The sequence below is a fragment of the Francisella persica ATCC VR-331 genome (genome assembly GCF_001653955.1).
In the GTDB taxonomy this organism is placed as follows: Bacteria; Pseudomonadota; Gammaproteobacteria; order Francisellales; family Francisellaceae; genus Francisella; species Francisella persica.
Window position 1 is genome coordinate 346,030 of the sequence record NZ_CP013022.1, and the last position, 115,343, is coordinate 461,372.

Genomic DNA, 115,343 nt, shown 5'->3' on the forward strand with positions numbered 1-115,343 from the left:
AAATTATGGCATCTATAGCTAATGGTGGTATATGCCCTTTTACTAGCAAAAAAATATTTTCACCAACAACAATTCGTAACTGCTTATCAATGATGTATTCTTGTGGCATGTATGATTTTTCTGGTGAGTATGCTTTCTCTGTTGGCTTACCAGCAAAATCAGGAGTCTCTGGAGCTATAGCTATAGCTATTCCAAATGTTGGTGGTTTTGCAATTTTTTCTCCTCGCCTTGACCATAATCATAACTCTGTAAGAGGTGTTGAATTTAGTAAAAGACTAGTAGAGAAGTTTAGTTTCCATAACTATGATCATATAACTCATTGTGACAAAATAAATCCAGTTGAAAATAGAATGACTGTTGAGTCAAACTTAACATTTGAACTAATTTTGGCAGCAAGTGCTGGTGATTTATCAGAAATAAAAAGAGCCGTTGCCTTAGGTGTCGATATTAACAAAGGTGATTATGATAAAAGAACAGCACTTCACCTAGCTGCTGCTGAAGGCCATGAAGATATTGTTAAATATCTTATCAGCAAAGGTGCTAATGTTAATGCTACAGACAGATGGGGTAAAAAACCAATAGATGATGCTATAATGAATAATAATACTTATGTAATTGAACTGTTAGACATAGCCTAAAATTATGCTCAATTTAATATTTCATATACTTAGCGTATGTCTTAGATATCACTTCTGTTTTATCACTGTGGACAAGATTTAAGACTTTTGGGTAATATTACAGTTATAGCTTCTCTAATTCTTACATTAGTAGGATGGATAGTAAGTTTAACTGGGTTTTTAGTAATTACTATATATAATTATTTATCTGTTAAGCTTTTTTTTTCAAAAATAAAAAAGACTTTAGTTTATTTTTCTTTAATAATTACCGCAATGATTCTATTTCTTAACTACATGCATTTTTGTTTTTAATATGTATAATTAAAAACATTCAAATTTCAAAAGATGCTATTCCTTTTAGTCTATATTTAAACTATAATTCTATTATGCCAACATATTTTTTATTACTTTTTTCATCAGAAATTAGGCTTTTGAAAAGTTTAAGCAAGTTATTGTCAGTTATAAAACCAGGTTTTTTTTATGGATTAATAGCAGTATTCATCCTAATTCCTATAAACTACTTACTTGACTTCAAAAAATTTGATTTTAAACTAACGCACTATACTCTTTAGTATTTCATTTTTGTAAATCTGATATTTACATGTCTATCTGAGGAAATCTTCTGGAGAAGCTTTTAATCCAATTATAGCAGTAATAATCACATCATTCGTATTTGCATTTATTCATATAACATTTACAGGAATTCGTTTTGCAGTACTAGCATTTATAGCTAGCCTTATATATGGTGCCGCATATTCTAAGACAAAAAAGATTTAAGTAAATATGTATTTGTCATTATCTCGTCAATATAGATCAGTTTATATTCTTTACTTACCCCATAAAGCTTATCCTTTATAATACTTAGAGTTTTTATGAGGAAATATATTATTGCTTTTAATTTTTAATTCATATATCTTTATTCATTAAGTATTTTTTTGCAAACTAAATATAGGATTATCACATGAGTAAATTTATAAACAAAATATTATCAATAATTGAGATTTTTATATTTGGTATCCGTTGGATTCAGGCACCAATTTATCTACTTTTATCACTAGTTTTATTTGGTTTTATATACGAGATATATCATGAACTACATCACTTATTTACCTCTTTTAAAAGCTTTAACGAAGATCAGTTAATAATTCTTACTTTGACTCTCTGTGATGTTGTATTAGTAGCTAATCTTGTAGTAATAGTAGTAATTAGTGGTTATGAAAACTTTGTAAGCAAGATGAATCTAGATAAAAAAAGTGGTGGCCAACCAGTCTGGATTAAAAAGCTCTCACCTAATGCTGTTAAGTTAAAGATCGCCGGTTCAATTATTGGCATATCTTCTATTTCTTTACTAAAAAAATTCCTTGAAGTTTCTCAGACAAATGATAGAGATTTAATGTGGTCAGCTGTTATCCATATTGTCTTTGTGGTTTCTGCACTACTAATTGCTTTTACTTCATATATTGAGGGTAAATCCCATAAAGCTAGTTATGATGATGATCATTAGTAATAATTATTACTTTCTTAATAGCAACAACAGTTGAAATACCTTCATTTCTTTAATATTAAAACCACAATTTGAAAGTATCTGATAAAATTCATCTTGTGAATGTTTTTTTTCCAAGTTACATTTAGTATATCTCTAAAAACTTCTTTACCAAACTTTATATTTTAAGAACTTTAATATTTAACTTCATCTAAATAAGCTATAAAGCTACAAATAAGCGTTACTCCTAGAGTTTTAGAGAGTCACTTTTAAACTGAAAAAATTTTTATACCTTTTCGCTAGTTTAAAGATAAATATTAAGACCATTACTAACTACTGCATTATAACAATTCTCATTTTTGATATATATAACATTCCCAAGTTTTGATAATTCACTTTTTTCTGCACAGCTTGCATCAAGATCATAAGCATCGATCTGAAATTTTTAGATAAGATTAGCTCATCTGAAAATTCTGGTAAAAGACCTGCAGGAACAGATAAATTTTTTGCATTATCAACTAATTCTAGTATTTTTTGTCTAAATATTATTTGGTATATAGGTGCGTAATTATAAAGTTTAGTCTCCAAATCATTACTATAACCACCTTTATTCTGGGTAATTACCTCCAATAAGCACTAAATCTATATTTTCGATCAAAAACCTACCTAATGAGCAACTCTCTAAATCAAATAAAAGAGATTTTAAATTGTCATCGTAAGATATTCTAGATTTTCAGTAATAGCTTCACTATAACTACAAAATATCCCATGACTTACAATATCTTTCGACATAAACTATCCTACTACCTAAATCTTAATCTTCTACAGCACCTTGAACCATTCTCATACGCTCATCACATGAAACTAACATTCCATCCTTAAATTCAAAGAAAGCATAAACCTTTGTTATTATCTCGTGATTATCTGGTTTTACTTACGCTTTTACACGCCACTCTCCAACAAGAAAAATAAATTTAAACTCAACATCTCTAACTATACTTCGCGCTGCTTGTTTATATGCTCGATAAACCCTGCATAGTTAATCTTATGACCATCAACTATTTGTTTATAGCTTGGACTGACAAATTTTTGTATGTACTATAAAGGATCAATTTCAGGAGTATAGACATTTCCAAAAAATGATTGAAGAAAGTTTTTTAGCATTTAATTCACTCTGGCTTCATATGCGGGAATAAAATCACATCTCTAATAGATTGTGAATTCGTTAAATACATCACAAGTCTATCAATACCGACTCCTTGACCTGCTGTAGGAGGCATACCATACTCTAGAGCACGGATATAATCTTTATCATACGGCATTGTCTCATCATCACCAGATGCAGCTGCTTCAACTTGCTTTCTGAAGCGCTCTGCTTGATCCTCGGCATCATTAAGCTCAGAGAAACCATTTGCAATTTCACGCGCTCCGACAAAGAACTCAAATCTATCTGTAAATTCTAGATTACCATCTTGCCTACGCGCTAGTGGTGAAACTACTGCTGGATAATCTGTGATAAACGTTGGCTGAATAAGCTTATGTTCAACAGTTTCTTCAAATATCTCATTTATTAGGTGTCCAAGCTCATGGTAAGCCTCGACTTTTATTTTTAGTTTCTCAGTAATCTTTTTAGCTGATTTAAAAGTTGCTAAATCTTCTTTGGTAATATCATCATTATATTTAACAATTGAATCAACCATTGAGATACGCTCGTACTTACCACTAAAGTTGATTTTATAGTCTCCATACTCAAGTACTTCACTACCAATAACTTCTTGTACAAGCTTAGAAAGCATATCTTCTGTTAGATCCATAAGATCGTTATAATCAGCATACGCCATATAGAACTCTAGCATTGTAAATTCTGGATTATGGCGCGAAGATACCCCTTCGTTTCTAAAATTACGATTTATTTCATAAATACGCTCAAAACCACCAACAACTAGTCTTTTTAGATAAAGTTCTGGAGCAATACGTAAATACAATGGCATATCTAAAGCATTGTGATGTGTCTTAAATGGCTTAGCGGCAGCACCACCTTGTAAAACATGCATCATTGGTGTCTCTACCTCCATGAAATCCAATTTATCAAAGTAGTTACGGATAAAACTTACAACTTTTGAACGCACCTTAAAAACTTCACGCGATTTTTCATTTGTAATTAAATCAACATATCTCTGACGATATCTCATCTCTTGATCTGCTAAACCATGGAATTTATCTGGTAGCGGACGAATCGCCTTCGTTAAGATCTCGAAATGACTTGCTTCTACAGAAAGTTCACCAGTATTTGTCTTAAACATAGTTCCTGAAATACCTACAATATCACCTAAATCACATAGATTTTTGAAAGTTTCATATTGACCTTCTGGTAAGTCACTCTTTTTTAGATAAACTTGGATTCTACTGGTGTAATCTTGTAGTGTTATAAAAGATGCCTTACCCATGACACGGCGTAGAACTACTCTACCTGTTAGACTATACTGTTGTTTGTTATCTAGCTCTTCTAATTCTTGCTTAGTCTTATCAGCATAGCAAGCTTGTAACTCTGTAGCAACAGCATTTCTTCGGAAACTATTTGGATGGCTTATGCCATTATTTTGCTTAGCTAAAGTTTTTAGCTTTTCTTTTCTTAAAGCGATTTGTGAGCTTTCTTGCAACTCTGTTACATGCTTTTTCGCAAGTGCTACAACTTGTTCTTTAACCTGCTCATTTATCTCGCTTACTTCACCTAAAAACTCACTAATTTGATCTCTAATCTTGCCTCTAACAGCATCTTTAACTGTTATATCATTAGCATCTAAATACTCTTTTATCGCTGTTTTTATTAAATCTTTTAATTTACTGCTCATCTTTATACCCTATATTTTTTGCACTTTTGCGGTTAGCTTTTGCTACTGATAATGAAAAATATCTACAACTGTTTGAGCTTACGCGAGTCTTGTAAATACCATTTATGCAAATAAGCGATAGCAAGTGCTAGGCAGTTTTGCATACTATTTTCTGCCAAGAAAAAAGTATGTCGCTAAAACTTACGTAGTAAGTAGCGAAACCTTCTTTTTATAAAACCCATTTATTACAAGTCACTTTTCAAGCTAGCCTCAATAAACTTATCCAAATCACCATCTAATACTGCTTGAGTATTGGTGTTTTCCACTCCTGTTCTTAGATCTTTAATACGCGACTGATCAAGCACATACGAACGAATTTGACTACCCCAACCAATATCAGCCTTTAAGTCTTCAAGAGCATTCTTTTCAGCATTACGCTTTTGTAATTCCATCTCATATAGCTTTGACTTAAGCTGTTTCATCGCGTTATCTCTGTTTTTATGCTGTGACCTATCACTTTGACTTTGTGCCACAATATTTGTTGGAATATGCGTTATTCTCACAGCTGAATCAGTTTTATTGACATGCTGACCACCAGCCCCTGATGCGCGATAAGTATCAACTCGTAAATCAGCAGGATTTATTTCAATATCAATATCATCATCAACCTCAGGTGAGATAAATACCGATGCAAAAGATGTATGACGCTTACTGTTTGAGTCAAAAGGTGATTTGCGCACTAATCTATGAATACCAGTTTCGGTACGCAGCCAACCATAAGCATATTCGCCATCTATTTTTAGCGTACATCCTTTTATACCTGCAACATCTCCATCCGAGACATTATTAATACTTACCTTAAAACCATGACTATCTGCCCAACGCATATACATCCGCATTAGCATCTCTGCCCAATCTTGTGCTTCTGTACCTCCAGAACCCGACTGAATATCCAAGAATGCGTTATTAGCATCCATTTTACCTGAAAACATGCGACGAAACTCAAGCTTCTCAATCTCACTAGCCACATCTTGTGTATCTCGAGCAATTTCTTGCATTAGTAACTCATCCTTCTCTGCCAATTCTAAAAGCTCACTAAGAGTTTCCAACGTCTCTGAAATACACTCACAACTATTTACAACATTTTCTAGCTCAACTTTTTGTTTACCTAAACTTTGTGCATACTCTGGATTGTCCCAAATAGCGCCATCTTCTAGTTCCATTAGGACTTCTGTTAACTTTTCTTTCTTAGCATCATAGTCAAAGGTAGTCCCGTAAAGATTTAATACGTACCATTAGATCTTTTAACACAAGCTTATAATTTATAGATTCCATTTTTTGATTTTAATGTAATATTTTTGTCTGTAAATTCTATATTTTTACGCTAAATTTTGCAAATAAAGACTATTCAAAGTTATATAAATATCCTCTTATTCTTTTAGTCTAACTCTGTTATCATTTACTATATGATTTTCTAATAAACTAATTTATAAATGTCATATCAAGCATTAGCAAGAAAATATCGTCCACAGTCATTTTCAGAAGTTACTGGACAACAGCATGCTCTTAACAGCTTAGTACATGTTCTAGAAACTCAAAAAGTCCACCATGCTTATCTATTTACAGGTACTCGTGGAGTTGGTAAGACAACACTTGGTAGACTCTTGGCAAAATGTCTAAACTGTAAAACTGGTATTACTGCTGAGCCTTGTAACAAATGTGAAAACTGTGTAGCAATCAATAATAATAGCTTTATAGATTTGATTGAGATTGATGCTGCTTCACGCACAGGTGTTGAAGAGACAAAAGAGATATTGGATAATATTCAATATATGCCATCACAAGGGCGATATAAAGTCTACCTAATTGATGAGGTACATATGCTATCTAAGCAAAGCTTCAATGCTTTGCTAAAGACCCTTGAAGAGCCACCAGAGTATGTCAAATTTATCTTAGCAACTACAGATTATCATAAAATCCCTGTTACGATACTATCCAGATGCATACAACTTCATCTTAAGCATATCTCACAGGCTGATATCAAGAATCAACTAAAAACAGTTCTAATTAAAGAGAATATAAATTCAGATGAGCAGTCACTTGAGTATATAGCTTATCATGCCAAAGGAAGCTTAAGAGATGCCTTAAGTTTACTTGATCAGGCTATTAGCTTTTGTAGTGGCGAACTTAAGCATGCTCAAATTAAGCAAATGCTTGGAATTATTGATAGTGAAGAAGTATATAGTATTATAAATGCGATTATTAACAATGATCCAAGTACGATACTTCCAGCAGTCAAAAATTTAGCACTTACAGAAAGTAGTGCCGATGCTGTACTAGATAAAATCGCCGAAATTTGGTTCGCTTGCTGTATCTATAGCTTTACACAGTCATTAGATGCTATTAATGATATTGATGTTGATATAATCAATAATATTTTGGCAAAAATATCAATAGAGCAAGCACACTTTTTGTATCAACTCACAATAACTGCCAAAAAAGATATTCCTTTAGCACCAAATTTCGAAACTGGTGTAACTATGGCTATACTTAGACTTATAGCATTTCAAAAAAAAAACCTAACTGATACAGCCCAAATCTCTAAGACAGATGCTAACGCAACAACTGCTAGAAATGATATAAGCTTGCTTAAAAATACATTTAAGCCAGAACAAACTAAACAAACTGTAAAATCAGTTGTAACACAAAATAATAATTCAACAGTTACTGAGAACACTCAAGAACAGTCATTAGATAAAAAATGGTTTAATCTCCTTAATAGACTAAAACTAAAAGGCTTCACAAAAACACTAGCTTTTAATAGTCATCTTATCAGTGATAATGGTGAAACATTTGAAATTCAACTTAATGAAGATGCTAAAAAAATTCTTGAGCTTAATCCTCAAAGTATAATCAAACTTCAAGCAATTATTAGTGAGTATCTTAATAATGCTAGTTTCAGGTTAGATATAAAAAATCTACTCTCTGCTGGGCAAAAATCACCTACTGAAATTAAGCGTGAAAATGCTATAAATAAAATTCATAACGATAAAAATACAAAAATTATTAAACAAGCTCTAGAAATCGATATAAAAGAACAAAACATAATTTTAACAGATTAAGACAAAACTAAATATATTCCCACGCATCTTTATCAGCAAAGATAGCATGTAGGAGCTTGTTATTAAGAGTATGACCTGACTTAAAACATTTGAAATGACCTAAGATATAACCACCAACATAGAAATCACCAATCGCGTCTAGAAGCTTATGTCTGACAAACTCATCATCATAACGTAAACCACATTCGTTAAGGACACCTTCGTTAGTAATACCAACAGCATTATCTAACGATGCTCCTTTAGCAAGATTGTTTTGATGTAAGTAGGCAAGCTGCTCATAAAAACCAAATGTTCTAGCCTTTGAAACCATCTCAATATACTCATCAAGATCATATTCAAAAACTATGTGATCATTTGTTGCCGCAATTACAGGGTGATCCCAGTGAATCTTAAACTCATATTTTAATGTATCACTAGGTAAAACTTCAGCAAACTTACCCTCATACTCAACTCTTACAGGTTTTAAGATTTTGATACCTTTTCTAGCAGAATTTTGCTCAACAATATCAGCCTCTTTTAGTAACTGTGTAAACTCATAAGAGCTACCATCCATTACTGGTAACTCTGGAGCATTAACCTCAATCAATACATTATCAACTTCAAACATAGCAAATGCGGACATCAAATGCTCAATTGTTGATACTGATAGATTTTGATCACCATCTTTTGTTAAAAGAGTACACATTATAGCTTCTTTAATACTAGATGGAGTAACTTTGATATCAACAACTGGGGCTAAATCAGCACGACGAAATACTATACCACTATCAACATCAGCTGATTTAACAGTCATAGAAACATCTACACCAGAGTGCAAACCAACACCTGTTACAGAAAATTCTTTTGCTATAGTCTTTTGTTTCATTATTCTCTCTTATTTTTTGTTTTTTATTATCTTCTTCTTAAGAAACTAGGAATATCTGATTTATTTACATCATCAGAATCAGTTTTTGGCGTATTACTAGAACCAGTAACAATCTCAGTCTCTTTTCTTAAGAAAGGTACAGATGTTTTATTTGAAAAGCTTGAAGCACCTTGTAGCTGGCTAGATGACTTCTCTAAACCAAAGCCTCTTTTCATTGCAACTTTCTCTATCCCAGTAACAACAACTGTCACTTTCATAGAATCAGTCATATCTGGATCAATAACTGTACCAGCTATCACGATAGCCTCGTCAGAGATGAAAGATCTAATCACTTCACCAACTTCTTCAAACTCACCAATAGACATATCCATACCAGCTGTAATATTTACAATTACACCTTTAGCACCATCAAGATTAATATCTTCTAAAAGTGGGCTTGAGATAGCAGCTTCTGCAGCTTCTCTAGCTCTATTTTCGCCAGTAGCTTCGCCCATACCCATCATTGCTAGACCCATATCAGTCATAACAGCTCTAACATCAGCAAAGTCGACGTTGATAAGACCAGGTTTAGTGATAAGCTCAGATACACCTTTTACAGCGTTACCTAAAACATCATTTGCCGCATTAAACGCATCTATTAGCGATGCACCCTTACCAAGCACACTTAGAAGTTTTTCATTTGGCACAGTAATTATCGAGTCAACATGCTTTGTTAGCTCATCTATACCTTGCTCAGCCGCTTTCATTCTTCTTGGTCCTTCGAAAGGGAAAGGCTTAGTAACTACAGCTACAGTAAGTATGCTCATTTCTTTTGCTATTTCTGCAACTACAGGTGCTCCACCTGTACCTGTACCACCACCCATACCAGCAGTGATGAAAACCATATCAGCACCTTCTAAAAGTTGCTCAATTTTTGCTCTATCTTCAGTTGCTGCTCTCTTACCAATCTCTGGGTTAGCACCAGCACCTAAACCTTTCGTTAGGTTTGTACCAATTTGTAATATATTTTGAACTTTTGATTTTGATAATGCTTGACCATCTGTATTCAGGGCAAAAAACTCAACATCAGAAACCTCTTCACACATATGCTGTACAGCATTACCGCCACCGCCACCAACACCAACAACTTTAATTATGGCATTTGAAACCATTGAATCATTAAAATCAAACATATTCTTACTCCTTTATTTTTAGATTCACCTTTTAAAACTACTTAACTTAAAAATTATTTGAAAACCAGCCTTTTACAGATGAGATTATCTTTTTCTTAGATTTGCCTATGTTCTCATCTATTTCTATCACATCTTCATCAACCTTCTGCTCATTACTTGTATCACTATTTTCAGCTGCATACTTTAGTAGCCCAACAACTGTTGCATAAGATGGGTTATGAACAACCTCATTAGCGCCAGAGATCTCAATAGGCCCACCAACCCTTACTGGTAGCTTGAACATATCTTCAGCAAGTCTAGCGAGACCTTTAAGCTTGGCTCCACCACCGGTAAATACAATCCCAGATGATATGACTTCTAACAGACGATGTTGATCTAACTCTCGATATAATGACTCAAATATCTCTTCTACTCTAGCTTCAATAACCAAAGACAAGTCCTGCAATGATATTCTTTTTTTAGCATTACCTAATGAGTTTGGTATATCTATTTTTTCATCAGGATTTTTAAGATATTTACTTGCAGCATAACCATATTGTAACTTCAAGCTCTCAGCTGCTTCGATAGGAAGCCTAAATACTTTAGAAATATCTGAAGAAATACTTGCACCACCTGTTTTAATACTTGATGTGTAACAAATACCACCATCAGCAAAAACTGAAAAGCTTGTTGAATCAGCGCCAATATTTACAAGGCAAACACCCATTTCTTTTTCATTATCAGTAAGGGTTGCGCTACTAGCAGCTAAATGCTCAACAACAAGATTACTAATATTATAACCACAGTTTGAAACACATTTACGTACATTTTGCAATAAGCGTGATGATGCTACTATTATATGAACATTAGATTCTAGCCTTACTGCAAACATGCCAATAGGCTCAGTAACACCAGGTTGACCATCAACAATATAATCTCTTTGTAAAACATGCAACATCTCTGTATCAGCTGACATCGGCACTGCTTTTGCAGTCTTAACCGCCATAGCTAAATCTTCAATACTGACTTCACTGTTTTCAACTGCTGCTAAACCATATGAGTTAAAACCACTAATACTAGGAGCACTAACTCCTAAGGTAACTTCCTTAACATCTACACCTGCTATACTTTTAGCCTCATCAAGTGCAGCATTAAGCGTTTCCATAGCCATTTCAAGATTAATTACAGAACCTTGTTTGATCCCTTTTGACTGTTTCTGACTAACTCCCAATATTTTTATACTGTTATTCTCAGCAAGTTGACCAATCGCGACCGTTATTTTGTGTGAGCCCAAATCTACAGCACAAAAATTATTATTCCCAAAACCCATTTAATTAGCCCCAATTCAAAGACAAATAATTTTACTTAATATATACTTATATTACATTATAGCTTATTATCATAGAAAACCAATAAAATAAATGCTTTTCTATTTATACTTTACTGCAAAACCGTCACTATAACGCATGTCAAAATATTTAACTAATTTATAATCTTTAACTTTTGTATAAGATTTAAAAAATAATTCTAAGCGCTTTTTCAGCTTAACTGAACCAAGCACAACTTCAATATCATCTGAAAGTAAAATACCAAATTGATTACCAGTATAAGATATTTTAAGTATTTGCATATTATTTTGTTTGGCAATACTATTTAACTCTTTATAGGTTTGATATATATAGTCTTTACTACTATCATCTTTGCTTTGGATATATGGTAAATCACCATTATAGTTTAAAACCGCTGGAGTAATGATTTGCATATTATCAAGAAGAATCTGATTATTATTCCAATAAGCTACAGGCTTATGGTCATATAAATAAATTACTAATGTCGATGGCCAAACTTTTTTTACTAGCGTATAATCAACACCTTCGATTGAATAGATATATTTCTCAATACTAGCAATATTAACATCAAACCATTGATTATTATCAAGCGTAGCAATTTTATTGATCAAATCTTGCTTAGATATATAAATAAGCCCATAATTAGATACAACATCAATCTTTGAAACTGTTTTATCTGTTTTAGCAGCAATAAAAATAGCAGAGCCTAAAATCACTAATAATATCAAGCTTAATATTAAAAACTTCTTGATAATTTTTGTCATTGCACCTGTTCTATTATTCTCTTAACAAAATTATCAAAATCAATTCCTTCTGCAGCTGCTGACTTAGGTGATAGACTATTCTCAGTCATTCCTGGTGAAGAGTTTATCTCCATAATGTAAAAGTTACCTCTATCATCATAGATAAAATCTACTCTTGCATGGCCTCTACAGCCAAGCAAGTCGTAGGCCTTTTTAGCTAATTGGCGGACCTCTAGCTCTTTTTGCTCACATAAGCCACTCGGTGAGTGATAGATTGATTTACCACTATACTTTGACTCATAATCGTAAAACTCATTTTGCGGCTCTATCCAAACAGAAGAATAAACTTCATCATTAACAATAGCTACAGTAATTTCCTTACCTGTCACCCACTGCTCAATCATCACTTCACCATATTTTGATGCTTCTTCATAGGCTTGTTTGAGCTCTTGTATAGATTTCACTTTAAAAGTAGCAATACTTGAGCCACCACTACTTGGTTTAACTGCAACAGGAAAACTAATCTCATCTTCTGCAACTAATTTATCAGTGAGAAATTTTGCCATCGGTGTAGGCATACGATTATGTATCCATATTTCTTTAGAAATCATTTTATCCATAGTGATTACCGATGATTTCATCGATGAACTTGTATGCTTAATTCCAAGCATCTCAAGTAATGCTGATACTCTACCATTCTCACCATCTTCACCATGCAATGCAATAAAACATTTATCTGGTTTTAACTCCAAAATTTTTGCTACTAGTTCTTTACCACTAGAATCTAGGCCTACTGCGTCATAACCCTGGCTTAGTAAAGAATCCAAAACTGCTTTACCAGATTTTAAAGAAACTTCTCTTTCTGGGGAATCACCACCATATAAAACAACAATTTTTTCCTTTTTCATAACCTAATTTCTTCTTTGTTGAAAAAAATCCTTTAGAAGTTTACTACACTTATCAGCCATTACTCCAGCTATTACTCCAAGGTTATGGTTAATATTCTTATTCTGATGAAGCTTTTCACGTGAAAAAGCGCCTACTCGATTATCATCGCAAGCATAAATTAATTCAGACACTCTTGCCTGAATTAAACCACCTAAGCACATTATACATGGCTCTAAAGTAACATACAATTTTGTATTAACTAATCTGTAATTGCCTAGCTTTATTGCTGCTGAGCGTAAAACCAAGATTTCTGCATGTGCTGTTGGATCACTTAAGCTTATAGTTTGGTTAAAATTTTGCGCAATTATTTGACAGTCCTTAACAAGTACTGCTCCTATTGGAACTTCACCAGCATGATGAGCTAATAATGCCTGCTCATAGGCTTTTTGCATAAAAAAAATATCATCATTTGCATCATCAGACATAAGTTTTAATATTTTCTTCTTGAAGAATTGTCATCTCTTAGATAATATTACAAATTGCATAATTGTTTGCTAGTACTTAATTTATTATAACAAATACCAGTGGGTACTTGCAAACTGTGTACAACCAACCACACTGGAAATGGAAATCAAAAAAATGTCAGAAAATTTCAAAGAACTACTTGAGCAATCTCTTAAACAAACAGAGATGAGAATAGGTAAAATTATCGAAGCAACTGTAGTAAGTATAGACAAAGAATTCGCAATGATTGATGCTGGTCTTAAATCAGAGTCATTCATCCCTGTGTCTTCTTTAAAAAATAGTAATGGTGAGCTAGAAGTAGCGGCTGGTGATAAAATCAATGTTGTTCTAGAAGCTCTAGATAATAGCTGCGGCGAAACTAGATTATCAAGAGATAAAGCTAAAAAAATCGAGCTTCGGGACAGAATTGAAAGAGCTTTCGAAAACAACGAAACTGTTCTTGGTAAAATTACTAATCACGTTCGTGGTGGTTACACTATGGATGTTGAAGGTTTAAGAGCATTCTTACCTGGTTCATTAGTTGACACAAGACCTATTAAAGATGTAGCTCATTTAGAAGATAAAGATATCGAATTAAAAGTTGTTAAAATCGATACTAAGAGAAACAATATTGTTGTTTCTAGAAAAGCAGTTATCGAAGAGAACAACTCTGGCGATAGAGATGCTATGTTAGAGAAAATCTCTGAAGGTAGTGTTCTTAAAGGTATAGTTAAAAACATCACAGATTTCGGTGCGTTTATTGATCTTGGCGGTGTTGATGGTCTATTACACATAACTGATATCTCTTGGAGCAGAATCAGCCACCCTACAGATGTACTATCTATAGGTCAAGAAATTGATGTTAAAATAATCAAGTTTGATAAAGAGAAACAAAGAATTTCTCTAGGTATTAAGCAGCTTGGCGAAGATCCATGGTTAAATATCGCTAATGAGCTTCCTGTATGTGCTAAGCTTATGGGTACAGTAACTAACATTACTGACTATGGTTGTTTTGTTAAGTTAAAAGAAGGTATTGAAGGTTTAGTTCATACATCTGAAATGGATTGGACTAACAAAAACGTTAATCCTCATAAAGCTGTATCTATCGGTCAAGAAGTTGAAGTTATCGTACTTGAACTAGATGCTGTTAACCACAGAATCTCTCTTGGTATCAAGCAATGCAGACCTAATCCTTGGAGCGAGTTTGAGAAAAACTACAAACACGGTGATAAAGTTACTGGCAAAATCAGATCAATCACTGAATTCGGTGTGTTTATTGGCCTTGAAGGCGGTATTGATGGTCTTGTACATATTTCAGATGTTGCATGGGATAATCCAGCTAAAGCTATCAAAGAGCTTAAGAAAGGTGATGAAGTAGAAGCTGTATTAGTCTCTGTAAACACTGATCTTGAGAGAATTGCTCTTAGCATGAAGCAACTTTCTGAGGACCCGTTCAAGAACTTTGTAAATATCTATCCTAAAGGTTCTTTAGTAACAGGTAAAGTAACTAAAGTACAAGATAATGGTGCGGTAGTTATGCTTGATGAAGATAACAACATCGATGGTTTCATTAGAATTTCTGAAATTTCTGCTGAGCATACAAAAGATGTTCGTGATGAGTTAAGTGAAGGTCAAGAAGTAGAAACTAGAATTATTAACATTGACACTAAGAAGAGAAGTATTGCTCTTTCTATCAAAGCTGTTAATGAAGATAATACTGCAGCTAGTAAGTCTAACTACAAAGTAGAGCAAATGACTCCTACAACTCTTGGTGACCTTATCAAAGAGCAACTAAACAAGAAGTAAATTTAACTTCTATAAGCTATAGGTTTATTGGCTTGTAGCTTTTTTTATTTCTAAAACGTAATAAAATATCCTCAGCTTAAGAGTCACGAACCATAACTAGAATATGCTTACAAAAGATTTGGATAAAATCATTAGTGAAATAATAAACGATAATGTTATTAGTATCCCTACAGATACAGTATACAGCTTGAGTTGCAGCATCTCTAAAAATGCAGTAGCAAAAGTTATAAACTTAAAAAAAAGAGACTCAAGCAAAGGATTTGTTATAATCTCGCATAATTATAAGCATTTACTCAAATATGCAGATACCACTAAACTATCTAATGAACAAATCCATAAAATATGCTCCAAACAACCTCAACCAACTACTTGGATAGTGCCAGGTAAAAAGGATATTCAGTGGTTAACTGGTGGTAAAACAACTATTGCAATACGCTTAGTAACAGTTGATATAGTAACATATATCTGTCAAAATATTAATGATGCTATTATTTCAACTAGCGCTAATATATCTGGAGATGATTTCATCAATAACACTAAATCGATAAATAAAACATTTGATAATATTTATATACTAGAAACTGAAGTTAAATCTTCACAACCATCTAAGATTATTGATATAATTAGCGGGCAGCGATATAGATAACTAATATACGAAAAGTTTGATAAATAGCTTAAAATGTAATAGCATTATCAGTGTAAATTCTTTTGAATGTATTGATTAAAAAGGAATAAAATGGAAAAGATTAGTCATAAAGAGATACAAGATAAGTTATGGAACAACGAGGATGAAAGTAATTTATCAAATGAGCAATATAACTCGCTGCTAATTGAACAGTATAGAATATATGTTGAATTAACAGATAGAACTAGTTACAGAAGGATTGTTATTAACTTATTCTTTTTAGTTTTCAACCTTGTCCTAGTTGGTATCGTTGCTTTAGCTATTAGTAATAACATCAATGTTGAAAATCCTCCTTCTGGTATACTTGTTAGTATCCCATACTTTGCTGGATTGGTGTTTTGTTATGCATGGTGGAAAATTATTAGGTTCTTCAGACACCACATACAAATAAAAAATAGTATTGTGCCTTCACTTGAAAGACGCCTCCCTTCAAGGGTATGGTTAACAGAAGAACACATTGCTGAAGAGAAAGGTTCATTCAAGCCTATTAGAATATTAGAAATATATATGCCTTTTATATTTATAGGTATTTACACAGCGTTATTCTTATTTGTCGAAATTGCTTGGCTACCACATACATTAAATTAATAATTTTTTCTGATATCAAATAATCTTTTGGATAATAGATCACTCTACTACTACCATAACTTTTATTCAAATAACAAAACTTATAAACATCCTATTAATTCAACAGTTAAGGTTAATTAAGTCAATTAAAGTTTTTTTGAAGTTTTTAGAGCTAATCTAAAAAAGATATCTCATTTATACAACTTGATTGTATGTAGCATTAATTTATTTAAAACATAAGAACTAATTTAATCGATTATATTCTTAAGCCATAAGATGAACAATTATAATTCTTTAATAAAGTAACATAATATAAACCTCACTAACTATTAAATTCCATAACCACTCAAATAATCTTTTTTTTGCTCAGTTAAATCATTAATCTAATTAGTCGCAACTTAACTCTAAAGTTTGTCATGTAAAGAGTGCTGATTTAATACTCAGACAACTTAATTTGACTAAATATTCGTTAAAACTCTAAACTTGCAAGGTATTAGAACTATAAAACTATAGAGAGTATTAATTAAATTGTGATATCTATAATTGACTGCTCTGAGATATATTTATCATTATTGTGCCAAAGTTTATTCAACCAAAGTTGAAAGTTGTGTTTATCTTTATCATTACCAAAATAATCACCTACTGGCACTTCAGCTATAGGGATTAGTTCTACTTTTATTTTTATCTTTTTTGTTTTCCTAACCATAAAATCCCATAAATTTTGTTCTTGATTATCATAAACTATTGTTGTATTTAAAATACCAACCATTCTATCTGATAAGCTTTTTAGAATTACAGCTATTCCCCCAGCCTTGGGATTAAGGAGATTTTTATAATTACTTTTTAGTGCTTTGTATAAAGTAAATCTAGTTCCCTCAACAAAACTTACAATTGTAGTTGGCCTTGGTGATAGTTTTTTACAATATGCTAGAGTTTTTTGTAGGTCTTCACCCTTTTTTTCTGGATGTTTATTTAGATATTCTTTTGAATAACGTTTCATCGCTGGAAATTCTAATGCCCATGCAATCAATCCTAAAACCGGAATAAAAAACACCTGAAATTTCATAAAGAATTTAGGAAATGCTATTTTTTTATGAAATACCAACATCAGTATAAAAGTATCTAGCCAACTTTTATGATTACATATAATTAGATAAGATCTTTGACTATCAAGTTTTACATTCTGCTCAAGCTCAAATTTTGTTGGAGAAAATAATTTAGTTATTAAAATGGCAAAACTTACCCATAAACTTGCAGATAATTCTACCACTGAGGTACATAAATGCCTTACTCGTTTTATTGGTATCATAAGCTTAGCCAACGAAAAAATAAATATTGGTATAAAAGCGATAATTGCACTAGATGCAAAACAGACTACTGAAAATAGTGCATAGTAGATATACTTCACTATATTTATCATTAATGTTGTTATAAATTGTTATTAACTATCTAAATAGTATCATTTATGTAAGACTTTTTAAAAGACTATAGAATTATAAATCTTAACGAATATTAATTTTTGAATCCTAGCTTAATCAGTATTAGAGTTATGATTTTTATATATCTTACTAGAAACTCTTATTGCTTCAACTGTGAACTAATAGTGATGCTATGATGATTATTAATTGTAATATAGCACCATTTGCATAAGTATTAAAAATCTTTAGCTTAGTATTCTTATAATTTTGCTGCTTTAAGAGTCTATCAGAAATATACATTAGATAATCTAGATTTAAGAATCTAAAATTGCTTGTAATATTATGTGTGGATGAATAACTCTGTTATACAAGATGTAGCGCTGCTGCTGAGCCTTTTCATTTGTGTTACCTGCCAATAAAAACTCTTTATCTTGATACTTTAGTGAAATAAAGCAGCTTCGAGCATTTGATAGTAGCTTAACTTATGAATTATTATTTAATTTAAAATTATTAGTATAGCTACATTTTTTACAGTCTCATCAGTAGATATATTTATAATAACTGTTTTAATCGCAGTAATTTGTCTAATAAACTTAAGATTTAAATTGTTATCACTATCAATAATTATAAGATAATCTACTTGTTTAATACCTACAAATTTTAAATAGCTTTCTAGCATATTTACTAAAAGATACTAATTAGCTAAATTTTTTGCTGCTATATATAAAAGATTTTTACCTTCATTTTGGACTAAGACCATTTGATCTTGAGTATTTAAAATATATATTATTGAAAGCGTTGATATTTTTTAGCGTTGTTTTGTGAAGACTCGAAAAATACTAAGCACATAGCTAATCTAAGTATTCTAAGAGATTTACTAAAAGGGAAAATTACTAAAATAATACCTAAAACTATAATTATTAGACTAAAAAATAGAAAATAACTCCCATAGATTATAAAGCCAATGACTAATCATAAAGCTCAAATAAGCGACTAGAAATTTTTAAAGTAACATTGGTAGCAACCATAGCTTAACACCAATAAAAGATAACAACAAACATAAAAGCAATAACGGCACGATCACAAGGCTAACTAAAGGAATTGCAACAACATTTGCTAAGATTGAAATAGTAGAAAAGCCATCAAAGTAATGTTATATAAGAATTAAGAATATTTACAAATAAACTTGCGCTAATCATATTTTTACCAGCCTTGATTTATATTGCTTTAGAACCATAGCTATAATAACCAGCAGTATTAGTAAATCACAAGCTTATGCTATAAATTGACTCAAAATCAAGCAGAAGTATTATGACAAAAGTAATCAATAGCGACTTAACTATCGAAATGCACTTCCTCAAAAGCCATAACAAAGTTACTACTAAAAGTATTATAGCCGGCTAGGCTATAAAGCTATAATTCCATTATATTGCGCTGGCAAGTTACAACATAAGCGTGGCGATAAACACTATAAGCTATACATGTAGCCCAGAAATTACCATTAGGTGCTATGTTTCAGAACTAAAAAGATTATCTTGTGACTGATTAAAATTCTTATCACCGATAAGTAGCGCTATGGCAAAATCTTTTATTTTATAATCACTTAGCTGCTTTTTAGATTTATTATTTTGCGTTACATAATATACATTATTTGGTATATTGACATTAGTATTTACTTTAGCATTCTTCATCTTTAAAAGAAATTTTTCCATTTTTCTTTTTTGGTAACGGAAATTCTTTTTCCATCCACTGCTTAATGGCTTTAATTAGCTATTTGTAGTTATATTTTGGTTAACTAATTTAGTTAAAATACTATATTCTTGAGGAAGTTTATTAATACTTTGATTTAGCCAGCCTTGGACGATTAGTAGTCCTTGTCATCACCCCTAAGTAAAAATGCTTGCACCATTCGTTAAATAGAAATTATAATTAAGTTTGCCATTGATTAGAAAACCTTTATATAAAGCTGAACCAAGTATTTTAGCTATGTTTCCAGTAATATTTGAGAGTTAAATAAAATAACTCACCACCATCATTCCATATTGCTGCTAAAGCTATTTTGTATTAGAACTAGAGTTAAATTGTTCTATAAATAATAAAATTCTTACCCCTATCATTATCTTTAGTTGGATAATAAGTACCGTTTGCTACCCAAATCTGATCACCTAATTTTGCTACTTCTAAGGCTGATTATATGGTTGTATAAGCATCTGTACAACTTTGGCCATTATTTTTAACCGAGGCTAATGAGTTGACAAAAATTACATAAGCCTGTAAATGTATAAGTATAAATTATCTTTTAAAGATCTTACCTTTTTTCATAAGAAACTTTCACATAGATTAATTATTTTATTAATAAACTATAAAACTAACTAAGTTACAAATTTTATCCAACCTAACTATTGTTTTAGTACCAAAGCTAAATTATCTGAAACTTGGAGAAGGTCTATTTTTAATATTTTTTTTCTAGATGTCTCGCCCTTTAGTATTTTTATAAGTTTCTTTTTAATCTTAAACTCTTTAGCAATAAACTCAATCAAAGCTTTGTTTGCTTTACCACCTAAAGCCGGCGCAACTATCTTAATCTTTAGGCGTCCATCAAAAACTCCACAAACTTCATTTTTAGCAGAGTTAGGCTGGATATACACAGCTAAAATAAAACTCATTAGCTAAAACCTATAATAAATGAAAAAGTTGAACAATAACACTTTGAAGAAATATTTGAATACATAATAACCCAACAAATACTACAAGCGGTGAGAAATCAAAACCTGATTTTGTAGGTTTGACTATCTCTCTTGCTTTTGCTAGTAGTGGCTCTGTAACTTGGTATATAACCATAATAAGCGGATTATAAGCTACTTGGACAAACCAACTGGAAATAACCCTTATTATTATCAAATATACATACATATTTATAATCGCAAAAATTATATCTATAAGAGGCTTAAACAAAATAAAAGTTAACTCAAAACCAAAACCATGAAGCCAACTTAGGATCAAGTCTTCAATAGCAAATACAATATAAACCGCAACTATACACGACCAGTCTAGATTTAAAAACCCTGGAATAAACTTTCTCAGAGGAAGTATAGCAATATTTGTTGCATGCATAACCAACTGACCAATAGGATTGTAAAAATCTGCTTTTACCCACTGGAGAAAAAATCTAAATAGCAATATAAATGCGTATAGTCCAAATATTATATTTACTAAAAAACTCGCAACATTAATTAAGATATTTAACATATTTTATATATTCCTTTTACTTTTTCTGCTTAAGAAAGTTCCTACAACTATCGCCTCTACTTGAGCAAAATAACTCTTGTGGGTTCGTTATTGGGCTATCAGGATAAACTTATGTTATTGTAGTATATACTCTGCAGATGTGAAAGACATACAAAGTTTTTCTTTATCAGAGTCACAAGACATAATCCCATATTTTACAGTGTCATCTCCAAGAATATTTGTATCTGGATAAGTAGAAGTGATATGAGTAACTTTAGCTACAGCATCAATTATATATTTTTGGAAGTCATAATATAGTTTATTGTTATTTGCAACCAAATAGAAACCATCTGGGATAACTCACTTATCTATGACTATACTTTCAAGAGCTGCTAATACTGGTCTAAATTAACTATCATAGGTATCTGTTATCCCATTTAAGTCGATGTGCATCAAAAACTCGACTTCTAATGAGAAAACATATTTCATTACCAAAATAGTTTTCTGACAGCTTCTTTCTAAATAGAATGATCTATTTGAATCTACCGTATTAGGATTCCAACTGTTGGTTGTCTCATAGCCCAAGGGACTCAAACAAGGTAAGATACCTATATTATAATCTTTAGCAAACTCTTGTGCTCTAGTCTCAGCAACTCTAATAGCACCTTAACACTGCTTGTTTCATAGCCATGGACTCCTTCGGTTATTAAAACATAAGGTTTGCTTGGATCACAGTTTTTAGTCTTTATTGCATATAAGATATAACTACTTACTGAATAGTCCAATTTACCATAAGTTTCTATACCAAATCGTGGCAAGGTAATGCTAGTATTTTTTCAATTCCTCTTTTTGACAAGATCTTTTGATATTTTGTTTTGGCAAACCATTGCTTCTTTTCTTGTAGACCACATTTTTCACCTAGTGAACCAATACGATATTGTGCAGACATCTAAATTCCTAAATAACTTGTTTCATCTATACAAATAGTATAATGGATTTATATATTATATACTCACTCTGCAAAAAATTTATCTAATATTTTTTAGATAACCATATTATTTTAGTAGTAGTATGATACAACATATAAATAATATTATGGTAGCGCAAAAATAAATCACTTACTAATGCAGTTTAATAAAACCTATCACTAAAATTAGCAAACAAAACCAATAATGCAGAACCGCCACGACAAAACCTGTTAGTATAAAAACATCACCTAGTAATATATAAATCATTTAAAAGCTATCTGCTTTAAAATTTTACAATAAATTAATACTATAAAGTAAGACTAACTATAATCATAAAATAAACAGCATTGTAGCCATACTAAATGCTACTTTAATGTGATCAATTATTTTGACTAGCTCTTAGCTGTTGCAGTTTTGATGTTAACAAGACCCATATAGCTATTCACAAGATACAATAAATTATTTGTAATAACATCGCTTGATTAAAGTATTAACAACCTCTCTTAGAAACGGATAAATGTATGCTAATGTAACAAATAACCAAGCAACTCTTTTTTTGCTTTATCAGAAACATATACAAAAGTTAAAAGTATATATACAAAAATTATAAAGTAAAAGTGGTTGTTATTTAGAAACACAAGCATTACAATAAGTCTTAATTAGTTGTAAATATTAGCTTACAAAAAAACGACAAGTATTTAAGGTCTTACAGTAATTAAAGCATTGAATTTTTATGGCTGGGCTACCAGGATTCGAACCTGGGAATGACGGGATCAAAACCCGTTGCCTTACCACTTGGCGATAGCCCAACATAAACTAACCTTAAGTTAGTAGACATAGTTTAATGTTTTAACTAGCCATTTGTCAAGAGATTTATCAATTTTTCTTGCTAGTTGCTCAAGTTTATTTTTATCCGTTGAGAATAAATAAAAACAAGAACCTGTACCTGTCATTCTAAAACTACTATCTAACTCTTTTAGGTATTTACTAAACTCTGGATATTTTCCATAAAAGACATTCTCAAAATCGTTATGCATAATACTCTCATCAAAGTCTAAATCTTTAGATATAAGCTCAGTAGTCTTAATTAACTTCTCACTTTCAAAAAAATCTTTTGTATTGATGTGGATATCAGGTTTAATCAATAGTGCATACTGCTGGCTAAAATCCTTATGGTGCAATATCTCACCGATACCTTCTGCCCATGCAGATTTACCATAAAGAAATATTGGCACATCAGCACCAAGTTTTGTAGACAATGGAATCATTTCCTCATTTGACAATTCAGGTAAGTAATAATCACGTAAAGCTATAAGTGTAGTTGCAGCATTTGAACTTCCACCTCCAAGCCCTGCTCCCATTGGAATATTTTTTTTAATCTCAATATTAGCACCTATGTCTTGTACACCATAACTATGCTGGAACCTTTTGATAGCTTTATATACCAAATTATCTTGTTTTGAGGCAATGTTGATATTACTTGAAATATTAATCTTTCGTGAATCATTAAAACTAAAAGTTAGCTGATCTTTAAAATCTAAAAAAGTAAACCATGTTTGAAGGTTATGATAACCATCTGCGCGTTTGTTTAATATATGCAAAAATAGATTTATCTTTGCATAACTACAATATTTTTTAGCTTTTATATTTGCCATGATTTTATAAAGATTTTTAGAGTTATATCATCTCTAGACATCCTAATTTTCATTGGTAATGGATATTTAGAATCAACTAGTTCGTAATTACTATAAGCAATATTCCAACCATTTTGTGATAATTTACTTAACAGATTGTTCTGGTTTAATTTCGAAGTTTGTCGAATATTTGGTATTGCTATGGCTTTTACCCAATATTTTAATCCGTCTACTGGAACATACCAGCCTAATTGCTCAAGCATCAAGGTTTTAGGATCCTTTGCTTCTAGCTTTTGTCCTTTACTATTCTCTAGCAAGACACTGTTAGTATCACCTTTTATCTCAACACTACCTATTCCCAATGGACCATAAAGTTTGATACTAAAATTATTACCGTCTTGTAGGTATATATAATTAGCAGATTCAGCTTGATTATTATAAATAATACCAATAACACCATTAGCTTGCCATTTTTTAAGATTGAGTAAGTTATTATAAATAGTTTCTTGATCAAAAACTATCATAGTAGTAATAGCTGTAATATTAGATCGTGTTGTAGCACAAGATGACAGCAAGATAATCAATACTAAAGCGATAGATAAGCTAAATTTGTGCTTTATATCTATTTTTAAATTTAATATAGTGTTCAGCATTTTCTCTAATAATTTGTCTTTCATGTTCACTTACTGGTCTGATCTTTTTAACTGGTGAACCTAAATACATATAACCTGACTCAAGAACTTTTACTGGTGGGACCAAACTACCAGCGCCTAGAAAAACCCATGGTTCAACTACCGCTCCATCGAGTATTATCGAACCCATGCCTATTAGGCAGTTATTTTTTATCTCACAGCCATGCAAAACTACACCATGTCCTACTGTCACATAATCTCCTATACTTAATGCAAACCCTTGACCAGAATCTTTAGGATATTCAGTAGTATGAAGTGTACTACAATCTTGGATGTTAGTACCTTTACCAATAGTGATTGTTAAGAGATCACCTCTTATACTGACTTGCGGCCATATAGATGAATCTTCTTTTAAGATAACATCACCTATTACTGCCGCTGACTCATCAACATAAGCTGAATCAGCTACCTTAGGACCTTTACCGTTAAAACTTCTTATACATCTAGACATAGCTGATCCTTACTTTTAGAATTATCATCTCTTAATGATATCAAACTATAACTCTCAAGTTTAATCTTTTTATTCTTACTAAAAGGTTGTGTATAGCCATTATCATCGATGATAAATAATCCAATAGCGTTTGGATTATCACTAAAAAACTTCTCTAAAGTGTAGTTAGGGGTAATATTTGTAATTCTTATTTTAGCTCCTTGATTGAGCATCTCTATCAAGACATTAAAGTCAACGCCCTCATCAAATAGTAGATTAGCAAGATTTGTTTCTATAGCACCGATACCTTTGTAACTCTCTTTTTGCGCTGTACGCAGTACATAAACATTATTTGAGCCAAATTCGTATTTATATTTCATAGCTGATACAGCATTTACATACTCACTAGTTGATAATCCAAGCATAACACCGATGCCAACCAAATTAATACTCCAATCAGCATGAATTGAAACAGGACTACCATAATAAGTATTTAAACCCAACTGACGGCATTTTTGCACATTACCCCAAGAGGAATCTGTAATTACGACTTCGATATCATTTTTGACAAAAATTTCTGCTAATTCTCGTGCAAATCTATTGCCACCAATTATCAAGAATCCTTTACCTTCTGGTTCAGTAACTCCAAGTAATTTTGAAATATATGGTGTAAAGATACTTTGAAAAACAACTGTAAAAACAATTATCATAAATACAAAGAATACTAAAGTATTTGCTTCACTGTATAGTTCAGGATGTGATTTAATAATCTTAATTGCTACTAATGCTGCTACTGATGCTGCCACAATCCCACGAGGATAAATAATCCCCAGAACAATTCTTTCTACAAAAGTTGTTTTAGAGCATAGACAGCATAAAAAAACAACTATTGGTCGTAATACAAACTGTAAAAATAAAAAAACCTCAATTAGATCTAACCAATAATCTTTAAATAGACTAAAGTCTATCTCTGCTCCTAGGACAATAAAAAGAACTGATATAATTACAATACTTAGGTTCTCTTTAAATGAGACAATATCAGACATTTTAATATCTTTCATATTTGCCATTACTAGACCAGCTACTGTTACCATTAACAGCCCAGCACCATGCATCATCGCATCAGAAATAATAAAGCCAAGCACAATTACTGCTAGTACGAAGAAGCTTTTTAGATACTCCGGAATATAATGTTTTCTAAAGCTTAACCCAATTAAATAACCAAAAATAAATCCTGATGTTATCCCTAAAATACATACAAACACCATGTATGCTATAAATATGCTTGTTGCATTAGGTTGATTAGCAAAATTACCACCAATAACAAACCATGCCAGCATAAAAACAACTACTAATGCGCCTATAGGGTCTACAAGTATAGCTTCCCATTTTAAGATATTTGCAATATGCTTTTTAGGTCTAACAGTTCTCACCAAAGGTGGTACAACAGTTGGGCCACTTACACAGGTAATACCGCCTATCAACATAGATAGCTCTAGATTCAAACCAACAACGTAATAACAAAATAATGCTGTAAGTACAACAGTAATTGCTAAACCTACCGTAATTAGAAGTACAACAACACTACTTACACTTTTTATCTTACTAAAATTTAGTGATAAACTGCCTTCAAAGAGAATTATCGCGACACAAATTGAGACAAACGGTGATAAAGCTTCACCAAATATAATATTACCATCAACAAGTTTAAAACCACTTTGAAATATTACCTCGGATAAAGGTCCTAAGATAATTCCACTTAAAATCAAAAATAGTATTGATGGAAGCTTTAACCTCCAAGATAAAAACTGCGACACAATAGCAAAAAACAATATCAAGCCAGATGCCAATAAAATATAATTAGACGAATGTACAAATAGCTCCATACTTTTATTCAAAATAAATACCCTGAATATAAAAAACATCATAATAAGAATTCTAAATATTATATGATATTAACTTTTTTATCAATGTCACAACAACAAACATAAACTTATATATACACAGATAGATATAAAGTTAAAGTATTCATACGTTCACCATCCATTGTATATACATGAGTATTCGGGACCAAATAAAACATTATTATCAAAGTAAGCTCACTATACAAAAGCAATTATTCGGTTCTTAATATAGCTTGTTGGTGACGCAGTTGATAGTGGCGTAGGTATATTGGAGGCATTATATTGATTGACTATAACTAAAGTTGAAGTTTGTATCTCTACCAACAAGATTAAGAGCATGCGCGATATCTAGATCCAAGCCCCTGTGTTAACACTGTTTCCATCTTGATTAATCTTCTTTATTGACTGTTGTTACCAGCCTCCCTGAAGCTGCCAGATACCACCAAGCATGGAGTATGCTAAAGTACCATCAAAATTTATAACACTATATATTCTCATTACTTTTGCTTATATTTTGAGAAACTGGATATACTAATATTACCTTGTTCCGGCAATATTAAAATATATCCTGCATTTAAACCTACTGACAATCAGAAGTCCATGAATCAGTATAGAAAATCCAGCAGAGAAATTAGCTCTTTAAAAACACAGATTAGTATTGATAATATCACTTTTATTAATTTAAAGATATATGTAACTTTATCTGACTACCAAACCATGATTGAGCATCTACATCTAATATAACCACCCAAAAATACTGAATAGTCGCTAAAATAATCTCTTTGTCATAATATCGTTGATGCAATGATATTACTTGAAATCATTCCAATTGAGATACTGTTATTACTAGAATATGAACCTAAATAGGTTGTTTGACCTTGAGTTGTAATTGCTGGGGTACCGCCACAAAATCTATTTTCCCGTTTGAGACAAACACCACTTGCGTATTAGGCTTATCTTCTATAGTTTTATCACTATTTATTGGTAGCAATATCTTCAGGAGTTATTCTAATCCAGAATAGTCATCTCCTAAATAGCTATTAGAGGTATTAGTAGTATTTTAAAATTACTGTCTATAAACAGAACAGTAAATTGAGATTTATTGTTAATTTGTTGTCCACCCTGAAGCTTAGCTCCATCAATCTCATTTTTAAGTGTATAATATATTTGTTTTTGCAGGACAACTATTTATTTGCTTTTATTGTTCAGTAGTTTACATTTTTTTGATATATTCTGCGGCATTTTCATCTAAAGATATTACTCCGGTATTTGCATCGTAATAGATAAGTTCAGCATAACGCGCCCAGTCGATAAATGTGTCAAAAACTCGCTCAGCTACATCCATTGGATAATAATCATCTAACTCTGCTAAAAATCTACTTCTAGGGGCTGACTGACTTTCTCTATCGCTAAGAATCTTAACCACATGACGAGCTAACGGTATATATTTCAAGAATAAGCGTCCAAATATAAATTTTCTCTCATCAATATTTGAATCAATAAACTTACGTCCCATTGCTGTCATTTTGATATCACCATCAGAAACTTCGGCAAATCTTAAGATTGATAAAATCTCAATTATCGGGAATAAATCATTAATATCAAGATGTAAATCATCGGCAAGTTGCGGTAAATCAACTGCTTCAACATTCTTAATTTCTGCCATCTCATCTAAAAGACCATTCATTTCAGAAATATCAACATCCGGTAGACAATAGCCAATAGTCATTGCAGTTTTCTTATTCATACGCTCTGTAAGCTCTTTAGTTTGTGCTGTAGTCATCATACGATAAACCTGATCGACAAGATCAGAAACTATAGGATCCTGAGAACTTCTTGGGTGTGGAATATTTATCTTTAGCTCACCACGAATAAATCCTGGATTACTACCAAATATAATTATTCTATCTGCTGTCAAAACTGCCTCTTCGATACTATGCGTCACATACAAAATACCTTTCATAGCATCATTATTTTCCCATAGATCAAGCAAGTCTTCTCTTAAGTTCTCAGCTGTTAGAATATCAAGTGCAGAAAAAGGCTCATCCATCAATAAAACATCAGGCTCAAGTACAAGAGCTCTAGCAAAACCAACTCGCTGTTTCATACCGCCAGATAGCTCTTTTGGGTAAGCATTCTCAAAACCATCTAAACCAACCATATCAATAGCTTTTAAAGCTCTTTGTCGGCGTTCTTCCAAGCTTATCTTACGCGCCTCAAGACCAAGCTTAACATTTTGTAAAACTGTTAACCATGGCATTAACGCAAAACTTTGAAAAACCATGGAAATATCTGGTACAGGTGCCGAAACTTTTTTACCACGATAAAGCACATCACCACTAGTTGGACTTAAAAGACCTGCGATTATTCTTAATAATGTTGACTTACCCGAACCAGACTTACCTAATAAAGCAACAATTTCACCTTCATAAAGAGCAAAATTTATATTATCTAAGACTTTAATAGAATGGCCACCTTTGATATTAAATTCTTTATTAACTTTTTCTACTGTAAATATTTTCTTAGTCATTATAAAATCTCCTATGCCTTACATATTCATACTAAAACGATTTTCCGCATAGTTATATAATCTGCGCCAAAACAGTCTATTTGAAGCTAAAACTAGTATACACATCACTATCACACCTAAAAGAACATTTGAAGTATGGTCTCCAGGCATATTAGTATATTTTGTAATATAGTCACCTATTCCTGAAGCTTGAATCACAGAATCCTTACCCCAGTTTATGTATTCGCTAATAATACTTGCATTCCATGAGCCTCCTGCTGCTGTTATAGCACCGGTGACATAATATGGCATCACCGCAGGTACAAGGAACTTCTTAAGCTTGATAATGCCCTTTAATTGCATATTTTCAGCAGCTAACTTTAACTCTTCAGGTATAGCTGACGCCCCAGCTATAACATTGAATAGAATATACCACTGTGTTCCAAGCGCCATAAGTATAATACACCATATATCAAAATTAAGATTAAACACTACTACTAATGTTCCAAATACACCATATAGCATATTTACAGGGAAAGCTGCTGCCATTTGCGCATAAAGTTGAACTTTTTGGGCTATCTTAGATCTTAAGCCAATCCATATCCCTATCGGAACCCATATTAGTGAAGTTATTAATATCAGTATTGCGACTCTTACTCCTGTAAATAGTCCATATAAAAATACTTTAAGTATTTCTTCAATACCTATACATTTATCTTTGGCGTAAACTGTTTGATAAACAAAATATAGTAATGCTAATATCATTAAAACTATGATAATATTCCAAATTACTCTTTTAGTTATACTTTTATACTTTTCGGCTTTTTTATGAACCTTTTGATTGTAGGCTTTATTAAGATTTTTCTTAAAAATCTTAATATTTACTATCTTGTTAGAACATTTAGCTAAAAATGCCATAAAAACCTTAACAATATATGCTTTATGCAAAATAGTTAAAAACCATGATTTACTATTTGTCTCTGATTGGTTATTACCAATGACAAACTTCTCAGACCAAGCAACTAATGGTCTAAATAAAAGTTGATCGTATAATATAATCGTAACCAACATAGTAACTATTGCTGCACTAACTGCTGTGAAACTCTGTACATTATTAGCAGCATTAATAAACGAACCGATACCAGATAAATTTATCGGAATTGACTGTGACGCACTAAAATTAACCACAATTGTCTCAGACGCTACTATCATAAACCAGCTTCCTGACATTGACATCATCGTATTCCAAACCAGGCCAGGCATCGCAAATGGCACCTCTAGTTTCCAGAATTTCTGCCAAGCTGAAAGTTGATATATATCAGCAACTTCTCTTAACTCTTTTGGTACTGTTTTTAACGATTGATAAAAGCTTAAAATCATATTCCAAGCTTGAGCTGTTATAATACCAAAAATTACCGCAGCTTGAGCTCCCCATAATGAGGTTGGAAATATAACTAAAAAGCCTGTTACAGTAATCGCAAAGAAACCTAGAACTGGTATTGACTGTAGAATATCAACAAGAGGTATGATTATATTTTCTGCTCTTTTATTTTTTGCTGCCCATGTTCCAAATATAAAGGTTATAAGTAGTGAAATAGCTAAACCTATAAACATTCTGATTGTCGTTTCTGCTGTATAGTAAGGCAATAGCCAAATACTTAAAGAAATATCTGAGTACTTTAGGACACTTGCCTGATTTTTATAATCAATAGTACCACCAAGATCAGAGGTTGCCCAAACAAAGACACTTAATAACAAAAGCATAATTGATAAAGCTAAAATATCCCATTTTGTGCGAGAAACCTTAGCTGACATATTAGTGCTATATAATCTTTTCATATGTCAAAACTCTTTGTTTTTTTTAAAACAACGCTGTTAGTATAAGTTATTTATATTTATTTTTGTATTACAAATTTAATAATATTTTTGTTAAAATCTAGGTATTAGGCAATAGTTAAATTTTAAATACAATGAAAAAAGAGCAAAAAGTGATTAAAGTTCGTCCAGGTGAGCGTGTTTCCTGCCCAATGAAATACCATGATAACTGGAATTTACACCCTAGAGTGTATATTGACCTAAAAGATAAAAAAACTAATATTTGCCCATATTGTGGTACAACTTTTAAAGTTGAAAAGTAATCTTAATTAAAGTTATACTATTGTTCTAATGATTTGATAAAATAACTTTTCTCACCTTTATATTTACTTAAATACACATGAACTTTTTCGCCAACAGCATAATTTCTATATAGGAATTGCTCAAAAGTTATTGGTGATATTTTTCCAGCTTGTAGTACCTCATATTTATATTTATCAATAATGTCATCTTTATATGAAACATAAATATATCCACAACACCGATACCAGCTCCATTTTAAAATATCTTTTTTAGTTTCATATTTTTTTTAGTTGTTCTGCGCTAATTAGTTGCTATTCATATAATAACTACGAAACTTATTTTGGTGATTTCAGGATTGCTTGAACATGATATTAGCAATAGTGACAAAAATAATTGGTGAATATTTCTGCATAGATCCTTTTTTATCTTTTTTATATTTTTTTGATAGATCTTTCACGATTAGTTTATAAAAAATGACAACTTAGCTAAATAATTAGCTAATCATAACATTAATTTTTTGGAGTTTTTATATGTGATATAAAAATTTCTGCTTATATAGGCTACTTAGTAGTAAAAAAAAAAGATTATTGTAAATTATCTATAACTAAATCTTACAGATAATAAATAACTTGCTTACCTTATCTTACTTGACCATCCTCACCTATACTTATACCTAAATAAACATGACCAGATCTTTCTACCTCCTAAAAAGTAACTGATTGATTATATTTATTCGAAAATGTCCATAATGTGGTTTTTTGATTACTATAATCTGCTTTTGATCTAACTCACCATAAGCTCCTATTGCAACATGACAACCGCCGACGATACCTACTAATAATAAAATTCCCATCTAACTCTTCAATATTTTATATGCATCTAGCTCTATCATCTCTTGAGCTAATAATTTACCAAGTTTTGTAGGGTTATCTCCTATCATACTACGTTTAAGAATTTTCTTACCATCACTACTTGCAACCATCACCCTTAATTTTATCTGCTTTTGATCTAACTCACCATAAGCTCCTATTGCAACATGACAACCACCTTTTAATTCTTGATTAAATGCCCTTTCAGCAGTTGCGATACTAAAGCTATTAGCACAATTTAGCTGTTGTAATTTGTCTAAAAGCTCACTATCTCTCTCTAAAGCTTCTATAACTACTATACCTTGACCAACAGCTGGGAGAGATATTTCTATCGGAATAAATTGTGTTATCCTATGATTAAGTTCTAATCTGATAAGTCCAGCACTAGCCAAAATAATTGCATCATACTCGCCGTTATCAAGCTTAGCCAGTCTAGTTTGTACATTACCCCTTAAATCTCTAATCTCAAGATCATCTCTATAGTGCAAAAGTTGTGCTTTACGACGCAAGCTAGATGTCCCAACAATAGCTCCTTGAGGTAGATCATCTAGAGATTTATACTTATTTGAGACAAAGGCATCACGAGGATCTTCTCGAGGCATAAAACTCGCTAGACAAAATCCTTGTGATAACTGATAAGGAACGTCTTTTAAAGAATGTACAGCAATATTTGCTTTGCCATTCTGCATAGCTATTTCTAGCTCTTTCATAAATAGCGCTTTACCACCTACTTTGTTTAGTGGTTTATCTAAAAAAATATCTCCCTGTGTTCTCATAGTACTGATTTCACAAGCGATATTTAATTCTTTTTCTAGGCGATTCTTGACAAAATTTGTCTGCCAGAGCGCTAATTTACTTTCTCTACTAGCAATAATTATTTGTTTCATATTTTAAATGTCTTTGCTATAAATTCTGAGATATCTTTTATTTCTTCCATACATACTGAATGCTGCATACCAATATAATGCCTATATTCATTAGCGAAACCATTTGATTTTAGATTATCTGATAGATTATGACCTAAAACTTCAGGCAATACTTGATCATCAGTACCATGACAAACTAATATAGGTAAGCCTTTATTTACAGACGTAATTTTCTCTTTAAAGTCATCCCATGCTGGTAAGTATGTCGATAAAGCCATAACACCACCAAGTTTTCTTTGAGAAGTAATAGCTGTATAAGTAGCAATTACCCCACCTTGTGAAAAGCCTGCTAATATAATGTTTTCAGGTGGAATGCCTTGCTCTATTTGGTTAACTATGAGCTTATTAAGCTTTTGTATAGAAGTATTTATACCATCAACATCAACTATTCTATTTAAGCTATTTGCATCAAGTGACTTAATATCATACCACGCACGCATTTGCATACCCATATTTATAGTAACTGGTATCACATCTGCATGAGGAAAAACGAATCTGATTTCATCTAAAGAAACATCAAAATAATTGACAACATCAATAAAATCATGTCCGTCAGCGCCAAGACCATGCAACCAAATAACACAAAATTTTGCTTGAACAAGTGGCTCAATAAGTTCATAATTCATAAAAAATTTGCATCTTCTAATTTTAACTAGAATGATACATTAATTTGTAGAATTTATTAACAATTTAAAGATAAACAGCTACCAAAGCCTTATACACTAAGTGATAAAAGTTGTGAAAAAATGATAGTCATAACTTCTGTGGATAAGCTTGTTTATATCTACGTAAGGTTTTTGTGAAAAAACATATTTTACTGAAATAGTAAAGCTTAATAATTGACAAAAAACCATTTATTTTCAATAACTTCAGCAATATAGTTAATTAGCCATAAAGATCAAAAAGTATTTTACATAACCTGTGGATAAAACTGTGTATTTATTGTTAAAATTTGGTTAATTTTCTTATATAATCCTAAAGAAAGCCTCTTGTGTGACAAGGTTTACAGAGGTGTTTTGTAATTTTATTTGATCATTTAAATCATATTTACCACTAACAGAAAGTTTCTTTGTCATTGCTAAATCTGAGATAGAAACCATTAATCTACCTTTCTCTAGTTTCTCAATAACTGTAGCTTTAAACTCTAGATTAGGATTTTGCATTAGGTAAACCAGTTTCCAATGCGAGTTTGAGAAACGCTCTGTTTGTCTATTAGATTTTATTGGTATATCAACTTGAGCAATTATATTATCAATCTCTTGAGCATCTATCATATCTTTATGCTGTAGAAAATTGCGTAATTGATAATGCACAACTAAATCTAAATATCTTCTTAAAGGACTAGTTACTTGAACATAATTATCTAATCCCATTCCAGCATGAATGTCTGGCTGAGTAGAATACTTACCTCTTTGGAGCTTTTTACGTATCGCAAACATATCTGCTATCGAATCAAGATTATCTAGATCATCTTGACTAAGATCATGCTCGGGCTGTGTTGAAAAAGGTACGCTAATATTATTTTTAATACAAAACTGTGCTACTGCAACACCTGCCATTAGCATTGTATCTCTGACAAGTGTTTTTGACCTTAGGCGAGGTAAATTTATCAATTTGACATTTTTATCATCATCTAATGATATCTTTATCTCAGGAAAATCAAGCTCAACTGCACATTTAGATAAACGCTTATCGGTGAAATATTTAGCATAATCAACAATATTACCAAATTCTAAAAGTTGGCTATTATTTTCGACAAATTCATAAGAGTACCTAGTAACTTTTATATGACTAAAACATATTTCAATATCCTGGACATCACCTTGCTGATCAACTTTAAAACCTATAGATAACGCCGGAGAGACATCTTGCAACCCCAAACCAAGTTTCTCAGTTGCCTGTGGAGGTAACATAGCTACTATCTTCTCTGGCACATATAAATTTGAACCTCTTGTTCTTGCTTGTAAATCAACCTCGTCACCAAAGTTGATACTAGAAGAAGGGTCAGCAATATGGACCCATATTTTATTTCTATCTGGATCCCAGCTAATCGCATCATCAGGATCATTACTACCTTCATCATCTATAGCATAAGCATGCAAGTGAGTTAGATTTACACGCTGATTATCTGACGCAAAATTATATTTAAATTCTTCAGGGTTATTTTCCAACTCTGCTCCATATCTATATAGATAAGGATTAAAAAACTCATTCCAATAGCCTATATCTAACAGCAACTTATATGCACTATTCTCAGACTCTTCGATATTTAAGTACTTAAAAAAACGACACTTAGTAGTTTTAAGTGTTGCTAAAGCCTCTATTTCCTTAAGGAATTTTCTATCCTCTTCATTGAAACTTTTGTTATTCAAGCGTTCAATAAAATCATTAAGCTCTTGCTCTTTATGCTGTTTCTCTTGCTTATCTCTAAGTATTTTATCCTTTTGTTGGTGCGAATGAATTTTTATACTAAAATCAACATCAAAGCTAAAGTACACTCCTTCAGAAACTAACAGCCAAACTGTATATGCTTGATTAATATCAACTGTTTCAAAAAACAACTCACATAATTCGATGATAGAGGTTTTCTGTTGCCCCTGTAATAGCTCCCAAGTCATATCAAGCTCAGCTATACATAACTCTTTTAAACTCTCAAGTTCAAAATCCTTTTCTGACTTTAAAAGTAATTGAACGTTCTTTGCAGGTAGCTTGATATTTTTACCATCAATAGTCTCAATCTCAATTTTTTTATCTAAGATATTAACAACCTTTGCTGGTTTAGATTTAAAGATTACTAAAGCATTTTTAAAACTTTTACTTTCCAATGACATAAAAAAGTTAGGATGTTATAATTCTCCAATTATAACATTCAATAATTTAGATTTTATGATAAATATAGATATTATTCGTAGTAGGTTTATTAGAATTGTAGGAAATGTAGTTAAATTAACATCAGTACCTTTTCATAAAATCTTTCCCAATAAAAGGTTCACTCTGCCATACTATAAAAAACCTCTTATAAAAACAAATAAACAAACAAAAGTTCCTAGAATAATTTGGCAAACAAATTTCACTAACAAAGTAACTTTACCACTATACGTTAACTACTTGTTTAATAGATTTATGGCTCCTAGCTATGAATACAGATTTATGGATAATATAGCCGCCGAAAGATATATATGTGAAAATCATCCAGAGGCTCTAGAATCGTACCAAAAATTAACAGTGGGTGCTGCTAAAGCTGATCTATGGCGCTTACTTGCGATCTATAAACATGGTGGTATTTATATAGATATGGATGGCTGCCTTGTGACAAGACCAGATAAATTCCTCAAAAATAAAGATGAAATGTTTATTAAAGCAAAGCAAATTTATTTTACAAATTACTTTTTTGCAGCTATGCCAAATAATAAAAAAATCAAAGAGTATATTGATACCATCCTTAAAAATATTGAAGGTGGTAGATCTGATTTAGGTGTATGGTATCTTACTGGTCCTGGAGTTATGGAAAAAATCATGAATAATGAAAATACCGAATGGCGACATAGCAGAGAAATATGTGTACAAGGAGCTTTTACTAATGATTATTTCCAATATATAGATAAGCCCGGCTCACACTGGACAAAAATAGCAAATAAAGACATACTAAATTGATACTAAATAATCATTTATCTTATTTCTTAACAGCTATACCAAGCTCATTAAGCTGCTCTAAAGAAACTGTTGATGGTGCTTCTGTCATTAAACAGCTTGCTGTCTGTGTCTTAGGAAAAGCTATTACATCACGGATGTTTGCAGTTCCTGTAAGTAGCATAATAAGTCTATCGACACCAAAAGCTATACCACCATGGATAGGTGTACCATAAGATAAAGCATCAAGCATAAAACCAAACTCCTCGTGTGCCTCTTCATCAGAAATACCTAACAAGTTAAATACTTTCGCTTGAATATCTTGTTTATGAATACGGATAGATCCACCACCTACTTCATAACCATTAATAACCATATCGTATGCTCTTGAGCTTAGTTTTTCTAGATTAGTGTTCTCTAACTCTTCAACCGAGCTAACTTTAGGAGCTGTAAATGGATGATGCATAGCATATAAACGATTATCATTTCTCTCAAACATTGGGAAATCAACAACCCACAATGGAGCCCAATCTTTATCAAATATATAAAGGTCATTACCAATCTTAGCTCTTAACGCGCCCATTGAGTCATTTACAATCTTAGCCTTGTCAGCACCAAAAAATAATAAATCACCCTCTTTAGCACCAGTTTTCTCAATCACTTTGAATAATTTCTCTTCAGAGATATTTTTTACAATTGGTGACTGTAAACCATCTTTGCCTTGTGATAATGAATTAATCTTGATATATGCAAGACCTTTAGCACCGTAGATACCAACAAAATTAGTATACTCATCAATCATCTTACGCGTAAGCTTATCATTACCTGCTGGGATTCTCAGCGCAATAACACGAGCTTGTGGATCACTTGCTGGCTCTGAAAATACTTTGAACTCTTCGTTTTGCATCTCTTCCTTGATATTTACAAATTCAAGTGGAATTCTTAGATCAGGTTTATCTGAACCATACTTATCAATAGCATCAGCAAAAGTCATTACTTGGAAAGGAGTGCTAAACTCAACACCGATAGTTTCTTTGAAAAGCCCAGCTATCATTCTCTCCATAGTAGACATAATAAAAGCTTCATCAATAAATGAAGCTTCGATATCTATCTGGGTGAATTCAGGCTGTCTATCTGTTCTTAAATCTTCATCACGAAAGCATTTAACAATTTGATAATATCTATCAAAACCTGAAACCATCAAAAGCTGCTTAAAAAGCTGTGGGGATTGCGGTAATGCATAAAACTTACCATTAAAATTACGACTTGGTACAAGATAATCTCTAGCACCTTCCGGAGTAGCTTTTGTTAAAAATGGCGTTTCAATATCAAGAAAACCATTGTTATCTAAAAAGTTACGTACATAACGAATTGCCTTTGAGCGCGTAATCAATTTTTGCTGCATTTCTGGACGACGCAGGTCAATATAACGATACTTTAGCTTGACATCTTCGCCAGTTGCCTGATAATCATCTAACTGAAATGGGATAGTTCTAGATTTATTAATAACTTCTATACTGTCACCGACTATCTCAACCTTACCACTGGCGATATTTTTGTTTTCTTGACCTTCTGGTCTTAAGTTAACAACACCTTCAGCTTTAATCACAAATTCAGACCTTAAACTATCAGCAACTTTGAAATTGTCATTATCTGGATTAAAAACTAATTGTACTAAACCTGTTCTATCTCTAATATCTAAGAAAATAACACCACCATGATCTCTACGACGATGAACCCAGCCGCATACTGTGACTTTTTGACCTTGCAATTTTTCATTAATATCTGAGCTATAATGTGTTCTCATATGCAAACTAACCCTTAAAATTTTTTATAAATAATTTAAATAGATAAGATTAATCGTAATATTATAGCAAGAAATTATAAAGAAGACTAAACACAAATATTAACAATCAAACAAATTAAGTTAAAGCCATATATCTAAGCTAATAGACTGATGATACAAGCAAAAACTACCAAACTTTAGTCAAATAATGACATCAAAGCTACAAGAGTATAAAACAAACAAAATATAAAGCGGCGCTGAAAGTATTTTCAAATCAGCTACCAAAAAGACAAATAGCACTGGTAAAACTCCCATAAATACTGCTATTGAAATATTCTGCGTAATAGCTATAAGCCACACTAAATCTTTATAATTTATAAAATCTTATTTAAGACTACAATCATATAATTTGTATTTACCAAACCATTAACAATTACAAATAACACTATAAATAATAATGCAACAGCAGACTTTGCTAACAATTATATAGCTAGTGTATAAGTGTAATTATCGCCAAAATTATACCTAATACTTGCGTATTTTTATTACCAATAATATCGCCAAGGTATCCCACCAGCTAATACAGCTAATGCATATATTGCATAAGTTACTATAGTTGACATATACAGATATTATAACCTTATCAAAACCAAGGCCCTTTTAGCAAAATGTTAGTAAAAACACTATAAACATTGAGAGAAATATCGCGCAGTAGCTGCAACAGTCAAAACACAACTAAAAGTAGCTTAATATTGTTTTTTAGCAACTACTAAGTCACGTTGATCAGTAAACTCAGTAACTAATATTTCTTGAATTAAAGCACGCCAAAAATAGCAAAAATAAGATAAATGCACTATTGTATAATAGTAACATTGATATCTGTAAGGCGAATAAACCAAAAATATGAAAATCAAAAGTTCTCCAAAATACTACCAATACTTAATATAATTACTGACTTAATACGCAAAATATACTTTTAAATTTAATTAACTAACCAAAAACCTGTAAACTATACTTAGGTTCAAGAAACTCATAAATACCATCATCAGAACCTTCTCTACCAAGTCCTGACTCTTTGATACCACCAAAAGGTGCTTTTTCATTTGATATCGATCCTGTGTTTATACCAACCATACCATATGCTAAAGCATTTCTAACTCTTCTAATTTGATTGATATCACTACTAAAGAAATAGCTTGCTAAGCCATATTTTGTATTATTTGCTCGTTGGATAACCTCACCTTCGGAATCAAAACAAAAAATAGCAATAATAGGGCCAAAAGTTTCTTCACAACTTGCAACCATGGTATCTTGCATATCAGCTAAAATAGTAGCTTCATAGAAATTTCCACCTAATTCTGGGTTTATCCTACCACCACATACTAACTTAGCTCCTTTTGCTAAAGCATCATCTACATGCTGTTGGACTTTCTCAACTGCTGTTTTATTAATTAAAGGACCTATTTTAACATCAGTATCCAAACCATTTCCTTGCTTGAGATTCACAAGTGCGGTTTTTAATCTAGTGATAAACTCTCTATTGATAGAATTATGCACAAAGACTCGATTTGGTGCTATACATACCTGACCGGCATTTCTAATCTTAGCTGCGATAAGACCCTCTACGGCTTTTTCTAGATTAGCATTCTCAAAGACTATAAATGGTGCATTGCCACCTAGCTCTAATGAAACCTTTTTGACAGTTTCTGCTGCTTGTTGGATTAGTAGCTTACCAACTCTTGTAGATCCAGTAAAAGTTATTTTTCTGACCAAACTACTTTTTTGTAGTTCTTTACCAATGATGCTTGAATCACCACAAATTACCTGCAAAAGACTCTCATCAGCTCCAGTAGCGATAAAAAGCTCTCTAGCTGCAAGTGCTGTAAGAGGAGTTAGCTCTGATGGCTTAAGTATAATACTACAACCAGCAGCTAATGCTGGAGCTGCTTTACGCGTAATCATTGCAAACGGGAAGTTCCAAGGAGTAATTGCCGCAACCACACCAACAGGATAATAATCAACTCTACCTTCAGCATTACTAATATTAGGATCAAAAACACGTGAATCTATTCTTTTGGCTTTCTCAGCATACCATTGAATAAAATTTGCACCATATTGAACTTCGACTTTTGCCTCGGCTAGTGGCTTTCCACTTTCTAGTGTGATAATCTCTGCTAAATCGTCAATATTATTTATAACTAAATCATACCACCTTGCTAAAAGCTTTGATTTTTCAGCAGCAAGCTTATTCCTAAAGGCGTTTTGAGCATGTTTTGAAACTAGGATACTATCTTCAACATATTGGGCTGATTTTTCTTCAAGATTACATAGAACTTGATTAGTTGCAGGATTAACTACCATAAAGCTTCTATTACCAGCAAAAGAATATTTACTTATTACTTTGTTTAAAATGTTATTAGACATAAATACTCCTAAATTCATATTGCTTGAATAGCTGTAATTGCAATTGTATATGTTATATCATCAACAGTTGCCCCTCTTGAAAGATCATTTACAGGTTTATTGATGCCTTGCAACACAGGTCCTATACTTAAGACATTAGCGCTCCTTTGGACTGCTTTGTATACTGTATTACCAGTATTTAAATCTGGAAAGATCAATACTGTTGCTCTACCTGCAACTGGACTATCTGGAGCTTTTTTCTTAGCTACACTTTCAATCACCGCAGCATCATATTGAAGTGGGCCATCAACCAATAACTCTGGAGCTTTTTGTCTAAGCAGCTCTGTAGCCGTACGTACCTTTTCAACTGGCACACCTGAGCCTGATGAGCCTGTACTATAACTAATCATTGCAACACGCGGTTCAATACCAAATTTCTTTGCAGATTCAGCACTTTGGATTGCTATATCCACAAGCTGCTCGGCTGTAGGATCCTGGTTTACAGCACAGTCACCAAACACTACTACCTCATCAGGCATGCACATAAAAAATACTGATGACACTAAAGAAGAGTTTGGCTTAGTCTTAATTAGCTGTAATGCTGGCCTAAGTACATCTGCTGTAGTATGTTCAGCACCTGAAACTAGTCCATCAACCTCACCAAGATAAAGCATAAGTGTTGCTACTACTATAGGGTTTTTAAGAGCATCTCGAGCCATACTTTCAGATAAGCCTTTATGCTTTCTAAGACTCATTAACGTATTTAGATATTTTGTCTCAGCTTGATCATCAATACTGACAACTTGTATATCCTTAGGAAGACTAAAACCATTCATCTCTGCTACTTTATGGATTTTCTCTCTATTACCTATAAGCACACATTCAGCAAGACCTTGCTCATAACAGTTTTTTGCAGCTTGCAAGGTTCTTGGCTCATAACTCTCTGGTAAGATAATTCTTTTTTTAGCTTTTGTTGCCATTTTTAATAGATGATATCTGAATGCCGGTGGCGACATCACTTGATGCCCAATAACATCTGCCGTAATGGCAATAATTATTTTATTTCTATCTAGTGAGTTACAAATAACCTCTTTGACCCTCTGAATACGCTCTTTATCATCAAGAGGTAAACTCATCAGATCAATATTAGCAATTCTTAAAATAGTTTTGACACTTTTATTTTTAGTAGTAAGAATTGCTAGGCCAGCTTTTTCAGCAGTTTCAACACAAAGCTCTCTGACTTTATCATTAAGATACTCTTCAGCAGTTAGCAAAATACCAGCGATTTTCATACCATTTTGTGCAGCTAAGCATACTGTAACGAGAATATCAGACCTATCAGCAGATGTTATCACTAAAGAGTTTGGTGTTAAATCATTAATAAAATTATCAACCCCTCTTGAGCACATCATAACTCTATCAACACGCGCTTCTAAGCTTACTCTTGATATAAGATTTAATTTAAGAATATTTTTAATATCTAATATTCGTGGTGAAGTTTTTTCGTGCTGCCACTCTACAACACCTATCAGACTTAGACCTTTTTGTGCAAAAACTGGTAATTCTCTGAGCATGTCTATAGTTACTTGATGCTGTTGCTCTGACGAAATATCCTCATCTGTTAAACTAAAACTTATTCTACCATCATCTTCGTATGGCTTATTTAATTTTGTGATTATCGCCCCAATTATATTAGTTTGTTTTGGCAAACTACACATTGCATAATCTAGCTCATCATTGATATCAATTAATGGCTTGTTACCATGATATGAAGTTATAATTACTTCTGAACTTAAAGCCTTAATGATTTCTGTATTTAGCTCATCAACAATAGCATTTATTGCGTATAGTTTGTGAGCATTATTACCCTGTCTAAATAGACCAGAGATTATTATAAAATCAAAATCTTGTGACTTTTTATAAAACTTATTTAAAACAACCTCAACATAATCTTTAACACGATTATTAAGTAAGTACTCCTGTATATTCTCGATGCTCATTTGCATATCATAAATAGGATGGAATGAGCAAACTTTTAATCCTTTTTGCTGTAATGCGTATACCATACTACTTGCTAATAAGCATAAACCGGTATGTTTTGAAGTTGGAAGAATAAATATAGATTTTTTCATATAAACTCTTATATTAAATTTTGTGTTTCTTGAGCAATCATAAGCTCTTCATTAGTCGCTACCACCATTATATTATGGCTATTTTTGCTATTTATGAATGTCTCAGAATTAGTATTTTTTTGGTGATCTATCTCAAAACCAAGATTTGTTAGCTTAGCAATAATATTCTCACGGATATTAGCGGCATTCTCACCAATACCTCCTGTAAATACTAAAGCATCTAAATTATTAAAATAAATCATATAACTAGCAACAAACTTTGCCACTCTATGGCAGAAGATCTCTATCGCTAATTGTGCTAAATTATTATCTTTAGCAGCAAGTTGTGAAACTTCACGCATATCACTATGACCGCAAATACCTAGTAAACCACTTTGCTCGTTTAGTATATTTGTAATTTCTGTGACACTACAACCAAGGTTATCGGATATATATGCAAAAATACTAGGATCTATACAACCTGAGCGAGTTCCCATTACAAGGCCATCTAGGGGGGTAAGCCCCATACTTGTATCTACACTTTTACCATCAACAACAGCTGTAATACTACAGCCATTACCTAAATGCGCTACTATGACATTGGCTTTTTGTTGAGCTAGGATCTTTGCTGCCTGCTGTGATACATATTTATGCGAAGTACCGTGTGCGCCATATTTACGAATATTATGCTTGTGTGTCAGCTCATAAGGTATTGCATACTCTGCAATATAACTTGGCATGGTTTGATGAAATGCCGTATCAAACACAGCTACCTGAGGTAATTCTGGAAATATTTGCTGGCAAAATGTTATGCCCTCAATATGCGCTGGATTATGTAATGGAGCTAACGGAATACAGGCTTTCATTTTTTCTAATGAATCAGCATTTATCACTACAGATTTAGAAAAATACTGTCCACCATGAACTACCCTATGGCCAATTGCAACTATTTTTTCTAAATGATTTTTTTCTACCAAAAAACCTTTGAGCATTTCAAATACATCTTTGTAGCAACCATTTTCAAGATGTTTTTCAACTTTATGTTCAGATTTTAAAACTACTTTACAATTTTTAGTAGCAATATTTTCCGCAAGACCTATAACTAAGGATTCTGAAGTATGTGAATTTATAAGCGCAAATTTAACTGAGGAACTACCACAGTTTAATACTAATATTTCAGGCATATCTAGACTAAGAAATAAATAAGAAATGATAATATTATATACTAATCTAGAAGATAGTAACACCTTGGTATAGTATTTTTAGTAATGAGTATTTTGTCAAAAACTAGAATGGAATATCATCATCAAAGTCAGATGAATTAATTTCTGCAAAATCAGGCATATTATCTTGCCTTGGTGGTTGCTGCTGATTTTGGTTAAAGTTATTATTTGATTGCTGATTGAAGCTGGATGTATTTTGGTAATTTGCTCCTCCTTGAGAACTACCACCACCAATAAATTGAAAATTGCTCGCAACTACTTCAGTTGTGTATTGCATATTACCGTTTTTATCTTGCCACTTATTCGTGCGTAATCGACCTTCGACAAAAATCTGTGTACCCTTATTTGCATACCTTTGGATAGTCTCAGCAGATTTACCAAATATAACAACTCTATGCCATTCTGTAGTTATATTCTCTCCCATACCATCATTAGTTGCGATACTTAAAGTTGTTACAACAGTACCATTTTGTGTAGTTCTAACTTCTGGATCATTACCTAATCTACCTAGCAAAATAACCTTATTTACAGTTCCTTTAGCCATTTTAACTCCTATATTCTTTATAGCTACTCATTATTACAGCTTACAGTAAAAATGCTGTTGTTATAAGTATTTAAAATAATTTTTTGCTATTTTTTTATAAAAAACAGCTTGAGAAATTATCATCAAAAGCCACAAACCAAACTAATCATACACTTTTGAACTACTCAAATTTGACTAATTTTGCTTAAGGGCAAAGTTTATCTCATCAAAGTCAAAACCATTATATATCAAGTAATTTATAGCTTTTTGCTTAAGCTTAAAATCTACTTGTAATTTATTGATATCTTTATACTTTTTACTCAAGCATCGCTTACAGAGCTCAAACCAATCTACTTCTTGACCCTCAAGACAACTTTCAACCAGCTCTAGTGATAAACCTTTTTGATAAACTGCTGTGTTTATAATACGTTTCTTACCTCTAAACTTGGCAATTTCACTATTTATAAAGATACGAACAAACCTTTCATCAGATAGCCATTTATTTTGCTCAAATTCATCTAAAAGACTATTAACCTCAGTTAGAGAAATATTGTCGCGTGAAGTAAGTTTATCAAAAAGTTGTTTGCGTGAATAATCTTGCTTTGAAAGTAAGTAAAGAAGATAGTCTTTTTCTTTAGATGAGGTCATCTTGAGTAGCTGTTGGATTTACTTTAACTTTGGTTTTAGAATCTTCTTTAGAGTTGTCATTAGCATCTTTGTTAGCGTATTTATTTGGGAGTAAAAGTTCTAAAATAGTTTTTTCAATTTCATCACGTTCAGTAGTATGTTCTTTTAAATACTCTTTTGACTTTTCTTTACCTTGACCAATCTTTTTGCCCTTATAGCTATACCAAGCACCAGATTTCTCAATAATGCCATACTTAGCACCTAAATCAATAAGTTCAGCCTCAAGAGAAATACCCTCGCCATAAATAAGCTCAAAGTCAGCTTGTTTGAAAGGTGGTGCAACTTTGTTTTTGACAATTTTAACTTTTATCTCATTACCACTGACATCTACACCATCTTTAATACTGCCACCTTTCCTAACTTCAAGTCTTACCGAAGAGTAAAATTTAAGCGCATTACCACCAGTTGTAGTTTCAGGGTTACCAAACATCACACCAATTTTCATACGAATTTGGTTGATGAATATTACTAGTGTATTTGAACGTTTAATATTCGCCGTAAGCTTTCTTAGTGCTTGTGACATTAATCTTGCTTGTAAACCCATATGTGAGTCACCCATATCACCTTCAATCTCAGCTTTTGGTGTGAGCGCCGCAACGGAGTCAATTACCACAATATCAACTCCTCCAGAACGCACTAACATATCAGCAATCTCTAAAGCTTGCTCACCTGTATCTGGCTGTGATACAATCAGATTATCAACATCGACACCTAAAAGCTTAGCATATTTTGGATCTAACGCATGCTCAGCATCAACAAAGGCAGCTGTGCCACCTTGCTTTTGGCACTGTGCAATAGCTAAAAGCGTCAGTGTTGTTTTACCTGATGATTCATGTCCATATATCTCAATAATTCTACCCTTTGGATATCCACCTATTCCTAGTGCCACATCAAGAGCAATAATACCTGAAGGTATAACATCAATATCATGAGCAGCTTCTTGATCGCCTAGCCTCATGATAGAGCCTTTACCAAATTGTTTCTCAATTTGTGATAAGGCTGATTCTAGAGCTTTTTCTTTACTCATATTGGTAACTCCTATTAATTTCTTAGTGTTGTTTGTTATCTGCTGACTCTTTCAATGAGTCTTGATACATCACATCAAAATTTACTGCAGATAAACATAGCTGCGGGAATCCACCACTAATCACTAAATCTGAAATTGCTTCACGCGCATAATGGTAAAGAATATTTGGACAAAATGCTTTTTTAGCGTGCTCAATTTGAGCTTCTTGCATATTAGCAACTGTAAAAATACCAGCCTGTTTAACCTCTGCCTCAAAAGCAACCATACCATCATTCTCAACCTTAACTTCAAGAGTTAAAACTGTTTCATAAGTGTTCTCTTCCGGAAGTTTAGTAGCCTCAACTTTTAGATCTGTATGAAGTTCAGGTTTCCAATTTGTAGTCCATATTTTATCAGAATTTGGAATAGAGAAAGAAATGTCCTTGACATATACTTTTTGGATTTGAAATTGAGGTTGTGCTTGCTGATCCATACTTATGATCCTTAATATTTTTTATAATATTTTACTTTGACAATGATTTAACTGGGTAACTAGCTTGTAGCCATGCTGCTAAGCCACCTTTAAGTAAAAAAACCTGCTCAAAACCTTCCTTATGTAACTGTTGCATAGCTTTTTCGGCATTATCTCCATATACAACTATTGGCTTAGTTTTATATTTAGAAAGCTTATTGTGTTTTATTGCAATTTCGTCAAACTGAATGTTTTGTGCACCTATAATATGTGCCTTACTAAAACTCTCCTGATCGCGTACATCTAGATAAATACCTCTGCCTTTATTGACAGTGATGACAGCATCAACAACAGATAAAGTAAATTGCGCTTTTTTAGTTTGAGTCAGCTCAAAAAGTATGTAAATAGCTAGTAACAAAATAAAAGATAAACAAAACAGTAAATTTTGTGATACAAAATAGCCTAAATTTTCCATAATCATAGTCTTTGTTTAATTATTTTTAATATCTGAACTAGATTATACATAGCTTTAGATATAAAAAAAAGCAGCTTTTGACTGGATTAACCTAAAAGGGTTTTAGAAAAAAAATTGATATATTGTTTTGAAAATTATTGCATCTTAGCTATAACATCTTTAGTAACATCGATACTATCAACATTATATAGGCTCATTTCAGCAGGCAAAATAGCATCAAACTGCTTCTCTTTAGCAACTTGTGCAGAAGCTTTAGTTAAAGCATCTTTAAATGCATCAGCATCATCAGAAGCCATTTTTTGAACTTGATTCATTAGATTTTGGTAGTCTTTCATAGCTTTTTCAAGATCTGCTTGAACTTGTTGCTTATCTTGACTTTCTACCTTATCAGCAGCTTGAGCATTTTTTGTTTGAACATCACCTTTTTCTTGTGTGTATGCATTTACTTTTTCTTGTAAAGTAGTAATGTTTTGCTTAAGTTGATCCATTTGTGGCTTAAGTTTTTTCTCATCAGCTGTTACTTTTGCTTTACCAAGAGGAGAAGTCTCAAAAATATCTTGCACATTAGCAAAACCTACGCCACCAGCCATAGCTGTAGTTGTAGATACCATTAAACCACCAACGATTATTGCTCCTAGTATAGTTTTTCTCATAATTTTTCTTCCTTGTTTGTTTAGTTATAACACATAATACAATATACGATTATAATCATGGTTATTGTGTGTTTCAATACTTAAAACAATTATTTTAGGCTAAAGCTAGTTTCTGAGATGGCCTTATAATAAAGACTATTGCCTAGTTTCTGTGATACTTCTGTTAAAAAACCAGGGGGTTGAGTATAGTCGATAATATTAATATTATTGAACTTTTCACGCCTAAGTTGATCAACCGAAGCAAAACCATCTATCAAACCCATTTGCTTTGCTTGAATACCACTAAAAGGTTCGCCTGAGAAAGTTGTATCCATAGCTTTATCTTTTAGCCTATCACCTCTAGAGTTCTTAACTGCTGTTATAAACACCTGATGAGTTTCATCAAGAAGTTTTTTAAATTGTTTTGTCTGTTGTAGCTTTTGTGGAGAAAACGGATCTAAGAAATCCTTGTTTTTACCTGAGATGTATGTTCTACGCTCAATACCTAACTTATCCATAAGCCCTGTAAAACCAAAACTACTACCAATAACTCCTATTGAACCAACTATTGTCATCTTGTTAGCATAGATGTCTTTTACTCCAGCAGCGATATAATAACCACCACTAGCACAAACATCAGTACATACAGCATACATAGGGATACTTGGATATTTATGCTGTAAGTATTGCATATGAGAGTATATCTCATCAGACTGTACAGGCGATCCTCCAGGGCTATTTATCTCAATGATTACACCTTTTACTAATTTATTTGCATAAGCATCATCAAGGCTTTTATTGATCCTCTCTGTATTAGCTTCAGCATCCTCAGCAATTACTCCATTAACTTTTACTAAAGCTATGTGCGGCGCAAATTTTTCTAGAGAACTAAATAAACTAGGAACTATCAGTAACAGGGCTAAGATAATTATTAATCGCGTGACAAAGCGCCAACGTTTCTTACTCTTAATATCCTTTAGATAAGCTTGAGCTAATTTTTCTAGTGTTGTATTGGAAATTTTATTTTCCATTTTATCTCCATATTTGTTAATATTTCACTAATAATTTTAAATCTATTTAGCAAAAAATCATAGGGATAATACTAATAAATGCCAAAGTGACAAAATTACGCTTAAACAATATCCAAAAACTATCTTCTTATGCTGTGCCAGATGTATTTCACTAAAATCATGAGAATACTTTTTTTTAAAAAAAAGAGACTCCAAGAGTTAAATCTATCACAAAATGGCCATATACTTATAGAACAAAACATACTGTCTAAGATCTGTCAAAATGGATCCATAGCGGTAGTTCATCCTGATAATATCTGGTATCACTCCTGCAGTCCTAGAAGAAATTATCCAAAAACATTTAATCGGTGGAGAAATAGTCGAAAAATATGTTTTCAACAAATAATAACTTCTAATTTCACTTCTCAGCACGACTCAGGTAAATATTGGTTGCTATTAATAATTTAATAAAAACAATTCTAAGAGTTGTTTTGTTTAAGGAGAAAGGAGAGTATGGAAAGATATATAACTGGAGATTTTTTTTGATACTAGCAAAAATGCTACTAATGTTGCTGAATATGGTGTTGCAAGACTTGTAGATTTAGGAATCACCCATTCTTTTTGTGTGCCTAGAGATTTATAATTTGCTATAGATAGCACCCTAGTCAATAATCCTAAATTACAGAAACTAAATGCTAATTATGCAGCTTATGGTTTTGCTCGAGTAAAAGGTGCAGCAATTCTTTCAACTACTTATGCTGTTAGTGAACTTAGCTCCATAAATTAAATGGTGTGATGGGTTCAAAAGCTGAAAATATTGTAGTATTTCACCTTATTGGTTAATCAAGTGATATGAATTTCGCTAAAAGTAAAGTAAGTTCATAACACTCTATTGGTAACTTCTTTAACATATCAACTCAAGCTACTTGCGTATCTACAGTTATAACTCCAGATAATGCTAGTAGATAAATTAATCGCGTAATTGCTGAGGGATTTAAACAGCGTAAACCTACATATATTTCTATATCCCTAGATGATAGTAAAAACCAGTCACAGATAAGGCGCCTATAGATCCTAATTGTCATTAGCTCACTAGTGATTAACACAATTACAACAAGCTTGTGATTATTAATTGCTAAGCTTAAACAAGCTAAAAAAAGTAGCACTAACCGCTATTAAACTTAATAGATTTGGCTTGACACATAAAGCAATCAAGCTAATCGAAAAGCTAAATATTCCTTTTGCCATAATGCCTCATGATAAAAGTGTAATATCTGAGCATCAGTAATAATTATGTAGGTTTTTATGCTGGTTAATTGTTAGATCCAAAAACTGCAGTATGTAAGCTACTGATATCATAATAAACCTAGGCGATGCTTTATAGTCAGACTTTAATACTTCTGGCTTTACCAATAATCTAGATTTAGACAAGGTCATAAACCTTGCACTAGTGTTCGTTAAAATAAAAGATAGCTACTTCAAAATGTCTACTTACCTTAAGACAAGCTCATACAAGAAGTACCTGCTATAGATTTATAAAACTGAGTATACTAAAGTCCCAACCACACAATATATACTAACTGATAAATATGTAACTTTATATAACCAAATTAGCCTTTTATAGTAAGTACAGATCATATCGTTAGGCTGGCTACTCCTGCGGCTTTAGGAGAGTTGCCTTATCCCACAACCATGGTTCTAGAACTACCTTAATCACAGGTGAAGGCTCACACCAGCTAATCCTTAATATATATTGGTGTTATGGTTAGATATGATGTAAACCCATATTATCATTACGTGTGAACAATGTGATAGCTTTACTGTTGAAAGATCTCTAGAATTAGATCCCAATCCAAGCTATGATTATATTACTCAACTTAATTATAGCAAATTACCAGAAGCATTTAGTTGTAAGAGCTGGTTAACAATCAAAGTTAAATCACAAACACAATTAGCTCAAGCTTTAGAATAAGCACCATAAACCCAAAGGGGTATAATATTGATGTTATTACTGATAAGTATGATTATGGACAAGCTTTTAACTTCTTTAATAGCCATCTTAAAGAAATGTATTGTGATACAAACTAAGCCTTTCTGATATATATTTTTTCAAGCACTTTTCTAAAAGAGATTCCTTGTATACAATATTGAAAGTAATACAGCTATAAATAAATTAACGAAAAATATGAAATATTCTACGCTCAAGAGGTATTTGATAAGTATAGTGCAATTGAGACTCCTCCTCTTAGCCCTGCCCAGGTTATAATCAAGTTATTCTCTAAAAAGATTTTCTTTATTGATATCTCAGTCAATAGCATTGAAATAGCCACGCCCAAATATCAAGCAAAAGGGATATTTAAAAATCTAGATTTTTTATCTCTAAATTAGATGGATTGCCACTACAAAAAGTAAATAACCAAATAATACCTTTAGTACTATAACATAGTCTTGAAATCAATACTATTTAACAAAATTATATGTCTGGTAAAGTAACTTAGGCTCTAACTCTATCAATACTACTAGCATAAATTATTAAAACACTAACCACCTTTAAATAGCTGCGATATCAAGCAAATAAAGAGTATACTGACCAAATTTCACTGTTAATATAATTTATTTTTAGAATCCATCTTGCTATACTAATAAAATAATCTTCAGGGCAGGGCGGAATTCCCTACCGGCGGTAACTGTTTTTAGCAGAAGCCCGCGAGCACTTTCTAATATGAAATAGAAAGGACAAGCAGATTTGGTGAAAATCCAAAGCCGACAGTTATAGTCTGGATGAAAGAAGATTGAGTAAAATTATAATCAAGATATTACTACTCTAACTGTAGAGATTGGTTTACTCTCAACCTGCCCTAACTGTAGAAAATTAAATGGGTAAATGAAAAATATCGATCAATATTATATGCAACAAGCACTCACTATAGCCAATAGAGGTAGACTCACAGTGTCACCTAATCCAATAGTTGGTTGCATAATAGTAAAAAATGGTGCTATAGTCTCAGAAGGCTGGCATGCTATGGCTGGTAAGGCTCATGCCGAAGTATATGCCATAGCCAAAGCTGGTACACAAGCTAGAAATTCTACTATGTATGTCACCCTTGAACCTTGTTGTCACCAAGGCAGAACAGGTCCTTGCACAGATACTATTATTAATGTTGGTATAAAAAAGGTAATTATTGCTACACTTGATCCAAACCCAAAAGTTGCTGGCAAAGGTGTCGACAAACTTAGAAATGCTGGCATAACAGTTGAAATCGGTTTGCTAGAGAAACAAGCACAAGAATTAAATAAAATATTTTTTCACTACCAAAAAACCAAAAAACCTTTTGTTTATGCAAAATGGGCAATGTCATTAGATGGTAAAATAGCTGTTAATGGTAATGATGAAAAAAAAATAAGTTCACACCAAGCATTTATATACACTCACCAGTTACGCAATATTTGTGATGCTATCTTAATTGGCAAGCAAACCTTAATTGATGATAATCCAACCCTTGATGTAAGAATAAATATTAACAAAATAAAGCATCCAACCAGGTTTATACTATCTAATCATCTCACAACTATAAATCATCATTGGCAAGTTTTAGATCAAAGTCATGCCAAGACGATTTTTGTTTGCTCAAAGATCTCTACGAAAGTAGTAACCAAGCTTAATCAGCTTGGTATTGAGTATTGGTTATTACCACAAAGTCAAAATCAGCTTTGTTTAGATAGTCTGCTTGAGAAGATGGGCAACATGGGTATAACTAGCCTACTTATTGAGGGAGGCAATAAAACCTTGCTTAATTTTACCAGCCAAAAGCTTGTTAATGAGTTTTATACATACTTAGCTCCGGTAATAATAGCTGATTACAACCCTAAACAACAGTTAAGCTTCAATCAAGTCTCTATGGGCGAGGACATAATAATAAACTCTTGTTTTAAGGAAAATGTTAATGTTTAATGGTATAGTTCAACAACTAGGAACAATTAAAAAAATAATAGCTAAAGATAGTCTAAAAACTTTTTGTATCGAATTTGAAAATAGTCTTAAATGCAACATTGGAGATAGTGTCGCAATTAATGGTACTTGTCTTACTGTTACAGCGCTTGATAAGCAAAATTTAACAGCAAATTTTAATGCCGTACTAGAGACACTTAAAAAAACTAACCTTGATAACCTAAAGGAGAAGCAACTAGTAAATACTGAACTTGCAATGCGCTATGGTGATTATGTTGGTGGACATATGGTACAAGGTCATGTTGATGAGCCAGGGCAAATCAAAAATATTAATAATGTTGGTGGCGCATGGTTAATCGAAATTTCTGCTTCTAAAGAATTTCTAAAATACCTAGTAAAAAAAGGTTTTGTAGCTATAGATGGCATGAGTATAACTGTAATAGATGTACTTAAAGATTCATTTACTGTGACTTTGATACCACACACTATTGAGGTCACTATAACAAAAAACTATACTAGTGGTTCTATAGTAAATCTTGAAGCTGATGCAACATGTAAATATATCTACAAATATATACAAGGATTTAAAGAAAATGTTTAAACAAATAAAAAGTAATATTGAAAATGCCATACAAACTCTTAAGCAAGGTAAACCTGTAGTTGTACTTGATGATTACTATAGAGAAAACGAAGGCGATCTAATTCTACCAGGTCAAAAAGCTACAAAAGCAAATATTGCTTTTATGCTTGAGCACACTAGTGGCATCATTTGTTTGGCAATGGATTCAAAAAAAGCTTGCCAGTTAAATCTAACTCCAATGGTAGCTGCTGATCAAAATAATAACACTTTTACTACTCCTTTCACTATAACTATAGAAGCTAAAGAAGGTGTAACTACCGGAGTATCAGCAAAAGATAGAGCACACACTATACAAGTAGCATCAAAAGTTGATGCTAAAGCAGAAGAACTGGCTAGACCTGGCCATATATTTCCTCTTATCGCCAATGATAAAGGCGTACTTGGTAGAAATGGTCACACCGAGGCAACTGTCGATCTTATGAAACTAAGTGGTTTTAACAGTGCTGGTGTACTTTGTGAGCTTATGAATAAAGATGGCACAATGATGAAAGCTCCTCAGTTAGAAGCATTTGCTAAAAAGTATGATTTACCTCTTTTAACGATTGCAGAAATCTATCAATATCGCCTAGCTACAGAAATCTTTATTGAAAAAGCTGCTAGTTCTACTATTCCATTTGATCATGTTGGTGAGCTTGAAATAACAGTTTATAGGGATAAATTCAATGGTGAAGAAGTAGTTGTACTTTCTAAAACTACTAATAGTGAAAAGCCGCTAGTAAGAATGCACTCTTCATGTATAACTGGTGATTTATTTGGCTCTTTGCGCTGTGACTGCCAAGCTCAATTAAGAAAAGCTATGCAAATGGTAAGTCAAGAAGGTGGTTATCTAATATATCTAGACCAGGAAGGTCGCGGTATTGGTCTAACAAATAAACTTAAAGCTTATAACCTGCAAATGCACCAGAATATGGATACAATCGAAGCAAATGTTGCTCTGGGACTGCCTGTTGATGCCCGCAAATATGATCTTGCTATTCAAGTACTAAAATATAACAAAATTGATAATTGCAGACTCATATCTAATAATCCAAAAAAAATCTCTGCTCTTGAAATAGTTGGGATACAAGCTGAAGCTGTAGCTTGTGAAGCTTTTGTCAACTCTCACAACAAAAATTATTTAATGACTAAAAAAGATAAAATGAAACACACAATTAAAGGAATATAGGCATAAATTATGAGAAAACTAGCAATCATTTCAAGTGGATTTAATTCTTTAATAACTGAAAAAATGCTTGAAGGTGCCCTAGAAGAAGCATATGCCCAAGGCTTAAAAGATAGTCAGATTTGCATTAAAAAAGTCCCTGGTGCAGTTGAACTTCCATATGCAGCAAAACTACTAGCAGAAACTAAAGAATTTGATGCAATAGTGCTACTAGGTTGTATAATCCGTGGCGAAACAGACCACTATAATTATGTTTGCGATCAAGTAAGTTATGGCACACAAAAAGTTATGCATCAATATAATTTACCAGTAATTTTTGGTATATTAACCACCCATAACAAAGAGCAAGCCTTAGAAAGAGTTGGTGGCAAAAAAGGTCATAAGGGTAGATACTCCGTCCAAGCTGCTATAACTATGGCACAGATGAAAAAAGATATATTAGAACAAGGAGTATAAATATGTCTTTAGAAATTCTAAAGTACCCTCACCAAGTTTTAAGAGAGGTTGCTAAAGAAGTCACAAAAGATGAAATCAACTATGATTTACGCACAACCATAGCTGAGATGCGTGAACTAATGTTAAAAGCTGGCGGTATCGGGCTTGCAGCGATACAAGTTGGTATAAAAAAAAGATTCTTTATCATGTACGATAACTTAGAAAAACAAAATCCTGAAATAATCACTATCATTAACCCTCAAATAATTGAGCAAAGTGGTAAAATAATTGATGAAGAGGGCTGTCTTTCATTTCCTGGTATTTCCGCAAAGGTAAATAGAGCCACTACAGTCAAGATAAAGGCTCTTAATGAATTTGGTGATGAAATTGAGATTGAGAAAGATGGCTTTCTAGCGCGTTGTATCCAACATGAGATAGATCACCTTAATGGTATAACTTTTTTTGATCATCTTGGTTCACTAAAACGCAAAATGATAGAGAAAAAGTATAAAAAACTAATGCAAGAAAATACTATACGTTGATTTTTGATTATTTTTATATAATCAAGACTTTACTTTTTAGCAGCATTACGCAAGAATTATATCCTGTAACTCTACTATCAAATCATGGATTTAGTATGCGCAATATATTCAAAAAAATATCTTTAATATCATTACTGAGCATAATTATAGCGTCATGTGGTATGCTATCTAACGACGAGTTCGTTTATTTAGGTCATGGTAAAAACTATCCTGATTATCAGCTCTATTATGATAAGACACAAAAACTTTTCGTTCTAATTGATAAGAGAAATGGCTGTTTCCAAAAGAATGATACTGGTACTTGTCTTGCATTTACATTAAAGCAAGCACGCGAATTTAGGGAATATGTTTTAGCTAAGATGATAGAAATAGATCTTAGACTTGCTAAAGATAACTACGGAAGCTACACTATTGCAGAGCTACAAAAAGCTGGTATTACTACGGCCAATAAACCGATTAAAACTAAAAAAGTATATGCAACTCCGATTAGACAGATTGTCCTTGATAGAAAACAACAATATCACCTTGTTAGAAAAGAGTATGAAATAAATTCAAATCTGGTAGCGATGGTTGTTACTGATAAAGAAGGTAAGAAGCGCATAAAAGTTGCGTATACTGTCGATTTCCCTGGTTTAGAGAAAGAGTATAGTACTGAGCTTAGACCATTTATTATTGATCCAGAGTATTTATATACACACATGACTATTGATACTGTTCATGAAGCTCAATTCATGCAAAGTAATATTATGAAGAGTCAGACTAATGTTAAAAAAGAAGTTGATGAATATCTCAAAGATGTTGTCGACAATGGCAAAAAAGATACTGGTTATACTCACCAAGATATTGCAAGTAGTGTCGCAGCATTAGATAAAGATCTAATAACAAAAGTAAATGAACAGCACGAAGATAAAAAAGCTACACTAGCAAGTGGTAGTAGCGTTAGGAATATAATAAAAACTCCTGTCAACCAAAAATATAATGCTAATAGTGGTAGCACAATACAGGCTGCTACAAAAACTGCTCAAACTATACAAGCTAATACTGCAGATATACCTAAAGCAACTTTAGCAAGTGACAATAAAATAAAAAGTAAAAATAGTTCTAAATAATTACTCCACCACCTAGACAAACATCATCAGCATAAAATACTACTGACTGTCCTGGTGTGATTGCTCTTTGTGGCTGATCAAAAGTTACTTTAACCGAGCCATCACGATTTACTTCTACTTCACAATCTTGATCTTTTTGTCTATAGCGAATTTTTGCCGAACATCTAAACTTAGCTGCTGGAGCCATATCCGCTACCCAACTTAGTCCTATAGCTTGTAGTGACTGCTTAAATAGCATTGGGTGATCATGACCTTGCACAGCAATCAAAACATTATTTTCTAAATCTTTTTTTGCCGCAAACCACGGTATTTCTTGACGATCTTTTACACCACCTATACCAAGACCATGCCTTTGACCGATTGTATAATACATCAGTCCATCATGCATACCTATCTTGATACCGTTTTCATCGTGGATTTCACCTTTTTGAGAAGGTAGATACTTAGACAAGAATTCTTTAAACTTACGCTCACCAATAAAACAAATTCCCGTACTATCTTTTTTATCAAATGTCACAAGATTATTTTCTTTTGCAAGTTCTCGCACTTTAGATTTCTCAACACCGCCTATAGGAAAAATTGTTTGTCTTAACTGCTCTTGACCTAGTGTGTATAAAAAATATGTTTGATCCTTATTATCATCCAAACCCTTAACTAACTGTACTGAACCATCATTAGCTACTCTTGTGCGAGCATAATGCCCCGTAGCGATATAATTACCTCCTAGTAAATGCACATAATTTAAAAATGCTTTAAACTTTATTTCTTTATTACAAAGTATATCAGGGTTAGGTGTTCTACCAGCTTTATACTCTGTTAGAAAATGCTCAAAGACATTATCCCAATATTCTGCAGCAAAGTTGATCTTTTTGAAAGGTATGCCGATAGAGTCACATACAGTTTGAGCATCAGCAATATCTTGTTCTGCTAAGCAAAATTCATCCGTGTCATCTTCCTCCCAGTTTTTCATAAACACACCTGTTACATCATAGCCTTGCTGTTTCAAGAGCAAAGCCGAAACTGATGAATCTACACCTCCAGATATACCTACTATTACTTTTTTGTTTTGCATAATAAATCTATAAATTTTATTTTATAAGTATAGATAGGAAAGCTTCTTGAGGAATCTCAACAGAACTAATATTCTTCATTCTCTTTTTACCCTCTTTTTGCTTCTCTAAGAGTTTTTTCTTACGTGAAACATCGCCACCATAGCATTTTGCTAAGACATTCTTACGTAATGCCTTAACAGTACTTCTAGCGATAATAGTACCACCGATTGCTGCTTGAATCGCCACTTCAACCATTTGTCTAGGAATAAGTTCCTTTAGACGCTCAACAAGTTCTCTACCTTTATATTTAGCTTGATCTCTATGTACAATACTTGCTAAAGCATCAACCTTGTCACCATTTATAAGTACATCTAAGCGTACCATATCTGCAGATTCATAACGAATTAACTCATAATCTAGCGAACCATAGCCTTTGGTTATTGACTTAAGCGTATCAAAGAAATCAGACACAACTTCGATCATTGGCAAATCATAAGTTATCGAAACCTGATTCCCAACATAATTCATATTAACCTGAGAACCTCTTTTCTCAACACAGATATTAATTACACTACCAACATAATCTTTTGGAACGAGAATATTCGCTCTTACAATTGGCTCTTGTATCTCAGCTATTACTCCTAGTTCTGGTAGTTTAGATGGATTATCAACCTCTATAATTTCACCATTTTTTTTAAGAGCTTTATAAACAACTGTTGGTGCTGAAGTAATTAAATCAAGGTTGTACTCTCGTTCTAATCTCTCTTGGATAATCTCCATATGTAACATACCCAAGAAACCACATCTAAAGCCAAAACCTAAAGCTTGTGATACCTCTGGTTCAAAAAATAATGAGGCGTCATTTAAACTTAGTTTTTCTAGAGCTTCTCTAAAATCAGGATAATCATCTGAGCTTATGGTAAACATACCAGCATAAACTTGAGGTTGAACCTTTTTAAATCCAGGTACAGGTTTATCTGTTGGGTTATGTGCATGTGTGAGCGTATCACCAACTGAGGCACCGTGAATATCTTTAATCCCAGCAACGATAAAGCCAACCTCTCCTGCTTTGAGATGATCTAGATCTTTCATTTTAGGCGTAAATACCCCAAGTCTATCAACCTGATAAGTGACTCCCGTTGACATAACTTTTACTTTCTCACCTTTTTTGATAATACCATTTCTAATTCTAACTAAAGATACAACACCCAGATAATTATCAAACCATGAGTCAATAATCAACGCCTGTAATTTATCTTCTACACTTCCTTGTGGCGCTGGGACTTTGGCAACTATTGTTTCTAAAACATCCTCTACACCTATACCTGTTTTTGCGCTACATTTTGTTGCATCTGTAGCATCTATACCGATTATTTCTTCGATTTCTTGCGCTACTTTATCTGACTCTGCAGACGGTAGATCAATTTTATTTAATACTGGTATAACTTCTAGATTCTGTTCAATAGCGGTATAACAGTTTGCTACTGTCTGGGCTTCTACACCTTGAGCTGCATCTACCACAAGCAAAGCTCCTTCACAAGCTGCTAATGAGCGTGATACCTCATAAGAGAAATCAACATGACCTGGCGTATCAATGAAATTCAGCTGATATGTCTGGCCATCTCTAGCTGTATAATCAAGCGTTACAGACTGCGCCTTAATCGTAATCCCACGCTCTCTTTCTATATCCATAGAGTCGAGCACTTGCTCCTTCATTTCACGCTCACTTAGACCATTACAGATTTGTATAAATCTATCCGAAAGAGTTGATTTTCCATGGTCAATATGAGCAATTATCGAAAAGTTTCTGATATTTTTCATAATATTTAGCTCTTGTTACTATTAGAAAGTAATTGTTTATTTTAATAAATCCGTATACCTTATGCTACAAATTTAAAATGTAGTGATTGCGATATTTAAATAACTAAATTATTAGTCAATTATACTACAAAATATTGTTGACAAAAATGTACAATATATGCAAAATACTCCAGTTATTAGTTTATATATTTGTGTTTCTCACATATCACCTTAGAGAAACTTATGGCTATAAAAAGTTAAAAAATTAAAACTGGAGAATTAAATTGGCTAACTCAAAACAAGCAAAAAAGAGAATTATTCAAGCTGAAAGAAATCGTCAGCACAATGTTGCGCGTCGTTCAATGATGAGAACTTTGTTAAAGAAAACAGCTTACGCAATTGAAAAAGGCGATGTGGAAGCAGCAAAAGAAAACTTTGCTAAGGTTGTTCCTATACTAGATAAGTATGCTACTAAGGGTTTAATCCATAATAACAAAGCCGCTAGACATAAATCTCGTTTAAGCGCTAAAATAAAAGCTCTTGCAACAGCTGCTTAATCAGTAAATTTCGCCAAGATTTATCATCTTTTTTGAGTGTTATTTATATTACGGTAATTATTTTAAGTTTTAGAATACAGGATCCTTAGTTGGCGGTGCGTAGTTACCAGAAATACCTACTAGCCTGTCTTGGTTATTAAAGGTTAATATTAGTTTTGATTCACTAAACTGAGTATCTTGCATATTTTTCTTATAAGTATTTATATAAATGTATTGTTTAGGATTAAAAGTATCTATGATATCTGGAAAACCAAGAATATAAGTAACTTCACTTTTTGTCATGTTTGGTTTAATTTCAAAAAGCTTTTTGTTTTTTATTTCTTTACCTTGTTGCACAGGAGCTGTATATGGTTCAATAATCCCACATGCTGATAAACTAAACATGACTATTAGTAAACATAGATTTTTAGTTATTAGTTTAAACATCATTATACTAATCTTCTAAGCCTGCAAATAATTTTTGATCAATAATATCACATAAACAGTGAACTATGAGAAAATGATTTTCTTGAATATTTGCTATACTATCTGATGGCACTCTTAGCTCAATATCATCTGCATTATACATATTCTGAAGCCTACCGCCACTACCGCCGGTTAGTGCTATTACTTTCATTTCCAGATCATGAGCCTCCTCAACAGCACTAAGAATATTCTCAGAATCACCACTAGTAGTGATAACTAATAAAATATCATCTTCATTACCTAGAGCAGCTACTTGCTTTGCAAAAATTTGTTCAAACCCATAGTAATTGCCAACAGCTGTAATTGTTGCAACATCTCCTGTCAAAGCTATTGCTGGAAGAGGAGGTCGCTCCATCTCAAAGTGATTTAATAGTTTAGAACTAAAATGCTGAGCGATAACTCCAGAGCTGCCGTTACCACAAACTAGCACCTTACCACCATTTTCTAGACAAGAAACTATCGCTTTTGCAGCTTGTACTATAGCTGGTGGTAATGCATTAGCGGTCTCTATTTTAGCCTGAATACTACTTTCAAAATAACTATTGATTTTGTCTAAAGAAGTCATTGTTTTCTCTAAGCTTATCTCTTAAGAAAATTTTACTATATTAGATTTTTGATAGCTAGATCATAGATGCAATTTTATCTTTGTAGTCAAATTCTAGCTATCAATATTAAGCATATTAAAGGTAAAACTATACATATTACAAATAAAGCTCCAAACATACTGTAATGGTAAATAGCCCATTATAGAGAACCTTACTACTCCAGTTAACATATTTACAAAATTCATCGCACTAGAACACTCAATAGCATTATAAGCCAAATACGAAGCTGTAGGATATATACAAATTGCTTTTAAAGTACATCAATGTCATCAACACAAAAAATCTACATGGCGTAACAGCTCCAACAAGCTATACTACAAATAATAATATAAGCAAACTCATCATTGTAACTAGTGCTATGATCAAAATGCTTTCACTATTATATTTATTTACTATCTTAGCAACTATCAAATATCATATAACAATACCAATGATAGTCATAGTATTCCACAAACCATATTCAGCAAATACCCTCCAAGCAAACAAACTAGTATACCAATTAAATTAATCAACATCCACAATCTTAAAGTTACAACATCACCATAACGTTTAGTGATTGATCCATAAATTACCTGGCCTAGTACAAGCTCAATAAAAATATACTTACTTACCAACCATTCAACCGCTCTTGATGAAAGATCAAATTCTCTAGCAACATCAGGTAAAGCTGGATTTTGATTATAGCATATGTACTAGCTATGCTTATATATGTTAGTAAAATTATAATTTTATAAGTTTTCATATTTAATCTTTTCGAGAAAATTTAAGTATAAAGATATAGCAAATCAAAAAATATATTTTACAATGTATCTATATATTGACACAGGTTTAGACTTATTTAACAATGAATAAACATAAAAATATCATATAAGTTTATTTTAAATATTTTATCAACTATGTAATGACTAATACTGCAGCACTAGGGATTACAAAAGCTGCTGTGAGCCCCAATACTGTTAAGCAATTAGAAATAAGAACTAAAAGTGGACTTACTTAATAGGACAATACGCTCACTATCTTTAACTCATGAGAGTAAACTTTTGTTTAACTATTGCAAAACTATTACAAAATGAAAGTGACAATATTCGCTATTTAGCAGAGTCTTTTAGTAAAGATTCATCTGGTATTTTGAAAATAAGCACATCATCATTCTTTGCTAAAAATATTCTCATTGATCTTATACAAAAGTATTCAAACAAATTCACAAAAGTTCGTATTGAAGTGAATATTGAAGAAAAATGCCAGATTTTAGAACATAAAAAACTGACATAATTCTAGGTTTTAATAATTGGACACCTCCACAGAAGGCATAATTGCGCGTAAGATAGCTACGACAAGATATATCTTATGTGCTGCCCAGCTTATCTAGAAACAAAATGGTACTCCAAACAGCTTAGCAGATCTCGCTAATCATAACTATATCTCACATAAATTTAGAGTTAATTCATTGGTTAATATAAAAGAAAATAAGCTAAATCAGCGTACATTCATTTCTAAGCTCTCGGCAAATAATATTGAGTTCATAAAGTGTGTATTAAATGGTTTTGGAATTGCTCAATTCCACTAAATATTGCAACAAAAGAAATAAGCATGAGGCCTTGTCAGGTTTTAAGAGATGAATTTCTAGAATAACAGGATAACACTATATACTATTATCAAAAAAACAATTTTTTGTAACCGAAAGTCAAAGAATTTGTAAATTTCATGCTAAATAGTCAATAACTATAAATTAGAAGTTTTAGCTTGTCGTGCACCAAACAAACTACTACCAATCCTAACATCCGTACTACCATACCGTATTGCTAATTTATAGTCGGCACTCATTCCCATTGATAATCGTGTTAGCTTTAGCTCTTGAACTAAACTAGCATTAACTTCATCAAAGAATTTTTTCATTTTTGAAAAGCTACTTTGAGCTGTTGCCGATTTAGCTGGAATACACATAAGCCCAACAACTTTGAGATTTACAAAATCTTTGGCTATATTTATACAGGTTACGACATCTTGTAACTGTGTTGACATAAAACCAGATTTATTTGTATCATCATCTATATTTATTTGTAAAAAAACCTCTATTTTCTTGGTTAACTGCTTTGTTGCTTTGTCAATTTTTTTAAGTTGTTCCAGCTTTTCGACACTTTGAATTGAACTAGCATATTTAACAATATGTTTTATCTTTTGCGACTGTAACGAGCCGATAAAATGCCATCTTAGATGAGGTAACTTTTGAGCCTTCTGTTTTAATTCTTGAAAATAATTTTCACCAAAATCAAGCTGTCCAAGACTTACTAAATACTCTATTTTGTCTATAGGTTGATACTTACTAACTGCTAAAAGCCTAGCTCTAGTAGCTATACCTTTGCTAATATTTATATATGAATCTTGTATAAATTCTTTGTCTATCATGACTTCTTCCTCATCACAATAAGGTTTCTCTCTGCGTTTAAAAAAGGAACTTTGATACTATACTTTTCAATATTTAAAGGTAAAGATTCTAAGTTTCGCTCCTCTAAATCTCGACCTTTCATTGCTAACATTTGATTAGCATCAGTCAGAAAGTGTCTACACAACTCATAAAATGTATCTACTGAGCTAAATGCTCGTGAGATAATATTATCAAAGCTACCTTGTAGATTCTCAACTCTTGAGTTTAGCGGTTGGATATTAGCTAGCCCAAGCGTCTTTTTGACATTCTTAAGAAAGATAATTTTCTTACCAACACTGTCGACCAAAGTAAACTTATGTTGTGGATATAGTATAGCTAAGACAATACCAGGTAAGCCCCCGCCTGTGCCAACATCAATTGTTGAGTGACCTTTGATATATTTAGCAACAGCTAAACTATCAAACAAATGCTTAACCAACATATAATCAATGTTTTTAATAGCTGTCATATTATAGACTTTATTCCATTTCTCTAGTAGTTTTAGATAGTCTAACCATTGGGTAATTTGAATATCAGTTGCTTGAATATTTAATTGATAGAGAGCTTGCTTAATTTTATCTTTCATAGTGTCCATTTTATAGAAATAACAACCTTATATAAGTTATAATAACTATATTATAAGCTTTAAAAGATAGAGTTGTGATGTTAACCTCCAACTTTAACACAAATTAATATGATTTTATCAAGAAAATTTGGTGCAGCGATGATTATATCTGGCACTTGTATTGGTGCTGGAATGTTAGCAATCCCTGCAACTGTAGCTAGCTGTGGTTTTTTGATTGGTTCGATACTGATTATTTGCATTTGGGCATTAATGACTTTCACGGCTTTAGTCTTAGCAGAAGTTAATTTAAAGATGGATGATGGTGTCAATTTTGTCGAAATGACAAGTCAGACTCTTGGCCCTATTGGTGTTGTTATAGTTTGGGTTTGCTATGTGCTACTACTTTATTCACTAGTAGCTGCTTATACTGTTGGAGGTAACTCACTAATCTCGACAACTCTTAGTAGTCTTGGGATTAGTTTATCAGAAAAAACTACGGGTATTATTTTTATCCTTATCTTTGGTTTTTTTGTATACATCAGTACTAGAATCGTTGACCATATTAACAAAATTATGTTTTCTGGTAAACTTTTAGCATTTTTACTATTGGTTGCTGTACTTATACCTCATGTTTCGCTAGATCATCTTAGCTATCAAATCAAAAATCCAAATTTTATTTGGGCAGCGTTTCCAATACTACTAACTTCATTTGGCTTTCATCATATAATTCCTACTCTTAGAACTTATGTAGGATCAAATAAAAGATCTTTACGCCAAGCTATTATAATAGGAAGCTCGATACCATTAGTAGTGTATTTATTATGGATTTTTGCAACTCTTGGCTCATTACCAGTTACTACACCAAGCGGTATTCTTGGTAAGCATTCTAGTGAGATAACCTCAGTGATAATCGATCACTTTAGCACTAGCTCTGGCTATATCTCAACAATATCATTTCTATTTGGTTTCTTTGCTTTAGCAACATCTTTTCTAGGAGTAGCTCTAGGACTATTTGACTTTAATCGTAGCACTTATAAAATTTCTAAGAACATCCATAAACATAAAATAATTGCTTTTATAATAACTTTCTTACCAGCATATATTTATGCTATCGCTTATCCTGATGGTTTTAAAACAGCTTTAGGCTATGCCAGTATTTTTGTTGCTGTATTACAGGTAGCTCTACCTGTTATTATGCTATGGGTTATTAACTATCCCAAACAAAAAGCCTTAGTAAGCTCTTCAATTATAGCTTTACTAATAGTAATTATTGCTATTGTTATTATTGCTCTACAAATTCTGAATTCTTTTGACTTATTACCAAATTTAAATTAAATATTGTGATTTTTAACTTTCATATTTTAGGTTAGTAAAATCACAATACCTACAAATATAGGTAATACTACTGAAGGGAATAACATTAACGTAAAATACTCTCCTGAAATCTGAACCCAAATGACACCAGCCGCATTACCTATCACAAACATTATAATACATGTCGCAAAAAAAGGTATCTTCCAAAGATTATCGGTATTACCGCGTAGAACTCTGCCTATCTCAATACCCAAATCAGTAGTAGTTCCAGTCATATGTGTTGTACGAGCAAAGCCTCCAAAAAATAGGGTAGTAAAACTATTTTGCATCCCCATTGCCATTGCCAAAAATAAATCATCAATAACACGATGGTTATTAAAAATATCTATAAGCAAAGTACCTGTAAGCATTACAGCACTTTGTAAAACTAATGTTTTAGTATGATCTTCTGATATCACATAAGCACCAGTTTTTATGATAACACCATTTATAGCAGCTCCAACAACAAACCCAGCAATAAGTATCGCTACTTTATACATAAAAACCCAATCTGAACCGGCTATACTATGGCCCAAAATTCTTAAGTTTCCAGACATTACCGCGACACTGGCACCAAAAGAGTTATACAAAACTACACTATCAATCCAACCAGAGTTAAAAATTAAGATAACCGTAATAAAATAAGTAAAAGCCATTTTTTTCGTAAACACTTCCTACCCACCTCCTTTAGCGTTTAGGAGCTATTAATATAGCTTTTATAATAAAAATTATTTTTTAATTTTGTTTTCTTCAGTATGGTTCTTTATCAAGCATTTAAGTCCTTGTGGCCTCTCAGTAAAAGTCTTAGATAAAGAAATTCTTTTTGTAAATATATGTGATAATTTCATATTTACCTCCTTTTAAACTTCAACATATAACCCTCTTTATCAAATGAAATTTGTGCAGCAGGAAGGGTCAAATATACAAAGAAGTATTTACTTTGTCAACTTATGTAACTAACTTAAGTTACACTTGGGTTGTTGATTAGCTAGTTAAAGATTTGACTTTTTGAAGCTAAACAAAGTAGAGTATATATTTTGAAGATTAAAGCAAATAATAGATAATAAACTATAATTGGTGAAATTATGGAAACTTTACAAGCACTAAAAACTCGCAAATGTGTTAGGCAATTTTTAGATAAACCAATTGCTCAAGAAAATCTACAACAACTCTTTGATGCTGCAAGATGGACACCTTCTAGTAAAAACACTCAACCATGGAAAATAGCTGTAGTTAGTGGACAAAAGAAAATAGACCTTATGGATAAAATTCTAGCAGCATGTAATAATAATGAACAACCTAGAATGGAATATGAATACAGTGGCGATATTCCACTAGAAGGCAAGCTTAAAGAGCGTGCTGTAAAGTGTGGACATGATTTATATAATGCCCTAGATATAGCTAGAGAAGATAAACAACAGCGCATCGAACAATGGAAAAAGAACTACCTTTCGTTTAATTCTCCTACTGCAATGTTTATTTTTAAACACCAAGATACTGGAATTAGCGGCTACATCGACTGTGGAATGCTAATACAATCGATTCTTTTAGCTGCTACTGATTTAGGATTAGCAACATGTCCACAAGCATCTCTAGGTCATTATCCTGATATAGTTAAAAAAGAATTAATAGGATTTGATGATTATACTCTTTTATGCGGTATAGCTATAGGTTATGAAGATATTAGTGCTGCTGTAAATAATTATCGTACTCAAAGAGAAACCATAGATGATATTGTTACTTTCTTTTAATTTTTTAGAAAAATATATTCTGATGTTATTATGAATTAATAAGCTAACTATACTAAAGCGATATATCCAGTGAATGCTATCCATAAAGATATAATTGAAGCAACTCGCTATTTTCTCAAACTAGTAGAATTAGGCTCATATAGCTCAGTGAAAAATTACTATAATAGAGTTAAATATTATCATAATGTTATAAAAGTAGAATGATTTGAAATAGAATTTACTTTAGAGCCATACCTAGTACTTGTTTATAAACATTCCAAAATATAAAGATGAGCTCCTAAAAATCGCTAGATCAAGTATAAAAATATACCTCAATATAAATAAAGCACTTTATTTCTAAACCTGACCCTTAAAATATAATATTTTATAATAGCAACTGTTGCATGTACAAATATAACATCTAGACCAAAATATATGCATAAACCTCATGTATATCTCTGATTTTGACAACATCAGCTCTTGGTAAAGTAATTGACGGTAAACTAAATGGAATCGTATAAATTCCTTTAGCACTTATTATACACCAACCCAATATCGGCATAATTATTAACCAAATATACAGAAAACCATGGACAAGTTTAGCAACTATTCTCCTATACAAATCGCTTACCAATAATTGGGAATTCAACAAACTTCCTTATAACTAAGCGTAAAATAGTCAAAAATAGCACTAAAACCCTATATACAAATGCAACATCTTCATAACATCATGGAAAATGTCTCTTTACCAAAAATACTTCTAAACTCTATGAATATAAAAGCTAAAGTTATAATAATGACCGTAGTCCAATGGATACGTAAGCTTATTTATTTTTGTTTGCATTAATTTTATGGGATAATTTTTGGCTATTTTATGCAAAATTATAATCTTTTTGTATTTTAATAGAAGTTTTTTATGACAGAGGCTTTTTAGAAACTACCAAAGATATAGTAAATTACAGTATATATTATGCTAGTAACAACTATACATGCGGGAATAGTCAAAATCCAAGCTATTGTCATTTTCTTGACAACTTTCCAATTTACGCCTGAGTCAGCATAACCAGCTCCCATAATAGAACCTGATGCAACTTGAGTCGTACTAACTGGCAAACCAATATGTGAAGCTCCTAATACTAAGATTCCCGAACTTAACTCTGCTGAAACAGCATTAATAGGCTCTAGTTTTGACAGCTTGGTACTTAATGTTTTAATTATTTTTTTACCTCCAGATAATGTCCCTAATCCCATAGCAACACCACAGAATATAATAACCCAATCAGGAACTTGAGTAGACTTGACAAGACCAGCACTTAGTAACGCTAGAGTTATTATCGACATCGTCTTTTGAGCATCATTAGAACCATGAGAGAAAGACAATAAACTAGTAGATAACACCTGCATTTCTCTTATATACTTATTTGTGGTTCTTACCATAAAGAACCGCATAAAAATATTTAGCAACGTGATACATATTATCAATGCCAAAAAGAATGCCATAACAGGTGAACTCACCATTGGAATCAAAACTTTATTAACTACAGTCATACTGTTTACATTCTGATAGCTTGAGCTAATAATCACCGCACCAACTAAAGAACCTATCAAAGCATGTGATGAGCTTGAAGGAATTCCAAAGCTCCAAGTAAAGAAGTTCCAACTTATTGCTCCAAGTAATGCAGAAATCAAAACAATATCTGTAATGACATTAGTATCTACTAAACCTTTTGATATCGTTGCAGCAACTGCTGTACCAAAGAAAGCTCCCAAAAAATTAAAAAATGCTGCTAAAGCTATTGCTTGATACGGAGCTAGCGATTTAGTTGCAATAGGTGTTGCAACCACATTTGCTGCATCATGAAAGCCATTTGTAAATTCAAAAAACAATGCTATTATAATAATCGCTATAAGCACTGATGTAATCATCTTATCTACCTTATTGGTTAAACTTCTTTAACGTATAATCTCATAATAGACTCAGCTACTGATGTGCACGTAGATATCGCACTTTCTATAGCCTTATATATATCTTTAACTTTCATGATAAAGATTACATCACCTTCCTCATAGTGAGAGAATTTCTTAAGCGCATGACCTAATTCTTCTAAAACATTTTCATCTAATGCTGTAAGCCTTATATAGAGGTTTTTAAGCTCCTTATGATCACCATTAACAAAAGCTTTCATCATATCATCTAAAACTTTTGTCATTTTACGCAGTGTTTCAACACTATTAGTTAGATATATATTTACATTACCCCTTTCTTCTTCCATCAAGATCTGCATATATCTATAAATCTTAACAATTCTTCGATTTAATTTTAAAAGTAAAGTAGTAATATTATGTAGCTCTACCCTATCAACTGGAGTAACAAAATAGCGTGCTAATTCATGATCCATCTTATTAGCTACTTCAACTGTTACTGTTCTTGTTAATCTTAGCTCTTCAGATAGTTCAGATATAGTTAAATTATCTTCTTCTTTAACTAACTTATCAAGTATTCTAGCTGAGTCTTCAACAGTTTCTGTTGCCTCTATCATTAAATCAAAAAAAATTTTATCTTGACTTGGAATCAAACTTTTAACCAGCTTACGTAGCATTTTATATAATCTCCCAACTACTTAATTATATTTTTTTGAGTATGTTAACAGTTCAAAGTTTATAACAAAAAAGTAAAGAATAACAACAAGAAATCATTTTTTTAAAAAATATCTAAAAAATATTGCTTTTATACACGAATATAAAAGATAATCTATCCTCTTAGTTCTAAATTTAGCGTTTTTTTTATAAAAAAACTCGTACATTTTAAAGTAAAAAAGCAACTATTTAAAGTTTTTAGTGAAAAACATTCACTCAGTAATTTGCTTTACTCTAGTATTTCCTCTTACTTGATTCTTCTAAACTTACTTAGTTTAAACTTAATTTTAGTATTAGGCACAAATTATGACAGTTTGTTAATATCTATTGTGATAACATTTGCTATACCTGATAGCCATCATACAGTTTGACGCTGACGCAGCAACACTATTGGACAACTTGGAGACTGTTATGGAAAGAGCAACTTAGCCTGCAGCAATTATATTTCTTGGTGTCGCTCGAGGCAAGCTTAAGCTTTTATCTAACACTAGTAAATATTGGAAATATGGCTTAAATCCCTAGCATCGCAATATGGTATTCAACCTGAGCAACTGAAGTATGCCTTTTTATAATCTCGGCAACCTCTAAACCAAGTATTTCAGCTACACTGCACAAATCAGCTCTAGTATAACTAATGTCTTTTTGCCTTGATATTAGCACTAAGATCCACATTTCTAATTTTAGCTAAAATAGCTATTTCCAAATCATAAATATCCTGATAATTAAAGTTAAAAACTACGAACTATATATGCTGGAACAATATCTTAAATAGCAAACTTACGACAAAAACTAGTATCTTTACTAAAATACTTAAATATTTAAAATTTAAAGGTTATCCTCTAAACACAATTTGTCACTAATATTATAAGATAAAACAACTTATAATTTTAAAAGTCATGATTCATAAATAGTGCCTAGGAAATAGTTAGTTATTTAAAATTATTTGTCTTTATTAGCGAATTTATAAGGTTTTCTGTCTCTATATTTGAGGTTGCTACCAACACTACACCAAACTTAAATAACTCGGTAAAAATGCTACCTAAGATCATAGCATCAGCAATATCTTCAACAAAGAATTCATCAAAACATATAACTTGTGTTTGTTTCGCCATGTCATAAGTAACGATAGCACTAGGGAAAGACAGAAGAATCATATAAACTAAGATTTTATAATTTTTGTAAGCTAATATCAGATTTTTGTGTTTTTTTCTCAGCACCACTATGCTTAATGAAAAACGAAACGCCACAAGTAAATTACTATACCTAAAAGTATACGCCAACCACTATTTACCATAGCTTAGTTAGGTATAAAGTACCTAATAACTTGGAAAGTCACTATTGCTAATAAAGATCCTACCGAAGGCACTAGTAATGACATTTACACTAGTTTTGGCCTTAGCATACAGTTGTAGATTCAGCTTCTACTAAGATAACAACCAAACCACTATATTGTCCACCTATTGCGATACCTTGTAATATTCTAAATGCCATAAGTAATAACGGTAATAAAATGCCTATAGCCACATATGATGGTAACAACGCCATACTAACAGTATGGCACCACTATAATAAAATGCTGCTAATGCTAAGATGGTGGATAGAGCGACTTTTTTATCGTCAGTATAACCAAATATTATACCTCCTCTATGGACGTACTAGAAATCGAGCAGTGAAAGCACCAAAAGCTGATAACAACTTAACCAAATGTATCACCTGGGAAAATGCCGCACCAATATAGCCAGCACAAAATGAATACAACGTAAAATCACCCCACTCAGTAGAGCTTGCTAAAAGTACTAATAATTTTTTCATAACTAGATTATTTTCAAAACATCGTAGTTTTATTTAAATATATTTTTGAATAAAAATACAGCTTTAAATTATTTTAGATATTTTTTAGAATTTATTTTTGACACTAGCAATAATTAAAACAGCTATTTACTTAAGTCTTACAACTAAAACATCAACATTTGCTTCATGCAAAATACTATTTGCTGTTGAACCTAAGAAAAATCTACCTATGGCGCTTCTTCTGTGACTTCCAACAACAATTAGATCATTTTTATTTTCTGCTGCTTTTTCTAACAAACTATTTGAGACACCACCAATCATTACTGATTTTTCACCAGTTATAGCATTTTTCTCAGCAAATTTCTCAAGCGCACTCTCAACCTTATCAGTATCATAAATCATTAATGAAATACTATCATTTGGTATCACAAAAGCAGTATCAATTTTTGCACCATATAGCTTGGCAACATCTTTTGCTTTATTGACAACAACACAAGAGTCATTTTCAAGATCAGTCGGCACAAGCAGTCTTTTGTAATTATGTGCTTTGCTATCTGCATTTTCATCATCACTAACTCTTATAGTTAGCACATCACACTTAGCCTTATGTAATACTGCATTAGCTACAGACCCTAAAAGTAGGTTAATACCATGAGTAGCGTGAGACCCTAAAATAATAACATCACAGCCACTTTCTTCCGCATAAGCAACTATTTCCGCAGCTGGGTTACCAACTAGTACTTCATGCTCAACTTTAATTCCAGATATTTTAGTAACTAGTTTGTCTAAAGCTTCTTTTGCTTCTTGTTCAATAGAGTTCTGAAAATCAACTATTGATGGTGTAAACGGAGCGACGCAATCAATAACTGTGACAACTTTAAAAATTTGAGTATTATTCTTTTTAGCAAAATCTACCGCTGAATTAATCACGATATCAGCATTTTCATAAACATTTACTGCTAATAAAATCTTTTTGTACGCCATTAAGGGTTTCCCCACCTTATTTTTCTTTCTAATTCCCATTATAGCAAACAAAAATAAAAAAGCATTTAATTAAACATCAAAATTTATTTTTATAGATTGTCGTAAAATATTGCCAAATTTGTTTAGGGATTGGCTTTTGTAGCTCAAAGATATAACTGACAAGTTTTTTGCTAGAATTTAACTCTTTAGCCTCTAAGCACTTAGATACCAAACCTAGAAAAAAATAACTATCCTGCTTATTTACTCTAGCAAAAATATAACTTTGACAACTATTTTCAGCAAGTGCTTTTTCTAAAGGATCGTCAAGTGTTTTTGCCAATTTAGAATAATATGAAAAAACCTGTTGTGAGAGAAATTTATTATCATATACACCAAACTTTTTATGCTCATCAAATGTCATAAATAAGAGTGCTTTATTACCAAATGCTCTATATCCTGCAAGGTTTACACCACCATTTGTATAATCTTGATTAAGCAAGTGAGCAATTTCTTTTTTAGTATATTTTGCATACATTACCAACCCATGATATTTATTTTGACAGTATTTTTTAGCATAAATTAGCTTATTGTAAGTTATTAGATCGATAATTTGATTGTGTAAAAAGCTATTATCAAATATTAAATCAGCAACTAACAATCTAACCTCTTGAGCATTTATTGATATTAATGGCTCATAATCTTGTCTACCTGCATTAATGTTAAATATCTGCAAAGATAGATGTAATAAGGCATTAGTAAAACTAGACTTTTCAAAGTCAATTAAACTACCTCTTACTAAAGTCTCAAGCTGAGATATACTCACAAAATTAGATTTTAAAAGCTCTTCTAATATCAATATTTCATAAAGTCTTTTTGCTGGAGTAAACTCTTTTGAGAGAAACTTCAAAATATTGTACTGACGTATATCCAAATTAACAATGTCTTCTTTAAAAGCCTTTAAAACATCATAATAAGTATCTTTAGTAGATAAGATAACTTCTGGGGAAATAAAATTATATTGCTGGAAATCTACCAAACGTGGAATTCTACCAAGCTTTTTTTTTAGCTGAACGTAGTCTCTTTTGATATTTTTTAACTGTGAGAAATTTGTTTTTTGAATATTTTTATAAATAATCTCTTTAGCAATACTACTAAAAGTGATAGTGCTTTTACCAGCTAAGTAATTATTTGGTGATACAACAAACTTTTTAAGCTCATCTTTATCATAACTATTATCACCACTTAAAGCTACAGCGATGAGAAAGTTAGTAGTATAGTTTGCAATAAAGTCAAGGATCACAACAAATTTCTTATCTTGATATTTACGCAAACCTCTTCCTAGCTGCTGGATATAGACTATGGAACTCTGAGTTGGTCTTAGCAGAATAATTTGATTAACACACGGGATATCAACTCCTTCATTAAAAATATCAACCGTCACAATAATCTCAAGCTCACCACTCTCAAACTGTACTATAGTTGTTTGGCGCACCTGCTCAGAATCTTGACTTGATAAGGCTTTAGCCTTTATGCCTTTATCACTAAGTTTAGTAGCAAGTTCTTTTGCCTCGTCGACATTACTCACAAACATTAATGCCGCTCTAGATTGACCACTATAACCATAAAAATTGATCTTTTCGACAATATGCTCAACACGGGCATCACTAACCAATTTAGCAAAGTTTTTAGCTAAAATCTCTTCGGACTCAAGATACAAATCTTCAACAGCAAAATAATGAAACGGACATAGCAAATCTTGCTCTAAGGCTTGATGAAGTCTAATTTCATAAGCTATATTGTAATCAAATAGTTTAAATATATCAGCAGCATCACTACGCTCTGGAGTAGCTGTCATTCCAAGCAAAAATTTTGGCTCAAAGTGCGCTAAAACTTTTTTGTAACTTTCAGCTTCGGCATGATGAACTTCATCAATGATGATATACTCAAATTCTTGGCTCTTTAAAATGGCCAAAACCTTGGGATTTTTAAGTGTCTGTACTGTGGCAAATAAATACTCTGCCGAAGTTTTATCATCACCTGTATACAAGCCTAAAGTTTTATTGCTAATAACTTTAGCAAAAGTCTCTTTTGCTTTTATAGCGATATTTTTACGATGTACTATAAATAAACATCTTTTTGGTTTTACTCTTTCAACATCAAAGGCACTTAAAAAAGTCTTACCAGTACCAGTAGCACTGATTATTAACGCTTTGTTTTTACCGCTATCTCTTAACTGCTGTAAACTATCAAGCGCCTCATGTTGAATTTTATTTGGCTGTATTCTATGACTTATACTAGCTAACTTACTAGCACATTGATATATCTGAATATACTCATCCAAGATATCGCTAGGATATTTTGCTTTAGCAAAAAGATAATTGAACTCTGCAAGAATTTGTTGTGTTGTTATATCAGTTAAAGTTGTCTTAAAAAGCAAATTCCATTCATTATTAATTGTAAGAGCTGATTGAGTTAAATTTGAACTACCTAGAATTACATGCCAACTATCTTTATTACGAAAAAGGAAGCCCTTAGCATGAAAATTTTCATCATTAAGGACTTTTAACTCAATATTGTCAAACTCAAAGAGTTTTTCAAGCGCTTTTGGCTCAGTAAAATTTAAATAACAACCTGTGAGAATTTTACCTTTTATACCTTTAGCTCTTAGCTGACGTAATATCTCTAAGATACACACAACGCCACTAAAGGTAACAAAAGCAACACTTATGATAAATTCTTCACAATTCTCAAACTGATTAATAATCTCATCTAATATTTTTGATTTTCTAGAGTTTGTCAGGAATTGTAAGTTAGAATCTTGAATCATCGCTTATATCTTAACAGGTACTGTAGAGTCAAGATTAGCTTGACCATTTTTACTTTTACCCCAACAGTAGACTTGGTTTGTTTGCTTAGCTACACCACAAGTATAGGTTCTTGCCATGCTTAGTCTACTAAACTGGATATCAGTTTTGACTTTCTGCGGTGTAGTAAAATGTCCTTTCTCACCATTGCCAACCTCTCCATTACTACCATCACCCCAGCAATATGCATAACCATTTTCATCTAAAGCACAAGCATAGTGGGCTTTCGTATATACTTTTTTGAAATTTATATTACTATCAACATCAACTCTTAAAGGTTTTTTTATTTTAGTCTTATCAGTCTCACTACCTAGCTGACCTCTTTTATTACTACCCCAGCAATATACATCATCTTTATCATCTAGAGCACAATTAAAATCATCACCTTTGGTAACGTTTTTAATATCTTGTAATTTTTTATAATGTGCTTTTACTTTTTTGACTACATCAGTATTACTATATTGAGGTTTTTTGATTTTATAATCACCACATCTTATTTGACCAGAACCATCAAAGGCACAATTATAATTATCTGAGTCATCTTTGCTAAATTTATGGTTATATTTCTCTATCTTAGCATCATAACGATAATCATCATTTTTATAGGCAAAATTGCTATCTAATGAATTATCATAAGAACTAAAAAATGCTTGCGAGAATGTATAACTTGCAAAAGCACTACTACACAGTGATAACAAGATTACTACTAGAATACTTTTTTTCATAAATAAATTTAAAGCTGTTAATATTAATTGTTAAGTAAGTAATCAAATAAAATACTAGAGATTAAAATTTATAGAAAGATTTTTTGTTCACTATAACGCAAAAATTTAAAAAATCTTTCCTCCTTAGTATAGTTATCTGTATCTATATAAGGTTTAGTGACAAGTATTGGATAGCAACCAGCAATTAAGCACGCCAGACAACCTGTAAGTAGTCTATCATCAACAAGAGCCAACTCTTTTGCTTGACAGGCCACTAGTTGAATTATTTTATTAAGTCCTTCTGGATATGGTTTTTTTGCTACTCCAGCAATAAACTTAATTTTAGGAAAATTAGCATTAAAATACTTGAGTCGAGTTTGGGTTGGCTTATTTGAAAGGATAAATATTCTCTCTTGGGGAAATTCAGTAACAAAATCCTTAAGCCAAAGCATAACCTCAGGATGCATTTCAGACTTACCATGACTTGCTAAAACACCATCAAAGTCTAGTGCTAAATAGTTAATTCCTCGTCGCTTTAGCAAATTAGCCGATAGTTTTATAATACTATCAATACGACATCCTTGTGATAATCTGTGCAGTTCTTTACGATGTTTAAACATCTTTTTTAAGGTATACAATCCACGCTGTAACATAGAATATTCTTTTTTTTAAAAAAATAATTTGTGTTTATAGTATAGCAACAAAATAATTATTTAACATAAAGGAGTATTTTCCTTATGCTAATAAGATTTTTAACAATTATAGTTATAGTAGTTTCTCTGCTAGTTTCTTCATTAGGAATTTGCTCACAAACAAATACTCAAACTACTAGCTACTATCGTAAAGGTGCGACAGTTGCAGCTAAGTTTAAACAGTAAACGATAAGTGGTACCAAGCAAAAATACTAATTAGCTGAAATCTATAAAGGCCTCAATGACAAAATCTCTAATAACTCAGAGAACTTGGATATCAAAGATAGTGATAAGAATAAGACAAGTTTTTGCATGGGGTATATGATCATTATTATCAGCTTAAGCCACAATATGACCTTATCACAAAATATAGATTAAAACAGTTACTTAGATCTAATACAAAGACTTTACCTCAACAAATCACTAATTCTCAGTTTAGCTATAGCTTAGGTTATAACTTTTTTGAAATTCCCAACAATTGTTCGGCATCAAACATTATTGATAAGGAGGATTTTATTAAGGGAATGAAAGCAGGTTTGGAAGGACAGAAATACAAGCTCTCAGCACAGCAAGTTGCCAAGATTAGCTATATCATCTTGACTTTGCTATATGGTTTAGAATACGTGTTCTTAAAAATACTAGCTAAAAAGCAATTTTTAGCTGGCTTTTATAGTAAGCTAGAAAACAACAAAATTTAAGACAAACTAGCATCTTTGAGCTTTAATGCTTTTTCATAAACAAGATTTTTCTTAGCTCCAGTAATTTTTGTAACTAACTTTACAACTTTGTTAAGGGGTATCTCATCAAGTAGATCTTTTAGAAGTTCATCGACATCTATTTTTAGATTATTACTATTATTTACATCCCTGTCAAAATTACAGTCAATAATTACAACAAATTCGCCTCTTAGGGTATCTTGATTAGCTTGAAAATAATCATAAATCTGTTGTACTGAACCAAAGACAAAATTCTCAAATTGTTTGGTAAGCTCTTTTGCTACAACAATATTAGTATTAGGCATAAGCTCTAACAAATCTTCTAAAAGATAGCTTATTCTATGTACTGACTCATATAATATTACTGTAGTATTTATTTGTTGAAATTCACGAATCTGTTGTTGCCTTTTGCTCTGCTTAGCTGATAAAAAACCTTTAAAAATAAAACTATCTGAAGGCAAACCCGCTGCTGATAAAGCAGTAATCACTGCACTGACTCCTGGTATTGGCACAACTTTATAGTTTTCTTTACGCAAACTCGCTACTATCCTATAACCAGGATCAGAAATTAACGGTGTACCTGCATCACTTACTAAGGCAACAGTCTTAGCTGCATCAAGAAGCTCCTTGACATATTGCACACGCAACTCTTCATTAAAATTATGGCACGAAACTAACTTCTGATTATTACGGATATTAAGGCTTGCTAAAAGCTTTGCTGTGACGCGGGTATCCTCCGCTAGAATTATATCAACATTACTTAAAACATTTAACGCTCGATAAGTGATATCCTCTAAATTACCTATATGTGTAGCAACAATATAAAGTGTTGCTTTTTCTAAATTATTCACCTAACATCTCCACTAATTTTGTAACATCTCCTGCACCTTGGATCAATATAACCGTATCATTATCAACAAGCTCTTCTAAAAAGAATATTGCATGATTAAAACTATCAGCAAGTAAACATCGAGATAACCCTTTAACAATATCTTGGCTCTGTGCACCTTTTATAACTTGTTCACCTGCTGAGTATGTCGGCAATAGAATTAGCTGATCTGCTAATGAAAGAGACTTTGGCCAATCTTTTATCAAATCTCTATTACGCGTATATCGATGTGGCTGAAAAACATGAATAATTTTCTTATTCGGATATTTGTCCCTAACTGCGCTTAAACTATTAGCTACCTCAACCGGATGATGTCCATAGTCATCAATAACAGTTACTTGATACCCTGAGATTACCTTCGTACAGATATCAAATCGTCTTGCTACTCCAACGACTGTAACTAGTGCCTTGCTAATATCCTCATATTTAAACCCTAAATCAAGACAAGCAATAATACAAGCTGTCGCATTTTGAACATTGTATCTACCTGGCAGCTGGAGATTAAAGCTTAAGTTATTCCCTTTATAGCTAATTTTAAAACAAGTAACTCCATCAACAATATGATAGTCATATATTAGTACATCAGTATTGGCAGAAAAACCATAGCATGTAATGTTTTTGTCTAAAAAAGTATATTTAGCTAGTAAATCTCTACAGCCTTTATCATCAGAACATAGATAAATACTCTTTACAGTTTCTTTACTAACAAAATTTGCAAAGTTCTCAAGTAGGTTTTGATAACTGTTGTTATAAGTTACCATATGATCCAAATCAATATTAGTAATTAACGCCACCTGTGGGTTTAGGAAAAGAAATGAAGCATCGCTTTCATCGGCTTCAATAACTAGTTTATCAGTACCATTAACTTGTATATTCGAATCTGCATATTTAACAACTCCACCAACAATAAAACTACTACGCTTATCTAAATGACAGAGTAATGTTGCCAAAATACTTGAGGTAGTTGTTTTGCCATGTGTACCAGTAACCGCGAGACTATATTTAAAGTCTTTCATTAAAACAGCTAGAAACATCGCCCTTTGTAAACACTGTATTCCTAAAGTTCGAGCTTGTGATAACAATGGATGACTACTAAGTATAGCACTTGAGTATACAACAATGTCATAATTTGCAACATCAATACCACTGGGGCTAGTAAATATTTCTATTCCTAAAACTTCAAGTTTAGCTGTTAATTTATTTGGGATACTATCATAACCAGCAACATCAGCACCAAGCCTTTTAGCTGCAATAGCCAAAGCCGATACTCCGATACCACCAACCCCAAGAAATAGTATTTTTTTGTTCAAATTAACCTTCTATAGCAACTATGCTAATAATGATTTCATATACAACATTTTAGCATAATAACTAATTCTTAATCACAACCCGCGCCAATATTTAAACACAGCAATACTCAGCTCATTAAGCATGCCTTTACCATCTGCCGCTGCTACATTATGAGCTTGACACCATTTTGTAAAAATAGTGCCTCCATCAACATACATTAGATCATACGCAAAAGCATTTTTATTAAAATTGCTATCTTTTAAAGGAAGTAACTCACCATAAATACTTGATGATGTTGAGTTAATAACTATATCAAAAGAATCGCTAACATTATTAAAATCTATAATCTTAATTTCAGCATCAGTTTTAAAAAGCTCATTAATAGCTTCAGCTTTTGCTTGCATTCTATTTGTAATACTTAGAGATAATGGTGATTCTTTAATGACTGCCGCGACAACTGCCTTTGCTGCACCACCAGCACCAATCACTAGTACTTTTTTACCAACAAAATCAATCTTATAATTATTTTTGATATCATTAACTATACCAATACCGTCATAATTCAAAGCAATCATTTTACGCTCAGCTGTAAATATAACATTACTGGCTGCTTTAACAGTTCTAGTGGTAGTATCAGCATCATCTGACAAGGCAAAAACTCTCTCTTTATGTGGTACAGTAACGCTTAAGCCCTTAACCTGAGGATTATCTCTAAATTCTTGGATTTTTGCTTCTAAGTCTTCTGGTGCAACTTCGATAGCGGTAAAAAGCATATCTTGCTTATATTGTTGTGCTAGCTTCATTTGAATAGTTGGCGACAAACTATGTTTCACTGGAAAACCAATCACATGATATAGATCTTTCATAGAAAAAACTCCTAAAAAAGTTATTTGAAGATTATAGCATAGTAACAATGATTAACTTGAATACAAAAGAAAAATATAAATATTATAGGACTACGTAATTATATAAACTAACTAAAGAGATAAACAAAATTTACTTATTTGTAGCCTTTGTTTTGCAACTGGTTCTGGTGATGAAATAACTACTAATGATTTACAACTCAAAGCAACAGTGGTTCTATTATAGCAACAAGCATAGTAACTGAAAAAACTGAATAGTTAAGCCTAGTGTTCACGCTACGCCAATGGCAATGAATACAACACCAACTCCTTTAGGCAAAGATTATAAGAGAAGGTAATATTCCAGTTATAGATTAGCCAAAGCAACAACAGCTAGTTAGCTCAGACTCATTAACATGGACACCTGTGTACCTAAAAAGTCAAAAAGTTTTTAAAAATGCTTAAGTACCGAAAACTATAGAGGGTGACAAATATTATTGTTTCCCTGCTAAGTAGCCTAAAGAGTGCCTAGATGAATCTATTGAGTGAGTTAAGTAAAATGAACCTAATACCATGCTCAAACCCAAGCAAATAGTATTTGACTAATTTGGTTTTTTTCTATAGAATGTTCAAAGTCTATTTCTGTTATTTTATAAGTAAAGATTAGTATTTAAAGAGGAAAATAAAATGAAAAGAACATTCCAACCTTCAAACCTAAAAAGAAAGAGAATTCATGGTTTCCGTGCTCGTATGAAAACTTTAAGTGGTAGAAAAGTTATCAGAAATAGAAGAGCTAAGGGTAGAGCCAAGCTTGCTGCATAATTTTTGCCTAACAAAGCAAAATATCCTTGATAAAAGTGAGATTCAACAAGCTTTTGATAGCGTAGAGAACAAATTAAGCACACTACACTTTACATTTCTTTTAGGCAAAAGAAGCATAAAAGAAGCCGGTTTGTGCATGATCTTGACAAAAAAAAACATAAAAAAAGCTACCAAAAGAAATCTTTGTAGAAGAGTAATTAAAGAATCGTTTCGCTTGCACAAAGGGCTCTTAGATCACAAAAGCTTGATAGTGCTGAGTAAAAAAACAACAGATCAAGCTACTAAGGAAGAGTTGTGGCAGTCTATAACAGAATTCGAATACTTTTTAAAAGAATTATGCTAGTTCTTTTTGTGACACTAATTAGCCTCTATCGCTACTTTATCAGTCCTTTCATACCTATTAGATGCAGATATTATCCAACTTGTTCAGAATATGCTCTAGAAGCTCTGAAAACTCATGGTATACTAAATGGATTGTACTTAACTACACGTAGACTCTTAAGGTGTCATCCACTCTCAAAAAGAGCTTACTACGACCCAGTTCCTTGTAAAATAAAAAAGGTTAAAAAATAAACAATGAAAGCTAATCATATAAGAATATTACTGTTAGTCACAATAGCAATAATGTTTATCTCATTGATGGGAAAATGGAAGCAAACATTCCCTCCTACTGATACTAAACAGCAAACATCAGAAACACAAAACAATAGTCACTACGACGATATAGACCCAAACACAAACACTAATGTAACTGTGACTGATGCAAAAAAATCTCTAGCTAAAGAAACTAATTTTTCTAAATATAATAATGCTAAAATTATCACGATTAATACTGGCGTTTTCAAGAATTTGAAAGTTAGTCTACTAGATGGTGCAATAATATCAGCGTCATTAAAGGACTATAGTGTCAGTCTTTATGATAAGACTCCAATGAATCTACTTACAGATAAACCAGGTTCTGAATATATTGCTAAGAGCACGGTAGTTATAAATAAGCAGCCTATCAGCATCAACTTCGAAGACCAAGGTATCAAAACTGAAAGTGGTAAACATATTCTAACTTTAACTGGTAACGCCGATGGCTTACAAGTAACTAGAACTTATACCTTTGATGATACTAAATACAATATAACAGTATCACAAAGTATCACAAACACAACATCAGCACCAGTTAATTTCATCGTTGATGACTCACTTACTAGAGATTTTGATCCTGCTGGTGATAGCTTTAGTTTACTAAATGCTCATAGCTATACTTTTAAAGGTGTTGCATACTCTACAGCTAAAGATAGCTTCAGAAAAGAATCCTTCAAAGACATCTCAAAAACTAATGGTCAGCCAACAGTTATAAATAGTAATGGTCAAGGTTGGGTTGCGTTTTTACAACATTATTTTGTGAGTGCTTGGATACCACAATCTACTAATGCAAAAATCTATTATAAGAACCTAAATGGTGATGTATTTGAGGCAGGAGCATTTACAGGCGCTACAATAGCACCAAACCAATCAGAAAATATCTCTTCTATTTTGTATACTGGTCCAATAATCAAGGATAACTTAGTAGACTTAGCACCAAATCTAGAAAAAACTCTTGACTATGGAATGTTGTCTTTCTTCTCAGAAATAATTTTCTGGGTTATGAATCATATACATTCTCTAGTTGGTAACTGGGGCTTAGCAATTATTTTAGTAACTTGTTTAATTAAGCTTATTTTCTATCCTCTTTCTACAAAGAGCTATCGTTCTATAGCAAAAATGAAAATGCTACAGCCTAGAATTAAACGTTTACAAGAAACATACAAAGATGATCGTCAAGTTCTAGGTAAAAAAATGATGGAACTGTATAAAGAGGAGAAAGTAAACCCACTTAGCGGCTGTCTACCTATGCTTATACAGATTCCTATTTTCATCTCATTGTACTGGGTATTACTTGAATCTGTAGAACTAAGACAAGCTCCTTTCATCTTCTGGATTCATGATCTATCGATGAAAGATCCTTATTTTGTACTTCCGGTGCTAATGGGATTATCAATGTTTTTACAACAAAAATTATCACCAGCTCCTGCTGATCCTATGCAAGCAAAGGTAATGATGTTCTTACCAATAGTATTTACATTCTTATTTGCATCATTCCCATCTGGTCTAGTGCTATACTGGCTGACAAACAACTTAATCAGTATTTCACAACAGTGGATTATTACAAGACATTATCAGGCTACTCATAAAAAATAAATATACATGAATAAATCTCTACTTAAACCAAAATATTGGGGTGTATGGATTGTAATCTGGATTGCAAAGATTACAGTAAATATACTTCCATACAAAATACTAATGCATCTTGCAGTTGCTATTAGCTACTTAGCAAAGCCACTACTCAAAAAACGCCAACAAATAGCCGTAACTAATCTTAAGATTGCTTTCCCTGAAAAATCATATCAAGAAATAAAAAAACTAGCCGACGCAAGTTACAAATCAGCAAGTATGGCTGGTTTTGAAAGTCTAATTGCATGGTTTATGACCAAAAAGAATTTTAGCAAAATCCCTTTTGATAACGATCTAAGATCATTTGATGAAATTCATTATGATAAAGATAAAACCCTTCTGGTACTAGGTTTTCATTTTCACTGCCTTGAGATAGCTGGTCGCTATATCGGTGAGAACTACAGTCCTTTTACTGTAATGTACCAATATCATAAAAACCCTCTGATGGAATACATCATTACATCATCTCGCAAAAAGTATGTTAGTGAATGTTTTCAAAGAAAAAATATCATTGCGGTTATCAAAAGCTTAAAAAGAAAAGTTTCATTGTGGTATGCTCCAGATCAGGATTTTAGAGAACATATGGTTTTTTCACCATTTTTTGGCAAGCTTTGTACAACCCTAACCGTAACACCATGGTTAGCAAAAAAAACAAACGCTACTGTTATTCCAGCCTACTATATCAGAAAGCCAGATCTCTCTGGATATAGAATTATAACCGGAGAGCCTATAACATTTAGCGGCGATGAATCCAAAGATGCTTTATTAACGAACAAAACTCTTGAGGAAATAATTAAAAAACACCCGGAACAATATCTATGGCAACATCGTCGATATAAAACAAGGCCGCCAGGCGAAGAAAAAATTTATTAGTATTTATGATTGCCAAAGTGTATGTTAAAATATCAGTAGCGTTTGAATGTTAAGAAACAAATGAATAATAACAAGCTTAGTCCTAAAAATTGGGGGATTTGGATTGTAGTTGGTATAATGAACTGCGGCTCTAAATTACCTCTGTTTACTCATAAATACATAGTTTTAGCTATTGGATTTATCATTAAACCTTTTTTAAAAGGTCGGAATGATATCACTCGGGAAAACCTTAAGATAGCATTTCCTGAGAAATCTAATAAAGAAATAAAAAAACTAGTTAAAAAAAGTTATTATTCTATGGTACTATCTGGGGCTGAGACCACAGCAGCATGGTTTCTTTCTAAAAAAAGGTTTAATAAGATAGAGTTTGAATGGGAATCAGGCTCTAGGGAAAGATTCGAAAAATATCACAACGACCCTGAAAAAAAACTAATTATCTTAGGTTTTCACTTTCATTGTATCGAGATAATTGGTAGATATATGGGGCAAGAGTTCCCACCTTTTACAGTAATGTATCAAAAAAATAGTAATGACCTTATAGAAGATTTAATTAAAGAATATCGTGAAAGAAGTCTGTACAAATGTCTTGACAGTAAAAACTTTGTTTCTGTGATTAGAAGTCTAAAAAAAGGTTATACGATGTGGTACGCTCCTGATCAAGACTTTGGCTTAGAAAGCACTGGATTAGAAAATTCAGTGTTTGCTCCTTTCTTTGGAAAATTATGCTCGACTTTAACTGTGACTCCTTGGCTTGCACAAAAGACAGGAGCTATTGTAATTCCTGCATACTATGTTAGAGAAAAATGTCTAAAAAAATATAAAATAGTTACTGGAGAACCTTTCGGGTTTACAGGAGACGCCTATAAAGATGCTGAAATGACAAATAAATTCCTAGAGGATGCTGTAAGAAAATATCCAGAACAATACTTGTGGCAACATCGTCGCTACAGAACTAGACCAAACGGCGAGCCTCAAATATATTAGGGCTTTTATAAATGTTAGATAAAAAAGGCTTTTCTTTAGTTGAATTAATGGTAGTAATAGCAATCATAGCTATTCTTGCATCTATAGGTATACCTATATATAACAACTATCTACTAAGAAACCACCGTAGTGAAGCAACATCAGAAATATTATCTGCTGCAAGTGCCGCTGATAATTATGAAATCCGCTATGGTTATTTTCCTTCAGGGAGTAACATCAGTAGTTTTTATCACGCAAATACACAAAATAATTATTATAACCTTACGTATTGTTCTGGAGAACAACAATGCCCTAATGTAAGCTATGCAATAACAGCTACAGCACAAGGCGCACAAACAGCTGATACACCATGTACACATATTGAGATTGAGGTTAATGGTGGCATAGTTAATAAAACCCCTGCTGAATGTTGGAATTAATTTATTTTATTATAAAAACACGTTGAGGATTATTTAAAATGGCTAGTTATAGTACTAATGAGTTTAAAGGTGGCTTAAAAGTTTTAATTGACGGTAATCCAATGGTTATAGTTGAGAATGAGTTTGTCAAGCCTGGTAAAGGTCAAGCATTTAATAGAGTTAAGCTTAAAAACTTGCTTAATAACAGAGTAGTTGAAAAAACTTTTAAATCTGGTGAATCTGTAGAAGCCGCAGATGTAGAGGAACTAACAACTATATATTCATACTTTGATGGCGATAGCTATGTATTTATACACCCTGAGACATTTGAGCAATATATGGTTTCTGAAGAAGCTCTTGGTGAGACAAAAAAATGGCTTAAAGATCAAGATGAATATAAAGTAGTTCTTTTTAATGGTCAGATTATTTCAATTATTGCGCCAAATTTTGTAAACCTTGAGATCGTAGAAACAGATCATGGTTTAAAAGGTGATACTGCTGGAACAGGAGGTAAACCTGCAACACTATCAACTGGTGCTGTTATTAGAGTTCCTCTTTTTGTACAAACTGGTGAGGTTATAAAAGTTGATACGAGAACATCAACTTATGTATCCAGAGTCAAGGATTAAGCATGCAATCAGATAATCTAATTTGGATTGATCTTGAAATGACAGGTCTTGATGTTGATAACTGTAGAATTATCGAAATAGCCTCAATTATTACCAATAAAGACCTGAATATAATTGCTGAAGCTGAGCCAATTGCAATCTATCAACCTAATGAAGTTTTAGCCACTATGAATGAGTGGTGTATAAAAAATCATGGTGAAACAGGTCTTACACAAAGAGTTAAAGATAGTGAAATCTCTACAGAAGCTGCAGAACAACAGGTCTTAGAATTTATAAAAAAGTTTGTACCGTACCAAAGCTCACCTTTATGCGGTAATTCAATTTGGCAAGACAGGAGATTTCTTGCAAAATATATGCCAAAGATAGATGATTACTGTCACTATAGAATGCTAGATGTCACGACCCTAAAACTACTTAATCAGTATTGGGGCGATGGTAAAGTTTTTGAGAAAAAAAATACTCATAAAGCTTTAGATGATATTCGTGAATCAATTGCTGAGCTGAAATTTTACCGACAAAAACTTTTATCAATTTAAAAATTATAACAAATGAAAAATACTATTTTATATTATTAATAAGACTGTTAGCTTATTAGTAGCTAGTTGTATGATGCACCATCTTGGTATATCTGATGAGATATGGCAAAAAACGACTCTGCAGCAACAAGCAGCTGAAGCATACCAAAATCAGATATTGACTGATGATAAACAAATAACTCAAGAATTAGCTTATAAACAACAACAGCGCAAAATAGCTGATACCAAGGCAAAAACCCAAGACACGACAAGCATACCAGATGTATCATTCATAGTGATAAATATCAAGCATTTATCAATGATCGGAATAATGATACTCAAGCATCTTTAGTTTTGATGCGATAAAATATAAAGTTGCGACCGCTATTTTAACTTATTATCGCAATAATGATCAGTTCTTCAGTAACACTCAAAAGCTCTATATTTCATTTATAGTGACTCAAATAAAAATATATAATAATGAGAATGCTTTTTCAGATGTTTGCTCAAAAATAACTGCAACTTTACCACAATCAAAAAGGTATTAAGGTAAAGTTATCTTCAGTAATTAATAAAAGCTTATGCTTAATGTGACATAATTTATAATGATAACCATATAGTCATAACATTAAGCATTCAAACATCGTAATAAAATATTTAATAATAATTATCATTATTATATCTACCAATTAATAATAATTTTGATATAATCATCCCACATTCTTTAGAGAATCTATACTATAAATCCCTGAGAACTTATTATGAAATATGCTTTAGTTGGCAATCCAAATTGCGGTAAGACAACAATTTTTAACGCCCTGACAGGACTTAACCAAAAAGTTGGTAACTGGTCTGGAGTAACCGTTGATAAAAAAATAGGTTTTTTAAACTCAAAAGATAAAAAAATTGAAGTCGTTGATATTCCGGGAATTTATTCATTATCAGTATCAGATGCAAACTCTATTGATGAAAAAATAGCTTATTCTTTCATAGTTAAAGAAAAACCAAATGCTATTATTAATGTTGTTGATGCTTCTAATTTAAATAGAAGTCTTTATCTAACTATGCAGCTTATTGAGCTTGGGCTACCGGTTATATTAGTGGTTAATATGATCGATGTTGCAAATAAAAAAGGGTTAATTATCCACTATGATAAATTAGAGAAGACACTAGGTTGTAAGATTTTACCAAGTGTTGCTGCAAAAGGTATTGGTATCAAAGAGTTAAAAGAGACCCTAGCAGATCAGCAAAAAGTCTCTAGTTTTAACCTAAAAAGTTACTATCCAGAGTTAGTCTCTAATTTAGAGCAACAAATAACTACACTAAGAAATTATGATATTGGTAGTCTATGGCTTGCTACTGAACTACTTGATGGTAGAGAGCTACAACTATCACAAGAGATCACAGATAGTCAATTAGATCAGCTAAAGATTTCCTTTCAAGCAAAACCTCAAATTGATGTTGCTAAATTTAGATATAATGCTGTCGCTGAAATTGTAGCTAGCATTACTGAAAATAAAAAGGTTTCTCGCTTTAACTTTACCAAAACTCTCGATGCACTTTGCATGAATAAATATTTAGGGATACCAATATTTTTATTGATGATGTATCTGATGTTTTTATTTTCAATTACATTAGGTGGGGCAATACAGCCAATGTTCGATGATTTATCTCATGCTATTTTTGTGGATGGCTTGGCATATTACTCAAATATACTGGGTCTACCTACACCTGTTACAGGTATTCTTGCAAATGGCTTCGGGACAGGTATCAATACCGTACTAGGATTTATTCCTCAAATTGGTTTTTTATTTATATTTTTATCAATACTAGAAGACTCTGGCTATATGTCTAGAGCTGCTTTTGTTATGGATAGATTCATGCAATCGATTGGTTTATCTGGTAGAGCTTTTGTGCCACTAATTGTTGGCTTTGGTTGCAATGTCGCTTCGATTATGGCAGCTAGAACTTTAGAAATACGCAAAGATCGATTGATGACTTTAATGATGTCGCCATTTATGTCTTGTGGTGCAAGGCTTGCGATATTCTCGGTATTTGCTAGTGCATTCTTTCCTCATAATGGCGCTACTATAATATTCTTGCTATATTTATCCGGAATAATTGGAGCTATAATTACTGGTTACATTATTAAATTAACATTTTTTAAAGGTGACACAGCACCATTTATTTTGGATATTCCAAACTATCATACGCCATCATTTAAAACAGTGATAATCTATAGCTGGAATAGACTAAAGTCATTCTTAATTAGAGCTGGTAAAGTTATTGTTCCTGTAGCTATAATTGTCGGTAGCTTAAATAGTATATATATTGGCAATAAAACCACAGCACTTGAATATGTTGGTAAAAAAATCACGCCAATTCTAAACCCTATGGGTATAAATGATAATAACTGGCCAGCAACTGTAGGCCTAATAACTGGCACACTTGCTAAAGAGGTTGTGGTTGGAACATTAAATACAATTTACACTCAAGGTGAGAATAATGTCATTCCTAATAAGTTTAGCCTAATAGATAGTATCAAAGAGTCTTGGAGTACTACTGTTGATAATATCAAAGGTATAGATCTAGCGACTCTTATAAACCCAATAGAAGCTAGTAAAGCTGATGCTAAGATGGATAATGGTGCGATGGGAAATATGGTAACAAAATTTGGTTCACTATCAGCTGCTTTTGCTTACCTACTCTTTGTATTATTATATATACCTTGTATTTCTGTTGTTGGAGCAATGGTAAGAGAATCAACGCGTGGCTGGGCAATTTTGTCGGTACTTTGGAGTGTCTCTATTGCATATGTAGCTGCTATTGTTGTTTATCAATTACTCAATATAGCTGCGCATCCTAGTAGCTCTATCATTTGTATTAGTCTAGCTATGGTATACATCATTGGAATTGTTTTCTTAATGAAATATTTATCAACAAAAATAAATTTCGTTGCAAATCTAACTGGCTGCTCTAGTTGTAGTAGTAAAAAATGCTCTTAATAGTATCTTCTGCTTATAAAAATGATTTAAAGCGAGCATTCCGAGTCTTTATATTTTTAATAATTACCTAACAAAATCTTTAATCCACCACAATAAATATGCTATGATTAGGTTTAGGTATGCTTGAGAGCATGCTTAGCTTCAAATTAATTTACAAAAAACTTGGGAGGAGTTTTTATGCAGAAGTTTGTCTATGCCTTTAGTGAAGGCAATAAGTCCATGCGTGATTTGCTAGGTGGTAAAGGTGCTAACCTGAGTGAAATGCTAAACAGTGGTCTACCTGTACCAGATGGATTTACCGTAACTACAGAAGCATGTCTTAAGTACTATGATGACCGCCAAAAGTTAAGTAGTGAAGTCAAAGAACAAATATTTGCTCATATCAAAGATTTAGAGAAAAGAAGTGGTAAAATTTTTGGTGGTGACAACAATCCTCTACTAGTATCAGTGCGCTCTGGTGCAAGAGTTTCTATGCCCGGGATGATGGATACTGTCCTTAACCTAGGATTAAATGATGAAGTTGCTAAAGCTATGGTAGCAAAGACAAATAATGAACAATTTGTTTATGATAGCTATAGAAGATTCATCATGATGTTTGCTAGTGTTGTTATGGGTTGTGAAAAGAAACCTTTTGATAAAATTTTAGAATATAAAAAAGCAAAACGAAAAGTAAAAAATGACTGTGATCTGCCTGCTCAAGATTACAAAGATATCGTTGCAAAATATAAGAAAATTTATAAAGATTTAGTTGGTAAAGACTTCCCTATTGATCCAGTTGAGCAACTCCTGGCTGCTGTAGAAGCTGTTTTTAAATCATGGAATGCTGAAAGAGCAATTATCTATAGAGAAATAAATAATATCTCAAATAACTGGGGCACAGCTGTTAATATCCAAGAAATGGTATACGGGAACTCTGGTAATAATTCTGGGACAGGGGTAGCCTTTACAAGAAATCCATCTACTGGTGAAAATGAGCTTTTTGGCGAATACCTAATTAATGCTCAAGGTGAGGATGTCGTAGCTGGTGTCAGAACTCCAGCACATATCTCAACTTTAAAAAATAAAATGCCAGAAGTATTTAATGATTTTGTAAAAATTGCTAAAAACTTAGAGAAAGTTTACAAAGACATGCAAGACATGGAGTTTACTATCGAAGATGGTAAGCTTTTCATGCTACAAACAAGAAATGGTAAAAGAACTGCAAAAGCAGCTTTAAAAATTGCTGTAGATATGGCTAAAGAAGGTCTAATCACAAATGAAGAAGCAGTGATGATGGTTGAGCCTCATTTATTAGAGCAATTATTACATCCTAAATTTGATGAGAAAGCTTTAGCGTCTAAACGTCATCTTGGTTTAGCTCTTGGCGCCTCTCCTGGTGCTGCTAGTGGTAGAATATATTTTGACGTTAAATCGCTACTTGCAGCAAAAGCGCGTGGAGAAGAGAAAACTATCCTAGTTAGGATTGAAACATCACCCGAAGATATCGCAGGTATGAATGCTTGTAATGGTATTTTAACTCTACGTGGTGGTATGACTTCTCACGCTGCTGTTGTTGCACGCGGGATGGGTAAATGTTGCATATCTGGTTTAGAATCAGCAAGAATTGATGAAGAAAAGAAAACTATTACCTTTGAAAGAGGTCAAGTATTTACAGAAGGTGACTACTTATCTCTTGATGGGACTAAAGGTACTGTCTATAGAGGCATTATTAAGACTGTCGATCCTGAAGTTACTAAAGATTTTGAAGACTTTATGAAGTTCGTCGATAGTGTGCGTAAACTTCGTGTTAGATGTAATGCTGATACTTTCAAAGATGCTTCTGTAGCTAGAGCTTATGGTGCTGAGGGAATTGGTCTGTGTCGTACAGAGCATATGTTCTTTGGAGAAGATCGTATCTCTTATGTCAGACAAATGATTTTGGCTAAAGATAAAAAAGAAAGGCAAAAAGCTTTAGACAAGCTACTTCCTGTGCAACAGCAAGACTTTGAAGAGCTATTCGAAGCAATGGATAACCTTGCAGTAACTATTAGATTTATCGATCCACCGTTACATGAGTTCTTACCTCATGAAGTAGATGAGATCAATGATCTAGCACGTGAGTTTAATATTAGCTATAGTGAACTAGAAGCGCGTATCGAGACACTTAGCGAAGTAAACCCTATGATGGGTCATCGTGGCTGTAGATTAGCAGTAACATATCCTGAAATCATTGAAATGCAGACTAAAGCTATCATCTATGCTGCAATATCAAGTAAGCGTATGGGTATAGAAGTTAAACCAGAACTTATGATTCCTCTAGTTAGTACTCTTGGTGAGTTTAAACTCTTAAGCGGTATTGTTAGAGAAGTTGCTGACACTATTCTAAAGCGTGAAAAAATTGATATTGATTACAAAGTTGGTGTAATGCTTGAAACTCCGCGTGGTGCTATCGGCGCTGGTATGCTTGCGGAAGCTGGTAGTGAGTTTTTCTCATTTGGTACAAACGATTTAACTCAGATGACATTTGGCTTTAGTAGAGATGATGCTAATAAATTTATTAAAGACTATCTTGAAAAAGGTATACTAAGCTTTGATCCATTTGCAAGACTAGATCCTAAAGGAGTTGGTAAACTAATGCAAATAGCTAAAGAAGGTGTCAAAGCTGTAAACCCTAATGCTAAGATGGGTATATGTGGTGAACATGGTGGTGAACCGTATTCTGTTGGCTTTTGCCATGATTTAGATCTTGATTATGTATCTTGTTCTCCATTTAGAGTTCCTATCGCAAGATTATCAGCAGCTCAAGCAAAGATATATGCTGATCATAGATAAAATATTTTCCTCTCGGCAAAAACTTTTTATTATTTTTTAAAGTCAGTATTTATGTCCAAACTATGTTTACACTAAAGGCAAAATGTATAAGATAATCAAGTCATGTTATTAGGTATATGCAAAAGCATGTATAGAGCAGTTGCTCTATAGTCAAGGCATTCAGTGATAATAAGGTATTATTGGAGTCTGTTATCCTATATTTTCTCAAAAAATTAAATCTCAAAGTAATATCACTCCTCTTACTCAGCAAAAATCTCCTCTATCTTTAATCCTAACTTACATATAGGTAATCCGGTATGGATAAGCAAAAAAATTATATTTTGATACAACTCTTAGAGATAGTCAACAGTCTCCTGGAACTGGCGTGTCTTTGAAGATAATACTACGTACGTACGCAGACCTTGTAGACAAACTAAACATCGATGTATTAAAAGCAGGCTTTACTTCAGATAGTAATACAGATTTGAAATAGTAAATAATACTATCTCAAAAAGAATGGTTGGAAAGATGATTGTCGCTGGACTGTGCCAATTAAGAAAAAATCAGGTTGAAATTACTATGGATTCTTTACGCCCTTCTTTAGAAATAGTGTAAAGCTAATTTATAGTAGATCCAAACTTAGCTCAAGCAAGTCTAGGTAGCAAAAATGATAACTATTTTGTATGCTAAGCATGCGTAAACCATCAAGAAAGAATTCCCTACTAAAATATAATCTAGTCAGCACAGTATTAAGCGCCATAGAGAACTCTATGAATACTGTATTTGATGCCCAGCAAGGACAAGTAGAGTGTTGCATAAATAGTGTTCTAGTAATGCATCTTTAGAGCAGTGTGTGATGTTTATAAATATTTTTGGTAAACAGAAAAGACCGTTACTACTATAAAGATGTTAACATCGCAAATTTTAAAACTATTTCTAACTTCACTGGCAAAATAATGCTATCAATACAACCTCACCACCATATTACAGGTCTTAATTCTGCAAGATATACATCTGGTGGATATTAAAAATGCGATATTGAAAAACCATCTAGCCTATAAGCACCATTTCATCCAGAATCTATTGGTAATGAAATTAGCTTTATTTTTGGTACACTATCTGGTAGCAATCATGTAAAAAAATTACGAAGAAAATGGTTATTATTTGTGATTACATCGTACAAAAGGCATCACAGATGAAGAACTAATACAAACCGTATAAACAAATTAAACCCTATAAGCATTAAAACTATTGATTATTGCAAGTCTAATGGTGAAACTTATGTAGAGATTAAGGGAAGATTCTTTGATAATGTCTGGTTCTATAGGTGATTTAATCATAATTGTTTTAATTTTCATAGTTTATATAGAAAACAAAACTGACTGTAGCTGATAAAAGTTGCTAGCTTGTCTACTAAGAGACTTTGCTGACTCTTTAGCGCAAAAAAATCCCCTATATTGCTGAAAAACCCGACATAGCTAAAACGACTATTAAAGTGTTATAATGTAATTGTTTTAAGTGATTTTGATCAAATAAGTATGAAATAAAAAAGCCGCCAATAAACTATGGTAGTTATACGTAAAATCTCTATAATGAAATCATCTTTAAAGTATTTAATCATTTAATTTATCTTTTAGAGAACTTTACTAACTGCTATTATTTATTAATCATCACTAGTAAGTCTTATACCACCATATTAGTTATTTTTTGATACAATCTAAAAATATTTATAAATTTTCTAAAAATAGTATGCTTAGTATTATTCAAAGAGTTAATTGTGCAAATGTAGTAGTTGATGATCAAAAAGTTGCTGATATAAATAAAGGTATCTTAGCACTAGTCTGTATTGAAAATGAAGATACTGACCAAAATTTTGAAAAGATGGCTGACAAAATCCTTAAGTATCGCTTATTTGATGATTATGATGGTAAGATGAATCTATCACTAACTGATATTTATGGAGAAATAATTATTGTACCGCAATTTACCCTTGCAGTTGATACAAAAAAAGGTAATAGACCAAGTTTTAGTAGTGGTTGCCCTAATGAAATAGCGAAACAGAAGTTTAAAGAATTTGAAAATATCTTTAGAAACAAATATAACAAAGTTCAAACAGGAATATTTGGCGCAGATATGAAAGTATCATTAACTAATGATGGTCCTGTAACTTTTAGTTTTAAGTTATAAATATGCAAAAGAAAGTTTATATAATTGGTGGCAATGGTGAGATGGATTTAGATAACTCAGAATATTTTTAGTAAGTTTTTGCCTGAACACAAACTGGCTATTTTTGATGAAAGTAATTGGTAAAATCCTTAACAAAAGCTAACTAATCAAGACATTGTAGTACTCAAACTATACCTTACCCATTTCATATGGTACTATATTAGTTGTTGACTATACTAGTATAAAAAAAGAGGCTGAGACTATGCTCACTAATTTATAATGGTCCTATGGTTGGGCTACATCCTATATTTGGAACAAAATGGCAAACAGCAAGATAAGTATCAGTATTTTATTAATGATCTATATAGAATTGGTTTAGTACCAAGAAAATAAATGGTGAGGCAATGACTTTTATCCAAGATATTGAGCACTTTAGTGTTTATTGTTTAGGATTGTTTGTTAAACATAAGAATATTGAGATTAATTTAGGTTGTCCAAATGCTAGTATTGTTGATTTCCCAGCTAAATTTGCTGATTTTGGAAACTCCAATGCTAAAAAAATCTCTCAAGGAGACAAGCAAACTTTTATTGAGAATTTCAAAGCAGTAATAAGGATGGATGGATGATTTTTTGCTGCAATCTTATAAAAATACTGATAGATTGTTACTTAAAAAGAAAGGCTATTAATCTCTTTAACTAACTTTTTACCCCTTATAGGATTAAACATTACTGAACTTAGAGATAAATGATCTGCTCCAGCTTCTATGTATTTCTTAGCATCGTATAATGTATAAATACCACCTCCGCCAATGATTGTGATACTATCGCCAAACACATCTCTAGCTTTTTTGATTGCTGGTAAGCTGTACTCATGTAGTGGATAGCCTGAAATACCCCCTTTATTTGTTGGGATAGTATTACATAAATGAAAAGTTGTAATCCCTACTGCAAGATATTCTCTTATTTTAGCATTGTGATCGACAGTTGGTGGCATTTTGATACTGATATTTCTACCAGCAAATATTGGCGCTAATTCAGCTGGGAAATCAACAATACTAGCATTTGGACAACCTAAATTAATCTCAATATTTTTATGATTTGCAAATTTTGGTAGTTTTAAAGTTTTTGCAAAATTATGCCAGTCTGTTATTTTTAATGCTGCTAGAGATATTATATCTTGAGCTCTTTTAGGTGGATTTGCATTTGCAAAACCTGGATTACGCAAACCAATCTTATTACGCCATGCGTTTTTTTCTATTTTACGAATGGTTCTGACTGCTTGTTTGATAAGCCCCCAACGTCTATTTACAGTAAAAGACCCATAAACGTTCGAAGTCTCTTTAAATTTAAGATACTTACCAAACGGTGGAGAAATTATTATTCTCTTAAGATCTTTATTTTGCATTTTTAGCACTCAAATTCTTTAACTTCTCAACGATATTATCAGCACGCAATAGCGGTCTGCCTACGATAATGTAGTCGACGCTAAGTTCTTTAGCTTTTTGGGGAGTTAGTGCATTAAAATGATCATCACTAAGATCACTCTCAAGCCTTACACCTGGAACATATAGCTTAATTTTATCCTTATCATCAAACTTAGCTCGCACATCAGCAACTAAATGTGGATGACATATAAAGTTTTCCACTCCTAAATCCAAACATCTGCCAAATTTTGCTAGACTATCTGTTTTATCAAAATTAGCATCACTACTTAGTGTAATCACAGCTAATGGTATAGCTTGAGTATCTGCTGTAAGTGCAGCTTTGACCATCTCATCACTAGCAGTGCCATGGAATGTGAAGTATTTGAAATTTGGAATAGTTTTTGAATAGTTTTCTATAGCTGTTTTAACTGTATTTGGAATATCATGAAATTTAAAATCTAAGAAAATATCTTTGTCGCCTACTAGCTCATGAATTTCTTTAAAAGATAACGTTGAACATAAGATATGACCTATTTTAACACAGTCAACATACTTCGAAACAGTAGCTATTTTATCTAAATCTGACTTAGAGATGCCATCTGCTGATAACATTATTTTCATTGAGTTTTTCAAATGATTAATTGATGTTGAAACTATATATTAATTTAATTTGTGGTAATAGTAAACTATATTTTGACTTTGTTGTTATTACTTAGCTTTTAAAATATTTTGTAAGCTACTTGATAACAAATTTAAATAATTCTGATCTTGTGGAATGTAATGCTGTGAATATTTTGCTTTTTTAACAAGTTCGCTAAGTTTCGTAACTAGCTCTTTATCCTTTACAATCACTTTAACACTTTTACTTATCATTGGATAAAGTTGCTCATCAACTTTTTTAAATCCTATCGCGATAGTTAGCTAAACAATCTGAACTTTTTTGCTCAAGCTGTTACTGGGTTACATTCTTCCAATAGTAATCCTTTATTTGTTTATATAAATCCACTTGTAGCTGAATAAAAGTTAGAAATGAGTTAATCTCTAAATGATTCTATTTTGCTAAGTTTTGAGCATTTTGCAAAACCATATAGATAGGACTAAAGTTTATGCTTACATACTCCAACACCCTGCATTAAAGCTGCTCTTTCAACTAAAAGGCCAAGAGGTTTATCAACTCCTGCATAGCATAAACCAACCATTAATGAAAATACTCTAGCTACTTTTAATAACTTTTTCATGTTTCAAATCTGACATTTATTTTTATTTTTGTATAATTATAGCAAACTCAACCTTACAAAACCTTATACGGCCATATTGTGATTTACAATTACTAATATGAATATATCTTTTACAGCAAATTCTAAGGAATATAAAATATACTGAGCTAACAAACTTCTTGCTTCATAATATCATAACTAGATATGTATAGTTATATATTCGAGCTAACTGAAAAAAGATAGTGTTCATTTTAGAACTTTTTCTTGTTAGTCTAAAAAATAAAACCATCTAGTTTTAACTTTAGTTTTTATTAAAAAAACCTATGAACTTCTAAGTATTTTTTTAAAGTTCGTAAAAATTACATTTTTGAGTTAGAGTAATTTTTAAGGCTATTGTAATAAATTACTAAGTTTAAAAGTATTTTTAAACTAGAAATATCTGGAAACTTAGCATTTCCTTGCTTACCGTCTGATTTCAAAGTAGGTGCAGTATATGAATTTAGCGTTTACTATTTATTACATAAATATCTAGTCTGTACGGTATTTCTAAAGAAGGTATTATTAACATATTAATCTTTCCGTAAGCATTGGCAATAAAAGCTACAATTCCCATACTTCAGGAGCATTTGGAGACACTGATATTTGCGGTGCTCAACAACACCTAATTAAGTATAACAAGTATTTATTATATCATAATTACATTTAAAATGTTTGTAAATTTTCTAACGTTTTCGATCCCAAATTAAATTATCTACAAGTCATTTTTATAATTGTATAACAATATTAACTAACTAAAAACAAATAAAAGATGGTTAATAGTAAGATTATAATTTAGTCATGACTAGTCTCTTATAGCCAAACTGCTCTATTTTAGTTATGTGATTTTGTGTACATTCTATGCAATAAAATAAGTACTTTACTACATAGTAAGTATTAAAAAACTATTAAGATTAAATAGTGTAAATATGGTTGTACAAAATATTTTTAAATAGTAGTTTTATATAAAGGTAAGAACACTCTATTCCTTGTTAACAATCTAATAATTTCTTTTGAAAGAAATTATACTTAAAATTACATAGTTACGTAACATAGTCATTTTTATATATGTTAAAGGGGTAGTTTTGTAATTGTTGTTATTGGTTTCTTACCTGCAGTATGTATATGTAAATTAATATCATTCAGTTGAAATTGAAGCTGGAGACTTGAGTCTTTATATATATTAGCTAATAATATAAAGTTGTTTTGGTACATAAAAACATTATGGTTTACTTTATTATTCTGGTAAGAATAGTTTACGATAAACTCTTCTCTAAAACTTGTCTTCTCTGTAAAATTTCATACATACTGTAAGCTGAATTGTGCACCAATACCACTAGAAAGTACCTGTACTAGCAAGTTTATTTTGTGTCAAACTTGGGCCTGCAGTTATATTTAACGACATATTGTCATTTTTATATAAAAATCTTTTATAACCTAACGATTCCATCAAAACATACCTAAAAATATCTAACTCATCACGCAAGAAATTTAAATTACTATATACACCGTTGATTTTATCAAAGTTCCATAAAGTATTGAGGCTTAATTATGTTCTATTTACTCTAACACTTGAAGTATTAGAAACATTATCATCATGACTATATAAATAATTAAATAGTAAACTACTTTGCCATTTTTCTATTGGCTTGCAGTTGATACTTACTCCAGCATTTAAGTTTGTAGTAGCACTATTACCAGTTACAATACTTCCACCTAACCCTATAGAAGTGCCTTTCCAAGTATTATTTATTGTTTTTTTTTATCTTCTTTGCGATTATTTGAAGTCGTCTGATCTACTTGATTAGCTTTATCTTCTTTCTGTAGGAGGAATGCTATCACATTCTTTTTTAGTTATATTATCCTGCTGCTCGGCTATTTTTTATATTTTTCATCTAGCTTTTTTATATTGTTAAATATTTATCTTCAGCTTATTGCTTATTAAGTGTATCTAATGGGATAACAAAATAGTAATAATACAAATAATTATCATAATATATTTTTTAATATAACTTTCTTGCATTAGATACCTATCTTAGGATTTAGAATATAAGTATGAACACGGTAAGCTAAGGTAACATATTTTACAAAACACTAAAATCTTTAGGATATAGTAACTTAGATGGCTATAAGTTTTTTGTAGATGGATTATGCATTTATATTTGTAAGTTTGAACAAAACGTTTTTTATTTCCATTTGTTTTAAAAGATATAACTGCTAATTATTTTTTTATTCAAAATTTTAATGGATACAGCCAGTTTTTATCTAAATCCTTTCTAGTATTAGCTATAAGATTTAACTGTTGTACTATATATAATAGCATCTTTCTTCTTGTAGTTTCAAAATGGTATGCATGTGTGATTGATACTATCTTTGCTCCTAATTCTTTTAGAATATCTCTCCTTCTATATTACCATTAGATATTTTTGCTATATTACTTAAAACTTTCTCACTTATTAAAGCATATAGTTTACTCACTTCTATACAAGGCTTTAATACTAACTCTAAATAGATACTGTGATAGAATAAATACGAATACACCTTAAATTAACCCTTTAGAAATAGTTATCAAAACTCATGATTAAACTCTAAACACTGGCCTCTTTGATCACTAACAACTTTACCTTTGTGGTATTTAACTACACCATTAATAATAGTTGTCTGAATTTTTGATTGGAAAGTATAACCATCAAATGGAGTCCAACCACACTTATAGTGACAGCTCTCATCTGTAACAGTATGCGGATTATTAAGATCTACTAATACCAAGTCAGCATAATAACCCTCGCGGATAAAGCCACGCTCTTTTACTTTATAAACTATAGCAGGGGCATGGGCTGTTTTTTGGACTATTTGCTCAAGAGTTAAGAAACCTTCATGATAATGCTCTAATACTGAGATAAGAGCCTGCTCAACAAGCGGTAAACCAGCAGGAGCTTTAAAATATGTATCCTGCTTCTCTTGCCATGTATGTGGTGCATGATCTGTAGCAATTACATCGATAGTATCATTTGCTACACATTCTAAAAGTTTCAAACGATCGCTTTCTTCTTTGATAGCTGGGTTACATTTGATACGAGCGCCCTTATCGGCATAATCTTTACTCGAGAAAAACAAATGATGAGCACAAACTTCTGCCGTAATACGCTTCTCTTCTAGTGGGATAGTATTATCAAAATGCACCATCTCTTCAGCTGTCGTTAGATGCAATACATGAAGCCTTGAGTTATATTTTTTTGCTAATGAAACAGCTAACTCTGATGATTTAAAACACGCCTCCCTAGAGCGAATTTCTGGATGTAAGTCCATAGGTACATTTTCACCATATTTATCACGCGCTTTATTTTCATTTTCTGCAATCATTGGCGTATCTTCACAGTGCGTTACGATTAGCAATGGACTATTTCTAAAAAAGCCTACTAATGTTTCAGGTTCATTTACTAGCATATTACCAGTTGATGCGCCCATAAAGATTTTGATAGCACAAGCATCATTTGGCTTGAGGCGTTTTAGTTCATCAACATTATCATTTGTCGCACTGAGATAAAAAGCATAGTTTGCATGTGATCTAGCTGCCGCACGCTGTTTTTTCTCATCTAGTCTTTCTACTACTGTAGTTGCTGGATTTACATTTGGCATATCCATATATGATGTGATACCACCCATCACAGCAGTACGCGATTCTGACTCAATATCACCTTTGTGCATAAAACCAGGCTCTCTAAAATGCACTTGATCATCTATCATACCAGGCAATAGATGTAGACCTGTAGCATCTATAATTTGCTCTGACAGCTTATCTATATTTGCAGCAACTTGGGCAATTCTACCATTCTCGACTAAAACATCAGATTTAAATGTTTTGCCCTCATTTACAACAGTAGCATTTTTGATAAGTAAACTTTTATTCGACATTTTATTTTCTTCCTCCTACTATTTTCACCCAAAAGTATAACAAAAATAGTTACAACATCTATATGTTTTTAGGAAACTTAAATATCTATCGATAAGTAAAAGATGGTGATTTTTTTAGCTTATTTGGCTAATTAATCTTTAGAATTTATAGAGTTATTTTTGAAATTTGTTATTTATCTGTGCTGGATATATTTGTTTAAGGAATCTAGCGTATAGCTATTATCTTTATCCATTATCGGTAGCTTGACATACTTACCATTATACTCTAAGCTTAACGGCATACACATAACCATCTTCATACACTTCCATTTGCAGATTACTTGAGTATTCTGGTGCCCTATCTAGCTGTACTCCTAAAGTACTCATTACCTCTAAGAGTGCCAGATCATGTCCTGAGGAGTAAGTCATTTTATATTTAGGCTTACCACTAGCAGCATTATTTAGATCTTCGATCATTCTAATTAGTCAATTCACCCATAATATAGGCAACTTTTTGCGATTTAAACAATTGTGCTAAACCACAACCTTTAAGAGTAATTATTTTATCAGCATTATACTTGAGATAAACCTTCTGGAAAAGGTTTGCTATGCTATTTAGCAACAATCAAAACATCTCCTATCTCCAAAATATCATTTAGCCCTTATATTTTATTATCTAATAATTACAGTATTTGCTGCCATTTTGCAAAATTAGGCTGAACTTCTTTTGTCTTGTTTTGCTATGCTGGTAAGTTGTAGGTATTCAATACAGCTAAATATTGTTCATAAGCAAACTTTGAGCAATAACCAGAGTGTGATTAGTGTGACTTGATAGTACATAGATACTTTGATCAAGATAATTCTCTAGTAAAAGATTAAATTACATATCTTTTTCTTAGCAAAATGCCTAAGTTACACTCTTGATTAATTACAGTAATGGTAAGTTATGATAGCTAGGTTCCCCAGTTATAATTGCAGTGAATAAAAATAACTGCTAAAGCCAAATTAATAAATCTAAGCTGTAAATTATTAATTATAGTATAAAAATAGCCTTGAAACTATACCAAAATATAAATTATGTAAAACTTAAGAAAATAACCTTTACAGATGGCAACTAAATGCCTAAAATGTTTTCAATTTGCCCAATTAACTTTGTAAAAAAAAGTAATGATAAAAACCTTTTTCAAACAGCTTTTTTCTTCAAGTTTCATTTATCACAGTAAGGTTGTTCTATTATGATATTAGCTAACGATATGACTAATGCAATATTGGTTTTTCCAGATGGTACATACTATCTAGGTAGATCAATAGGGGTTCGTGGTTGGACAGACGGCGAAATTTGTTTCAATACATCAATGACAGGTTATCAAGAGACTCTAACAGATCCATCTTATGCCGGTCAGATTATCACTTTTACATTCCCTCACATTGGTAATGTTGGAATCAATAATGAAGATAACGAGTCCCTAGGAGTATTTGCTAAAGGCTTAATCGTACGTGAGAATCTCACCAGTCCATCAAATTTTAGAGCTAAAAAAAGTATCGGTACTTGGCTAAAAAATAGAAATATAGTCGGTATCTGTGGTGTTGATACGCGTGCAATCGTGCGTAAAGTACGCAAAGAAGGTGCTGTAAGAGTAGCGATATTATCAGTCAAGCCAGGTGAATTCCTCGATGCAAACTATGTAAGATCGCGTATCAAAAATAAATCTAACCTTAACGGTAGAGATCTAGCAATCAGTGTCACTACAAATAGAGAGTATGATTGGAATGAGCATACTTTCAAACTAGGTCAACAAGTTTATAAGCAGCAACAAAACTACAAATATAATGTTGTAGTTATCGACTATGGTGTCAAATACAATATACTAAGAAACCTTGTCGATGCTGGCTTTAAGGTAACTGTAGTGCCTGCTGATAGCACTTATAAAGATATTATGAAGCATAATCCTGATGGCGTATTCTTATCAAATGGTCCTGGAGACCCGTTTGCAACTTCTGACTATACTATGCCAGTCATAAAAAAACTTCTAGAAGTCAAAATGCCAATATTCGGTATTTGTTTAGGCAACCAGTTATTAGCCTTAGCTGCTGGATTAAAAACCAAGAAAATGTACAAAGGCCATCGTGGTGTAAACCAACCAGTTCTCGATGCTAATACTAAAAAAGTCCTTATCACTAGCCAAAACCATGGCTTTGTGATTTGTGATGACAATGTTCCTGATAATATTCAAATTCATATGAGCTCGCTTTTTGATAATACTGTTGAAGGCTTGAGATTTAAAGATAGACCTGCTTTTGCAGTACAGTATCACCCAGAGAGCTCACCAGGTCCGCATGACTGTAAGTATTTATTCAATGAATTTACCAAGATGATAGCAGAAAGTAAGAAAGGGAATTAATAATATGCCAAAAAGAACAGATATAAAAAGTATTTTAGTACTAGGTGCCGGTCCAATAGTTATTGGTCAAGCATGTGAGTTTGACTACTCAGGAACTCAAGCATGTAAAGTTTTGAAAAAAGATGGTTACACAGTCTTTCTTGTAAACTCAAATCCAGCAACAATTATGACAGATCCTACAACTGCTGATAAGATCTTCATAGAACCAATTACAGTTGAGAGTGTTGGTAAAATTATTGCTAGAGAAAAGCCCGATGCAATCTTACCTACAGTTGGTGGTCAGACTGCTCTTAACTGCGCTTTAGCTTTATACAAAGCTGGTATTTTGGAAAAATATGGTGTCGAGATGCTTGGTGCAAAAGCTGACTCTATTGATAAAGCAGAAAATAGGGAAAGATTTAACAAAGCTATGGCAAAAATTGGCTTAGAAGTACCTAAAAACGTTGTAGTGCAATCTATGGAAGAGGCTCATAAAGCTCTAGAAGATATTGGACTACCTGCTATTATTAGACCATCATTTACACTTGGTGGTAATGGTGGTGGTATCGCTAATACCAAAGAAGAGTTTGAAGCAATAGTCAAAAATGGTCTGAGCCTCTCGCCAACTAATGAAGTTTTAATTGATGAATCTATCTTAGGTTGGAAAGAGTACGAAATGGAAGTTATCCGTGATAAAGCTGATAACTCAATTATTGTTTGCTCAATTGAGAATATAGACCCAATGGGTATCCATACCGGCGATAGTATCACCGTAGCGCCAGCGCTAACATTGACAGATAAAGAGTACCAGACTATGCGTGATGCTTCGATTGCTGTACTTAGAGAAATTGGTGTAGAAACTGGGGGTTCAAATGTGCAATTTGCTGTGAATCCTAAAGATGGTAAATTAGTTGTTATTGAAATGAACCCGCGTGTATCCCGATCTTCGGCATTAGCTTCAAAAGCTACAGGTTACCCAATCGCAAAAGTAGCGGCAAGACTAGCGGTTGGCTATACTCTTGATGAAATTGATAATGACATCACAAAAGTTACTCCAGCATCATTTGAACCAACAATTGACTATATAGTTACAAAGATTCCACGCTTTACATTTGAGAAATTCCCTACCACACCATCGAATCTATCTTCGCAGATGAAATCAGTTGGTGAAGCTATGGCGATTGGTAGATCTTTCGCAGAGAGTTTACAAAAAGCTTTAGTCTCTCTTGAGACTGGCTTAACAGGATTAGATCAAGTTGAAATTCCTGGTGTTGATGAGTCGAAATCTTTACAAGAGAATAAAGCAGTTATCCTAAAATCACTAGAAGAATTCTCACCGATGCGTATTCTAAGAGTAGCTCAAGCTATTAGATACAAAGTATCACAACAAGAAATTCATGATGCTTGTAAGATAGATCCATGGTTTATTGAGCAGATTGCAATTATTGTTGATGCTGAAGAAAAACTTAAAAAAACTGGTTTACCAAATAGCAAAGAAGAGTTCTCTGTTTACAAAAATATTGGCTTCTCAGATGCAAAAATTGCTGAGCTTGTCGGCAGAACAGAAAGATATATTAGAAATTTTAGATTTGGTAAAGAAATCTATCCTACATTTAAAAGAGTCGATACTTGCGCTGCTGAATTTGAATCACAATCATCATATTTGTACTCTACTTATGAACACTATAGCTATGAAGAAATCGTCCGTGATTGTGAATCTGAAATTTCTGATAAAAAGAAAGTTATAATCCTAGGTGGTGGCCCTAACCGTATTGGTCAGGGTATAGAATTCGATTATGCTTGTGTTCACGCTGCGGAATCTCTCAAAAAAGAAGGCATAGAAACCATCATGATTAACTGTAACCCTGAGACAGTTTCTACAGATTATGATACTTCTGATAAGTTATATTTTGAGCCCCTATGCGCCGAAAATGTCTTAAACATTATCAAAAATGAGATGCGTAAAGGTGAGGTTCTTGGGGTGATCGTACAGTTTGGTGGTCAAACACCACTAAAACTAGTATCAGCGCTGCATGAGAATAATATTCCTATACTTGGTACAGATCCAGATAAGATTGATCTAGCTGAAGATAGGGAGAGATTCAAAGAGCTACTTGATAAAGTTGGTCTAAAACAGCCTTTAAATACAATTGCATATACAATTAATGAATTAAAGAAAAAGATTGTTAATGTTGGCTACCCTGTCGTTGTGAGACCATCTAATGTCTTAGGTGGTAGAGCAATGGAAATTGTCGATTCACAAGAAGAGCTAGATGCTTATATCAAGGCTAATAGTAAATGTATTCTTGAAGGACCTATCTTGATTGATAAATTCTTAGAAGATGCTATAGAGCTAGATGTAGATGCACTTGCTGATGGTGGTGAGCGTGTCTTCGTTGCAGGTATTATGGAGCATATCGAAGAGGCAGGTATTCACTCAGGTGACTCAGCTTGCTCGATACCAACTCGTTCATTAACTAATGAGCAGATTGAAGAAGTCAAACAAGCTACTATCAAACTAGCTAAAGAGCTAAATGTAATTGGTCTAATGAATGTTCAGTTTGCTTATCAAAATGAGCAATTGTATGTAATTGAGGTAAACCCCCGCGCATCAAGAACTGTGCCATTCGTTGCTAAAGCTACTGGTAACAGTATTGCAAATATCGCAACTAAACTTATGCTTGGTAAGAAACTTTCAGATTTTATTTTAAACAATCCAATACCTAGACACTTCTCTGTTAAAGAAGCTGTATTCCCATTTGGTAGATTTGCTAATGTCGATTGCTATCTAGGTCCAGAAATGAAGTCTACTGGTGAAGCTATGGGTATTGATAGAACCTTTGGTGTAGCATTTTACAAAGCCCAAGAGATGTCTTTTAACAAGCTCCCACTAAAAGGAAATATCCTAATATCAGTAAGTAATGCTGATAAACCCAAGATACTTCAGCCAGTTAAAGAGCTGATAGATCTTGGTTTTAATATCTTTGCAACTAAAGGTACCAAAATCTTCTTAAGAGAGCATGGTCTACAATGTAAACTCTTTGATAAAGCTTCTGATAATATTGGCAACCATCAAGTACACAATACTGTCAAAGCTATCGAAGCAGGTGAAGTTGACTTACTGGTTAATACCTCAATAAGACAAGAGCTAAAAATAAGTTTAGCATTAAGAAGAGCTGCTATTATGAGTAAAGTTTCTTATGTAACAACTATTGGAGCTTTTGAGGCGTTTGTAACCGCTGTCAAAGATATGCGCAAAATCAATAATGATTTTGATGTTAAAACTGTTAAAGAATGGATTAATAGTTAATAAAATACCCTATCAGTATACAACTGCCACTACTTCGTACCAAAGTGGATAATAGAAATAAAATAAGTCATCCTGAACTATTATAGGTCACTAAGTAAAGTCGAAGTGTATTCAGTATCTCAATAAAATCACTATCTATCGTGATATACTAAAATAAATTCAGCATGATATTAATATTGAGGAATTATAAATGCTATCATTTCAAAAGCTACTACGCGGTGATCAAATCACTAAAAATGATTTAAATAAACTATTTAATCAAGCTGATATTTACAAAGATAAACTCGCTAAATCACAACCTATCAAAGATTTAGAAGGCAAAATTCTAGCTTCTTTATTTTTTGAACCAAGTACTAGAACAAGGTTTTCATTTGAATATGCTATGAATAGATTAGGCGGTAAAGTCATATCACTAGAAAATGGCTCATCAAGCTCAACACAAAAAGGCGAAACTCTTGATGATACAGGCAGAATGATCGATCAGTATGCTGATATTATCGTTATACGTCACCCTAAGCCTCATAGTGTTGAAGAGTTTTCAAAATATGTCAATTCACCTGTAATAAATGCAGGTGATGGTGATAATGAACATCCTACTCAATCACTTGTAGATTTATATACGATATATTCTGAAAAAGGCTCGATTAAGAACTTAAAAGTTGGCTTCTTAGGAGATCTAAAATATGGACGCACAGTTCATTCACTTACTAATATACTTGCTAAATATAATTCTTCTTTTAAGTTTATATCTTCTCAAGAATTAAAGATTCCTGAAAAGCTTAGAAGCTTTGTTATGAAAAATAGAAACCCTGTTACTGAATTAGATACAGTTAGTGCCGATGTTTTAGAAGATTTAGATGTATTGTATGTAACTCGTGTCCAAAGAGAAAGGTTTTCAGGTGAAGAAAGTTATCTAAACAATAAAGATCATTGCTATTTAGACAGAAAACATATTTCTGCTAAAAGCAATTTTATAATTCTTCATCCTTTACCAAGAGTTGATGAGATAGATAGATCTATTGATGAGCTTGACTGTGCTAAATATTTTGAGCAAATTAAATATAGCATTCCAATTAGAATGGCTCTATTATCACTACTAATAAAATCATAAATATAAAATTAGTGAGCTGATTTCTACCCTAGCTTTTTGACAAATGCTTTTTTTTACATTAAAGTGTCTATTAACTTTTTTAAATTTTAATTTTTACTATGAAAATAAATGAAGATTTAATGTGGTCACTTAGTCTGTGTGGTACAGCTATTGGTGCCGGTGTGCTATTTTTACCTATCCAAACAGGAATTTCGGGAATTATCCCAATATTAGTCATATTAGTATTTATTTTCCCAATGGTGTTTTTATCACATAGAGCATTATGTAGATTTGTTATATCTAACCCAAATACTGACTCTGATATCACAGTAGTTGCTTATGACTATTTTGGTAAGCTTGGTGGAATTATTTTTAATATTTTATATTTATTTGCTATCTTGCCGATATTATTAGTTTACAGCGTTGGTATAACAAATACTCTAGCCAGCTTTTTTAAATATCAGCTTCATGATGATATCGAAAATAGATTTCTTTTAAGCTTTTTCACTATACTTTCGCTAGTATTTATCATTAACTTTGGTCAGAAGCTTATCATCCGCGTTATAAGCTTTCTGGTTTTTCCGTTTATCATAGCTTTGCTAGTACTTTCATTATGGATGATTCCATATTGGAATATCGAGATACTACGTAATAGCTTCGAGTACAATCATAGTTTTTCCGGTATTTTGATAGCTATCTGGATAATTATGCCAATATTGATATTTTCTTTTAATCACTCACCGATTATATCTTCTTTAGCTGTATATGTAAAAACCAAATACAAACAAGATGCAGACAAAAAAGCCTCTAGGATAATAGCTTTTAGCAATATTTTGATGATTATCACCGTAGTGATATTTGTAATCAGCTCTATGCTAACTCTCTCTCCAAAAGAGCTAATGATCGCAAAACAAGAGAATGTTTCTATTTTATCTTATCTATCAAGTCATTTTAATAATTACTCTCTTGATTATGTAGCCCCATTTGTAGCTCTAGTAGCTATGAGTAAATCTTTCTTTGGTCATTACTTAGGTTCAAAAGAGGGTATAGAAGGGATAGTTTGTAAAATAGCAAAAAATAAAATTAGTGAAAGAACCATAAAGCCAATTACACTATTGATAGTATTTTTATTATGCTGGCTTGTCGCATATTTAAACCCTAATATCTTAGATATGATTTCTAGTATAGGTGGTCTTATTTTAGCTGTAATTTTATTTATCATGCCTATTTATAGCATTTATAAAATCAAATATCTAAATCCTTATAAAAACCTATTAGCAGATATCTTTATCCTTACAGTGGGGATTGTAGCGCTATCATCTGCAATATATGTTTTACTCTAATAATCCACTTAAAATTTGACATTTATCAGAATAAGGTATAAATTGTATACACCTGAATGGGGGCGAATGTGGTTTCGACATGAATGTCAAAATCTAAGGTGCATGCCAAGGAAGTACCGTAACCTTGTTAATAACAGTACAAATGCCAATAATAACTGGCAATAAAAAAGCAAGCCGCGTAGTAGCTAACGACAGCAACTTTGCTGCTGTTAAAGCTGCCTAGTCTAGCTTAATAATCTAGATGCGCACGGATATGATAGTCTTTCTTATGACGCTATCTATACATCCGTTCATATTCCACATAAGACGGTCTTTGCTTTTTGTCTAGGAGTTAAGGCTGTATTTAACAGACTCGCTAAATATTACCCTGGCTAATTGGGGAATAGTTTAGTTAAACTCAAATAGATTAGCCTAAGCATGTAGATCCAAAGAGCGAGAGTTTGTGGACGCGGGTTCAAATCCCGCCGCCTCCACCACAAAGCATTTTCAAACAGTTTTACCAAGTAAATAAAGCCCTTTAAAAATCCATACTTTTAGCTACTTTTATAGTACTAGAATTATAACAATATAAATAAAAGTTTATAGCTGATAGTTCAAATCCCGCCGCCATCTATTATTTAGCTAATTTTAATTTACATAATTAGTTCTACAATGAAAATTATCTGTTTATACCTTAGCAGTTTTAATTTTAAATGGCTATACCTTATATGGTAGAGATACTACATCTAGCTCTTATCTTTTAGTAAAAAGACAATATAACTCACTACTTACAAATGAGACTCAAAATAAACTTCTTCAAATATTAAAGATGTTTTGTATTGATTAAATAATTGCTATGATTGTACAGATACTATTTTGGCTATTCTTATTTAGTATTTTAGTCTTGCTGAGCATTTTGGATATTTGCTTGCGTAAGTTGTAATTTTTTTTTGCATAGCTAAAACTAAATGAAATTAAAATTGGTAGGGTAATTATAGTTTCATATTATCTCCTTTTATCTATCTCTTTTACCTTAAACTAAAAGTTATAAAGATGCAAATAAGTTCATTTTTTAAAAAAGTTTATTTAAAATGTATATGTTTACTATTTACTATAGGCATAATTTATAGATCTCAGTTCACTTTACAAAAATGAAGCTATCGGACATTTTCCACCTATTTTAATAGCTTTTGCAAGATCTTTTATTGGTTGTATTGTTCTTTTGTAGTATTTGCTAATTCTTATACTTAAGATCAAAATCTTTCAAAAAAGATTTCGCTATTTATTATTTGATAGCATTTTTTGAAGCTACTATACCATTTATGCTAATTCCGTAGAGACAAAAATAGCCCGTCAATTATGGCTATTTTAACTGGAATAGTGCCTTTTTTAGTATTATTAGGTCATTTAATAATTTAACTCTTAGAATAACTTTTGCCAATATTTTGGAGTATTTCAATTGGCTTTGTATGGCTTTTAGTATTATTTTATCCAAGTTTAGTGACTGAAAATCATTCTATATATATGGAATATCTAGCAATATTACTAGCAACTACATCATTTTACTGCTTTTAAGTAAGTCTTGTTTACATGATAATCCTATCATTGTTTCAAGAAATATTCTTATAGTTTCGACTATACAATTATGTTTTTAGCTATTATTTAGTCCAATTCTTCAAATTTTGCATTATTTTCGTTAATATACTTAGGTATATTCTACGCTTGTATTGTTTATTTTCTCTATGCTTAATTGATAAAACTGGCCCAATCTTTACTTATTTTACTAATTATCTAGTTCATTTATTTGGTGTTATCTTTGGAATTTTAATCAATCATGACCCATCTAATATAACTGCTTGGATATCTTTGACAATTATTCTTTATACTGTTATTTTAAATTATATTATTAAACATTAATATTTTTTATTTACTCCTAGCTATATTAATCTTGTATTTCTTGTTAAAATGTTAGTGCAACTATAATCAAAAGGAGAGTATCATGATTAAATGTCCATTTAAAGAAAATGAATCTTATTGCAAGCAAGTAGGATTATATGTATTAGTAGTATTTTTAACAATTTTAGGTGTAGCTGTAACACTAAAAATTATTACACTAATTTTATGTATTTTTCCTGGCTCTGTTCGTGAAAATACTTGGCTAGTAGTTATATCTATAGTTTTAGTATTATTTGCTACTAAATACCATAGCAAAGGTCATTGTGGTTGTGGTCATGAGTGTAGCTGTCCTTGCAATAAAAATCAAAATAGTAAAAAATACTGCAATAAAAACCAACAAAATACTCACCAACAAAATACTCAAGATAATTCTCAATAAAAAAAAAGAATTTAACATAAAAGTTATCAAAACTTAAACTTTAATGCTATCAAAACCATTTTATTTTTTTAAAAAAATATATTTGTAAGGCTACTAAAACTAATAAATATTACTAAAAAATTCAAAAAGCATGTACATTTTCGCACCTGGTGTCCCAGCAACATTTAACCCAGTTAAAAAGCTTTAATGGTAATTTCATCTTTTACAATTTGCAGTCGATCACGTTCTTCTACAAGATTTTCCATATAACGTACCACATAATTATATATTTCTACTAAATGACGTTTATGCGAGCTTCCAAGCCAGATTAAACTATTTAACCTTAGTTGTTCAATTATACATCCCTTTGTAGAATTATATATCTTCTAAAAAATTATTATTACGCAACTCAGCTATAGACTTTCTTAAATAAGTATCTTATTACTATAGTTTGTTCTTCTATATCTACAAGCATGTAGTCAAGATCTATTAAAACTGGCTACATATAATAGATATTTTTGCTATTAATGTTGTTATAAAATCAGCAGAATTTTCAGGTCTACTTTATTATTAAAACTTTCTTTTATATTATCAAATACATTCAAAGATCTAAAGTTTGTACTAATTATGCGATTTTTATCTATCATTTATTGAAATCATATCTTCATGGGCATCATCTTTATTAGTATTTATGAGAGAATTATTAGCTTTTTCATTTTGCAACATAGCTGATGTTAAAGCAATTTATTAAAAATATTAGATTTTTACTAAATTTTCATTGGCATAATAATAAATAAACTATTATCTTTTTCGTCCTTAACTAATGCGCTCATATTAGGGTTATCAAGGTAGATAGTCATAGTTTCTTCACTAAGCACATTTATAATATCTAAGAGGTATTTGTAATTAAAACAAATTTCCATTGGTTGATCATTATATTGAATTTCGATTTTATCTTCAGCCTTTTCATTATCAGGATTATTAGCTGATAAAAGTAATTTATTTTGTGATATGTTCAGGCGTACACCTTTGTATTTATCATTAGCAAGTATTGATGTTCTTAATAATGAATTTTTGAAAAACTGTTTATCCACAGCTAGCAATTTTGTATTATTCTTAGGAATTACTTTTTGATAATCAGGATAACGACCATCTATAAGCTTTGATATAAAAATATAATTGCCAAATATCGCTTTTAGGTAATTTTTGCCAAGACAAATTTTGATATTTTCTTCTGTTTTGCCTACTATCTTTTTAAGCTCTAAGATTGCTTTTTTTGGTATTATCGACTGTGAAGCACTATCTAACACCCTACTATCAATTATAGACTCTGTAATAGACATTCTATGACCATCTGTAGATACTGCTCTGAGTAGATTTGAATTAATTTCCCAAAACATCCCATTTAAGAAATATCTTGTATCGTCATTAGCCATTGAAAAATCTACTTTAGATATAATATGAAGAAAATCTTGCTGAGATAAGTCAAAACTTGCTTGCTCATTTATATTACTATCAATAATAGGATAATTATCAGCATTTAATAATATAAGATTAAAAGTACTATTATTAGAGACAATAGTTACCTTATTTTTATCAACTCTAAAATCAATCATTGAATTTTCATTCAAACTTCTGACAATATTGTAAATTTTGTCAGCATTTAATGCTAACTTTATACTTGTATTACAACTAACAGCTATATTACATGATATTTCTATATCAAGTTCTGAAGCTGTAATTTTGAGATTATTATTATCAATGTTAAATAGTATACACGATAGTAAAGGCATTGTACTCTTACTATTTGCCACTGACAGCATAGATTGTAAAGGTTTTAGTAAGTCATCTCTATTTAATACAAAATTCATTTTTAAAAAACCCCTTTGATAAAGTTACTAATTTTATTTAACGAGAAATTTTGTCTAAAAGCAACTCATAATCATCCGATATTAAAGTATTGCTTTGTCTTAATTTAGTTATAGCTTTGACAGCATGCATAACTGTCGTATGGTCTCTACCACCAAAAGCATTGCCTATTTCTGGCAAACTATGTGATGTTAGTTCACGAGCTAAACTCATTGCTATTTGCCTTGGTCTAGCTATATTTCTACTCCTTTGGTTAGAAGTTAAATCTTTTACCCTGATTCTATAAAAATCAGCGACAACCTTTTGGATATTATCTATTTTCACTTTCTTTTCTTGTATTTTTATAACATCTCTTAAGCAAGATTGCGCTACTTCAATAGTAGGATCCTTGTGATTAAATTTAGAGGTAGTAAGCACTCTGTTTAAAGCACCTTCTAGTTCTCTGACATTAGTACGTACATTCTCAGCAATAAAAGCTGCTGTTTCATTAGGTAATTTTTGACCTAAATCGTGTGCTTTTTTAAGCAAAATAGCAATTCTGGTTTCTAAATCTGGCATATCAACAGATACAGTCAAGCCATAACCGAAACGTGAAACTAATCTTTCTTCAAGTCCTTCTATCTCATTTGGATATTTATCACTGGTTAGAATTATCTGTTTACCATTTTCATACAAAGCATTAAAAGTATGAAAAAACTCCTGAGCTGTACCTTCTTTACCAGCGATAAACTGAATATCATCAATCAAAAGTATATCAGCAGATCTATAAACTCTTTGAAACTCATCTTGATCTTGTAAACGAATAGAATTTACATAATCTTTAATAAATTGTTCTGAATTTGTATAGATAATTTTAGCATTAGGATTAACTTCTTTAGCATGATTACCTATTGCTTGCATTAAGTGAGTTTTTCCTAAACCACTGCCACCATAAATAAATAAAGGATTATGTAATTTTCCTGGGTTTATCGATACCTGCATAGCTGCTGCTCTAGCA

98 protein-coding genes, 1 tRNA gene, 1 other RNA gene, 13 pseudogenes and 1 riboswitch (2 of these 114 only partly in view) are annotated in these 115,343 nt (G+C 32.1%); of the genes and pseudogenes, 44 read left to right on the top strand and 69 right to left on the bottom strand.

Annotation, left to right across the window (positions count from 1 at the left end):
• From glsA to FSC845_RS01770, 3 genes are all read left to right on the top strand, one after another.
• Positions 1-638 carry the 3' end of a glutaminase A gene (gene glsA / locus FSC845_RS01765; RefSeq protein WP_064461510.1) on the top strand. 901 nt of this gene lie to the left of the window's left edge, so the window shows 638 of its 1,539 coding nt (coding positions 902-1,539); the start codon falls outside the window, past its left edge; its stop codon occupies positions 636-638.
• Positions 639-1,274: 636 nt separating this feature from the next.
• Entirely contained in the window at positions 1,275-1,394 is a 120-nt protein-coding gene (locus FSC845_RS08495; RefSeq protein ID WP_322786755.1) for a CPBP family glutamic-type intramembrane protease, read from the top strand.
• A gap of 184 nt (positions 1,395-1,578) precedes the next feature.
• Positions 1,579-2,121 carry a TIGR00645 family protein gene (locus tag FSC845_RS01770; RefSeq protein ID WP_064461511.1) on the top strand — a complete coding sequence of 181 codons (543 nt, stop codon included), beginning with the start codon at positions 1,579-1,581 and terminating at the stop codon, positions 2,119-2,121.
• A 312-nt stretch (positions 2,122-2,433) separates the two neighbouring features.
• Here the strand turns inward: FSC845_RS01770 and FSC845_RS08010 are convergent, their stop codons facing one another.
• The 3 genes from FSC845_RS08010 to prfB form a co-directional block, all read right to left on the bottom strand.
• A complete protein-coding gene (locus tag FSC845_RS08010) occupies positions 2,434-2,730 on the bottom strand; it encodes a hypothetical protein (protein WP_064461512.1) in 297 nt (98 codons plus the stop codon).
• Between the two features lie 539 nt (positions 2,731-3,269).
• Positions 3,270-4,952 carry a lysine--tRNA ligase gene (gene lysS, locus FSC845_RS01780; protein WP_064461513.1) on the bottom strand — a complete coding sequence of 561 codons (1,683 nt, stop codon included), beginning with the start codon at positions 4,950-4,952 and terminating at the stop codon, positions 3,270-3,272.
• 224 nt (positions 4,953-5,176) lie between these two features.
• Positions 5,177-6,266, bottom strand: a protein-coding gene (gene prfB, locus FSC845_RS01785; protein WP_144416515.1) for a peptide chain release factor 2 whose coding sequence is annotated in 2 segments (ribosomal slippage) — positions 5,177-6,193 and positions 6,195-6,266 — 1,089 coding nt in all. Because the reading frame shifts where the segments join, the coding sequence is not laid out codon by codon here.
• Between the two features lie 158 nt (positions 6,267-6,424).
• On the opposite strand from prfB, the gene dnaX reads away from it, so the two are divergent.
• Positions 6,425-8,053, top strand: coding sequence for a DNA polymerase III subunit gamma/tau (dnaX, locus tag FSC845_RS01790; protein WP_068594346.1), 1,629 nt, complete (start codon positions 6,425-6,427; stop codon positions 8,051-8,053).
• A gap of 7 nt (positions 8,054-8,060) precedes the next feature.
• Here dnaX and lpxC read toward each other — a convergent pair whose 3' ends face one another.
• The 6 genes from lpxC to tadA form a co-directional block, all read right to left on the bottom strand.
• On the bottom strand, positions 8,061-8,921 hold the full coding sequence (gene lpxC / locus FSC845_RS01795) for a UDP-3-O-acyl-N-acetylglucosamine deacetylase (RefSeq protein ID WP_144416516.1): 861 nt from the start codon (positions 8,919-8,921) through the stop codon (positions 8,061-8,063).
• A 23-nt stretch (positions 8,922-8,944) separates the two neighbouring features.
• The gene (ftsZ, locus tag FSC845_RS01800) at positions 8,945-10,090 is read right to left on the bottom strand and encodes a cell division protein FtsZ (protein WP_064461516.1); all 1,146 of its coding nucleotides are present in this window, start codon (positions 10,088-10,090) and stop codon (positions 8,945-8,947) included.
• 46 nt (positions 10,091-10,136) lie between these two features.
• Entirely contained in the window at positions 10,137-11,399 is a 1,263-nt protein-coding gene (gene ftsA / locus FSC845_RS01805) for a cell division protein FtsA (RefSeq protein ID WP_064461517.1), read from the bottom strand.
• 99 nt (positions 11,400-11,498) lie between these two features.
• Positions 11,499-12,182: a cell division protein FtsQ/DivIB gene (locus FSC845_RS01810; RefSeq protein WP_064461518.1), complete on the bottom strand. Its 684-nt coding sequence runs from the start codon at positions 12,180-12,182 to the stop codon at positions 11,499-11,501.
• Positions 12,179-13,069: a D-alanine--D-alanine ligase gene (locus tag FSC845_RS01815; RefSeq protein ID WP_064461519.1), complete on the bottom strand. Its 891-nt coding sequence runs from the start codon at positions 13,067-13,069 to the stop codon at positions 12,179-12,181. Before FSC845_RS01815 ends, FSC845_RS01810 begins: the two co-directional genes overlap by 4 nt.
• Before the next feature lie 3 nt (positions 13,070-13,072).
• On the bottom strand, positions 13,073-13,534 hold the full coding sequence (gene tadA, locus FSC845_RS01820) for a tRNA adenosine(34) deaminase TadA (protein WP_064461520.1): 462 nt from the start codon (positions 13,532-13,534) through the stop codon (positions 13,073-13,075).
• Between the two features lie 154 nt (positions 13,535-13,688).
• Between tadA and rpsA the strand changes: the two genes are divergently transcribed.
• From rpsA to FSC845_RS01835, 3 genes are all read left to right on the top strand, one after another.
• On the top strand, positions 13,689-15,359 hold the full coding sequence (gene rpsA, locus FSC845_RS01825) for a 30S ribosomal protein S1 (RefSeq protein WP_064461521.1): 1,671 nt from the start codon (positions 13,689-13,691) through the stop codon (positions 15,357-15,359).
• A gap of 103 nt (positions 15,360-15,462) precedes the next feature.
• Positions 15,463-16,005 (top strand): L-threonylcarbamoyladenylate synthase, encoded by a 543-nt coding sequence (locus FSC845_RS01830; RefSeq protein WP_064461522.1) that lies wholly within the window; start codon positions 15,463-15,465, stop codon positions 16,003-16,005.
• A 90-nt stretch (positions 16,006-16,095) separates the two neighbouring features.
• Positions 16,096-16,632 carry an intracellular proliferation membrane protein RipA gene (locus FSC845_RS01835; RefSeq protein ID WP_064461523.1) on the top strand — a complete coding sequence of 179 codons (537 nt, stop codon included), beginning with the start codon at positions 16,096-16,098 and terminating at the stop codon, positions 16,630-16,632.
• 502 nt (positions 16,633-17,134) lie between these two features.
• On the opposite strand, the gene FSC845_RS01840 is transcribed toward FSC845_RS01835, so the two are convergent.
• The 14 genes and pseudogenes from FSC845_RS01840 to FSC845_RS01900 form a co-directional block, all read right to left on the bottom strand.
• Positions 17,135-18,031, bottom strand: coding sequence for an acetyltransferase (locus FSC845_RS01840; RefSeq protein WP_064461524.1), 897 nt, complete (start codon positions 18,029-18,031; stop codon positions 17,135-17,137).
• A 158-nt stretch (positions 18,032-18,189) separates the two neighbouring features.
• Positions 18,190-19,708, bottom strand: a pseudogene (locus FSC845_RS10210) (ComEC/Rec2 family competence protein); the annotation flags it as partial.
• A 720-nt stretch (positions 19,709-20,428) separates the two neighbouring features.
• On the bottom strand, positions 20,429-20,695 hold the full coding sequence (locus FSC845_RS01855; protein ID WP_064461526.1) for a DUF167 domain-containing protein: 267 nt from the start codon (positions 20,693-20,695) through the stop codon (positions 20,429-20,431).
• A gap of 10 nt (positions 20,696-20,705) precedes the next feature.
• Entirely contained in the window at positions 20,706-21,278 is a 573-nt protein-coding gene (locus FSC845_RS01860) for a YggT family protein (protein ID WP_064461527.1), read from the bottom strand.
• Between the two features lie 114 nt (positions 21,279-21,392).
• The gene (locus tag FSC845_RS08515; RefSeq protein ID WP_227806621.1) at positions 21,393-21,596 is read right to left on the bottom strand and encodes a hypothetical protein; all 204 of its coding nucleotides are present in this window, start codon (positions 21,594-21,596) and stop codon (positions 21,393-21,395) included.
• Between the two features lie 460 nt (positions 21,597-22,056).
• Positions 22,057-22,206 (bottom strand): hypothetical protein, encoded by a 150-nt coding sequence (locus FSC845_RS08520; protein ID WP_227806622.1) that lies wholly within the window; start codon positions 22,204-22,206, stop codon positions 22,057-22,059.
• Positions 22,207-22,959: 753 nt separating this feature from the next.
• Positions 22,960-23,034, bottom strand: a tRNA-Gln gene (locus FSC845_RS01870).
• Positions 23,035-23,052: 18 nt separating this feature from the next.
• Positions 23,053-23,880, bottom strand: a complete 828-nt coding sequence (gene ispE, locus FSC845_RS01875; RefSeq protein ID WP_064461528.1) for a 4-(cytidine 5'-diphospho)-2-C-methyl-D-erythritol kinase — start codon at positions 23,878-23,880, stop codon at positions 23,053-23,055.
• Entirely contained in the window at positions 23,868-24,512 is a 645-nt protein-coding gene (gene lolB, locus FSC845_RS01880) for a lipoprotein insertase outer membrane protein LolB (protein WP_082343486.1), read from the bottom strand. The genes ispE and lolB overlap by 13 nt, the downstream gene beginning before the upstream one ends.
• A complete protein-coding gene (locus FSC845_RS01885) occupies positions 24,463-25,002 on the bottom strand; it encodes a gamma carbonic anhydrase family protein (RefSeq protein WP_064461530.1) in 540 nt (179 codons plus the stop codon). The genes lolB and FSC845_RS01885 overlap by 50 nt, the downstream gene beginning before the upstream one ends.
• Positions 24,987-26,879, bottom strand: coding sequence for a cation:proton antiporter (locus FSC845_RS01890; RefSeq protein ID WP_064461784.1), 1,893 nt, complete (start codon positions 26,877-26,879; stop codon positions 24,987-24,989). The genes FSC845_RS01885 and FSC845_RS01890 overlap by 16 nt, the downstream gene beginning before the upstream one ends.
• Before the next feature lie 706 nt (positions 26,880-27,585).
• Positions 27,586-27,790, bottom strand: a pseudogene (locus FSC845_RS09930) (DUF3573 domain-containing protein); the annotation flags it as partial.
• Positions 27,791-28,098: 308 nt separating this feature from the next.
• Entirely contained in the window at positions 28,099-29,415 is a 1,317-nt protein-coding gene (locus FSC845_RS01895; RefSeq protein WP_064461531.1) for an ABC transporter ATP-binding protein, read from the bottom strand.
• Between the two features lie 18 nt (positions 29,416-29,433).
• Entirely contained in the window at positions 29,434-31,233 is a 1,800-nt protein-coding gene (locus FSC845_RS01900) for an ABC transporter permease (protein WP_068594348.1), read from the bottom strand.
• A gap of 131 nt (positions 31,234-31,364) precedes the next feature.
• Between FSC845_RS01900 and FSC845_RS01905 the strand changes: the two genes are divergently transcribed.
• A complete protein-coding gene (locus FSC845_RS01905; protein WP_068594350.1) occupies positions 31,365-31,532 on the top strand; it encodes a zinc-finger domain-containing protein in 168 nt (55 codons plus the stop codon).
• A 17-nt stretch (positions 31,533-31,549) separates the two neighbouring features.
• On the opposite strand, the pseudogene FSC845_RS09935 reads toward FSC845_RS01905, so the two are convergent.
• From FSC845_RS09935 to FSC845_RS01920, 5 genes and pseudogenes are all read right to left on the bottom strand, one after another.
• A pseudogene (locus FSC845_RS09935) lies at positions 31,550-31,744 on the bottom strand (hypothetical protein); the annotation flags it as partial.
• Between the two features lie 465 nt (positions 31,745-32,209).
• The gene (locus tag FSC845_RS08015) at positions 32,210-32,365 is read right to left on the bottom strand and encodes a hypothetical protein (RefSeq protein ID WP_162489928.1); all 156 of its coding nucleotides are present in this window, start codon (positions 32,363-32,365) and stop codon (positions 32,210-32,212) included.
• Positions 32,366-33,268, bottom strand: coding sequence for a hydroxymethylbilane synthase (gene hemC / locus FSC845_RS01910; protein ID WP_064461532.1), 903 nt, complete (start codon positions 33,266-33,268; stop codon positions 32,366-32,368). It lies immediately after the preceding gene.
• Positions 33,265-33,933, bottom strand: a complete 669-nt coding sequence (locus FSC845_RS01915; protein ID WP_064461533.1) for an alpha/beta hydrolase family protein — start codon at positions 33,931-33,933, stop codon at positions 33,265-33,267. The genes hemC and FSC845_RS01915 overlap by 4 nt, the downstream gene beginning before the upstream one ends.
• Positions 33,934-34,272: 339 nt before the next feature.
• Positions 34,273-36,138, bottom strand: a complete 1,866-nt coding sequence (locus FSC845_RS01920; RefSeq protein WP_064461534.1) for a ribonuclease catalytic domain-containing protein — start codon at positions 36,136-36,138, stop codon at positions 34,273-34,275.
• Between the two features lie 55 nt (positions 36,139-36,193).
• On the opposite strand from FSC845_RS01920, the gene FSC845_RS01925 reads away from it, so the two are divergent.
• Positions 36,194-36,961, top strand: coding sequence for a glycosyltransferase family 32 protein (locus FSC845_RS01925; RefSeq protein WP_064461786.1), 768 nt, complete (start codon positions 36,194-36,196; stop codon positions 36,959-36,961).
• Between the two features lie 19 nt (positions 36,962-36,980).
• Here FSC845_RS01925 and aspS read toward each other — a convergent pair whose 3' ends face one another.
• The 12 genes and pseudogenes from aspS to FSC845_RS01980 form a co-directional block, all read right to left on the bottom strand.
• Positions 36,981-38,744, bottom strand: coding sequence for an aspartate--tRNA ligase (gene aspS / locus FSC845_RS01930; protein WP_064461535.1), 1,764 nt, complete (start codon positions 38,742-38,744; stop codon positions 36,981-36,983).
• A gap of 176 nt (positions 38,745-38,920) precedes the next feature.
• A pseudogene (locus tag FSC845_RS09940) lies at positions 38,921-39,556 on the bottom strand (MFS transporter); the annotation flags it as partial.
• A 157-nt stretch (positions 39,557-39,713) separates the two neighbouring features.
• On the bottom strand, positions 39,714-41,147 hold the full coding sequence (locus FSC845_RS01935) for an NAD-dependent succinate-semialdehyde dehydrogenase (RefSeq protein WP_064461536.1): 1,434 nt from the start codon (positions 41,145-41,147) through the stop codon (positions 39,714-39,716).
• A gap of 14 nt (positions 41,148-41,161) precedes the next feature.
• On the bottom strand, positions 41,162-43,258 hold the full coding sequence (pta, locus tag FSC845_RS01940) for a phosphate acetyltransferase (RefSeq protein WP_064461537.1): 2,097 nt from the start codon (positions 43,256-43,258) through the stop codon (positions 41,162-41,164).
• A gap of 8 nt (positions 43,259-43,266) precedes the next feature.
• Entirely contained in the window at positions 43,267-44,421 is a 1,155-nt protein-coding gene (locus FSC845_RS01945; protein ID WP_064461538.1) for an acetate/propionate family kinase, read from the bottom strand.
• 103 nt (positions 44,422-44,524) lie between these two features.
• Complete coding sequence (locus FSC845_RS01950) at positions 44,525-45,004, bottom strand: single-stranded DNA-binding protein (RefSeq protein ID WP_064461539.1); 480 nt, start codon at positions 45,002-45,004, stop codon at positions 44,525-44,527.
• Between the two features lie 174 nt (positions 45,005-45,178).
• Positions 45,179-45,631 (bottom strand): regulatory protein RecX, encoded by a 453-nt coding sequence (locus FSC845_RS01955; protein ID WP_064461540.1) that lies wholly within the window; start codon positions 45,629-45,631, stop codon positions 45,179-45,181.
• Positions 45,618-46,697, bottom strand: coding sequence for a recombinase RecA (recA, locus tag FSC845_RS01960; RefSeq protein ID WP_064461541.1), 1,080 nt, complete (start codon positions 46,695-46,697; stop codon positions 45,618-45,620). Before recA ends, FSC845_RS01955 begins: the two co-directional genes overlap by 14 nt.
• 22 nt (positions 46,698-46,719) lie before the next feature.
• Entirely contained in the window at positions 46,720-47,169 is a 450-nt protein-coding gene (gene secB, locus FSC845_RS01965) for a protein-export chaperone SecB (protein WP_064461542.1), read from the bottom strand.
• 31 nt (positions 47,170-47,200) lie between these two features.
• Positions 47,201-47,623 (bottom strand): rhodanese-like domain-containing protein, encoded by a 423-nt coding sequence (locus FSC845_RS01970; protein WP_064461789.1) that lies wholly within the window; start codon positions 47,621-47,623, stop codon positions 47,201-47,203.
• Positions 47,624-47,757: 134 nt separating this feature from the next.
• The gene (locus FSC845_RS01975) at positions 47,758-48,276 is read right to left on the bottom strand and encodes an OmpH/Skp family outer membrane protein (protein WP_064461543.1); all 519 of its coding nucleotides are present in this window, start codon (positions 48,274-48,276) and stop codon (positions 47,758-47,760) included.
• An 89-nt stretch (positions 48,277-48,365) separates the two neighbouring features.
• Positions 48,366-49,286 (bottom strand): S49 family peptidase, encoded by a 921-nt coding sequence (locus FSC845_RS01980; RefSeq protein WP_064461544.1) that lies wholly within the window; start codon positions 49,284-49,286, stop codon positions 48,366-48,368.
• Between the two features lie 2,625 nt (positions 49,287-51,911).
• A riboswitch (FMN riboswitch) is annotated at positions 51,912-52,062 on the top strand.
• A gap of 87 nt (positions 52,063-52,149) precedes the next feature.
• Here FSC845_RS01980 and ribD point away from each other — a divergent pair.
• The 6 genes from ribD (at position 52,150) to FSC845_RS02015 (ending at position 57,102) form a co-directional block, all read left to right on the top strand.
• Positions 52,150-53,217, top strand: coding sequence for a bifunctional diaminohydroxyphosphoribosylaminopyrimidine deaminase/5-amino-6-(5-phosphoribosylamino)uracil reductase RibD (ribD, locus tag FSC845_RS01990; protein ID WP_064461545.1), 1,068 nt, complete (start codon positions 52,150-52,152; stop codon positions 53,215-53,217).
• Positions 53,210-53,815: a riboflavin synthase gene (locus FSC845_RS01995; protein ID WP_064461546.1), complete on the top strand. Its 606-nt coding sequence runs from the start codon at positions 53,210-53,212 to the stop codon at positions 53,813-53,815. Before ribD ends, FSC845_RS01995 begins: the two co-directional genes overlap by 8 nt.
• Positions 53,808-55,019 (top strand): 3,4-dihydroxy-2-butanone-4-phosphate synthase, encoded by a 1,212-nt coding sequence (ribB, locus tag FSC845_RS02000; RefSeq protein ID WP_064461791.1) that lies wholly within the window; start codon positions 53,808-53,810, stop codon positions 55,017-55,019. Before FSC845_RS01995 ends, ribB begins: the two co-directional genes overlap by 8 nt.
• 9 nt (positions 55,020-55,028) lie before the next feature.
• Complete coding sequence (gene ribH / locus FSC845_RS02005) at positions 55,029-55,472, top strand: 6,7-dimethyl-8-ribityllumazine synthase (protein WP_064461547.1); 444 nt, start codon at positions 55,029-55,031, stop codon at positions 55,470-55,472.
• Between the two features lie 2 nt (positions 55,473-55,474).
• Complete coding sequence (def, locus tag FSC845_RS02010; RefSeq protein WP_064461548.1) at positions 55,475-55,993, top strand: peptide deformylase; 519 nt, start codon at positions 55,475-55,477, stop codon at positions 55,991-55,993.
• Between the two features lie 95 nt (positions 55,994-56,088).
• Positions 56,089-57,102, top strand: coding sequence for an FTN_0109 family protein (locus FSC845_RS02015; protein ID WP_064461549.1), 1,014 nt, complete (start codon positions 56,089-56,091; stop codon positions 57,100-57,102).
• Here FSC845_RS02015 and mnmA read toward each other — a convergent pair.
• Positions 57,095-58,174: a tRNA 2-thiouridine(34) synthase MnmA gene (gene mnmA, locus FSC845_RS02020; protein ID WP_064461550.1), complete on the bottom strand. Its 1,080-nt coding sequence runs from the start codon at positions 58,172-58,174 to the stop codon at positions 57,095-57,097. The genes FSC845_RS02015 and mnmA overlap by 8 nt on opposite strands.
• A 16-nt stretch (positions 58,175-58,190) precedes the next feature.
• The gene (lepA, locus tag FSC845_RS02025; RefSeq protein ID WP_064461551.1) at positions 58,191-59,975 is read right to left on the bottom strand and encodes a translation elongation factor 4; all 1,785 of its coding nucleotides are present in this window, start codon (positions 59,973-59,975) and stop codon (positions 58,191-58,193) included.
• Positions 59,976-60,238: 263 nt separating this feature from the next.
• Between lepA and rpsT the strand changes: the two genes are divergently transcribed.
• Positions 60,239-60,511: a 30S ribosomal protein S20 gene (gene rpsT / locus FSC845_RS02030; protein WP_064461552.1), complete on the top strand. Its 273-nt coding sequence runs from the start codon at positions 60,239-60,241 to the stop codon at positions 60,509-60,511.
• A 69-nt stretch (positions 60,512-60,580) separates the two neighbouring features.
• Here the strand turns inward: rpsT and FSC845_RS02035 are convergent, their stop codons facing one another.
• Positions 60,581-60,937, bottom strand: a complete 357-nt coding sequence (locus tag FSC845_RS02035; protein WP_082343474.1) for an outer membrane protein assembly factor BamE — start codon at positions 60,935-60,937, stop codon at positions 60,581-60,583.
• A gap of 7 nt (positions 60,938-60,944) precedes the next feature.
• Positions 60,945-61,541: a D-sedoheptulose-7-phosphate isomerase gene (locus FSC845_RS02040; RefSeq protein WP_064461554.1), complete on the bottom strand. Its 597-nt coding sequence runs from the start codon at positions 61,539-61,541 to the stop codon at positions 60,945-60,947.
• A gap of 1,066 nt (positions 61,542-62,607) precedes the next feature.
• On the opposite strand from FSC845_RS02040, the gene FSC845_RS09945 reads away from it, so the two are divergent.
• On the top strand, positions 62,608-62,853 hold the full coding sequence (locus FSC845_RS09945; protein ID WP_227806623.1) for a hypothetical protein: 246 nt from the start codon (positions 62,608-62,610) through the stop codon (positions 62,851-62,853).
• Between the two features lie 450 nt (positions 62,854-63,303).
• Here FSC845_RS09945 and FSC845_RS02055 read toward each other — a convergent pair whose 3' ends face one another.
• Entirely contained in the window at positions 63,304-63,987 is a 684-nt protein-coding gene (locus FSC845_RS02055; protein ID WP_064461556.1) for a YggS family pyridoxal phosphate-dependent enzyme, read from the bottom strand.
• Positions 63,984-64,601 carry a 16S rRNA (guanine(527)-N(7))-methyltransferase RsmG gene (gene rsmG, locus FSC845_RS02060; protein ID WP_064461557.1) on the bottom strand — a complete coding sequence of 206 codons (618 nt, stop codon included), beginning with the start codon at positions 64,599-64,601 and terminating at the stop codon, positions 63,984-63,986. Before rsmG ends, FSC845_RS02055 begins: the two co-directional genes overlap by 4 nt.
• Positions 64,602-64,700: 99 nt before the next feature.
• On the opposite strand from rsmG, the gene FSC845_RS02065 reads away from it, so the two are divergent.
• Positions 64,701-65,906 carry an amino acid permease gene (locus FSC845_RS02065; RefSeq protein ID WP_064461558.1) on the top strand — a complete coding sequence of 402 codons (1,206 nt, stop codon included), beginning with the start codon at positions 64,701-64,703 and terminating at the stop codon, positions 65,904-65,906.
• Between the two features lie 26 nt (positions 65,907-65,932).
• Here the strand turns inward: FSC845_RS02065 and FSC845_RS02070 are convergent, their stop codons facing one another.
• Positions 65,933-66,595: a YoaK family protein gene (locus tag FSC845_RS02070; protein WP_064461559.1), complete on the bottom strand. Its 663-nt coding sequence runs from the start codon at positions 66,593-66,595 to the stop codon at positions 65,933-65,935.
• Positions 66,596-67,009: 414 nt separating this feature from the next.
• Between FSC845_RS02070 and FSC845_RS02075 the strand changes: the two genes are divergently transcribed.
• Together FSC845_RS02075 and FSC845_RS09530 are read left to right on the top strand one after the other, a co-directional pair.
• Complete coding sequence (locus FSC845_RS02075; protein WP_064461560.1) at positions 67,010-67,675, top strand: nitroreductase; 666 nt, start codon at positions 67,010-67,012, stop codon at positions 67,673-67,675.
• Positions 67,676-67,744: 69 nt separating this feature from the next.
• Positions 67,745-67,840 (top strand): annotated as a pseudogene (locus FSC845_RS09530) (LysR family transcriptional regulator); the annotation flags it as partial.
• A gap of 235 nt (positions 67,841-68,075) precedes the next feature.
• Here FSC845_RS09530 and FSC845_RS08540 read toward each other — a convergent pair.
• From FSC845_RS08540 to FSC845_RS02120, 11 genes and pseudogenes are all read right to left on the bottom strand, one after another.
• Positions 68,076-68,303: a hypothetical protein gene (locus FSC845_RS08540; RefSeq protein WP_227806624.1), complete on the bottom strand. Its 228-nt coding sequence runs from the start codon at positions 68,301-68,303 to the stop codon at positions 68,076-68,078.
• A gap of 281 nt (positions 68,304-68,584) precedes the next feature.
• On the bottom strand, positions 68,585-69,580 hold the full coding sequence (locus tag FSC845_RS02085; protein WP_064461562.1) for an inorganic phosphate transporter: 996 nt from the start codon (positions 69,578-69,580) through the stop codon (positions 68,585-68,587).
• A gap of 17 nt (positions 69,581-69,597) precedes the next feature.
• Positions 69,598-70,254, bottom strand: coding sequence for a hypothetical protein (locus FSC845_RS02090; RefSeq protein WP_064461563.1), 657 nt, complete (start codon positions 70,252-70,254; stop codon positions 69,598-69,600).
• A 465-nt stretch (positions 70,255-70,719) separates the two neighbouring features.
• A pseudogene (locus FSC845_RS09535) lies at positions 70,720-71,152 on the bottom strand (carboxyltransferase domain-containing protein); the annotation flags it as partial.
• A 74-nt stretch (positions 71,153-71,226) separates the two neighbouring features.
• Positions 71,227-71,427, bottom strand: a pseudogene (zapE, locus tag FSC845_RS08305) (AFG1/ZapE family ATPase); the annotation flags it as partial.
• A gap of 259 nt (positions 71,428-71,686) precedes the next feature.
• Complete coding sequence (locus FSC845_RS07740; protein WP_144416519.1) at positions 71,687-71,836, bottom strand: MHS family MFS transporter; 150 nt, start codon at positions 71,834-71,836, stop codon at positions 71,687-71,689.
• Positions 71,837-71,935: 99 nt separating this feature from the next.
• Positions 71,936-72,103, bottom strand: coding sequence for a hypothetical protein (locus FSC845_RS02100; RefSeq protein WP_064461564.1), 168 nt, complete (start codon positions 72,101-72,103; stop codon positions 71,936-71,938).
• Between the two features lie 126 nt (positions 72,104-72,229).
• Positions 72,230-73,066, bottom strand: coding sequence for a universal stress protein (locus tag FSC845_RS02105; protein ID WP_064461565.1), 837 nt, complete (start codon positions 73,064-73,066; stop codon positions 72,230-72,232).
• Between the two features lie 76 nt (positions 73,067-73,142).
• On the bottom strand, positions 73,143-75,872 hold the full coding sequence (locus FSC845_RS02110; protein ID WP_064461566.1) for a DEAD/DEAH box helicase: 2,730 nt from the start codon (positions 75,870-75,872) through the stop codon (positions 73,143-73,145).
• Between the two features lie 3 nt (positions 75,873-75,875).
• The gene (locus tag FSC845_RS02115; RefSeq protein WP_064461567.1) at positions 75,876-76,634 is read right to left on the bottom strand and encodes an RCC1 domain-containing protein; all 759 of its coding nucleotides are present in this window, start codon (positions 76,632-76,634) and stop codon (positions 75,876-75,878) included.
• 68 nt (positions 76,635-76,702) lie between these two features.
• A complete protein-coding gene (locus FSC845_RS02120; protein ID WP_064461568.1) occupies positions 76,703-77,266 on the bottom strand; it encodes a YqeG family HAD IIIA-type phosphatase in 564 nt (187 codons plus the stop codon).
• An 84-nt stretch (positions 77,267-77,350) separates the two neighbouring features.
• Between FSC845_RS02120 and FSC845_RS08030 the strand changes: the two genes are divergently transcribed.
• Entirely contained in the window at positions 77,351-77,491 is a 141-nt protein-coding gene (locus FSC845_RS08030; RefSeq protein ID WP_169748263.1) for a hypothetical protein, read from the top strand.
• Positions 77,492-77,613: 122 nt separating this feature from the next.
• Positions 77,614-78,003 (top strand): hypothetical protein, encoded by a 390-nt coding sequence (locus FSC845_RS02125; RefSeq protein ID WP_064461569.1) that lies wholly within the window; start codon positions 77,614-77,616, stop codon positions 78,001-78,003.
• On the opposite strand, the gene rsmI is transcribed toward FSC845_RS02125, so the two are convergent.
• The 3 genes from rsmI to FSC845_RS02140 all read right to left on the bottom strand — a co-directional run bounded on the left by rsmI (position 78,000) and on the right by FSC845_RS02140 (position 81,066).
• Positions 78,000-78,872 carry a 16S rRNA (cytidine(1402)-2'-O)-methyltransferase gene (gene rsmI / locus FSC845_RS02130; protein WP_064461570.1) on the bottom strand — a complete coding sequence of 291 codons (873 nt, stop codon included), beginning with the start codon at positions 78,870-78,872 and terminating at the stop codon, positions 78,000-78,002. The two genes, FSC845_RS02125 and rsmI, sit on opposite strands and share 4 nt — an antisense overlap.
• Positions 78,865-80,220: a UDP-N-acetylmuramate--L-alanine ligase gene (murC, locus tag FSC845_RS02135; protein WP_064461571.1), complete on the bottom strand. Its 1,356-nt coding sequence runs from the start codon at positions 80,218-80,220 to the stop codon at positions 78,865-78,867. Before murC ends, rsmI begins: the two co-directional genes overlap by 8 nt.
• Before the next feature lie 72 nt (positions 80,221-80,292).
• Positions 80,293-81,066: a shikimate dehydrogenase family protein gene (locus tag FSC845_RS02140; RefSeq protein ID WP_064461572.1), complete on the bottom strand. Its 774-nt coding sequence runs from the start codon at positions 81,064-81,066 to the stop codon at positions 80,293-80,295.
• Positions 81,067-81,202: 136 nt separating this feature from the next.
• On the opposite strand from FSC845_RS02140, the pseudogene FSC845_RS08550 reads away from it, so the two are divergent.
• The 16 genes and pseudogenes from FSC845_RS08550 to FSC845_RS09545 all read left to right on the top strand — a co-directional run bounded on the left by FSC845_RS08550 (position 81,203) and on the right by FSC845_RS09545 (position 96,176).
• A pseudogene (locus FSC845_RS08550) lies at positions 81,203-81,637 on the top strand (hypothetical protein).
• Positions 81,638-81,729: 92 nt separating this feature from the next.
• Positions 81,730-81,864: a 50S ribosomal protein L34 gene (gene rpmH / locus FSC845_RS02145; protein WP_068594352.1), complete on the top strand. Its 135-nt coding sequence runs from the start codon at positions 81,730-81,732 to the stop codon at positions 81,862-81,864.
• Complete coding sequence (gene rnpA / locus FSC845_RS02150; protein WP_064461793.1) at positions 81,854-82,207, top strand: ribonuclease P protein component; 354 nt, start codon at positions 81,854-81,856, stop codon at positions 82,205-82,207. Before rpmH ends, rnpA begins: the two co-directional genes overlap by 11 nt.
• Positions 82,183-82,437, top strand: coding sequence for a membrane protein insertion efficiency factor YidD (yidD, locus tag FSC845_RS06930; protein ID WP_193789269.1), 255 nt, complete (start codon positions 82,183-82,185; stop codon positions 82,435-82,437). Before rnpA ends, yidD begins: the two co-directional genes overlap by 25 nt.
• Before the next feature lie 3 nt (positions 82,438-82,440).
• Positions 82,441-84,096: a membrane protein insertase YidC gene (gene yidC / locus FSC845_RS02155; RefSeq protein ID WP_064461573.1), complete on the top strand. Its 1,656-nt coding sequence runs from the start codon at positions 82,441-82,443 to the stop codon at positions 84,094-84,096.
• A 6-nt stretch (positions 84,097-84,102) separates the two neighbouring features.
• Complete coding sequence (locus tag FSC845_RS02160) at positions 84,103-85,002, top strand: LpxL/LpxP family acyltransferase (protein ID WP_064461574.1); 900 nt, start codon at positions 84,103-84,105, stop codon at positions 85,000-85,002.
• A 60-nt stretch (positions 85,003-85,062) separates the two neighbouring features.
• The gene (locus FSC845_RS02165) at positions 85,063-85,986 is read left to right on the top strand and encodes a lysophospholipid acyltransferase family protein (protein ID WP_064461575.1); all 924 of its coding nucleotides are present in this window, start codon (positions 85,063-85,065) and stop codon (positions 85,984-85,986) included.
• An 11-nt stretch (positions 85,987-85,997) separates the two neighbouring features.
• Positions 85,998-86,405: a type IV pilin protein gene (locus FSC845_RS02170; RefSeq protein WP_064461576.1), complete on the top strand. Its 408-nt coding sequence runs from the start codon at positions 85,998-86,000 to the stop codon at positions 86,403-86,405.
• Between the two features lie 38 nt (positions 86,406-86,443).
• On the top strand, positions 86,444-87,013 hold the full coding sequence (gene efp, locus FSC845_RS02175) for an elongation factor P (protein ID WP_064461577.1): 570 nt from the start codon (positions 86,444-86,446) through the stop codon (positions 87,011-87,013).
• A 2-nt stretch (positions 87,014-87,015) separates the two neighbouring features.
• A complete protein-coding gene (orn, locus tag FSC845_RS02180) occupies positions 87,016-87,549 on the top strand; it encodes an oligoribonuclease (RefSeq protein WP_064461578.1) in 534 nt (177 codons plus the stop codon).
• A 70-nt stretch (positions 87,550-87,619) separates the two neighbouring features.
• Positions 87,620-87,880, top strand: a complete 261-nt coding sequence (locus FSC845_RS08555; protein ID WP_227806626.1) for a hypothetical protein — start codon at positions 87,620-87,622, stop codon at positions 87,878-87,880.
• A 409-nt stretch (positions 87,881-88,289) separates the two neighbouring features.
• Positions 88,290-90,533 carry a Fe(2+) transporter permease subunit FeoB gene (gene feoB, locus FSC845_RS02190; RefSeq protein ID WP_064461579.1) on the top strand — a complete coding sequence of 748 codons (2,244 nt, stop codon included), beginning with the start codon at positions 88,290-88,292 and terminating at the stop codon, positions 90,531-90,533.
• 177 nt (positions 90,534-90,710) lie between these two features.
• Positions 90,711-93,344, top strand: a complete 2,634-nt coding sequence (gene ppdK / locus FSC845_RS02195; RefSeq protein ID WP_064461580.1) for a pyruvate, phosphate dikinase — start codon at positions 90,711-90,713, stop codon at positions 93,342-93,344.
• A 296-nt stretch (positions 93,345-93,640) separates the two neighbouring features.
• Positions 93,641-94,484: pseudogene (locus FSC845_RS09540) on the top strand (2-isopropylmalate synthase); the annotation flags it as partial.
• A 588-nt stretch (positions 94,485-95,072) separates the two neighbouring features.
• Positions 95,073-95,510, top strand: coding sequence for a D-aminoacyl-tRNA deacylase (dtd, locus tag FSC845_RS02200; RefSeq protein WP_064461795.1), 438 nt, complete (start codon positions 95,073-95,075; stop codon positions 95,508-95,510).
• A gap of 2 nt (positions 95,511-95,512) precedes the next feature.
• Positions 95,513-96,176, top strand: a pseudogene (locus tag FSC845_RS09545) (prephenate dehydrogenase).
• Here the strand turns inward: FSC845_RS09545 and FSC845_RS02210 are convergent.
• The 6 genes and pseudogenes from FSC845_RS02210 to FSC845_RS02230 all read right to left on the bottom strand — a co-directional run.
• Positions 96,157-96,894 carry a beta/alpha barrel domain-containing protein gene (locus FSC845_RS02210; protein ID WP_064461581.1) on the bottom strand — a complete coding sequence of 246 codons (738 nt, stop codon included), beginning with the start codon at positions 96,892-96,894 and terminating at the stop codon, positions 96,157-96,159. The pseudogene FSC845_RS09545 and the gene FSC845_RS02210 overlap by 20 nt on opposite strands.
• Positions 96,884-97,546 (bottom strand): orotidine 5'-phosphate decarboxylase, encoded by a 663-nt coding sequence (locus FSC845_RS02215; protein WP_144416521.1) that lies wholly within the window; start codon positions 97,544-97,546, stop codon positions 96,884-96,886. The genes FSC845_RS02210 and FSC845_RS02215 overlap by 11 nt, the downstream gene beginning before the upstream one ends.
• Positions 97,547-97,621: 75 nt before the next feature.
• A pseudogene (locus tag FSC845_RS02220) lies at positions 97,622-98,151 on the bottom strand (chorismate mutase).
• A 1,351-nt stretch (positions 98,152-99,502) separates the two neighbouring features.
• Positions 99,503-99,919 (bottom strand): annotated as a pseudogene (locus FSC845_RS08565) (DUF481 domain-containing protein).
• 815 nt (positions 99,920-100,734) lie between these two features.
• Positions 100,735-102,081, bottom strand: coding sequence for a dihydroorotase (locus tag FSC845_RS02225; RefSeq protein ID WP_064461583.1), 1,347 nt, complete (start codon positions 102,079-102,081; stop codon positions 100,735-100,737).
• Positions 102,082-102,234: 153 nt separating this feature from the next.
• Positions 102,235-103,004, bottom strand: a pseudogene (locus FSC845_RS02230) (acid phosphatase); the annotation flags it as partial.
• Positions 103,005-103,295: 291 nt separating this feature from the next.
• Here FSC845_RS02230 and carA point away from each other — a divergent pair.
• The 6 genes from carA to FSC845_RS02260 all read left to right on the top strand — a co-directional run bounded on the left by carA (position 103,296) and on the right by FSC845_RS02260 (position 112,498).
• On the top strand, positions 103,296-104,462 hold the full coding sequence (gene carA, locus FSC845_RS02235) for a glutamine-hydrolyzing carbamoyl-phosphate synthase small subunit (protein WP_064461584.1): 1,167 nt from the start codon (positions 103,296-103,298) through the stop codon (positions 104,460-104,462).
• A 4-nt stretch (positions 104,463-104,466) separates the two neighbouring features.
• Positions 104,467-107,751, top strand: coding sequence for a carbamoyl-phosphate synthase large subunit (gene carB, locus FSC845_RS02240; protein WP_064461585.1), 3,285 nt, complete (start codon positions 104,467-104,469; stop codon positions 107,749-107,751).
• Positions 107,752-107,941: 190 nt separating this feature from the next.
• On the top strand, positions 107,942-108,862 hold the full coding sequence (pyrB, locus tag FSC845_RS02245) for an aspartate carbamoyltransferase (RefSeq protein ID WP_064461586.1): 921 nt from the start codon (positions 107,942-107,944) through the stop codon (positions 108,860-108,862).
• Positions 108,863-108,960: 98 nt separating this feature from the next.
• Positions 108,961-110,184, top strand: coding sequence for an aromatic amino acid transport family protein (locus tag FSC845_RS02250; protein ID WP_064461587.1), 1,224 nt, complete (start codon positions 108,961-108,963; stop codon positions 110,182-110,184).
• Between the two features lie 58 nt (positions 110,185-110,242).
• Positions 110,243-110,660, top strand: a transfer-messenger RNA (tmRNA) gene (gene ssrA / locus FSC845_RS02255).
• Positions 110,661-112,162: 1,502 nt separating this feature from the next.
• On the top strand, positions 112,163-112,498 hold the full coding sequence (locus FSC845_RS02260) for a hypothetical protein (protein WP_227806627.1): 336 nt from the start codon (positions 112,163-112,165) through the stop codon (positions 112,496-112,498).
• A 746-nt stretch (positions 112,499-113,244) separates the two neighbouring features.
• On the opposite strand, the gene dnaN is transcribed toward FSC845_RS02260, so the two are convergent.
• Positions 113,245-114,348, bottom strand: a complete 1,104-nt coding sequence (dnaN, locus tag FSC845_RS02265) for a DNA polymerase III subunit beta (RefSeq protein ID WP_064461588.1) — start codon at positions 114,346-114,348, stop codon at positions 113,245-113,247.
• A gap of 37 nt (positions 114,349-114,385) precedes the next feature.
• Positions 114,386-115,343 carry the 3' portion of a chromosomal replication initiator protein DnaA gene (dnaA, locus tag FSC845_RS02270; protein ID WP_064461589.1) on the bottom strand. The gene runs 518 nt beyond the window's last position, so only the last 958 of its 1,476 coding nucleotides appear in the window; the start codon falls outside the window, past its right edge; the stop codon is at positions 114,386-114,388.

Bases quoted from the DNA above. Each gene is read 5' to 3' on its own strand.
- FSC845_RS02100 (WP_064461564.1), bottom strand. From the start codon at position 72,103: ATGAAAAAATTATTAGTACTTTTAGCAAGCTCTACTGAGTGGGGTGAT.
- FSC845_RS02115 (WP_064461567.1), bottom strand. From the start codon at position 76,634: ATGAAAAAAAGTATTCTAGTAGTAATCTTGTTATCACTGTGTAGTAGT.
- ppdK (WP_064461580.1), top strand. From the start codon at position 90,711: ATGCAGAAGTTTGTCTATGCCTTTAGTGAAGGCAATAAGTCCATGCGT.
- FSC845_RS01925 (WP_064461786.1), top strand. From the start codon at position 36,194: ATGATAAATATAGATATTATTCGTAGTAGGTTTATTAGAATTGTAGGA.
- FSC845_RS02250 (WP_064461587.1), top strand. From the start codon at position 108,961: ATGAAAATAAATGAAGATTTAATGTGGTCACTTAGTCTGTGTGGTACA.
- FSC845_RS01995 (WP_064461546.1), top strand. From the start codon at position 53,210: ATGTTTAATGGTATAGTTCAACAACTAGGAACAATTAAAAAAATAATA.
- FSC845_RS08015 (WP_162489928.1), bottom strand. From the start codon at position 32,365: ATGGGAATTTTATTATTAGTAGGTATCGTCGGCGGTTGTCATGTTGCA.
- FSC845_RS08555 (WP_227806626.1), top strand. From the start codon at position 87,620: ATGATGCACCATCTTGGTATATCTGATGAGATATGGCAAAAAACGACT.
- pta (WP_064461537.1), bottom strand. From the start codon at position 43,258: ATGAAAAAATCTATATTTATTCTTCCAACTTCAAAACATACCGGTTTA.
- FSC845_RS08030 (WP_169748263.1), top strand. From the start codon at position 77,351: ATGCTAATAAGATTTTTAACAATTATAGTTATAGTAGTTTCTCTGCTA.
- carB (WP_064461585.1), top strand. From the start codon at position 104,467: ATGCCAAAAAGAACAGATATAAAAAGTATTTTAGTACTAGGTGCCGGT.
- FSC845_RS02170 (WP_064461576.1), top strand. From the start codon at position 85,998: ATGTTAGATAAAAAAGGCTTTTCTTTAGTTGAATTAATGGTAGTAATA.
- FSC845_RS02085 (WP_064461562.1), bottom strand. From the start codon at position 69,580: ATGATTACATCAGTGCTTATAGCGATTATTATAATAGCATTGTTTTTT.
- FSC845_RS02090 (WP_064461563.1), bottom strand. From the start codon at position 70,254: ATGCTACGTAAGCTGGTTAAAAGTTTGATTCCAAGTCAAGATAAAATT.
- FSC845_RS01920 (WP_064461534.1), bottom strand. From the start codon at position 36,138: ATGTCATTGGAAAGTAAAAGTTTTAAAAATGCTTTAGTAATCTTTAAA.
- hemC (WP_064461532.1), bottom strand. From the start codon at position 33,268: ATGAAACAAATAATTATTGCTAGTAGAGAAAGTAAATTAGCGCTCTGG.
- FSC845_RS02210 (WP_064461581.1), bottom strand. From the start codon at position 96,894: ATGCAAAATAAAGATCTTAAGAGAATAATAATTTCTCCACCGTTTGGT.
- dnaX (WP_068594346.1), top strand. From the start codon at position 6,425: ATGTCATATCAAGCATTAGCAAGAAAATATCGTCCACAGTCATTTTCA.
- FSC845_RS01815 (WP_064461519.1), bottom strand. From the start codon at position 13,069: ATGAAAAAGGAAAAAATTGTTGTTTTATATGGTGGTGATTCCCCAGAA.
- FSC845_RS01955 (WP_064461540.1), bottom strand. From the start codon at position 45,631: ATGACCTCATCTAAAGAAAAAGACTATCTTCTTTACTTACTTTCAAAG.
- ispE (WP_064461528.1), bottom strand. From the start codon at position 23,880: ATGGCAAATATAAAAGCTAAAAAATATTGTAGTTATGCAAAGATAAAT.
- rpsA (WP_064461521.1), top strand. From the start codon at position 13,689: ATGTCAGAAAATTTCAAAGAACTACTTGAGCAATCTCTTAAACAAACA.
- FSC845_RS01885 (WP_064461530.1), bottom strand. From the start codon at position 25,002: ATGTCTAGATGTATAAGAAGTTTTAACGGTAAAGGTCCTAAGGTAGCT.
- orn (WP_064461578.1), top strand. From the start codon at position 87,016: ATGCAATCAGATAATCTAATTTGGATTGATCTTGAAATGACAGGTCTT.
- FSC845_RS01770 (WP_064461511.1), top strand. From the start codon at position 1,579: ATGAGTAAATTTATAAACAAAATATTATCAATAATTGAGATTTTTATA.
- dtd (WP_064461795.1), top strand. From the start codon at position 95,073: ATGCTTAGTATTATTCAAAGAGTTAATTGTGCAAATGTAGTAGTTGAT.
- FSC845_RS01980 (WP_064461544.1), bottom strand. From the start codon at position 49,286: ATGGAAAATAAAATTTCCAATACAACACTAGAAAAATTAGCTCAAGCT.
- FSC845_RS01945 (WP_064461538.1), bottom strand. From the start codon at position 44,421: ATGCCTGAAATATTAGTATTAAACTGTGGTAGTTCCTCAGTTAAATTT.
- FSC845_RS02110 (WP_064461566.1), bottom strand. From the start codon at position 75,872: ATGATTCAAGATTCTAACTTACAATTCCTGACAAACTCTAGAAAATCA.
- FSC845_RS01840 (WP_064461524.1), bottom strand. From the start codon at position 18,031: ATGATAAATATAGTGAAGTATATCTACTATGCACTATTTTCAGTAGTC.
- lepA (WP_064461551.1), bottom strand. From the start codon at position 59,975: ATGAAAAATATCAGAAACTTTTCGATAATTGCTCATATTGACCATGGA.
- mnmA (WP_064461550.1), bottom strand. From the start codon at position 58,174: ATGCAAAACAAAAAAGTAATAGTAGGTATATCTGGAGGTGTAGATTCA.
- ribH (WP_064461547.1), top strand. From the start codon at position 55,029: ATGAGAAAACTAGCAATCATTTCAAGTGGATTTAATTCTTTAATAACT.
- FSC845_RS02035 (WP_082343474.1), bottom strand. From the start codon at position 60,937: ATGTTTAAACTAATAACTAAAAATCTATGTTTACTAATAGTCATGTTT.
- FSC845_RS09945 (WP_227806623.1), top strand. From the start codon at position 62,608: ATGAGAGTAAACTTTTGTTTAACTATTGCAAAACTATTACAAAATGAA.
- FSC845_RS02140 (WP_064461572.1), bottom strand. From the start codon at position 81,066: ATGAAAGATCTATATCATGTGATTGGTTTTCCAGTGAAACATAGTTTG.
- aspS (WP_064461535.1), bottom strand. From the start codon at position 38,744: ATGAGAACACATTATAGCTCAGATATTAATGAAAAATTGCAAGGTCAA.
- ftsA (WP_064461517.1), bottom strand. From the start codon at position 11,399: ATGGGTTTTGGGAATAATAATTTTTGTGCTGTAGATTTGGGCTCACAC.
- ribD (WP_064461545.1), top strand. From the start codon at position 52,150: ATGAAAAATATCGATCAATATTATATGCAACAAGCACTCACTATAGCC.
- FSC845_RS01855 (WP_064461526.1), bottom strand. From the start codon at position 20,695: ATGAGTTTTATTTTAGCTGTGTATATCCAGCCTAACTCTGCTAAAAAT.
- secB (WP_064461542.1), bottom strand. From the start codon at position 47,169: ATGGATCAGCAAGCACAACCTCAATTTCAAATCCAAAAAGTATATGTC.
- FSC845_RS01970 (WP_064461789.1), bottom strand. From the start codon at position 47,623: ATGGAAAATTTAGGCTATTTTGTATCACAAAATTTACTGTTTTGTTTA.
- ribB (WP_064461791.1), top strand. From the start codon at position 53,808: ATGTTTAAACAAATAAAAAGTAATATTGAAAATGCCATACAAACTCTT.
- FSC845_RS02105 (WP_064461565.1), bottom strand. From the start codon at position 73,066: ATGGCGTACAAAAAGATTTTATTAGCAGTAAATGTTTATGAAAATGCT.
- FSC845_RS01900 (WP_068594348.1), bottom strand. From the start codon at position 31,233: ATGAAAAGATTATATAGCACTAATATGTCAGCTAAGGTTTCTCGCACA.
- FSC845_RS02055 (WP_064461556.1), bottom strand. From the start codon at position 63,987: ATGATAGACAAAGAATTTATACAAGATTCATATATAAATATTAGCAAA.
- tadA (WP_064461520.1), bottom strand. From the start codon at position 13,534: ATGTCTGATGATGCAAATGATGATATTTTTTTTATGCAAAAAGCCTAT.
- FSC845_RS07740 (WP_144416519.1), bottom strand. From the start codon at position 71,836: ATGGCGTTGTTACCATCATATGTGGCTATAGGCATTTTATTACCGTTA.
- ftsZ (WP_064461516.1), bottom strand. From the start codon at position 10,090: ATGTTTGATTTTAATGATTCAATGGTTTCAAATGCCATAATTAAAGTT.
- FSC845_RS02260 (WP_227806627.1), top strand. From the start codon at position 112,163: ATGATTAAATGTCCATTTAAAGAAAATGAATCTTATTGCAAGCAAGTA.
- carA (WP_064461584.1), top strand. From the start codon at position 103,296: ATGATATTAGCTAACGATATGACTAATGCAATATTGGTTTTTCCAGAT.
- lolB (WP_082343486.1), bottom strand. From the start codon at position 24,512: ATGCTGAACACTATATTAAATTTAAAAATAGATATAAAGCACAAATTT.
- FSC845_RS02040 (WP_064461554.1), bottom strand. From the start codon at position 61,541: ATGACTTCTTTAGACAAAATCAATAGTTATTTTGAAAGTAGTATTCAG.
- FSC845_RS01905 (WP_068594350.1), top strand. From the start codon at position 31,365: ATGAAAAAAGAGCAAAAAGTGATTAAAGTTCGTCCAGGTGAGCGTGTT.
- dnaN (WP_064461588.1), bottom strand. From the start codon at position 114,348: ATGAATTTTGTATTAAATAGAGATGACTTACTAAAACCTTTACAATCT.
- FSC845_RS02015 (WP_064461549.1), top strand. From the start codon at position 56,089: ATGCGCAATATATTCAAAAAAATATCTTTAATATCATTACTGAGCATA.
- FSC845_RS08520 (WP_227806622.1), bottom strand. From the start codon at position 22,206: ATGTCTGCACAATATCGTATTGGTTCACTAGGTGAAAAATGTGGTCTA.
- FSC845_RS01915 (WP_064461533.1), bottom strand. From the start codon at position 33,933: ATGAATTATGAACTTATTGAGCCACTTGTTCAAGCAAAATTTTGTGTT.
- FSC845_RS01935 (WP_064461536.1), bottom strand. From the start codon at position 41,147: ATGTCTAATAACATTTTAAACAAAGTAATAAGTAAATATTCTTTTGCT.
- FSC845_RS02120 (WP_064461568.1), bottom strand. From the start codon at position 77,266: ATGTTACAGCGTGGATTGTATACCTTAAAAAAGATGTTTAAACATCGT.
- recA (WP_064461541.1), bottom strand. From the start codon at position 46,697: ATGAGTAAAGAAAAAGCTCTAGAATCAGCCTTATCACAAATTGAGAAA.
- FSC845_RS01860 (WP_064461527.1), bottom strand. From the start codon at position 21,278: ATGTTAAATATCTTAATTAATGTTGCGAGTTTTTTAGTAAATATAATA.
- FSC845_RS02160 (WP_064461574.1), top strand. From the start codon at position 84,103: ATGAATAAATCTCTACTTAAACCAAAATATTGGGGTGTATGGATTGTA.
- FSC845_RS02065 (WP_064461558.1), top strand. From the start codon at position 64,701: ATGATTTTATCAAGAAAATTTGGTGCAGCGATGATTATATCTGGCACT.
- yidC (WP_064461573.1), top strand. From the start codon at position 82,441: ATGAAAGCTAATCATATAAGAATATTACTGTTAGTCACAATAGCAATA.
- FSC845_RS01835 (WP_064461523.1), top strand. From the start codon at position 16,096: ATGGAAAAGATTAGTCATAAAGAGATACAAGATAAGTTATGGAACAAC.
- FSC845_RS02225 (WP_064461583.1), bottom strand. From the start codon at position 102,081: ATGTCGAATAAAAGTTTACTTATCAAAAATGCTACTGTTGTAAATGAG.
- FSC845_RS01810 (WP_064461518.1), bottom strand. From the start codon at position 12,182: ATGACAAAAATTATCAAGAAGTTTTTAATATTAAGCTTGATATTATTA.
- FSC845_RS01895 (WP_064461531.1), bottom strand. From the start codon at position 29,415: ATGACTAAGAAAATATTTACAGTAGAAAAAGTTAATAAAGAATTTAAT.
- FSC845_RS01830 (WP_064461522.1), top strand. From the start codon at position 15,463: ATGCTTACAAAAGATTTGGATAAAATCATTAGTGAAATAATAAACGAT.
- lysS (WP_064461513.1), bottom strand. From the start codon at position 4,952: ATGAGCAGTAAATTAAAAGATTTAATAAAAACAGCGATAAAAGAGTAT.
- feoB (WP_064461579.1), top strand. From the start codon at position 88,290: ATGAAATATGCTTTAGTTGGCAATCCAAATTGCGGTAAGACAACAATT.
- def (WP_064461548.1), top strand. From the start codon at position 55,475: ATGTCTTTAGAAATTCTAAAGTACCCTCACCAAGTTTTAAGAGAGGTT.
- FSC845_RS02165 (WP_064461575.1), top strand. From the start codon at position 85,063: ATGAATAATAACAAGCTTAGTCCTAAAAATTGGGGGATTTGGATTGTA.
- rsmG (WP_064461557.1), bottom strand. From the start codon at position 64,601: ATGGACACTATGAAAGATAAAATTAAGCAAGCTCTCTATCAATTAAAT.
- FSC845_RS01950 (WP_064461539.1), bottom strand. From the start codon at position 45,004: ATGGCTAAAGGAACTGTAAATAAGGTTATTTTGCTAGGTAGATTAGGT.
- rpmH (WP_068594352.1), top strand. From the start codon at position 81,730: ATGAAAAGAACATTCCAACCTTCAAACCTAAAAAGAAAGAGAATTCAT.
- efp (WP_064461577.1), top strand. From the start codon at position 86,444: ATGGCTAGTTATAGTACTAATGAGTTTAAAGGTGGCTTAAAAGTTTTA.
- FSC845_RS02075 (WP_064461560.1), top strand. From the start codon at position 67,010: ATGGAAACTTTACAAGCACTAAAAACTCGCAAATGTGTTAGGCAATTT.
- FSC845_RS01975 (WP_064461543.1), bottom strand. From the start codon at position 48,276: ATGAGAAAAACTATACTAGGAGCAATAATCGTTGGTGGTTTAATGGTA.
- pyrB (WP_064461586.1), top strand. From the start codon at position 107,942: ATGCTATCATTTCAAAAGCTACTACGCGGTGATCAAATCACTAAAAAT.